The organism is Nocardia donostiensis, assembly GCF_002081715.1.
Lineage (GTDB): Bacteria > Actinomycetota > Actinomycetes > Mycobacteriales > Mycobacteriaceae > Nocardia > Nocardia donostiensis.
In genome coordinates, this window is record NZ_MUKP01000005.1 from 57,672 (window position 1) to 170,535 (window position 112,864).

Genomic DNA, 112,864 nt, shown 5'->3' on the forward strand with positions numbered 1-112,864 from the left:
GCCGTCCTCCAGCGTCACCACCAGCCGGTAGTTCTCGGCCAGTTTCACGACGGTGTCGGAGACCGGCAGCACCCAGCGCGGATCGATGACGGTGACCGAAAGACCTTCCGGCTCCAGGAGTTCGGCGACCTGCAGAGCGGTCGGCACGAACGAACCGACCGCGACGAGCAGCACATCCCCGTGCTGAACCTGGGCGGGAGCGCCATCATGCTCGGGCAGCCGCAGCACATCGACGCCGTCGAGCCGTTCCACCGCCGGGATCTCGTCGACCACACTGCCTTTCGGGAAACGCAGCGCGGTCGGTCCGTCGGCTACGGCCAGCGCCTCGGCCAGCTCTTCGCGCAGCGTTGCGGCGTCACGGGGGGCGGCCACCCGGATTCCCGGCACGATACCGAGCATCGAAAGATCCCACATACCGTTGTGGCTCGCGCCGTCCTCGCCGGTGAGCCCTGCTCGATCCAAAACGAGCGTGACCGGCTGTTTCAGCAGCGCAACGTCCATCAGCAGCTGGTCGAAAGCCCGGTTGAGGAAGGTCGAGTACACCGCCACCACCGGATGCATGCCGCCGAGCGCGAGCCCAGCAGCCGAGGCCAACGCATGCTGTTCGGCGATACCGACGTCGAACATTCGTTCCGGGAACTGCTCGCCGAACGCCGAGAGACCGGTGGGTCCCGGCATGGCGGCGGTGATTGCGACGATATCGTCGCGGCGCCGGGCCTGTTCGATCAACTCGGCGGAGAACACCGAGGTCCAGCTGGCCGATTTCTTGCTCACCGGTTTGCCGGTCAGCGGGTCGATCGGACCGCAGGCGTGCATCTGATCGGCGATATGGTTCTCGGCCGGTTCGTAGCCGCGACCCTTCTGGGTGACCGCGTGCACCAGTACGGGACCCCCGAAATCCTTGGCGCGGCGCAGCGCCGCCTCCAGCGCGACGACGTCGTGGCCGTCGACGGGCCCCACATATTTGATCCCGAGGTCGCTGAACAGCTCCTGCGGGCTCACCGCGTCCTTGATGCCCGCTTTGACCGCGTGCATCATCGAATACGCCGAATCACCGACGCGCGGAATGCTCTTGATGATGCGTTTGCCCGCGTCGAGGGCGTGCTCGTAAGCGGGCTGAGTGCGCAGAGCGGTCAGCCGGTCGGCGAGACCACCGATGGTCGGGGCATAGGAGCGGCCGTTGTCGTTGACGACGATCACCACCGGCCGGTCCGGTGCCGCGGCGATATTGTTCAACGCCTCCCAGCACATCCCACCGGTCAGGGCGCCGTCACCGACCACGGCGACGACACGACGGTCCTGACCGGTCAGCGCGAACGCTTTGGCCAGTCCGTCGGCGTAGGACAGCGACGCCGACGCGTGGGAGGACTCCACCCAGTCGTGCTCGCTTTCGGCCCGGCTCGGATACCCCGACAGCCCGCCCTGGCGGCGCAAGGTATCGAACTGATCCTTACGACCGGTGAGGATCTTGTGCACGTACGCCTGATGACCGGTATCGAAGATCATCGGATCGGCGGGCGAGTCGAAGACCCGGTGCATGGCGATGGTGAGTTCGACGACGCCGAGGTTGGGGCCGAGATGGCCGCCGGTGACGGCGACCTTGCGCACCAGGAACTCGCGGATCTCCTCCGCCAGCTCGCGCAGCTGCGGCACGGACAATCGGCGCACATCTTCGGGCGTGTCGACCCGGGAAAGCACTCCCACCTGAACTCGCTCCCTCCGGATAGCGCATCTGATTCGATCAGTCTACGAAAGCCGCGACGGGTGACCCAGCACGGCGACGGCCGGGGAACCGATCGGCGTTGTCGACAGTCATGAACCCGGTAGCCGTCATCCAGCCTAGAGTGGTGCAGTGAACAGGCCTGTTCGTACGGACACGTAAACAGTGGCGGCACCGGATTGCAGCGTAACTCACAATCCCTGCCGACCTGCGTTTTCCGGTTTCATCCTTTCCGAAAACCGTAGCCGTGGCGAAGCTCGTATCCGGCAATACGATTGCCGCGGCGCCGCCTCTGATCGCGGCTGTACGTTCCGGGTTGCCGACCGGACGGCTCGCTGTCCGGCCCCGTAAACGACACAGAGCACGGTCCGGCCGCGAAAAGACGGCTACCTGCGGCTCGGCGTGGCGATCGGGCTCGGACAGAGCAGGGTGACGACGACAACAGGTGACGACGACAACAATGACGACAGCGAGGACCACAGCGTGAGCGAACACACCCTGGCGGGAACGGTCACCACCTTCGGGCACGGAATCGTGCGCGGCACTCCTGATCTGATGCGGGTCACCATCTCGGTGGAGACCCGCGCGAGCACCGTGGCGATCGCCTACCGGGAGGCGGGGGAACGGCTCTCGGCGGTGATCGGCTCGCTTCGAGCGAACGGAGTACCCGCCGGCGACGTCGCCAGCAGCGGGCTTTCGGTGCGCACCGAACAGACCTGGGTCGACGGTGGCGGGTCGAAGATCACCGGGTACCTGGCGAATGCATCGTTGACGGTGCTGCTGCGCGATATCGGCGGTAACACGGAACCGGCAGGCGGCGCCGCTGCCGGATCGTCCGATCGTCCTGGTGCGGCGAGCGGCGCCCGTCGTGATCCGGCGGCAATCGTCGCCGACTGCGTGGCGGCAGGCGGGGACGCCGTCCGCCTCGGCGGGCTGCAACTGACCTTCGCCGATCAGGAATCGCTGCTGTCCAGGGCCCGTGACCGTGCATGGGAGAACGCTCTGGCCAAGGCGCGCCAGTACGCGGCGCGCGCCGGGCGAGAACTCGGACGAGTGCTGCAGGTTACCGAGGAGACCTCCGTTTCCACGCCGACCACACGCAGCCGAGGCGCCACGGAGATCGCGTTCGCGTCCGCGGCAGTGCCGATCGAGACCGGTGAATCCGAGGTGGGCGCGGATATCCGAGTCACCTGGCAGTTGGACTGAGCAGCCGGAGGCCTGCGGCCGGAACGAGGTCGCATCGAGCGTGGTGTGTCCGTTGCCGGGTCACCGTCGCAACAGCGCAAGGCATTCGACGTGATGAGTGGACGGAAAAGCGTCGAATGCGCGCAGATCGGCCACACGGTAGCCCGCCGCGAGGTACAGGCCCAGGTCGCGGGCGAAGGCCGCGGGGTCGCATCCGACGTGGACAATGGTTTCCGGCCCGGCGGCGGTGACCGCACCGACGACGGCCGGGCCCGCACCCGCGCGGGGCGGGTCGAGTACCACCGCATCCGGCGCCGAGCCCGAATGTTCGGTCACCCACTGCTCCACGCGTCCGGCGTGCAAGCGCACCCACGGCATATCCCGCAGGGCGGCGGCGCCGTCGGCGACCGGGGTACGGGCGGATTCGACTGCCTGCACCGAACCCGACGGCCCCACCTGCTCGCCCAGCCGGGCGGCGAACACCCCGACGCCGCTGTACAGATCCCAGGCCGTGCCCCCGGCAGGCAGAGCGGCCCACTGGGCAACCTGATCCGAATAGCACTGCGCCGCGTTTCGGTGCGCCTGCCAGAAACCGGTCGCCGACAGTTCCCAGCGCCTGCCCGCCACGTATTCGACCGCCCGCCCGCTGCCTTCGCTGATCCGTTCCTCGCGGGGTCCGTGAGCGGCGGCGCGGCGGGCCGCTGCCAGCCGTCGCTGCGCGCCCGGTGATCGGTCAGCTGCCGCGGGCTCGCGCCCCGACCGGTCGCCGGCGGCTGCGCGCCGTTGCCTGCGGTCACGCCGCGACCCTGTCTCGGCGACCGGGGGCGCGAGCTCGACGATATGTCGCACTCCGTCGCCGTCCACAGTGACGACCAGGTCCGCTCCCGGCGTCCACAGCCGGTCCCCGATACCGTCCATCGCGCCCGGCACCGGCTGCGGGCAGCGCAGATCAGGGATCACCTCGGTGCTGCGATACCGGTGCGTCCCGGCCCGGCCCCGGCTGTCCACCGGCACCCGGACCCTGGTGCGCCACCCGGTGGTCTCCTCGCCCGCGCCCGTGATCGGTTCGACCGTGATCTCACGCTCGATGCCTGCGATCCGGCGCAGCTGCTCGGCCACCACCGACGCCTTCAGCGCGCGCTGCGCCGCCGGTGCGGCATGGGAGAAATCACAGCAGCCCGCACCACCGGGACCCGATACCGGGCAGGTGGCGGGCACGCGATCGGGGGACGGGTCGAGGATGTCGATCGCGTCGGCGCGGCAGAACGATCCGCCCCGGTCCTCGGTGACGCCGGCCAGCACCCGCTCTCCCGGCAGACCGTGCCGCACGAACACCACCCTGCCCTCATGGCGGGCCACACAGAATCCGCCGTGCCCGGGTGGGCCCAGCCGCACCTCGACGACCGCACCGCGCCAGTCCGTCACCACCGCACCTCCACCGCAACACCGCGCTTCACGACCGGTCCCCGTAGCCGCGCCGCACCGCACCCGCCGCATTCGCCTCGCGACTGGCCCTGGCCCGCGCCGACGAGCTCAACTGCCACGGCACGCTGGTCACCATCACGCCCGGCTCGAACAGCAGCCTGCCCTTCAACCGCAGCGCACTCTGGTTGTGCAGCACCTGTTCCCACCAGTGCCCTACCACGTACTCGGGAATGAACACGGTGACCACGTCCCGCGGGGCGTCCTTACGCAGCCGCTTCACATAATCCAGCACCGGTTTGGTGATCTCACGGTACGGCGATTCGACGACCTTGAGCGGCACCGAGATATCGCTGCGCTCCCAGTCGCGCACCAGCGTCTTGGTATCGGTTTCGTCGACATTGACGGTGATCGCCTCCAACGTGTCCGGCCGCGTCGCACGGGCGTAGGCCAGGGCGCGGCGGGTAGGTAGATGCAGGCGTGACACCAGCACGATCGCATGCGAGCGGCTCGGCAGCACACCGTCCCATTCGTATTCGTCGAGTTCGCGGGTCACCGAATCGTAGTGGCGGCGGATCAGCTTCATCACCACGAAGATGGCGACCATCACCGCGATGGCGATATAGGCGCCGGCGAAGAACTTGGTGATGACCACGATCACCAGCACCGTCCCGGTCGCGCTGAGCCCGATGGCGTTGATGACGCGGGAACGTTTCATCCGCCTCCGTTGCGCGCTATCGGTTTCGGTGCGCAGCAGCCGGGTCCAGTGCCGCAGCATCCCGGTCTGGCTCAGTACGAACGACACGAAGACGCCGACGATGTAGAGCTGAATGAGCTTGGTCACCTCGGCGTCGAACAGCACCACGAACGCGATCGCGGCGCCGGACAGGAACAGGATGCCGTTGCTGAACGCCAGCCGGTCCCCACGGGTGTGCAGCTGCCGCGGCAAGTATCGGTCCTGTGCCAGCACCGACCCCAGTACCGGGAACCCGTTGAACGCCGTGTTCGCGGCCAGGACCAGGATGAGCGCGGTCACGACCGCGACGAAGAAGAACCCGATCGGGAAGCCGTGGAACACGGTCTCGGCGAGCTGGGCGATCAGCGTCTTCTGCTGGTAGTCCGCGGGTGCGCCCAGCAGATTCGACGTGTCGTTCGCGTACACGATGCCGATTTTCTGGGCCAGCGCGATGATCCCCATCAGCAGCGCGATGGCGATCACGCCCAGCAGCAGCAGCGTGGTGGCCGCGTTACGCGACTTCGGTTTCCGAAACGCAGGCACTCCGTTGCTGATCGCTTCCACACCGGTCAGTGCGGCACAACCGGAGGAGAAGGCGCGGGCGATCAGAAAGGCGAAGGCAATGCCGTACAGGTGCTCGTCCTCGGCCACCAGCCCGAACGAGGCCGAGTCGGCAGTCAGCTCCTCGCCGAGGACGTAGACCCGGACCAACCCCCAGCCCAGCATCACGAACATGCCGAAGATGAACGCATAGGTGGGGATCGCGAACATGGTGCCCGATTCCCGGACCCCACGCAGGTTCATGGCGGTGAGCACGACGATCGCGGCCACCGCGAACAACACCTTGTGGGTGGCGACGAACGGGATCGCCGAGCCGATATTGGAGGCCGCCGACGAAATCGACACCGCGACGGTGAGCACGTAGTCGACCAGCAGCGCGCTGCCGACGGTCAGGCCGGCGGTGGGCCCCAGGTTGGTGGTCGCGATCTCGTAGTCTCCGCCACCCGACGGATAGGCGTGCACGTTCTGCCGGTAGCTGGCCACGACCACCGCCATCACGAATGCGACCGCGAGTCCCACCCACGGCGCGTACAGATACGCGGAGATCCCCGCGGCCGACAGCACCAGGAAGATCTCCTCGGGCGCGTAGGCCACCGACGACATGGCGTCGGAGGCGAAGACCGGCAAAGCGATCCGCTTCGGCAGCAGGGTATGCCCGAGAGAATCGCTGCGGAAGGGTCTGCCCAGCAGCATCCGCTTCGCTGCTGTCGTCATCTTGGACACTGGAGCGAGCATAGGCCCCCCAGGTTTGCTGCGCCGTCGGCCCGCCGCTGGCGGGTGCAACTCGGCCCGCCGTCCCGGCTCGCCAGGTTTGGCACCCGTTCGCGAGGGGAAAGTGGGTCTGGGAATACGCGGCGAGTACCGTTCGGCCCGGACGGGTGCGAGCCTGTGCCATGTGGGTCGGAACGAGGTTGCGGTGTATGTAGTGATCATGGGGTGCGGACGCGTCGGGGCGTCCTTGGCCCACGCCCTGACCCGGATCGGGCACGAGGTCGCCGTGATCGACCGCGACGAGGGCGCGTTCCGGCGGCTGGGGGCAGATTTTCCCGGTGCACGTGTGGTCGGCGTCGGCTTCGACCGGGACGTACTGATCAAGGCGGGCATCGAGCGGGCAGAGGCGTTCGCGGCGGTGTCGTCAGGGGACAACTCCAACATCATCTCCGCGCGGGTGGCCAGGGAGATGTTCGGTGTGCAGCGGGTGGTCGCCCGGATATACGACGCGAAACGCGCCGCCGTCTACGAGCGGCTCGGCATCCCCACCATCGCCACCGTGCCCTGGACCACAGACCGCTTCCTGCGCACGCTGATCAGTGACGGCGGCACCACCACCTGGCGCGACCCGACCGGCACCGTGGCCGTCGCACAGCTGATTCTGCACGAGGAGTGGTACGGGCGGACCGTACGCGATCTCGAACGCGCCGTCGGCGCGCGGGTGGCGTTCATAATCCGGTTCGGCCATGGTGTACTGCCGGACGACAAGACCGTGGTGCAAGCCGACGACATCGTCTATGTGGCGGCGACATCCGGTTCGGTCGGTGAAGCGATCGCCCTGGCCGGTAAGCCCCCAGCGAGCGAGGACTGAACATGAAGGTGGCCATCGCCGGAGCCGGAGCCGTCGGCCGGTCCATCGCCCGCGAGCTGTTGCGCAGCGGGCACAACGTGATGCTGCTCGAACGCCAGCTCGACCACATCGACACCACCGCCATCCCGGACGCGGTGTGGGTGCACGCCGACGCCTGCGAGCTCGCGCTGCTCGAGGACGCCGGGCTGGAAACCTATGAGGTCGTCATCGCCGCCACCGGCGACGACAAAACAAACCTGGTGCACAGCCTGCTGGCCAAAACCGAGTTCGGGGTGCGCCGGGTGGTGGCCAGGGTCAACGACCCGCGCAACGAATGGTTGTTCGACGGGTCCTGGGGCGTCGATGTGGCTGTATCCACACCTCGGCTGCTGGCCTCGCTGGTAGAGGAGGCGGTGTCGGTCGGCGATCTGGTCCGGTTGATGACGCTGCGTCAGGGGCAGGCGAACCTGGTGGAGATCACCTTGCCGCCCGATACCGCGCTGGCAGGCAAACCCGTACGGTCGCTGGCCCTGCCCCGCGATACCGCACTGGTGACGATTCTGCGCGGTGGCCGGGTCATCGTGCCGCAACCGGACGACCCGTTCGAGGGCGACGACGAACTGCTGTTCGTGGCCTCGTCGGAAGCCGAAGAGGAGCTGCGGCAGGCGCTGACCCCGCGCGGGGTCAACCGCTGAAACACCGGAACCGGCCACTCGCGCACTCTCAGGCGACGGCCTTCAGTTCGGCACGCAGCTTGTTCAGCGCGCGGTGCTGCATCACCCGCACCACGCCCGGGCTGGTGCCGATCGCCGCTGCGGTCTGCGCCGCGGTCCAGCCCAGGATGATGCGCATCACCAGCACCTCCCGGTGCGCCGGGGTCAGCACCTGCATCAGATCGCGGGCGGCGCGGCGGCGTTCGTCGGCCAGCGCCCACTCCTCCGGACCCGCCGCCGTCGATGCGGTGTCCGGCACATCCGCCGTCGGGTAGGCCGGATGGACCCGGGACCGGCGGAACGCGTCGGCGACCTTGTTGGCGGCGATCCCGTAGACGAACGCGAGGAACGATTTCCCCTGGTCGCGGTAGCGCGGAATGGCGTGCACGGTGGCCAGCAGGATCTCCTGCGCCACATCGTCGGCGGTCACCTGCAGGTGCGCGGTGTCACCGAGCCGGGCGCGGCAGTAGCGCAGCACCAGTGGATGGATGAGGCGCAGGATGTCGTTGGCCGCGGCCTGGTCGCCGCCGGCGGCGGGACCGACGAGCGCGTCCAATTCTGCCGAAACGCGACGACTCTCGGACATGGCCGGGTTGTCGCGCCGGCGGCGCGGTCCGGAAATCGCGGGGTGGTGTTCGGTAGCCACTGTCTCGCCAGTCCTCTCGCGGATCGTCGCTGTTGGTCGTGCTGCAACGATCGTCTGACGAATACGAGGCCCGAACCAGATACCTCAGGGTGGGTTCGGCACCACCTTCACCCCACAGAACTCGGGGCAGTCGGGGGCAGTCACCGGACCACCGGTTCTCAGGGCGCGCTCACTGTGCTCGGCGGCCGGGTGGTCAGGCGGCCCGGTGGCGCGGTTTGCGTTCGGGCTCGTCCGAGGTCCGGGTGGGCAGATGACCGGCGCGGCGGACGGCCCAGACCGTCACCACCAACGCGACCGCCGTCAACGGCCAGCCCATCGCGATCCGGGCCACCGCGAGCAGACCCGTGTCGTCGTTGTCGTAGAAGTGGTTCTGCACCAGGTAGCGGGCGCCGAAGACCAGCGCCCATGTCAGGGTGGCCAGATCGTAGAGCCGCACCACACGGCGATCGCCGCGCCAATCGGTGCCGTGCCCGTTGAGCACACCCCACACCACCCCGACCAGTGGTCGGCGCACCAGGACCGAGATCAGGAACGCCGCACCGTAGACCAGGCTGGTGTAGATGCCGAACAGGAAGAACCCCTTGGCCTCACCCATCCGGTAGGCGATGAACGCGCAGATGCCGACGCCGATGAAACCGGAGATCGCGGGCTGGACCGGGTTGCGGCGCACCAGCCGCCACACCAGGATGGCCGCGGCCACCCCCAGCGCTGCCCAGATCGCCGCGGTCAACCCGGCGAGGGTGTTCACCGGCACGAAGACCAGAACCGGCAGCGTGGAATAGATCAGCCCGCTGAAACCACCGAGCTGTTCGAGCAATGTCTGCTGAGCGACGACCTCACGCTCGACGGACCCGTCGACCTCGGGCGTCGGTTGCGACGCGGTGGCGGTGCTCGGATGCGGCGTAGGGGTGTTCTCGTCGCTCGATGGCATACGTCAGTTGTTCCCGCGCAATTCGTAGTAGGGGTTGTAGATCACCTTGCGGCCGTCCCGGTCTCCGACGCGGCCGCGAACCATGATCCGCCGCCCCGTTTCGATACCGGGTATCCGCCTGCGCCCGATCCACACCAGGGTGATGGCGTCGGTTCCGTCGAAGAACTCCGCTTGCACGCTGGCGCCCGCGGATTGCGGGCAGGCCTCGACACTGCGCAACCGGCCCAGCATCGTCGCCTCGTCGCCGCGACGGCACTCCGAGGCCAGGCAGGCTCCGGAGGCGTCGGCCGTCTCGGCCAGCTCCTCGGCGTCGAGTTGATCGATATCCTCGGTCAACCGGCGACCGAGCCTGCGAAAATATCCGGTGGCGAGCTTGCCGCCCGCCCTTCTTCCTGCCGGGGAAGACATTGCTCGCTCTCCTGTGAGCCAATGGTGTGGGTCGCACGCCATCTCGTTCCTGCCACGGCCGGGCTGTGGCCGTACCGCCACTGTAGATGGGGTACGACGGCACCGCTACGCTCGGTCCGATGTTCGATTCGCCACTGCCCGCCGTCGCGGTTGCACTCCCCGGCACCGGTTCCGACGCGGATTTCGCCCGCCGTGCGTTCGGGCCCGCCTGCGCCGCCCGCGGACTGGACCTGATCGCTGTCGAACCCGACCCGGCGGGCGTGGTCGACAGCTATCTGGCCGCGCTGGACACCGCCGCCGAGCAGGGGCCGGTCCTGGCCGCAGGAATATCCCTCGGCGCCGCCGTCGCGCTGGAGTGGGCTGCCGCCCGGCCCGCTGCCGCGGTAGGGGTGATCGCCGCGCTACCGGCCTGGACAGGTCCCGATACCGCCGACTGCCCAGCCGCGCTCAGTGCGGCGATCACCGCGGTGCAACTGCGCGCGGACGGTCTGGAGTCTGTGATCGAGCGGATGCGCGCGAACAGCCCGCGCTGGCTCGGCGATGCGCTCACCCAGTCGTGGCGCTCCCAGTGGCCGCAATTGCCCGCGGCGTTGGAGGAGGCCGCCGCCTACAAATGGCCGGACCCGCAGCAGCTGGACACCCTGGAGGTGCCGTTGGCGGTGGTCACCGCCGTCGACGATCCGGTGCATCCGCTGGAGGTCGCACAGGAGTGGGCGCAGCGCGCACCCTGCTCGTCCCTGACCCATCTCCGTCTCGACGAGCTCGGCGCGGACCCCGCCGTGCTCGGCCGCGCCGGTCTCGCCTGGTTCCGCTGACGCCCGGTCGGCTCGGCAACGCGCTGTCGACCATCGCGCTCCGGTACGCGGAACCGTCACGAGGGCCCGCGGGTCAGTTGCGACCGAGCTGCTGCATGGCCGAACCAGCGGCGCCGCGACGCGGCTGCTCCGGCATGACCGGCGGCAGCACCGAGGTGGGTGGTGCTGTACGCGCGGCAGCCTGGGCGGCGACGGCCTGCTGCTGGGCCAGTACCTGCTGCTGATGCGCCGCGGCCAGCTGTTCGGCCAGCTGCTGCGGCAGCACCACCGGCAGGGGTTCGCGCACCGGCAGCGGCTCGGTGCCGCGCCGGACGACGGTTTCGCTCATGATCGCCCGTGCCGCCGCGACCAGCGGACTGCCCTCATCGGCCGACCCCGTGGGACCGGCTGCGACCAGGCGCACCATCCACCGGTAGCCGTCCACACCGATGAAACGGAGATCGGCGCCTTCGGTGACGGCGAACAGCTCGCGACCCCACGGTCCGGTCTGCACCGACACCGCGGAGCCGTCCTTGCGCAGCGAGTCGGCGAGATCGGCGGCCACTGTCCGCCACTGACCGGGCGATTTGGGCGCGGCGTAGGCGGCGACGGTGATGCGGCCGTGTTCGGTCGCCAGATGCACCGCCTGCGGAGTGCCCTCGGGGGTCATCTCCACCTGCAACTGCCCGCCCGGTGGGACCGGCAGGATCACCGATCCCAGATCGAGGCGCTGGTCGGATACCGATTCGAGGAGCTCGGCCACCTCGTCGTAGTCGTAGGGGCCGGTGCGCTGCGGTTCGGTACCGGAATCGTCGGCCGGGAAGTCGTCGTCTTCCGGGTACGCATCGTCGTATGCTGCGGCTTCCTCGCCGTAGTCGTCCTCCGGGTAATCGGACTCCGCGTGCGCGTAGCCGGAGTATTCGGGCGCACCATAGTCGCCGGTGGCGTATTCGTCGGTGTCGTATTCGTCGGCGTAGTACTCGTCGCCGGATTCCTCGGCGTATGCCCCGGAGTCGTAGCCATCGTCGGCTCCGGATCTGCGTCTGCCACCGGATCTCTTCCTACCGAACATCGCCTCATGCCTCCTTGCCGGACACGGCCGTGTCGTGGCCCGCGGCCAAGCTCGCGTGGCCGCCGCTGGAGCCGTAACCGCCTGCGCCACGAGCCGACTCGTCCAACTGGTCGACCGCCACGAAGTCGACCAGCTCCACCCGCTGCACCAGCAACTGTGCGATCCGGTCACCGCGGCGCAGCTCGATCGGCGTACGCGGATCATGGTTGATCAAACATACTTTGATCTCGCCCCGGTATCCGGCGTCCACCGTCCCGGGGGTATTCACCACCGAAAGACCGGTCTTGGCTGCCAGCCCGGACCTCGGATGGATCAGTCCGACGGTGCCAACCGGCAATGCGATTGCGATACCGGTACCGATGAGCACCCGCTCCCCTGGCTCCAGGATGACGTCCTCGGTGGTGCACAGGTCGACGCCCGCGTCGCCGTCATGGGCGCGCGCCGGCATCGGAATGCCGGGATCCAACCGCAGCAGGGGAATGGGGGAAAGTGCGCTCACGTCCGACCAGCCTACGCGCACGCGCCGCGCGCGCGTCGCTTAGTGTTGAGTCGTGTCCGACCAGCTCCGACCCGTCGATTCTCAGGCGCGGCAACAGCCGGAATCCGCCGTCTACCGCGAACGCCTGTGGGTGCCGCTGTGGTGGTGGCCTGCCGCCTTCGCCGTGGCCGCGCTGCTCGCCGCCGAAATCCATATGGGCGCCCCCGGCTTACGAGCGTGGTTGCCGTATGTGCTGTTGTTCCCGATCCCGGTGTGGGTGCTGCTGTGGTTGAGCAGGCACCGGGTCGAGGTCGCTCCCGACGTGTCGGGCACGCCGGAGCTGCGGGTGGACCGGGCACACCTGCCGGTGAACTTCGTCGCCCGCGCGGCCGTGGTCGCTCCGACGGCCAAGAACGCAGCGCTGGGCCGCCAGCTCGACCCCGCCGCGTATGTCCAACACCGTCCCTGGGTCGCCACCATGGTGCTGCTGGTGCTCGACGACCCGGATGACCCGACGCCGTACTGGTTGATCAGCACACGTCGACCCGCACAGGTCCTCGCCGCGCTCGGTCTGCCGAGTGCGGAGTGAAATGCTGCTGCCGTTCAGGCCGCGCAATCCATGCAGATCATCTGGCCACCCTTTTCGCTGGCCAGCCTGCTGCGGTGATGTACGAGGAAGCAGCTGGAGCAGGTGAACTCGTCGGCCTGCTTCGGGACCACCCGAACCGTCAGCACTTCCTCGGACAGGTCCGCGCCGGGAAGCTCGAACGACTCCGCGGTATCGGACTCGTCGACATCCACGACGGCGGACTGGGCTTCGTTCCGGCGAGCCTTCAGCTCCTCCAGCGAATCTTCCGACACATCGTCGGAATCGGTACGCCTCGGCGCGTCATAGTCGGTTGCCATGTCGTCTTCCCCTCGTCCTTACTCCGTATATCCCGGATCGGCACGCGCCATCGATAATCGACCGCCGCACCGCCCCGCCGGTGGTGCACATCACACGTACACCGGCCGTCTATCAGGGCGGATCCGCTGGACCCATACCTGATAGCGTTCGGTCAACGCCCGACATGCCCTGCTTGTTCCCGCGACCGACCACCTGTTTTCGATATCGATGTTTCGATCTGGGCCGCCAGACAATAGCGGACCGCACGGAAAAAGTCGCAATCACAACACAGTCGTGTCGGAACCGACAGGCAATCGACACGCACGCTTCCGTCGAGCTGTTACCTGTCCACGGTGTTGCATCGCAGGCGGACACGCTTTCGTAGAGTGTCCGGGTGGTTTCACTGATCACCGAAGGCACCTCGACCGATCCGCGAGGCCGTCCCTTCCTCCGCAGACGTATGCGCCCATGGCTGATTCTGGTCGCCGTGCTGGCCTTGATCTGCGCGACAGTGTGGATCAAGGCGTTGTCGACCCGCGGCGACGAGTACGCCGCGATGGCCTGCAACTCACCAAGCCCGGCGACCGGGCCGGACGCCGAACCTCAGCCTGCCCTGGGGCAGCGGGTCGGCCCCGGCCGGCTACAACAGGTGGAGCCCGCCCCCCTGGCGGAGACCAAGGTCCGCGTGCTCAACGCCAACAACCAGCGCGGCCAAGCCGCTCATGTGGCAGCCCAACTCGGCGACCTCGGCTTCGGCAGCGTGCCCGGCGATCCATACGGCAACGATTCGATATACGCCAACGGCGACCTCGAATGCACCGGGCAGATCCGGTTCGGGGTGAACGGCAGGCCCGCCGCGGCGGCGGTACAGCTGGCTGCTCCGTGCGCGGAGCTGATCGAGGACAAACGGGAAGACGACACCGTCGATCTGGTGCTCGGCTCGCTGTTCGGCGATGTGCAGCCCAACAACGACGCCGAGGAAGTGCTGCGTTCGCTGCGCAATCCCGCACCCGGCGAGGCCTCCATCGACTCCGACCTGCTCGCCGCCGCCCGGCACGCCCGCTGCTGATCGCTGTCGCCTGCCCGCTCGGTGCACACCGAGCGGGCAGGAATCCTCCTGTACACCGCGGATCAGGACTGCGGAATCGCGGCGCTGATACCCAGCCTGTCGAACAGTCCCAGCAGTTCCTTACCGATACCGGGGGCGGCGGCGACCACCAGCGCACCCGCCTCGCCCGGGGTGGCGGCCGACGGCACTTCCACCAGCGCCCCTGCCTCGGCGGCGATCAGCGCGCCCGCCGCCCAATCCCACGGGTTGAGCCCGTGCTCGTAGTGTGCATCGACCCGGCCCGAGGCGACCAGGCACAGATCGAGCGCCGCGGCGCCGATGCGGCGGATATCGCGGACGTGCGGAAGCAGTTCGGCGACCAGCTGAGCCTGTTCGGCCCGTCGTCGCACGTCGTAGCCGAAACCGGTGGCGACCAACGCCAGCTGCAGCGAATCCACCGGAGTGCACCGCAGCTGTTCGACCGCACCGGTGGCGGTGACGCGTTGCGCACCCAGACCCAGCGCCGCCCGGTAGGTCTCGGCGGCGGCCACGTCGACCACGGCGCCCGCCACCGAGCGCCCGCCGCGCATGGCCGCCACCGATACCGCGTAGGCGGGTATGCCGTACAGGAAGTTCACGGTGCCGTCGATCGGATCGACCACCCAGACCACCGCGTCGTCGGCTGCCGCGTCCAGGTCGCCGCCGCCTTCCTCACCGAGGATGTGGTCACCGGGACGCAACCGCGCCAGTTCGTCCCGGATCAGCTGCTCGGTTTCGGTGTCGACCACGGTCACCGGGTCGGTCGGGGTGCTCTTGGTTTGCACCGCGTCCCCCGCGCCGCGACCGTCGAAAACCTCCGGCCGTCGCGCGCGAACGTGCGCCGCGGCGGTTTCGGCCAGGTGCACCGCGATCCGGCGCAGCTCGGGCGCATCGGCGGGGACAGATGCGGCGTCGGTGGTGAGTGAGGGTATTTCCGGCACGCACTCCATCGGATCACAGTCCGCGAACCGGTGCAGCGGTGCGGGCACATTACTCTTGTCGTGCGCGACACAGCGCCGTCGTCGGGCACTCGTTCGCGCGCCCGCAGGCCGTCGCGAAACCCCGGTACGGCGCGGGGAAGACACCGGCCAGCAGAGAGAACGAGGAACCGTCATGTCCGCTCGGGGGCACGCATTCGGTATCGATATCGGTGGCAGCGGCATCAAGGGCGCCGCGGTGGATCTGGCCACCGGCGAACTTGTCCACCACCGCATCAAGATCCCGACACCGCATCCGGCAACCCCCAAGGCAGTAGCGGAGACGGTGGCGCGACTGGTCGCCGAGGCGGGCTGGGACGGGCCGGTGGGCATCACGCTGCCGTGTGTCGTGCTCGACGGTGTGGCGCATACGGCGGCCAACGTGGACCCCGCCTGGATCGGTACCGACGCCAGAACCCTGTTCGGCTCCGCTCTGGGCGGACGGCAGGTGACTGTGCTCAACGACGCCGACGCGGCCGGTCTCGCCGAGGACCGTTACGGCGCCGCAAAAGATTACGCCGGGCTGGTGATGCTGCTGACCTTCGGCACCGGTATCGGTTCGGCGCTGCTGTACCACGGCACCCTGGTCCCCAACAGTGAGCTCGGCCATCTGGAAGTGGGGGGCATGGAAACCGAACACCGCGCCGCCGCATCTGTCAAAGAGCGTGACGGCCTGTCGTACGAGCAATGGGCGGCCCGAGTGAGTACCGTGCTGATCGGCCTGGAGAACCTTTTCTGGCCGACCGTGTTCGTCGCCGGTGGTGGAATCAGCCGCGACGCCGATCACTGGATCCCGCTGCTGACCAACCGCACTCCGGTTATCGCCGCGGATCTGAAGAACACCGCGGGCATCGTCGGCGCGGCCATGGCCGTCGCGGCCGGAATCGCACCCTGAAGTTGCGCGCATCGCGGACGAAGGCACACTGGTTGGATCGTTACAATGGAACTGCCCGGCGGTGAGCCGGAAGAAACCCGACCGGCGCCTGCCGGTGAAACCCGACAGACCGCTCCGCCGGATATCTACTCTGGCGTGACGCCGCACGAGACCGTCACGAAAGGGCGTACGTGGTAGCCACGAATACCCGTCAGACAGCCGAATCGGCCGACGCCGACGCCGCAGAAGTCGCCGCAGCACGCCCGGCCCGTAAGGCTGCCGCGAAGAAGGCACCTGCCAAGAAGGCGCCGGCGAAGAAGGCCGCCGCAAAGAAGACGACCGCCAAGAAAGCAGCGAAGAAGGCACCCGCGAAGAAGGCGGGCGCCAAGAAGGCCACCGCCGCCGAGCCCGGTGCCGAGCAGGGTCTCGACGACGAGTCGATGGATGTGGCCGACCTCGGTGACCTGGAGGTGTCCGAGGAGGACCTCACCGACGAGGGCGAGGAACTCGTCGCCGACGTCGCCGAGGAAGAGGACACCGAGGAAGGCGCCGACGAGCCGACCGCAGCGGACAAGGCGTCCGGAGACTTCGTCTGGGACGAAGAGGAATCCGAGGCGTTGCGTCAGGCCCGTAAGGACGCCGAGCTCACCGCCTCGGCCGACTCGGTGCGTGCCTATCTCAAGCAGATCGGCAAGGTCGCGCTGCTCAACGCCGAGGAGGAGGTCGAACTCGCCAAGCGGATCGAGGCAGGCCTGTACGCGGCGGAGAAGATGCGCGAGTTCGCCGAGTCCGGTGAGAAGCTGCCTGTGGCGACACGCCGCGACTTCAACTGGATCATCCGGGACGGTAACCGAGCCAAGAACCATCTGCTCGAGGCGAACTTGCGCCTGGTCGTCTCGCTGGCCAAGCGCTACACCGGTCGCGGGATGGCGTTCCTGGACCTCATCCAGGAGGGCAACCTCGGCCTGATCCGCGCGGTGGAGAAGTTCGATTACACCAAGGGCTACAAGTTCTCCACCTACGCCACCTGGTGGATCCGCCAAGCCATCACCCGTGCCATGGCCGACCAGGCCCGCACCATCCGCATCCCGGTGCATATGGTCGAGGTCATCAACAAGCTCGGCCGTATCCAGCGCGAGCTGCTCCAGGATCTGGGCCGCGAGCCCACCCCGGAGGAACTGGCCAAGGAAATGGACATCACGCCGGAGAAGGTTCTCGAGATCCAGCAGTACGCGCGGGAACCCATCTCGCTGGACCAGACCATCGGCGACGAAGGCGACAGCCAGCTCGGCGACTTCATCGAGGACTCCGAAGCCGTGGTCGCGGTGGACGCGGTGAGCTTCACCCTGTTGCAGGATCAGCTGCAGTCGGTGCTGGAGACGCTGTCCGAACGCGAAGCGGGTGTCGTCCGGCTGCGCTTCGGCCTCACCGACGGCCAGCCGCGGACCCTCGACGAGATCGGCCAGGTGTACGGAGTCACCCGGGAACGCATCCGCCAGATCGAGTCGAAGACCATGAGCAAACTGCGCCACCCCAGCCGCTCCCAGGTGCTGCGCGACTACCTGGACTGAGCTACCGGTTTCCGCACTGCGCGGCCCGGCTCCTGGCCGGACACCGAGGTGTCCAGTGGGAGCCGGGCCGCGCGGCATTTCACCGCATTCTTTCCACTGCCGGACGGACAATGCGGGGCAGCCGTGCCGTGCCACATCAGCCGTCCCTGCTTCACGGCTGCGGATCGCGGTATTCGGCGAGGTCTGGGCCCTCGGGCAAACCGGACAGCAAGTCAGAGTTGTTCGGTATCCGGGAGCCGCGTGTAAGCCCTCGGCTCGGCGACCCATCTGCGTCAGGAACCAGCCGCGCGAAGCGGTCGACTCCGACGCCTCCTGCCCCCGGATCGTCACCTCAGCCGGTTGCCCTCCCGCGACACACCGGCCCGCGAAATCGACCGCGGCATAGTGTCGAACTCATCGGCTGCATGCGCGGGGGAGCGATCGTGCCGAGGTGCAGCACCCGCTCCGGACGCAGCCCGACGCCGGAGCGGTTACCCGAGTTCGGCGGGTGTCGCAGCGTCGCCGGTCCCCTCGTCCAGTGCCGGTGAGCGTGAGGTGTCTTTGAGGGCGACGCCCGAGCGGCCGAGCCGACGGGCGCCGGCGACCAGGCCCGCCACCACCTGCGCGGCGCTGCGGTAGCCGAGGCCGTCCGGCGGGTGAATATTCGACACGCAGTTGCGTTCGGCGTCGGTGCGGCCGGGGCGGGGCAGGTGGGTCAGGTAGATGCCCAGGCTGTCGGCGACCGATAGGCCGGGGCGCTCCCCGATCAGTACCAGCACCGTCGTCACGCCCGATGCGGCTGCGATGTGGTCACCGAGCGCGACCCGCGCCTGTGTGGCTATCACCGGTGGCGCGAACGAATAGTGCGGCGCAAGCTCGTCGATCAGCGCCGACAGCATTGCTGGACCATGCTCGGCCAGCGCGCGGGCCGACAGGCCGTCGGCGAGCACCACACCGATATCGGCCGGCTCGAAGGCTGGTACGCCGTGTCCACCGGGGCGCGTCCCAGCCGGACCCGAGCCGGCTCCCGCTCGACCGGCATGCGGGCCGGTCCCGGACACCGGCGTGCGATCGGCGATGGCCGGCGTAGGGAGCCGGTCCAGATGTTCCGGTTCTCTGCCCAGATCCGGTCTGCGGAGGTACTCGGCACGGTCGCGTGCCCGGCTGCGCACGTGTACCGGCTCCCCCAACCCGAGGGCGGCGAGTCGTTCGCTCAGGGCGGGGACGTCCAGCGGGGTGTGCACCGCATCGCGGGCGGCGGCGTGGGCAACACGAAACTCGAGTACCCGTGCGGTCGGCAATGCATCACCTGCGCGGCCGAGTCCGATTCTGGCTCGGGTGGTGGCGCGCAGTTGCGCCCAGAACACCTCCTCGTGCTCGTCGCCCTGTCGCTGCTGTGCTCCGCTGTCTCGGTCGCCGGTACTCATCGGGCTCCGGTCAGGGTGCGCAACGGTGAGATCAGCGGCGGAACGGGAAATATCCGGCCGGTATCGTCGAGCATCCCGAGACGGTTCAGCCAGGCCTCGAATTCCGGAGCGGGACGCAGCTGCAATACGCGGCGGGCGTAGAGGGCGTCGTGGAAGCTCAGGCTCTGATACCCGAGCATCACATCATCGGCGCCGGGGACTGCGATCACGAACGCACAGCCGGCTACGCCCAACAGGGTGAGCAGGGTGTCCATATCGTCCTGGTCGGCGTCGGCGTGGTTGGTGTAGCACACATCCACCCCCATCGGCAGCCCGAGCAGTGTGCCGCAGAAATGGTCCTCCAGACCGGCCCGGATGATCTGTTTGCCGTCGTAGAGGTATTCGGGACCGATGAAGCCGACCACGGTGTTCACCAGCAGCGGCCGCAGATCGCGTGCCACGGCGTAGGCCCTGGCTTCCAGCGTCTGCTGGTCCACCGGCTTACCGCCTGCGCCCAGGTGCGCCCCCGCCGACAGCGCCGAACCCTGCCCCGTTTCCAGATACATGACGTTGTCGCCGACGGTGCCGCGGCTCAGTTCCCGGCCTGCGGCGTTCGCCTCCCGTAGCAGCGAGATATTCACGCCGAAAGCCGAATTCGCCTGCTCGGTGCCTGCCACCGACTGGAACACCAAATCCACCGGTGCGCCCGCTTCGATCAGCCCGAGTGTGGTGGTGACGTGGGTGAGCACACACGATTGGGTGGGGATGTCGAAGCGGGTACGGATCTCGTCGAGCAGAGCCAGCAGGTCGGCCACGGCCTGCGGGGAATCACCGGCCGGGTTGATCCCGATCACGGCATCACCGCAGCCGAGCAGCAGCCCATCCAGGATGGCGGCGGCGATCCCGCGCGGCTCGTCGGTGGGATGGTTGGGCTGCAACCTGGTGGCCAAAGTGCCTGGGCTGCCGATGGTGGTGCGGAAACCGGACTGCACCCTGGCTGCTGCGGCGACGGCGATCAGGTCCTGATTGCGCATGATCTTGCTGACCGCGGCCACCATTTCCGGTGTCAGCCCGGGCGCGATAGAGCTCAGTGTCGCTACCGGGTCGCCGGAGCCGTCCCCGGCCGCGACCGTGAGCAGCCAGTCGCGCAGCCCGCCGACGGTCAGATGGGCGATGGGGCCGAACGCGGTGCGGTCGTGGGTGTCGAGGATCAGCCGCGTCACTTCGTCGTCCTCGTAGGGGACGACGGGCTCCTCGAGCAGCGTGCTCAGCGGCAGCTCGGCCAGCGCCCATTGTGCGGCGGCCCGCTCGGCATCGGAAACGGCTGCGCACCCGGCGAGTTCGTCGCCGCTGCGGCGCGGGCTGGCCTTGGCCAGCAGCTCGATCACACCGTCGAACTGATAGGTGACACCGCCCAGGCGCTGTGTGTAACCGGTCATCGCAGATTCCGTTCCGGGCAGGCCGCGACCATCGCAGCTGCCATCAGGGCGAGACCGGTAGCGGCGATACCGACGCACGTGCGAAACGAGCGCGATGACCGCGACTTACCCACACGCAACGGGTAGCAGCCGGATATCGTCGTTCGAGAGTGGACGGCGGGGCCAGGCACTGCCATGGCAACAGCATGCACCTTCGCCGGTGGGCGAGAGCGGTTTTCCGGCTATACCGCGGTCAGCAGCGCAGCACGGGATCAACGCCGGCCGCTGCGTCAGGCGCCCGCTACCGCGCCCGGGTTGCGGCGGATCATCGCGACCAGCGGTTCGATCACACGCGCCAGGACGGGGCCGAGCACCGCCATCAGGAGCACATAGGCCGTCGCCAAGGCCGCCAACCGGCCGTCGACGCTGCCGCTGACCACGGCGAGACCCGCGATGACGATGGAGAATTCGCCGCGCGCGACCAAGGCTGCCCCCGCACGGGCCCGGCCGAGGGTGCGGATGTCCTGCCTGGCCGACGCCCACCACCCGGTGCCGAATTTGGTCACGGTGGTGACCGCGGCCAGCGCGACCGCCCAACCGAGCACCGGGGGTATGGCCGTCGGATCGGTGTTGAGGCCGAACGCCACGAAGAAGATCGCGGCGAACAAATCACGCAACGGTTCCAGCAGCCGCACCGCTTCTCGCGCAGTGGAACCGGAGATCGCGATACCGAGCAGAAAGGCTCCGACCGCCGCGGAGACGTTCAATGCCGACGCCGCGCCGGCCACCAGCAGTGCCGCGCCGAGCAGTTTGAGCAGGAACACCTCGCGGTTGGTACTGTCGACGACCGTCGACACGTACCGTCCGTAGCGCAGGGTCACCATCAGCACAACGGCCACCGCGGCCAGTGCCGCCGCCAGCGATTCGAACCCGCTCAGCAGGCTCAGCCCGGCCAGGATGGTGGTGAGCACCGGCAGATACACCGCCATCATCAGATCCTCGAACACCAGGATCGACAGCACCACCGGCGTTTCCCGGTTACCGAGACGTCCCAGATCGTCGAGTACCTTCGCCGCGATACTGGACGAGGATATGTAGGTGACACCGCCCAGAATGAGCGCGCCGACCGGCCCCCAGCCGAACAGCAGCGCCACCGCGGCGCCCGGTGCGGCGTTGGCGACGATATCCACCAGGCCCGCGGGCCAGGACCGCCGCATACCTGTCATCAGTTCTGCCGCGGTGTATTCCAGCCCCAGCAGGAGCAGCAGTAGGACGACGCCGATCTCGCTCGCGATCTCGCCGAACTTGTCGGCCGCGTCCAGTGCGAGGAATCCGCCGTGGCCGAAGGCCAGACCGCCCAGCAGGTACAGCGGTATCGGCGACATCCCGAAGCGTCCCGCCGCCCGCGCGCAGATACCGAGCACGAACAGGATCGCGCCCAACTGCATGAGGGCGGGCGCGGTCGTGGCCACCGGACTCAGCCGTGAGCGAGGAGCTTCGTCGCGGCGTCCAAGCCTTCGGGGGTACCGACGACCACCAGCAGGTCACCTGCGGTGAAAGTGAAATCAGGTCCCGGCGACGGGTGCAGCTGACCCGCCCGCAGCACCGCGACGATGGAGGCTTTGGTGCGGGTTCGCATACCGGTCTCACCGAGGGTGCGACCCCCGTAGGGGGATTGGTCACCGATCGGCAATTGCCGGGTGGTGATACCCGGTAGATCCCGTTGGCCGTCCTCGAGGTTGGACACCAGCTGCGGTGCGCCGAGCAGATTGGCCAGAGCGGCTGCTTCATCAGTGCTCAACGGAACCTGCGCCGCGCACGCGTCTGGATCTTCGAGCTTGGACACGATCAGGTCGATATCGCCGTCGCGATGAGCAACGACACCGATCCGGCGGCCGCACTTCACCTCGAAGTCTTTTCGCACCCCGATTCCGGGTAGCGCAGTGACATCGACGTTCACAACTCCAGCCTAGCCCCCGCCGAGCCGGGGTACCGCCGCCCCACGAATCACCGTTGATGCCCGCGATGGCGCGTCCATCCGGCCATGCCGTCGACATGCCCGGCCAGGAACGCATCGCTACCGACAGCAACTGTTGCACCCGCTGACCCGACAGGACCCGGGACAGCATGAGCGCTGATACGGCGACCACCACCGCGCTGGACAGGCCCTGCCTCCTGGCGCCGGACCGAGCGGAGGCAGGAGGCACGCCCCAGCCTGACTCCAGCAGTTGGGCACGGACGTCCCTGGCGGAGCGGGCTCATCACTTCGATGGACCCGCCGCACGAATCGGTGTGCTGTGATGAGGGGGTGAGGTACTGGTCGGCGCTCTCAGCGGCCGCGCAGGACGCGCTGATCGCCGGTGTCGCGTTCGCCATCGGCGCCGGGCTGTATCTGTCCGGTCTGTATCCGATGACCGGTCCGGTGGACGAAACTTCGCTGGCGGTGCGGTTCGGACTGCTCGCACTGTTGTGCGGCGTGACACTGCTGCGCCGCCGGAGGCCGATATGGGCGCTGGTGGCCGGGCTGGTTCCGCTGGGAATCGATATCGCGCTCGGGGCGACACTGCCGATGAGCATCGTCTATTCGGATCTGATCTATGCGGCCGTGTTGTATTCGACGCGGCGTCAGTCCCGGTTCGTGGTCGGCACCGGCGTCGTGCTGTCGCTGGCCGCGGTGGGGGCAACGCTGGTGGTGACCGGCGATTGGCGAGTGACAGCGCTGGTGCTGGTTATCGCTTCGACGCTCGTCGGCACGTCGATGTGGTGGGCGCTGTCGGTGCGAGCGCACAAGGAAACGGCTCAGGCCGAACGCGCCCGGGCCCACGCGTTGGCGCTGGTGGCGGAATTGGATCGCCGGGCCGCCGTAGCCGACGAACGCAAAATGATGGCCCGCGACCTGCACGATGTTATCGCCGGCCAGTTGTCGGCGATTGCCATCCAGTCCGAGGCCGCGCTCGGGGTGCTGGCGCGGTCCGGGACCGGCCCGGAACTGGCCCCCATCATCGGCTCCATCCGTTCCAGCAGTGTGGATGCGCTGCGGGAGATGCGCACCATGATCGGGTTGCTGCGACGCGACGACGGGGTAGCGGATCTGGCCGCCCCGAGTGGGCTGGCGCAGCTGTCCCGGCTGGTGGAAACCACCCGTGCGACCGGGACCCTGGTGCGGGTGAATATCCGCGCCGACGACGCCGAACCGGCAAGCGCGGTCGACCAGGCCGCGTACCGCATCGTCCAGGAGGCGCTGACCAACTCCATGAAGCACGCACCGGGGCAGGAGATAAGCATCGATGTGAGCGCCGATCAGAGCACGGTGACCCTGTCGGTGCGCAATACGTTGCCCGCCGACCGGCCACCCCGGGAGCCGGGCAACGACCCGCGCATCGGACACCGCGGCCTGGTGAACATGCGCGAACGGGCCACCGCGCTGGGGGGAACGTTTCATGCCGGGGCGGAGCCCGGCGGCTGGGCGGTACATGTGCGCTTGCCTGCCACCCCGGCGGCCGAGCCCGCGGAGGTCGCGTTATGACGGTTGGGGCGATCCGGGTGCTGCTCGCCGACGATCACGGCGCCATCCGCGCCGGTCTCCGGATCATCCTCGACGGCGCAGAGGGGATCGAGGTGGTCGGGGAGGCTGCGGACGGTGACGTCGCGGTCGCCCAGGCCAGGGCGCTGCGCCCGGATGTGGTGCTGATGGACATCCGGATGCCGGGCGTGGACGGTATCACCGCAACCACCCGCATCACCGCCGACAACCTGGCCAAGGTGCTCGTTCTCACCACCTTCGACCTCGACGAATACGTGTTCCGGTCCTTACGCGCCGGGGCGTCCGGTTTCGTGCTCAAGTCGGTGTCCGGGCAGGCGCTGGTGGACGCGGTGCGCCGGGTCGCCGCGGGTGACGGTGTGCTGGCGCCGGAAGTCACGCGCACAGTGATCGAGGCGTTCGCCACCGCTCCCGCCGAGAGAGAGCCACCGCAACCCGACGGGCTCGCCGATCTGACCGACCGGGAACGCGAGGTGTTCGACTGTCTGGGCGCGGGCCTGTCCAATGCCGAGATCGCCGCACACCTGTTCATCGGTGAGACGACGGTGAAAACTCACGTCTCGCGGGTGCTGACCAAACTCGGGTTGCGTTCCCGCGTGCAGGCCGCGATCCTCGCCGGGCAGGTCGGCGACCGGCGGCGGCCGCACGGTCGCGACTCAGTCCGGTAGCCGGGGGAATCGCCCGTCGGGTCCGGGCCGGTATTCCTCGACCGCGATGACCGCCGCGACGGGCAACGGCCCGTACAGATGCGGGAACCGCATATCCGGATCATCGGACGGCGCACCCGGCTCCCATTTCACGGGTGCGCCCAGCCGCGCCGGATCCAGTCGCAGCAGCACGAGGTTGGTGCGGCCCGCGAACAACCGGCCGGCGGGCAGATGCACCTGCCATGGTGCGGACAAATGCACGAAGCCTTCGGTGGCCAGCGATGCGGGCCGATGCGCGCCGGAGTGCCGGGCATGCAACCATTCTGTGGCGGTACACAGATGAACCAGGGTGTGAGTGTCATAGGTCACGGGTATTCTCCGGAGGACAACTACATCGGGCCTGTTCGAGTGGGTGATATTCGCCGGGTGTCGCGACAGGGCCGTGGATGTTCGCCCAGAGCGGAAATCCCTGGTCATGTTAGTGAAAACACATCGATTCCTGTGCGGGAACAAAGCCCCCGTCCCGAACGTCTGACAGAGTAGTCATACCACTGCTGGGAAGTAGCGGAAGCGAGCCCGCGGAGTGTCCACGGGCCTCACACCAGGTGAACGGTTTGTGTGCCGGGAGCCAGGACGGAGGAGTCATGCCAGGAACCCTGACAAGCACCCCACTGACCGCGGTCGATCGTTGCGACCGTTGCGGGGCGGCTGCCCGTGTGCGTGCCGTTCTGCCCGCAGGTGGCGAGTTGCTCTTCTGCCAGCACCACGCGAACGAACATATGGATCGGCTGCGCGAGCTGGATGCCGTTATCGACACGGAATCCGCTCCGGCGCTCTGACTCGTCCTCGCGTCCGACACAACAGCATCGAACAACAGAACACCGTCAATCCGCAGCGGGCGACCCATCGGGCGCCCGCTGCGGTCGTTGTCGGGAGAGGATGCCGTCCAGCAGCCTGGCCAGCCCGTATTCGAAGTCCCCTTCCGGGTCGCCCGGCGCTTGATACAGCTCACCGACCACGGTGCCGACCCGCGACGACAGTGGGAACTCGGCGGCGGGCATCACCTGGGTGAGCAGCGGCCCGTGCACCTCCCACCAGCGCGCGTCGCTCAGCTGCTCGGCGCTGCGCCGCGCGGCCAGTGTCATCCGGGCGTTGCCGATCGCGAACTCCGACAGCACCGCGATCACCCGGTCCATCTCGACATCTGTGAAGCCGATACCGTCCACTGCCGCCAACCGCCGTTCGTACCGGCGCATCCGGCCCGGTCCCAGTTCCAGCCGCCACGGCGACACCTCGAGCAGCCACGGATGCGCAAGCAGTTCGGCGCGCGCCTGGCGGGCGATAGTCGCCAAGCGTTCCCGCGCGGGCCGGTCCCTCGGGATCTCTTCGTCCTCGAAGGCGACCGCGTCGGCCATCAGGATGGTCAGCGCATCCTTGCTCGGGACGTAGGTGTACAGGCTCATGGGCCGGAGTCCGAGCTCGGCGGCGACCGCACGCACCGAGACCTTGTCGTAGCCGTCCCGGTCGGCGAGCGCTACCGCTGCGGCGACGACCTCGTCGACACTCACCGTCTGTTTGGGTCCGCGCCCGCCCGGCCGCGGTGGGAGTTCGTGACGCCAGAGCAGGCTCAGCAGCCTGCTCACCTCGTCGGCGCCGGGTTCGCTCATCGGTCTCCTCCAGGCGGCATCTCGGGAATCGGACGCGGTGGAACAAAGTCGATACGGCGTACGTTGTTCCAACATACTCCGTACGGCATACGTTGATCTTGGGAGGGCGCACTGTCCAGCACACAAGCCACCTACCTGCCCGACCTGCACATGTTCGCACTGTGGACATGGACGGGCAGCGCACCAGGACAGCCGCCGCGCGGCGCCGGAGTAGCGGCCACGATCCCGCTTGCGATTCCGACCGGAACCCTCGCGCAGGCCAGGGCAGGCAGCGCGGCTGTCGCAGTCACCGACGTCGAGTGCACGCTACTTGAACCAGACGAGCTCAGCGCCGCGAGCATCGACTCCCTGAGCGCCTCGGTCGATGCCTGGCGCCGCGCGCTGACCGGTGACGACACACCGCCGCTGCCCACGGCCGCGCACGCGGTACCCGATGCGGCAGGCACGTCCGTCGTCTCCGCCGCGTATGCCCACACCGTCTTGCGGGCCACCACGACCGTCAACGAGGAACTCCGCGACCTGCTGAAAACACAGCTGCGCCCCTACCAGGCACGCGGTATCGGCTGGCTGCACGAAGCCACCGCCCGGCACGGCGGGGCGATTCTCGCCGACGAAATGGGGCTGGGAAAGACAGTGCAAACCATCGGGTTCCTCCTCGGGCGCGCCGAGGCGGGGCCGCAACTGGTGGTGTGTCCGACATCGCTGGTGGGCAACTGGGTGCACGAGATCGAACGGTTCGCACCCGGCCTGCGCGCACGGGCCTGGCGCGGCGGCGCGCTCGACGTGGCGCCGGGGAGCGTCGTGGTCGCCGGATATCCCACCATACGACTGCACGGCCATCTGCTCACCGCACCCGCCTGGTCGACGGTGGTGTTCGACGAAGCTCAGGCATTGAAGAACCCGCGCACCCAGGTATCGAAAGCCGCCAGGGCGATCACCGCGGAGGCCGTCGTCGCGTTGACCGGCACCCCGGTGGAAAACCATCTCGAGGAACTGTGGGCGCTGCTGAACCTGACCGCGCCACGACTGTTCGGGCATCGCGCCCAATTCCGGCGGCGGTTCGCCAAACCCATCCAGGAAGGCTCGGCGAACGCGTCCGCCCGACTGCGCGACGCGATCGAACCGGTACTGCTCGGCCGCCGCAAAGCTCAGGTCGCCGCGTCGTTGCCTGCCAAGATCCACACCGATCTGCTGTGTGATCTGACAGTCGAACAGCAGCAGCTCTACGACCAGTTGCTCGACCGCGCCGCAGACGACGGTTTCGGCCATGGCACGCAGCGGCAGAGCCGGGTGCTGGCCGCGCTCACCGCGCTCAAACAGGTCTGCAACCATCCGGGGCTGATCACCGGTGAGCTGGGTGAGGTCGCCGGACGCTCCGGGAAGCTCGACCTGTGCACCGATATCGTCGCCAGCAATCTCGACAACGATTCTCCCACCCTGATATTCACCCAGTACCGGCAGACCGGCGAGCTGCTGGTGCGGCATCTGGGCGAGCAGTTCGGGATCACCGTGCCGTTCTTCCATGGCGGGCTGAGCTCGGCAGAGCGGGCTGGGATCGTCTCGGCCTTCCAAGCCTGCGACGGCCCACCGGTGCTGGTGCTGAGCCTGCGGGCGGCGGGGACCGGGCTCACCCTGACCCGCGCCGCCGACGTCATCCACTTCGACCGATGGTGGAACCCGGCGGTGGAGGCCCAGGCCTCGGACCGGGCGCACCGGATCGGGCAGACCCGAACCGTCACCATCACCACCTTGACCTCGGCCACCACCGTGGAGGAGCACATCGCAAGCATGCAGCAGCGCAAATCGGCGCTGACCGACCTCGGCGACGCGACCGGTATCGCCGAACTGGCCCGCCTCGACGACGAGCAGCTGCTCGACATCCTGCGCCGCAAAAGGGAGAACTGATGGCCGACAACGAGTTCGGATACACCGCCTGGGGTATGGGCTGGGTACGGCTGGCCGAACCACTGCGCCAGACCCGTCCCGACCCACTGCTGCCCCGCGCCCGCAGTATCGCCCGCAACAATGGTGTCCGGGCCGAGATCGAGGGCCACATCGTTCGCGCCCATATCCATCGGGGCGGGCAGGCGTCGGTCACCCATCTGGAACTGGCGCCGCTGCCACGAACCGCGATCACCACCATCGCGAAAGTGCTCACCCCGGAACCGGCGATCCTCACCGACGAGATGCACCGGGCCGTCGTCGATGCGGGAGTCGATCCGGCCCCGGCGTTGGCTGCCGCCGATTGTTCCTGCTCGGCGCGCACCTCGCGGTGTGTGCATGTGCTGGCCACGCTGTACGAGATGGCACGCCGAGTCGATGAGAACCCGCGGCTGAGCCTGGACGCACAAGGGTACGGTTCCACGCTCCCCGGCGACGAAGACGAGGGTCCCGCGCCCGAACAAGCTCGCTGGACGCCGATCAACACCCTCGACACCGTTACCTATTTCACCGCGCCCGCCGGATAGGCGCCTGTTCAGGCGTTCGTGCCGCCGTCCACGGTGAGCGTCGCGCCGGTGATGCTGCGACCCGACGGTCCCGCGAGGAACGCGATGGCGGCGGCGATATCGTCGGCCGTGCCGTAGCGTCCCAGTGCGGTGAGCTCGATCTGGGTTTCCGCATCGGGGCCGGTGGCGGGGTTCATATCGGTTTCGGTCGAGCCGGGCTGCACCAGGTTCACCGTGATACCGCGTGGCCCGAGCTCTCGCGCCAGTGCTTTGGTATAGCCGTTGAGCGCGGATTTGCTGAGGTTGTAGAGGGTGATGCCACCGAACGGGGCGTGTTCGGAGAGGTTGCTGCCGATGCTGACGATCCGGCCGCCTTCGCCCATGTGATCGAGCGCGGCCTGTCCCGCGACGAATGCGGCGCGGGCGTGGATGGCCAGTGCCCGGTCGATCTCGTCGATGGTGAACTCCTGGTAGGGCTTGGCCGGGAAGATGCCCGCATTGTTGACCAGGATGTCCAGTCCGCCCAGGGCACCCGCGGCCTGATGCACCGCGTCCCTCACCTCCGCCGCGGCGGCACTGTCGGCGCGGAGAGCAACGGCGCGCCTGCCCAGCGCCTCGATCTGGGCGGCCACCGATTTCGCCTGGGCTTCGGAGTTCTGGAATGTCAACGCCACATCGGCGCCCTCGGCGGCGAGCCGTCGCGCGATGGCCGCGCCGATCCCCCGGCTGCCGCCGGTCACCAGTGCCACCTTGCCCGTCAGATCCGACATCGGTAATCCCTTCAATTTTGTGTTGACCGATACATAAATAGTGAACCCTGTGGATGCCCGAACCGTCAAGCGGTATATTTACCGATCGACACAGAAAGGTTCTGCCATGGCCGACCGGGGACGACCGCGCGCATTCGACCGCGATGTGGCTCTGCGACGTGCCATGGAAGTGTTCTGGGAACACGGTTACGAGGGCACCTCGATGACCGATCTGACCTCGGCCATGGGTATCAACTCCCCCAGTCTGTACGCGGCGTTCGGCGGTAAAGAAGCACTGTTCCGGGAGACGATCGAGCTGTACTGCCGCTGCGAGGGCGGCGCCACCGAGCGCGCACTGCGCGAGGAGCCCACCGCCAGAGCCGCCATCGAGGCGATGCTGCGCGACAACGCCGCCACCTACACCGCATCCGACAAACCGCACGGCTGCATGGTGGTGCTGGCCGGATCCACCTACACCACCCGTACCGAAAGCGTCCGCGAATTCCTCGTCGACAAACGCAAGGAGACCAGCACCGATATCCGTCGCCGCCTCGACCGCGGTATCGCCGACGGCGACCTCCCCGCAGGCACCGATACCGAGGCCCTCGCCACCTTCTACACGACCGTCCTGTACGGGTTGTCCATCCAGGCCCGCGACGGGATGTCACCGGCCGAACTCACCCGCTCCATCGACTGCGCCATGGCTGCCTGGCCCTCGTCACCGCGCGAGGAACACAGCGGTACTCCCATCATGGGCTGACGAACGACGACACTCACCCGTCTTCCCGCTCTGAACACAAGACCCTTGGCGAATGCGCAGCAGCGGCGATTGCGATCACGTCGATGCCCCAACAGATCACTTCTCAGAACGGGCTCACCGCATCGGGGCGCTACGGCACGATCTGACGATACCGCCGGAGCCGTTGCATTTCTCGAGGGTGCGGCAGACCGTAGACCACCGGTGCGGCCCCCACACCATGGGCTGCAACACGAACACCTGAACCGGCGGCATACCCCGGCAGGTGCTTCGGCACGGGTGACCAGGACGAGGGGACGCTCGGCCCGCCGCGCCATCCGTAGCCCGAACTCGCGGCCGATTCGATGAGGATGCGGGCAGAGCGAAGGTCCGGCCAGTGGCCCTGCGGATTCGGCAGGACCGTCACGCCGGTACAGCGGCGCTACATCCGGCGCAGGGCGGCGATACGTTCGCCCAGCTGTTCGGCCGTGGCCAGCGCGGTCGGTGGCCCGCCGCACTGGCGGCGCAGTTCGCCATGGATGACGCCATGCGGTTTGCCGGTGCGGTGGTGGTGCATGGCGACCAGGCTGTTGAGTTCGCGGCGCAGTTCGCCGAGCCGGTCGGCGGTGGCGACACGCTCGGCGGAGGTGGCGACCTGCAGGGAGGACTCAGGGGATGCCTGACTGCGGTCGGCGATCTGGCGGGCCTGACGCTCCCGCAGCAGCGCGCGCATCTGCTCGGCGTCGAGCAGCCCCGGGATGCCGAGGTAGTCGGCCTCCTCGTCGCTACCCGCGAAAGTCGCGGTCCCGAACGAAGACCCGTCGTAGATCACCCGATCCAGTTCGGCGTCGGCAGCCAACGCCACGAACGGTTTGTCGTCCTCGCCGGGTTCGTCCTGCTGTTTGTTGGCCTGGATCAGCAGTTCGTCGTCGAGACCGTTCTTTTCCCGATGCGGTTTGCCGATCACGTGATCGCGCTGCACCTCGAGTTGCGCGGCCAAATCCAGCAGCACCGGGACCGAAGGCAAGAACACACTCGCCGTCTCCCCCGGCCTGCGGGCTCGCACGAAACGGCCGATGGCCTGCGCGAAATACAGCGGGGTCGCCGCGCTGGTCGCGTAGACGCCGACAGCCAGCCGCGGCACGTCGACCCCCTCGGACACCATGCGCACCGCGACCATCCACGGCTGGGTACCCGCGGCGAACTCCCCGATCCGCGCCGAGGACGTCGGGTCGTCCGACAGCACCAGCACCGGCGGGTTGCCGGTGAGATGTTCCAGCAGTTCGGCATAGGCGCGGGCGCGTTCCTGATCGGTGGCGATCACCAGCCCGCCCGCGTCGGGTATACCCGCGGCACGCAACTGCCCCAGCCGCATATCGGCAGCTCGCAGCACCGCCGACATCCAGTCACCGGCAGGGTCGAGCGCGGTCCGCCACGCTCGCGCGGTCTGCTCGGCGTTCAGCGGTTCGCCCAGCCGCGCCGAATACTCCTCGCCCGCGCTGTCACGCCAGTGCGCTTCACCGGAGTAGGCGAGGAACACCACCGGCCGCACGACTCCATCGGCGAGCGCCTCGGCGTACCCGTAGGTGTGGTCGGCGCGGGAACGCGGCAGCCCGGCTTCGTCCGGTTCGTAGGTGACGAACGGGATCTGGCTGTCGTCGCTGCGGAACGGGGTACCGGTCAACGCGAGTCTACGGGTGGCGTCACCGAATGCTTCGGCGACGGCGTCACCCCAGCTCTTCGCATCACCGGCGTGGTGGATCTCGTCCAGGATCACCAGGGTGCGACGGTTCTCGGTGCGCACCCGGTGCCGGAACGGATGCGCAGCCACCTGCGCATAGGTGACGACAACACCGTGATAGTCGCCGGAGGTGCCCCCGGTGCTGTTGGAGAACCGCGAATCCAGGGCGATACCGGAACGGGCCGCCGACTGCGCCCACTGGTGCTTGAGGTGTTCGGTCGGTGCAACCACGGTGACCTGATCGACGGTGCGGTCGGCCAGCAATTCGGCGGCGACCCGCAGCGCGAAGGTGGTCTTCCCCGCGCCAGGCGTGGCGACCGCAAGGAAGTCGCGCGGTGTGGTCGCAAGGTACTTGGTGAGAGCGCGCCGCTGCCAGGCGCGGAGCGTCGCGCCCGACGCCCTGCTCGGCGCTCCCTCGGGAGCAGTAACGCCGTCCGACCCAGTCACGCAGAAGACAGTAACCGGACCGACCCGCGTGTCGCCAAACCGACGCGGCGGGGGCGATCGGGGTCACAAACCGCACCGCTGACGCCGCGACCGGGGGAGAGCCACCTGCTGTTCGCCGCCCGCAAGGCCGTGGCGAGGGCAGGGTTGTCGGCATGCGCGGGTCGCGTACGCAATGCTGGAGACATCATGAGCAGCAACCGGACCGATGGCGGCGCCACCTCGCCCGCGGCCGTGCGGCGATGCGCCGCACGGGTCCGGCGTGCGCTCCACCGGGTCTGGCAGCTGATCGTGCGCGTCGCGGTCAAGGCGTGGGACGACTCGATCTTCGGCAAATCCGCGGCCGCCGCGTTCTGGCAGACCATGTCACTGGCGCCGCTGCTGCTCGGCCTGCTCGGCAGCCTCGGCTACGTCAGCAACTGGTTCGGACCCGACACCCTCGACATCGTGGAGTCGAAGATCCTCACCTTCAGCCGCGACCTGTTCAGCCCGAGCGTGGTGACGGACCTGATCGAACCCACCGTGCGCGATGTACTCGGGCGCGGACGCGCCGCATTCGTCTCGGTCGGTTTCGTCCTGTCGTTATGGGCCGGTTCTTCGGCGATGGCGACCTTCGTCGACGCGATCGTGGAGGCCCACGACCAGCAGGACGCCAGACACCCGGTGTGGCAGCGGATCTTCGCGCTGCTGCTGTATGTGCAGTTCCTGGTGGCGGCGGTGTTCATCCTGCCGCTGATCGCGCTTGGTCCGGTGCTGATCGGGCGCGCGCTCCCCGATAGCTGGCGAGAGCCCGGTCTGCGGCTGATCGACGGGTTCTACTACCCGGGTGTGGGACTGGTGCTCATCGTGGGGCTGACCACGCTGTACAAACTGGCGTTGCATCGGACGCTGCCGTGGCACCGTTTATTCGGCGGCGCACTGCTGGCCGGTGTGTTCTTCATGGCGGCCAGCGAGGGATTGCGCCGGTATCTGGGCTGGGTCACCCGCACCGGTGTCAGCTACGGGGCGTTGGCGACCCCGATCGCGTTCCTGCTGTTCACGTTCTTCCTCGGCTTCGCGGTGATCCTCGGCGCGGAGTTCAATGCGGCCGTGCAGGAGTTCTGGCCGGCGCGAGCCACCCGGATGGAACAGCTGAAGGCCTGGCTGGCGCGAAGGGCCGAGGCCAAGCAGCGAGCAATGGAGCAGGGCCCGGCAACAGAGGCGAGCCGCCCACGATCCGGCTCCGAGCGGACCGAGAAACCGAGGCCGGCGGAAACGACCCGATCGCCGCACATGACCACCCGGCAGCGTTGACTTCGCCGTGCGCCGCCGCCTCGCACAGGCCCGGGCACACACGGTCGTCTCAGGACGGACCCGCGCCGCGCCCCAGGCGCATTACGCAGGCGAGGACGCACTGCCTTGCAGCGCCGAACTGCTCATCGAGGTCGACCTCGGCCCTGCTTCCGGCAGCACTACTGCGGCGCGTATGCCGTGCAGTGCACCGCGCGGATCTGCCCGCCACGCTCATCGACGCCACGCGCCGCGCGGGAACCGACCTGGTGACCACAGCGCGATGTCACCACCGAAGGCCCGGCAAGCGGCGATCGGACGGCGAGAAATCAGAGGAATCAGTCGCCCTTGCGGAGGCCCTCGTAAACCTTCTTGCACTCCGGGCATACAGGCGAGCCCGGTTTCGCCGAGCGGGTCACCGGAAAGACCTCACCGCACAGCGCGACGACATGGGTACCCATGACCGCGCTCTCGGCGATCTTGTCCTTCTTGACGTAATGGAAAAACTTCGGGGTGTCGTCGCCCGTAGTCTCGTCGGTGGTGGTATCGGGGCGAACCAGAGTATCGGTACTCACGGCTCCCATGATGCCGCATCCGCGCGGATGGTTCACCCGGCACCGCCGGTACCCGTGTGTGCGCCCCGGCGTCCGCAGTGGAAGACTCGAGGTATGCAGCAGCACGGCGATTCCCCCGATGCCGGTGCGGGCGACCACGGTGACCGGTTCGGCATATCTTCGCCTGCCCGGCCCCGCCGTTCTTCCGGCTATTTCCCCGGCGATGACAAGCACCCCGCGCTGATCACCGAAGCGGCGCCCTCGCTGGACGACCAGCGCCGCGCCCGGGTACGCCGGTACACGATCCTCATGGCCTTCCGGATCCCGGCTCTGGTCCTGGCCGCGGTCGCCTACAGTGCCTTCGGCAATGCGCTGATCTCGCTCCTCATCATCCTGGCTTCCGTCCCGCTGCCCTGGATCGCGGTCCTGATCGCCAACGACCGCCCGCCCCGGAGTAAGAACGAGCCGAGCCGCTGGGACCGGCCACGCAAGGCGATCGAGTCCCGGCCGAACAACGCCATCGACGGCTGACATCCGAACGGCCCGGCCGACGACCGCGCAGCCCCGGCCAGTCGAGGGCTGTGTGGTGGCGGAGGTGGCAGAGTACCGATGTGCCTATGAACCCCTCGGCTGTCGGATCACCGCTCACCGCGCTGTGCCCTCGTCTGCGTGACGCGCTCGTCCGGGTCGGATACGACGCGGACACCCTGCTGGCAGCGCTCGGGCCGGACGCACACGCCGCGCTCGGACGTTCGGAACCTGTCCCGGTGCGCCGCGCCGCCGAGAACGCAGGTGAGCTCGGCGTGCTGATCCGGCTGCTGTTACTCGGCGACACCTTGCCGGAAGAACTGGTCGCGGCGGCGTTCGCACCCGTTTCCGTCGACGAGTCGGTGGCGGCCGGGTTGCTCGACCGCGACGGCGGCCTGGTGCGGGCCGCCCTGGACCTGCGCCCCCTCGATACCGGTGCCGGAACCAGGTGGATCCTGTCGGATCTGGACGATTCGATGCGCAGGCGCACCCTCACCACCGATCATGTGCTCGGCGTCGGGCATGCATCACTGTCACTGCTGCGCGCAACCCCGACCAGCCGGGTCGGGTCGGTGCTCGATCTGGGAACCGGTTGCGGTGTGCAGGCCGTGCACGCCGCCTCCTACGCCGACCGGGTCACCGCCACCGATATCAACCCCCGCGCATTGTGGCTGGCCGAAGCGACCGCCGCGCTCAACGATATCGATCTGGAACTGCTGGAGGGCTCCTGGTTCGAGCCGGTGGCCGGGCGACGGTTCGACCAGGTCGTGGCCAACCCACCGTTCGTGGTCGGTCCGGCGCGGATCGAGCACACCTACCGCGATTCCGGCCTGTGGCTCGACGGCGCAAGCGAGCTGGTGATCTCCCGAACCCCCGAACTGCTCGCACCGGGCGGGACTGCGGCGATGCTGGCGGCATGGGTGCACCGCGACGGTGCGGACTGGCGGCAGCGGGTGTCGGGGTGGCTGCCCGCATACGGTATCGACGCCTGGGTGGTGCAGCGCGATATCGCCGACCCGGCCCTGTATGTGGGAACGTGGCTGCGCGACGCCGGGATGGACCCGCGCGACGAGGACGCCCAACACCGCGCCCAGCAGTGGCTGGAGGCGCTGGCGGCGGCCGAGATCACCGGTATCGGGTTCGGCTTCGTATACCTACGCGCCATCGACGGCCCCACCGAACTGCTTGCCGAAGACCTCACCCACGTCTTCAGCGACCCACTGGGCGACGAGGCGACCGCCTATTTCCAACGATCGGCCTGGCTGCGCGCTGTCGCCGCCGCCACCGACCTGGCCTGGTCGGCCAGATACCGGGTAGCGGACACGACGGCGCTGGAACGGGTGTACCTACCCGGCCCCGACGGATGGGCGCAGCGGGTGGCGCGGCTGCACCGCGGAGACGGGCCACGCTGGCAACACGAAGTGGACGAGACGACCATCTCGTTACTGGCGGGAATGCGACCGGATGGGCTGCCGTTATACGAACTGATCGAACTGCTGGCACTCGCCCACGGATCCGAAACCGTGACGCCGGAGTTCGCCGCCGATGCGTTGAATGTGGTGACCGGGCTGGTTCGGCACGGTCTCATCTCTCCCGTATAGGACGCCCCTGACCGATGCGGGCGCGTCGGCGCGCTGCGACGTCATCTGTAGGCGAGGCCGTCCATCACCGGGTTGTTCTCAGGAACTTCTCAGAACCCGGCGGCAGAAACCGCAGTTCAGAGCAGTTTATCCCGCCCGCGTAAGGGAACTTTCCCTATGTCGGGTCCGTTGTTCGGAGTGAGACACCACCGACAGGAGGCAAGTCATGACAAGCCCCGCCACCACTCGTGTGCGCACCAGCGATTCGGACCTCGACGCCCAGAGCCCAGCCGCCGACCTGGTACGTGTGTACCTGAACGGGATCGGCCGCACTGCGCTCCTCACGGCTGCCGACGAGGTCGAGCTGGCCAAGCGCATCGAGGCGGGCCTCTACGCCCAGCACCTGCTGGAGACCGGCAAACGACTGTCGGCCGCCCGCAAGCGCGATCTGGCCGCCATCGTCCGCGATGGCCAGGCAGCGCGCTCGCATCTGCTGGAAGCCAACCTGCGTCTGGTCGTCTCCCTCGCCAAGCGTTACACCGGTCGCGGTATGCCGCTGCTGGACCTGATCCAGGAAGGCAACCTCGGCCTGATCCGCGCGATGGAGAAGTTCGACTACGCCAAGGGCTTCAAATTCTCCACCTACGCCACCTGGTGGATCCGGCAGGCGATCACCCGCGGTATGGCTGACCAGAGCCGGACCATCCGGCTGCCCGTCCACTTGGTCGAGCAGGTCAACAAACTCGCGCGAATCAAGCGCGAACTGCATCAGCAACTCGGGCGTGAGGCCACCGACGAAGAACTGGCCAACGAATCAGGAATCCCGGTCGAAAAGATCGCCGATCTACTCGATCACAGCCGCGACCCGGTAAGCCTGGACATGCCCGTCGGCAACGACGAAGAAGCCCCGCTGGGCGATTTCATCGAGGACTCCGAAGCCACCTCCGCCGAAAGCGCCGTCATCGCAGGCCTGCTACACCACGACGTCCGCAGCGTGCTCGGCACCCTCGACGAACGAGAACAGCAGGTCATCCGGCTGCGTTTCGGCCTCGACGACGGCCAGCCGCGCACCCTCGACCAGATCGGCAAACTCTTCGGCCTCTCCCGCGAACGAGTACGCCAGATAGAACGCGAGGTCATGGCCAAACTCCGCAAGGGCGAACGCGCCGACCGCCTCCGCGCCTACGCTGTGTAAATGGCCGCGCCTCCGGCGCGGCGGGTTCGCGGCCCTCTGAGGCTCGCTTTCAGCCCTCGAGACTTGCGCCTTCGGCGCGTGCGCGAGGGTCGGACGCTCATCCGCTCCGGCGCTCCGAGCTGCGAGGGCTGAAAAGCGAGCCGGGCCGCGAATGGCCCTGGGTACCAGCGTTTTCGCGGTGGGCGCTCGGCGGTGGCCGGGTCGGGGTCGGTCGCCTCGTTTCTCGTCAGGGTATATAGGGGATCGAGTCGTGACCGCTTAGGCCTTGTGGTGCTCAGCCGAGGCGTCGGGGGCCGGTGTCGAAGCGGGATGGTTCGGGGCCGATCCGGGCTTTGGCGTAGAGGATTTCCGCCGAATGGGGTGCGGCGAGCACGGGTTCGAAGGACAGTTCCCGCATTTCCGGCAGGTCGTCGAACAGCGCCGAAATACGTTGCGCCAATTCCACCAGCGCGGCCTTGTCCACCCGCGGGCTGGCCGGGGTTCCGTTCAGCAGAGGCGCTGCCCGGGGAGCGTCGATCAGCGCGGCAGCCTCGTCCGGGGAGAGCGGCAGCGCGCGATAGGCGCGGTCACCGAGCATTTCGATGATCAAACCCGACAAACCGAATTCGATCACCGAACCGAACGACGGATCGTCCTGTACGCGCAGCACACAACCCACACCCTTGGCCGCCATCCGCTGGATGTGCAGCACCGGGTCACCACACAGTTCGACCAGATCCGCATACGCTTGGCGCACCGCCTCCGGTCGCCACAGATCCAGCCGCACCCAGCTCAAATCCGGTCGCTGCCGCCAGTTTTCGCTGGTCACCTTCGCTGCCACCGGGTAACCGAGTTCTTCCGCCGCAGCCACCGCGGTATCGGCGTCGCGAACCTCCCGGAACTCCACCACCGATATGCCATAGCAGCCCAGCAGCGAGACGGTTTCCATATCGGTGAGCCTGCGCCCGCCGGACTCTGCCGTCCACTGCGTTATCAGATTCTTTGCCCGATCGCTATCGATACCGTCCGGGCGGACCTGCTCCGTGGAAACCGGCCGCGCACGCCACTGTGCGTAGCGGTGGACCAGCGCCAGCGCCCGTGCCGCCCGTTCCGGGTCCGGGTACGACGGGATCGAGCCACGCACGGTCGTCGCCCCGTCACCACGCACCGCCAGCAGATTCGGGATGCCCTGCTCGGCGACGAAAGTTGTCAGCACTGGTTTATCCGACACTCCTGCTACCTCGACAGCCGACCGGATCGCCTCGGCGAAGCTGCTCATCGGCAGCGGCACCGGGGGCGCGAAAACCACGATCACCGCGTCGACCTCGTCACAACGCAACGCTGCCGCCACCGCATCCAGGTAGTCCCCCGGCCCCGCCTGAGGCCCCAGATCGACCGGTTCATCCGCGGTCAGGCCCTCGCCGCGGCCCGCGCCGACAGCCAACCAGTTCAAGGCGGCGCTGTTGCCGACCACCGCCAGCCGCGGCCCCTTCGGCAACGGCTGGTAGCCGAGCAGGGCGGCGCAGTCGAACAGCTCGGAAATGGTGTCGACCTGCACGATCCCCGCCTGCGCGAACAGATCCCGCACGATCGAACGGTCGATGTCACCGGTGAACTGAGTGCGCGCGGCCAGTCTTCCTGTGCTCACCGCGACGATCGGTTTGGTCCGGGCCACCCGGCGTGCGATCCGGGAGAACTTGCGCGGGTTACCGAAACTCTCCAGATACAGCAGGATCACATCGGTAGCCGGGTCGGTGTCCCAATACTGCAGCAGATCGTTGCCTGAAACATCGGCGCGGTTGCCGGCGGATACGAAGGTGGACAGGCCCAGATTCCTGGCCGCCGCCTCACCGAGGATCGCCGCGCCCAGCGGCCCGGACTGGCAGAAGAACCCGATCCGCCCGCGCCCCGGTAGAACCGTCGCCAGCGTCGCATTCAACGCTACCTCCGGATCGGTGTTCGCGATACCCAGTGCGCTCGGCCCGACCACCCGCATACCATGCGCCCGCGCGGCCGCGACCAGTTCGGCCTCCGCGGCCCGGCCAACCTCCCCGGTCTCGGCGAAACCGGCGGTCAGCACCAGCAGTCCCTTGACCCCCTTGGCCATACAGTCTTCGAGCACCGAGCCGATCGCCGCGGCGGGCACGGCGACCACGGCCAGATCCACCTCGTCGGGGATATCGCGTACCGTCGCATAGGCGCGCACACCACGCACCGACCGGCGGTTCGGGTTCACCGGAAACACCGGTCCCTGGAACGCTGTCGAGAGCAGGTTGGCCAGCACCGCGCCACCCACTCGGCCCGCGCTCGGTGTCGCACCGATGACCGCGATCGAGCGCGGGGCGAGCAGATTGCCGACGCTGCGCGCCTCCGAGGCCCGCTCCCGCGAATTCCGCACCGACAGCAGCGCTTCAGTGGGATCGATCGCGAACTCCAGATGCAGCACCGAGCCGTCGCGGCTGCGTTCGACCTGATATCCGGCGTCCCGGAAAACCGTCACCATCACGGTGTTCTCGGCAAGCACCTCGGCGACGAAGGTGTCGATATCGTTTTCGGCGGCGGCGCCTGCCAGATGCTCCAGCAGGATCGAACCGAGCCCTCGGCCCTGATGCTCATCGGCCACGACGAAAGCCACCTCGGCGGCACGCGGCCCTGCCCGGTCCAGCAATTCATAACGACCGACCGCGATGATCGCTCCCCCGAGCACGACCACCAAACCGACCCGGTCGCAGTGATCGACATGAGTAGAGCGGTACAGGTCCTTGGGTGAAATACGCGGATAGGGCCCGAAATACCGCAGGTAGCGGGTGCGGTCCGACAGCGCGGCATGAAAACGCTGCAGCTCGTCGGCATCGTCGGGGGTGATCGGCCGCAGGCGCACGACGCCGCCGTCGGAGGCGAGCACGTCGGCGAACCAATGTTGCGGGGGCGGCGGAACCTCGTCGCGGTCCGCGGCGGCCGGGGCGGCAGGATCAGTCACGGGGGTCCTCCGGGTCGAGGCCGAGTGGCCCGAAACAGGCGCGGCGGGTGGCCAGCACGGCTATGTCGACGGCACGTTGCGCGCGGTCGAACGCCGGGTTCCCGCTTTCGGCGGTACCTCCGGGACCGTCCCAGCGCTGGAATCCGATATCCGCGCCATCGCCCATCGTGCTCGGCGGTTGCACCCGCGGCAGCTCCGCGCGGACCATGTCCTGCCATTGCTGCGGTATCTGCGTTTCCGGCGCGACGGCACGATCCACGGCCGTGGCCAGCAGATGCGTCCAGGCCCGTGGTACCACCCGGACCAAGCCGTATCCCCCACCGCCGACGGCCAGCCAGCGACCGTCGGCGCACCGGTCGGCCAGATCACGCATAGCGACGAACGCCGCGCGCTGTCCGTCGACGCTCAACTCCAGATCGGCCAGTGGGTCCTCCCGGTGCGTGTCGACCCCGCACTGACTGATCACGATCTGCGGCCCGAAGGCCTCGACCGCGGCGGGAACCACCGCGTGGAACGCGCGCAACCATTGTGGATCCCGGGTACCCGGCAGCACCGGGAGGTTGATCGCGGTACCGTCCCCTGCGCCCGTGCCGGTCTCCTCCGGCCAGCCGGTATTGGGCCACAGCGTCGCCGGATGCTGGTGGATCGACACCGTGAGCACCCGCGGGTCGTGGTAGAACGCCCGCTGCACACCGTCGCCGTGGTGCACATCGACATCGATGTAGGCGATCCGGTCGAAGCCGTGGTCGAGCAGCCAGGAGATCGCTACGGCCACATCGTTGTAGACGCAGAACCCTGCCGCGGCCGAGGGCATCGCGTGGTGCATACCGCCGCCGATGCTGACCGCGCGGCGGGTGCGTCCCTCGGCGATCTCCCGCGCGGCGGCGAGGGTGCCGCCGACGATCACCGACGCCGCCTGATGCATCCGGGGGAACACCGGGTTATCCGCGGAACCCAGACCGTGGGGCGGGGCCTGGGGCGGATCGTCCACGGGAGTAGACGGCACCGTGATCTGCTGTACCGCTTCGATGTAGTCGGCGGTATGGATGCGAAGAAGATCATCCGCACCGGCCGCGGCCGGCTCGAGTGTCTCTATGCCGTCGAGTACGCCGAGGCTCCGGGCCAGCTCCATCGTGTACTTCAACCGCGCCGGTTTCATCGGGTGCTGCGGCGTCCAGCTGTAGTCGAGGAACCGGTCGGACCACACGACCGTGCCCCGGTTCCCCCGCTCGGACAGTTCGCCCGGCAGTGCGTTGGCCATACTCGCAACGCTAGCGGGAAGCAGCGAACCCCGTCGGACGTTGTCATGCAGTAGAAATACATGTATGCGCGGGTGCGGCGTTGCGCCGAGCACCCACAGGGTTCCCCGCTGCGTGACGCGATCTGTTCCGAGAACGGCGGCGACGGCGCATGGGTACAATTCGTGCTGACGAAGGGGTAAAGGTGAAGGATCTGGTCGACACCACGGAGATGTATCTCCGTACGATCTACGACCTCGAGGAGGAGGGCGTGGTGCCCCTGCGTGCCCGCATCGCCGAACGCCTCGAACAGAGCGGTCCGACGGTGAGCCAGGCGGTTGCGCGGATGGAACGCGACGGCCTGCTGCAGGTTGCCGGTGACCGGCATCTGGAGCTGACCGACAAGGGCCGCAGCATGGCGGTCGCCGTGATGCGCAAACACCGGCTCGCCGAGCGGCTGCTGGTCGACATCATCGGACTGGACTGGCAGAACGTACACGCCGAGGCGTGCCGCTGGGAGCATGTGATGAGCGAAGACGTCGAGCGCAGGCTCGTCGAGGTGCTCAACCACCCGACCACCTCCCCGTACGGAAACCCCATCCCCGGCCTGGATGAACTCGGCGTGGTGCGGATCGAACCGCAGGAGGAGAAGCTGACCCGGCTCTCCGAGCTGTCGCAAGGACAGCTGCACGCGGTGGTGGTGCGTCGGCTCGCCGAGCACATCCAGACCGATCCCGAGGTGATCGGCAGGCTGCGCGAAGCCGGCGTGGTTCCGGACGCGCGCGTCACCGTCGAGAACAGGCCGGGTGCAGTGGTCATCACCGTGCCGGGGCACGAGGCCTTCGAACTCCCCTACGAAATGGCCCACGCCGTCCAGGTGAAGTTGGTCTGAGCTGTGAAACTTCTGGTCACAGGTGGCGCAGGCTACGTCGGCGGAGTGTGCGCGCAGGTGCTGCTCGAACAGGGGCACGAGGTGGTTGTCGTCGACGACCTGTCCACCGGCAACGCCGACGGCGTGCCCTCCGGCGCCCGGTTCGTGCAGGGCGATATCGCCGCGGCCGCGCCCGGGTTGCTCGCCGCGGAGCGGTTCGACGGTGTGCTCCACTTCGCGGCGCAATCGCTGGTGGGCGAATCGGTGCAGCAGCCGCAGAAGTACTGGCACGGCAACGTGGTGAAAACGTTCGAGCTGCTGGAGGCGATGCGCAGCACGGGCACATCGCGGTTGGTGTTCTCCTCGACCGCGGCCGTGTACGGCGAGCCCGAGCAGGTACCGATCACCGAGGAAGCGCCCACCCGGCCCACCAACCCGTACGGCGCGTCCAAGCTGGCCATAGATCACGCCATCACCTCGTACGCGGTCGCGCACGGGCTCGCCGCGACCAGCCTGCGCTACTTCAACGTGGCGGGCGCCTACGGCGGGCTCGGCGAGAACAGGGTTGTGGAAACCCATCTCATCCCCCTGGTGTTGCAGGTCGCGGCCGGGCACCGACGGTCGATTTCGGTTTTCGGCACCGACTGGCCCACCCCCGACGGTACGGCCGTCCGCGACTACATCCACATCCTTGATCTCGCGCAGGCGCACCTGCTTGCACTGGGTTCCGCCGAGGCAGGCACGCATCGGGTGTTCAATCTCGGCAGCGGCACGGGATTCTCGGTACGCGAGGTGATTTCGGCTTGCGAACGAGTGACCGGCCTGGCCATCGCCGCCGAAGATGCGCCGCGGCGGGCGGGGGATCCCGCGGTGCTGATCGCTTCGAGCGACAAGGCCGTCACCGAACTGGGCTGGACACCCAAATACAACGATCTGGACCGGATTGTCGCCGACGCATGGGATTACCTGCGCGGCCTCGGTTCCCGGGCGCACAGCGCGAAATAGGCTTTCGCGCACCGTAGGCGCTGACGGCGCGGCCTGCGCCGTCAGCACGTCCCCGCCCCCAGGTCGATGCCGAGGTCGGTGGCGGTCTCGCGGCCGCAGCGTGCCAGCCTGCGCAGTTGCGACGGGCGCATACCCGATTCGAGCGCGGTCTGCAGCAGCACCGCCATCGGATGCTCGGGTTCGGTGTCCAATGCCGTCTCGAACGCGACGCCGGCGAACGGGCCGTCTCCTCGTACATACGCGCAGTAGCCGAGCAGGGTTGCCGCTTCGGCACGGTCGGTTCCCGGCACGGTGCGTGTCATCTGCGCCCACAGCCGCTCGGCAGCGCAGGCGTGCACGGTGTCGGTGAGGGCGAACATCGTGTCGCGCACCTGGCGATCGCGCAGGGCTGCTGCGACTTCGGCGAGTTCGCGGGCCGAAAGCTGGTCACCGGAGTCGACGCACGCGATCTGCCACAGCACGTATTCCAGCGCTCGCCTGCTGTAACCGAGCGGGTCTCCGGCGTGGGCGGCTTCGGCGTACCGGTCGTGCGCTCGCGCCACAGCGTCACCGAGTTCGGCGGCCACCCGCTCGCACATGATGGCGTCGACGGCAACGGCCTCGGTCAGTTCCGCTCTGGTGCGGCGGATCTGCCTGCCGTCGAGGACGTGGCTCAGTGCTACCACCGATGCCAGTGGATCGGGCACGATACCCCGCCGATCCGGCCCGCGGACGCTCCACCACGGTCGGCCCGCCGCGACGGCACCCACCGCCCACGCGCCGTGCAACGGCACATCGCACGCGGTCAACCGCCGCTCCAGCGCCGCAACGACAGGGTGCTGTCCGGCCGTCCCCGGCGGCGGTGCCTCCGCACCTCCGTCGACGAGCACTGCGAGCACCCCGACCGTCCCGGGTTTGGCACACACCCGAACCACCGCCGCGGCCAGCGCCGCGCCGCTAACCGGCTGCCCGCTCGAGGGATGTGCCAGGTCGAAACGCGCAACGACATCGAGTACCGCCGTATCCGATTCTCCTGCTGCCTCACACAGCACCCCGACAACCAGCGAGTTTTCCGGCCGGAACCCCAGTGTCGCGGGAACGGCAGCAATGAATTCCCCCGGATCGTCCACGCGGGTCGAGCCGAAGCGGGCACGCTCGGATCTGTCCTTATGATCCGATCCCTCCGCGCAGCGCACCGCGCCGGCTCCACTGGACGCCCCGAAACCGAACCCACGCGCCGACCACGCCCGTGCCGTAGGGCACTGCGGCCGTCTCCGGCCCGTGCGCATCGTCCTCGGCCCCCCGTTCGCCGCACGCGCCGCCCCCTCGCGCGCGGCGCCGACCCTGCCCCCGAATGTTCCCGGCTCCGCTGGGGACCCCACGCCACAGCCGCCGACAACCGGATGATCGTCCCTGCTGCCCGCACGGTCATCTGTCGCCGCGTCAACCGTTGTCACAGCGCCGGCCGGCACCTGATGGCCGGTGTCTCCTGTGGCAGCGGAGACGTCCGGATCCGGATGCTGTCGCGCCACTGGGTCATCGGGCGGAGCATCGTCGGGGCGCCAGGCGGCTCCTCTGCCGCGGCGTGCACTGATGGGCGCGGGCTGTATCGGCACCGAGGAGGTGTGTCGGCCGTGAGACGCGGGAGTTGTCATAGCCCCAGAGTCCGAGATGCCGTACCGCGCACCGGCCCGGCGACCAGGGCAAATAAAAAGGCTGTGGATAAAGTGCGGGTTGTGGACAACTCTCCGCCACGACGTTGAAACGCCTCGTTCTCGGCTCGGATGGGTGTAGCGAGACTCGATGGCATGCCGGAGAACCACGCCCCGGCCCTACAGCCCGGCCGCGGCTCCGGTGGCGCATCCGCTCACTGTGCCGAGCTCCCCGCGCAGTCCCCTGGCGCCAGGCCGCGGCGCAGGTGTCGGAACGGCGCGGGCGAGGCGAGCCCGATCCGGAGTCGGGAGGAATTCCCGCGCTCGGCGTGCTGTTGCCATGACGTATGGGTGGGCGGCCTGCGCGGCTACTCACCGTTATGGGGGACAATAGAGGGTGGTCCGCCGGTTGTAGCGCGGCGACGGGTGCGAAGATGCCGGCGGCGCGATATGGCCGGTTGGGTCGCGCAGGAAGGAGTACGCGATGGACTATGAGTCGCGAATGTACGAATTGGAGTTCCCTGCTCCGCAGCTGTCGTCCGACGACGGCTCGGGACCGGTCCTGGTGCACGGGCTGGAGGGCTACACCGATGCCGGGCATGCGGTGCGACTGGCCACCACGCACCTGCGCGAAAGCCTGGAAAGCGAATTGGTCGCCTCGTTCGATGTAGACGAGCTGCTCGACTACCGGGCACGACGTCCGCTCATGACGTTCAAAACCGATCATTTCTCCGATTACGCCGAGCCCGAGCTGAACCTGTGGGCATTGCGCGACACCGAAGGCACGCCGTTTCTGCTGCTGTCGGGGCTGGAGCCGGATCTGCGCTGGGAGAAGTTCACCACCGCGGTACGGTTGCTCGCCGAACAGCTCGGGGTGCGCCGCAGTATCGGCCTCAGCGCCATCCCGATGGCCATTCCACATACCCGGCCACTCGGCGTCACCGCTCATTCCTCGAGCCGGGACCTGATCCCGGAGAGTCAGCGTTGGCCCGGTGAGCTGCAGGTGCCGGGCAGCGCGTCGACGCTGCTGGAGTATCGGCTGGCCCAGCACGGCCACGAATCGCTCGGGTTCTCGGTGCATGTGCCGCACTACCTGGCGCAGACCTCCTACCCCGAGGCGGCGCAGACGCTGCTGGAGCAGGTCGGCGACAACACCGGTCTGCAGTTCCCGCTCGCCGCACTCGGCGAGGCCGCGGCCCGGGTGCGGGAGCAGGTCAACGAACACATTGCGGGCAACGCCGAGGTGGAAACCGTGGTGCACGCCCTGGAACGGCAGTACGACACGTTCGTGACCGCGCAGGAACGCCAGTCGAGTCTGCTGGTGGGTGAGGGCGAATTGCCCAGCGGTGACGAACTGGGCGCGGAATTCGAGCGGTTCCTCGCCGAGCAGGGCGGCTACGACGGCCACGACGGCTACGACAGCTACGGCGACAACACAGACGACGGCCGGAGCTGACCGCCGCACCGGTATGTCCCTGCCCGGTGTGCGGCAGGCCGTAGGGTGTGCGGAGTGGATCTGACCGAACTGCTCGAGATACCGGGAACCGACGCCGACGCGCTGTACGAGTCGTTCGGGGCATGGGCCGCCGAGCAGGGCACTCCGCTCTACCCCGCGCAGGATGAGGCGCTGCTGGAGCTGGCGTCGGAGTCCAATGTCATCCTGGCCACCCCGACCGGCTCCGGGAAGTCGCTGGTCGCGGTCGGCGCGCATCTGTTCGCTCTGAGCAGAGGCCAGCGCACCTACTACACGGCACCGATCAAAGCCCTGGTGAGCGAGAAGTTCTTCGCCCTGTGCGAGGTGTTCGGCGCCGATCGGGTCGGTATGGTCACCGGTGACGCCGCCGTCAACGCCGACGCCCCCATCATTTGCGCGACCGCCGAGATCCTGGCGAATCTGGCATTACGGGAAGGCGCTGCCGCCGATATCGGCCAGGTGGTGATGGACGAATTCCACTTCTATGCCGACCCCGATCGCGGCTGGGCCTGGCAGGTTCCGCTGTTGGAGCTGCCGCGTGCGCAGTTCCTGCTCATGTCGGCCACGCTCGGTGAGGTCGATTTCTTCGCCGCCGACCTGAAACGCCGCACCGGCCGGTCGACCGCGGTTGTCGCAGGCACCGAACGTCCGGTGCCGTTGAGCTTCTCCTATGCGCGCACCTCGATCACCGAAACGCTAGAGGAGCTGGTGACCACCCATCAGGCGCCGGTGTACGTTGTGCACTTCACGCAGGCGGCGGCGTTGGAGCGGGCGCAGGCACTGACCAGTGTCAATTTCGCCAGCCGTGCCGAAAAGGATGCGATCGCCGAGGCCGTGGGCCAGTTCCGGTTCTCCTCCGGTTTCGGCAAAACTCTGTCGCGGCTGATCCGCCACGGTATCGGGGTGCATCATGCGGGGATGTTGCCCAAGTACCGGCGGCTGGTGGAACGGTTGGCCCAGGACGGGCTGCTGAAAGTGGTGTGCGGTACCGACACCCTGGGGGTGGGGATCAACGTCCCGATCAGGACGGTGCTGCTGACCGGTCTGACCAAATTCGACGGGGTACGCACCCGCAGGCTCAAGGCCCGCGAATTCCATCAGATCGCAGGTCGCGCAGGGCGCGCCGGGTTCGACACGATGGGCACCGTCGTCGTACAGGCGCCCGAGCACGAGGTGGAGAACACCAAGCTGCTGGCCAAAGCGGGCGACGACCCGAAGAAACTGCGCAAGGTGCAGCGGCGCAAACCGCCGGAGGGTTTCGTCTCCTGGAGCGAAGAGACCTTTCAGCGGCTGGTTGCCGCACCGCCGGAGCCGATGGTGTCACGTTTCACGGTCACCAATTCGATGCTGCTCAATGTGATCTCGCGTCCGGGGAACTGTTTCGACGCGATGCGGCATCTGCTCGAGGACAATCACGAACCCCGTCCCGCCCAGCGCAGGCATATTCTGCGTGCGATCCGGCTCTATCGGGCGTTGCGCGACGCCGGTGTCGTCCAGCAGCTTCCCGAACCCGACGCCCAGGGCAGGCGGGCCAGGCTCACCGTCGATCTGCAACGCGATTTCGCCCTGGACCAGCCGCTGTCGCCGTTCGCGCTGGCTGCGCTGGAACTGCTCGACCCCGCATCTCCCGGTTATGCGCTGGACGTGGTGTCGCTGGTCGAATCGACGCTGGAGGATCCGCGGCAGGTGCTGCTGGCCCAGCAGCACAAGGCGCGCGGGGAGGCGGTCGCCGAGATGAAAGCCGACGGTATCGATTACGACGAGCGGATGGAACTGCTCGAGGAGGTCACCTGGCCCACACCGCTGGCCGAGATGATCGAACCCGCATACGAGACCTACCGGGCCGGGCATCCGTGGCTGTCAGAGTTCGCGCCGTCCCCGAAGTCGGTGGTGCGGGACATGGTCGAACGGGCGATGACGTTCGCGGAACTGATCTCCTACTACGAGCTCGCCCGTTCCGAGGGTGTGGTGCTGCGTTATCTGGCCGACGCTTATCGCGCCCTGCGGCGCACCGTGCCGGAAACCGCGCGCACCGAAGAACTCGACGACATCACCGAATGGCTGGGTGAACTGGTGCGTCAGGTGGACTCGAGCCTGCTCGACGAATGGGAACAACTGACCGGTCCTGGCGCGGAAACCGATGCCGAGCAGGTGGCGTTCGGTGCGGAGACGATCCGGCCGATCTCGGCGAACGAACGCGCGTTCCGGGTGCTGATCCGCAACGCGATGTTCCGCCGGGTGGAGTTGGCTGCGCGCCGCGATTGGGACGCCCTCGCCGACCTGGGGCCCGGACCGGATTGGGAAACCGAGCTGGCACCGTATTTCGCCGAATACGGCAGCATCGGCACCGGACCGGATGCGCGCGGACCGCAGCTGTTCCAAGCGCGTCCCCGCGGCGACTTCTGGGAGGTGCGTCAGGTGCTTGACGACCCGGCTGGTGATCGCGGGTGGGCGCTGATCGCCACCGTCGATCCGGGCGCCTCTGACGCGGCAGGTGAAGTGGTGTTCGACGAGGTCAGCATATCGACAGGCTGAGGCCGGGCGGTGCCGATTCCGGTCTGGGCCGACGCGTTCTCGCCGGATTCGTTTCCCGGTTCCGGCCGCTGATACTCTCTCCCCCGCCGCTGCGACCGAAAGAGTATTCGATGCCCGAATCGCCCTACCTGGTCCTCGACCCGGAGCGCGTGCGCGAGAACTACCGCGCGCTCGATTCCGTGCTGTCGCGGGCGGGCAGGCGCGCGCGTATCCGATTTGCGGTCAAGGCGTGCCCGGTGCCGCAGATCGTGTCCGTGCTCGCTGCCGAGGGCGCCGAGTTCGATGTGGCCAGTGTCGGCGAGATCGGGCTGTGCCTTGCTGCGGGCGTGCCCGCCGCACGGCTCTGCTACGGCAACCCGATCAAGAAGGCGGCCGATATCGCCCGCGCCCATGAACTGGGGGTGCGGCGGTTCGCGTTCGACACCGAGGACGATCTGGCGCGGATCGCCCAGCACGCGCCGGGTGCGCAGGTCGAGTGCCGTTTCCTGGCTGATGCGCCCGAATCGCGTACCCCGTTCGGGATGAAGTTCGGGTGTGCGCCGGGGGAAGCGCTGCGCCTGCTCGCCCGCGCCGCCGACCTCGGACTCGCGGTGGGCGGGCCCTGTTTTCATGTCGGTTCTCAGCAGCTGGACCCGCAGGCATGGCGGATCGGGATCGAACAGGCGGGCGCGATCGTCGCCGCATTGGCGGACAAGGGAATCGGCGTCGCCGTGGTGAATATCGGCGGCGGCCTGCCCGTATCGTACGCCGACCCCGTGCCGCCGTTGGAGACGATCGCGCAGACTTCGCTGGCTGCTGCGGCACAGTTCCTGCCCGCCGCGACCGATCTGGTGGTGGAGCCCGGCCGGGCCCTGGTCGCGACGGCGGGTGTCATCCACGCCGAGGTCGTCGGGGTGCGGACCGCGCCCGACGGCAGACGCTGGGTTTATCTCGATATCGGCCGCTACAACGGTATGGCCGAAACCGAGAACGAGTATATCGCTTACCGTTTCACCACCGACCGCGACGGCGATCCGGTCGACGAAGCGGTGGTCGCGGGACCCACCTGCGACGGTGATGATGTGCTGTATCAACGCACACGTGTCCTGCTGCCGACCACGTTACGAGCCGGCGATCAGGTCCGGGTTCTCGGTACCGGCGCTTACACGGCGAGTTACTCGTCGGTGTCCTTCAACGGTTTTCCGCCCCTGACGGTGCATGTCCTGGGCGCTGAGCGAGAGTGAGTTTGCCTATGACGGCTGAATTCACCGGCTGGCATGTGCTGGCCGAGTTCGGTGGTGTCGACGCAGATCTGTGCAACGATGTCGAACGGCTCGAGACAGCGTTGCGTGAATCGCTGGTCGCTGCGGGCGTAACGATCTGCGATGTCGTGCACAAACAGTTCGAGCCGCACGGTGTGACGGTGCTGGCGCTGCTGTCGGAGTCGCACGCCTCCATCCACACCTACCCCGAGTCCGGCGATATCTTCGTCGACGTCTTCACCTGCGGCAGCGCCGGTTCCGGCGCCGATAAAGCGGTGGAATTCCTGCGCGAGGCGCTCGCGCCTCAGCACGTCGAATTGTCGACGGTGCGCCGCGGCCACTCCGGGCAGCGGATCGAGGAGCCGGTGGGGCCCGGCTTGACCCGGGTGTGGGAGCTGTCGGAGGTGCTGGTCGACACCCGTACCGAATACCAGCATCTGGTTATCGGCCGAACCGAGCAGGGCATCAGCCTGTTCTCCGACAACGACCGCCAGTCCACCGAGTTCTCCCAGCTCACCTACCACGAGGCGATGGTGGTGCCCGCGTTGGTGCTGGCCGAAAAGCTCGACGATGTGCTGATCATCGGCTCTGGCGAGGGCGTGGCGAGCCAGCTGGCGATCGCCGCGGGCGCCACCCGCGTCGATCACGTCGATATCGACCGGACCGCGGTGCACCTGTGCGCCGAACATCTGCCCTACGGCTACACCAACGCCGAACTGAACGCGGCCGCCGCGGGTGAGGGACCGATCCAGGTGTTCTTCGCCGACGGCTGGGAATTCCTCGCCGACGCGGCCGCCGCCGGTAACCGCTACGACGTCATCGTGATCGACCTGCCCGACGAACGGGTCGAAGACGCCCAGCACAACCGCCTGTACGAAGCGGATTTCCTGCGGCGTTGCCGCGATGTGCTGGCACCCGGCGGCGTCCTCACCGCGCAGGCGGGTTGCGCGACCATGTGGCGCAACGAGACCCTGAAACGGTCCTGGCAGCGTTTCCATGAACAGTTCGGCACCGTCGTGCACTACGGCAGCGACGAACACGAATGGTCGTTCCTGTTCGGTCTCACCGATCGGATCGACGACCCGGTGGCCGGTATGGTCGATCGGCTCACCACCCTTGCCTACCGGCCGCAGACGATCGATGCGCCCGCGTTGCGGCGCGGTGCGGTCGAGCCGTACGCGCTGCGCGTCCAGCGTTGACCGTCCGCCTCGGTCACACCGGCCGGTGGGCGCGAATGATGTCGGCCAGGTAGCGATAGTCCTCACTGCGCGCGGTGGAGGCGCGGAAAGCCAAGCCGAGGGTGCGGCCGGGGGCCGGAGCAGCGAAGCGGGCGGTGTCCAGGGTGCCGCGGGCGGTTTCGGTGGCGACCGCCATCTGCGGGATGAGGGTGACGCCGAGGCCGCCCGCCACACACTGCACCACCGTTGTCAGTGATGCAGCTCGGGTATCACCGACCGCGCCGGGGTTGATGTCGGCGGAGCGGCACACCTCTAGCGTCTGGTCGCGCAGGCAGTGGCCTTCGTCCAACAGCAGCAGCGGCAGCGTGTCCAGTGCGCCGGGTTCGATATCGGTGCGGCCGGCCAGCTCGTGCCCGCGCGGGGTGACCAGCACGAACTCCTCGGTGTAGAGCGGGATCTCGACCAGCGACGACGCATCGGTGGGCAGCGCGAGCAATGCCACGTCGAGCACCCCGGCGCGCAGGCCGTCGACCAGCCGGGCGGTCTGGTCCTCCACGATCTGCGGTACCAGCGCGGGCAGTTCGCTGCGCAGTGCGGGTAACAGGGTGGGCAGCACGTACGGCGCGACCGTGGGGATGATGCCCATCCGCAGGGTGGCGCCGAGACCGTTACCGTTTGCCGAGGCCAGGAACCGGTCGGCGGCCTCGAGGGTGGCCACCGCTTGCGGCAGCAGCCTTCGGCCTGCGGCGGTTACCAGAACTTTGCGGGTGCTGCGTTCGATCAGCTGTAGTCCGAGCCCGTTTTCCAGGGCAGCCAGCGCCTGCGATAGCGTGGGCTGGCTCACACCCGAGCGCGCTGCGGCGGTGCCGAAGTGACGATATTCGGCGATCGCCACGAATGCACGCAGCTGCGACAGGGTCGGCTGATAAGTCTGATCACTCACGCCTATCAGTGTAGTGCGACTTATCACCTTTACCTTTTAGCGGTTCTTGGGCAAGATCACAGGTGAGCTTCACCCAACAGCCGGGACGGTCGTACGAACCGGACCCGGACACAACGACACACGAGGAGATGAGATGGCGTTGCTGACCATCGGCGACCAGTTCCCGGCGTACAACCTCACCGCGGTGATCGGCGGTGATCTGTCGAAGGTCGACGCTCAGCAGCCTGACGACTACTTCACCCAGGTCACCAGCGACGACCACGCGGGTAAGTGGCGGATCGTGTTCTTCTGGCCGAAGGACTTCACCTTCGTCTGCCCCACCGAGATCGCCGCCTTCGGCAAGCTGAACGAGGAGTTCGCCGACCGCGACGCGCAGGTGCTCGGTGTTTCGGTCGACAACGAGTTCGTCCACTTCCAGTGGCGGGCCCAGCACGAGGACCTGAAGACCCTCCCCTTCCCGATGCTGTCGGACCTCAAGCGTGAGCTGGTCACCGCGACCGGTGTGCTCAACGCCGACGGTGTCGCCGACCGCGCCACCTTCATCGTCGACCCGAACAACGAGGTGCAGTTCGTCTCCGTGACCGCCGGTTCGGTCGGCCGCAACGTCGACGAGGTGCTGCGGGTGCTGGACGCGCTGCAGTCCGACGAACTGTGCGCCTGCAACTGGAAGAAGGGCGACCCGACGATCAACGCGGGCGAACTGCTCTCCGCCAGCGTCTGAACCCAGTAAGGAATTCACAGCTGTGTCGATCGACAATCTGAAGAACTCACTACCCGAATACGCCAAGGACCTGAAGCTGAACCTGTCCTCGATCGCACGCACCACCGTGCTGAACGAGCAGCAGCTGTGGGGCACCCTGCTCGCGACTGCGGCCGCCACCCGCTCGGCCACCACCCTGCGCGAGATCGCCGAGGAAGCGGCCGACACCCTGTCGGCCGAGGCGTACAACGCCGCACTCGGCGCCGCCTCGATCATGGGCATGAACAACGTGTTCTACCGGGGCAAGGCGTTCCTGGGCGGCCGGTACGACGACCTGCGGGCCGGTCTGCGCATGCAGATCATCGGCTCGCCAGGCGTGGACAAGACCGACTTCGAGTTGTGGTCGTTCGCGGTATCGTCGATCAACGGTTGCCAGCACTGTCTGGAGGCGCACGAGCACACCCTGCGTGAGGCGGGCGCCTCGCGTGAGGTGATCTTCGAAGCGCTGCGGGTCGCCGCCATCGTCGCCGGTGTCGGCCAGGCCGTTGCGTCGACCGAGGCATTGGCCACCGCCACGGTCTGATACCCCATCAGCGCAGCTCATACGGCCCCGTCCCATCGTGGGACGGGGCCGCGTGCGTATTCCAGCCCGGTGCAGGTGGAACCAGACGGATTCGGCCCACCCGCTCATCCGGGTATTCTCGGCTGGCATGGGCACACAGGCTGCAGTGTTGCGCGTTTTCACCGACGCGGCCGGACGGTTCGGTAACGAACTGGGCGTGGTGCGGGCGAGTGAAGTCCCCCCGCCCGACCGGCAGGCGGTAGCCACCCAGCTCGGCTACAGCGAGACGGTATTCGTCTCCGAGCCCGTCGACGAAGTCGCCGAGGTGCGGATCTTCACCCCCGCGGTGGAGCTGCCGTTCGCCGGTCATCCCTCGGTAGGCACCGCCTGGTGGCTCGCCGAGCAGGGCACCCCGGCACACACCCTGCAGTTGCCCGCGGGCCCGGTGCCGGTGGATATCGCCGACGGCCGGGTCTGCGTCAAAGCCCGGGCAGGCTGGGCTCCCGATTTCACCTTCCATCAGCTCGCCGACCGCGACGAGCTGGACGGACTGCGCTCGGACGATTTCTCCGACGGCCAGCACTACCTGTGGGCCTGGAGCGACGAACGCCGCGGATCGCTGCGTTCCAGGATGTTCGCGCCCGCCTTGGGTGTCACCGAGGACGAGGCGACCGGCGCGGCGGCGGTGGCGCTCACCGCGCAGCTGCGCCAAGGCCTGATCATCACCCAGGGACAGGGTTCGCAGATCTTCACCGAATGGGATTCCGACGGGTGGGTGAGCTTGGCGGGCCGGGTCGTCGCGGATTCGGTCGTGGATCTGTAACCGCTGGATTTCAGCCAGCCACGGCGGCGACGAGCATATAGGCCGTACCCAGGTCCATCGCCAGATGCGGCACCATCGCCACGCCACGTCCGGCCGACGCCTGTACCGGGTGTCCGCGCAGCCGGTGCAGGCGCCCCGCCCGGCTCAGGTATGCGCTCAGCACGACCGCGACGGCGTCGACGATGAACAACACCGCGAGCAGGATCGCGGGTCCGGTCGAAGGCCCTCCCGAGCTCCCGTCGGTGGTATGACCGGACATTGCGTACAGCATCACGGCAGAGGCGGCCAGGTGGTAGCCCAGCGCAACCACCGGCCCCACGCTCCGCTCTCCTGCACCGGTGTGCCAGCGCAGCGCCCGCCCGGCGAACAGCAGACCGAACACCACCGTCATGGCGATCAGCATGCCGCGCAACGCATGATGGCTGGCCTGCACGGGGAACAACACCATGGCCAGCATGACGGCGCACATGAGTAGATGCGCCGCATCGGATTCGGGGTCGGCGCTGCCGGACGAGCAGGGCGCGAGCTGCGCGGAGAGCGAATTCTTCTTTGGCGCAGGATTGTCGGTATTCGTCGCCAAACCTGGCCGCAGCACACCGACGACGACCACCCCCGCCGCCACGACGAAGGCGCCCACCACCATCCAGCGCAGAGCGGCGTACTCCACTACGAATGCTGCCATGCCCCAACACCTTTCACCGTGTCGACCGATCCGCACTCCATGCTCGCATCCGTTTCCCCCGCGCGGGGATCTTCGAAAGGCCTAGACGATCATGTCGGTCTTGCGGCGAACCCATCGCATTCGGCCGCCGCCCGGGCACACCGCCGAGGCGCATCCGAACCGGCGCCGGCAGGACATCGATCTTGTCGGTCCTGCGAGGAACGCATGGCATCCGGCCACTGCCCGGGCACACCATCGAGGCTCATCCGAGCCGACGCCGGCAGGACCGGGATCGGCGAGGCAGCCCGTCGGGACCGCCGTCGCATGCCCAGCGCGAAAACCGGGCGGACTCCTTCGGTGTGGCCGCCATGACCGCCGTGATCATCGAGCCCACCGGTTTCGCTACCCTGGATGACGCAATGACCAGGACCGCAGCCAGCCCACGTGAGCTACGCACCCGCCTGCCCTGGCTCACCATCCGCGACGAGCATCGGCTGCGCAAGCAGCTGGATCGGGCGCGCGGCGGGGACCTGAGCCGGGTCGAGGCCGAGATCGCGACGGCCGAGCAGCGTATCGAGAACCGGCGCGCCGCCGTACCGCGGATCAGCTATCCCGAACAGCTGCCGGTGACCGCGCGCCGCGCCGATATCGCCGATGCGATAGCCGCCAACCAGGTGGTGATCGTGGCTGGTGAGACCGGGTCGGGCAAGACGACGCAGATTCCGAAGATCTGTCTCGAGCTGGGGCGCGGTATCCGGGGCGCCATCGGCCACACGCAGCCGCGGCGGTTGGCCGCACGCACCGTCGCCGAACGCATCGCCACCGAACTCGACACCGAACTCGGTGACGCCGTCGGCTACACGGTCCGGTTCACCGACCACGCCGCCGAGCACACCCTGATCAAGTTGATGACCGACGGCATTCTGCTGGCCGAAATCCAGCGCGACCGGCTGCTGCGGGCCTACGACACGATCATCATCGACGAAGCGCACGAACGCAGTCTCAATATCGACTTCCTGCTCGGATACCTCAAACAACTGCTCCCGCGCAGGCCGGACCTCAAGGTGATCATCACCTCGGCCACCATCGATCCCGAACTGTTCGCCCGCCATTTCGCCGACGAATCGGGCACTCCCGCTCCGATCGTGGAGGTATCGGGGCGGTCGTATCCCGTGGAGATCCGGTACCGACCGCTGTCGCTCACGCTGCCCACGTCGGACGAGGGCAACGACCCCGACGAACTCGCGGAAACGGTGGTGGACCGTGACCCGGTGGACGCCATCGGCGAGGCGGTGGTCGAACTGTTCGCCGAGGGTGACGGGGATGTATTGGTGTTCCTGTCCGGTGAACGGGAGATCCGCGACACAGCGGATGCCCTGCGCGACCTCGCACTGCCGCGCACCGAAATCCTGCCGCTGTATGCGCGCCTGTCCACGGCCGAACAGCACCGGGTGTTCGCGCCGCATACCGGGCGGCGAGTGGTGCTGGCCACCAACGTCGCCGAAACGTCGCTGACCGTGCCGGGGATCCGGTATGTCGTCGACCCGGGCACGGCACGTATCTCCCGTTATTCGATGCGCACCAAGGTGCAGCGGCTGCCGATCGAACCGATCTCCCAGGCATCGGCCCGCCAGCGCGCCGGACGCTGCGGCCGCGTCGCCGACGGCATCTGCATCCGCCTGTACTCCGAGGACGATTTCGACTCCAGGCCCGCGTTCACCGATCCGGAGATCCTGCGCACCAACCTGGCCGCCGTCATCCTGCAGATGACCGCACTCGGTCTCGGCGATATCGAGAGCTTCCCGTTCGTGGAGGCCCCCGACCGGCGCGCGATCCGCGACGGTGTCGCCCTGCTGGAAGAACTCGGTGCACTCGCCCGCCGCACCGCCGATCCAGACGCCGCCGAGACGCAACCCGCTACGGACGAGCCGGCGAAGACCACGCGCCGCCACCCACCCGGCTCAGGGCTCGCACTGACCCCGACCGGCCGGGAAATGGCGCGGCTACCGGTGGATCCGCGGATGGCACGCATGCTCGTCGAGGCACACCGCAACGGCTGCCTGGCCGATGTGCTGGTCATCGTCGCAGCACTGTCCATCCAGGACGTGCGGGAACGTCCCGCCGAACACCAGCAGGCCGCAGATGCCCAGCATGCGCGATTCGCCGTCGAGAACTCCGATTTCCTCGCCTACCTGCGGCTGTGGGAGTACCTGACCGGGCAGCGCCGATCATTGTCGGCCAACCGGTTCCGGCGAATGTGCCGCGAAGAGTTCCTGCATTATCTACGGATCCGGGAATGGCAGGACCTGCACGGACAGCTGCGCACCATCACCAAAGGCATGGGCTGGTCGGCGCATGAGCATCCGGACTCTTCGCGAGCCGGCGACAAGACCGGGCGCCAGGACGGACCGGCAGACCGGACAGCCGGGACCGGCGCTCGCTCGTCACGCCGCCGGCGTTCCGGCCCGGCCGACCGGAAAGCATCGGCTCCAGCAACCCGGCTGGACTCGGGTCCACGCCCGGTCCAGGAAATGAGCACCGACACCGACCCGTGGGACGCCACCGCCATCCATCAGGCGCTGCTGGCCGGGATGCTGTCGCATATCGGGGTGCGCGAAGCCGAGTCCCGGGAATTCCTCGGCGCACGCGGTGCCAAGTTCATGATCTTCCCTGGCTCGTCGCTGGCGAAGAAACCACCGCGCTGGGTGATGGCCGCGGAACTGGTCGAAACCTCGCGGCTGTGGGGCCGGATGGCGGCCAAGGTGGAACCGGAATGGGCCGAGCAGCTGGCAGGCGATCTGGTGAAACGCACCTACTCCGAACCGCATTGGTCCGCTAAACGCGGTGCGGCGCGGGCTTATGAGCGGGTCACCCTCTACGGTGTTCCGCTGGTGACCCGCCGCGCAGTCGATTACGGCCGCATCGATGCGCAGGCCTCGCGTGAGCTGTTCATCCGCCACGCCTTGGTCCAGGGCGAATGGCAGACCAGGCACGAGTTCTTCCACCGCAACCGTGCCCTGCTCGACGATGTCGCCGATCTCGAACACCGGGCGCGGCGCCGCGACATCCTCGTCGACGACGAGGCGTTGTTCGAGTTCTACGACCGCCGCATCCCCGCCGATATCGTCTCGGTGCGGCATTTCGACAGCTGGTGGCGTTCGGCGCGGCGCGACAACCCCGCCCAACTGGATTTCACCACCGACACCGTCGTCAACGACAACGCCGCCCAGTTGAACCCGGCGGATTTCCCCGACTCCTGGCGCCAAGGTGAGCTGACCTTCCCGCTCACCTACCAGTTCGAGCCGGGCAACGACGACGACGGCGTGACGGTGCGCATCCCCGTGGAGCAACTCGCCCATGTGCGGGCGGTCGGCTTCGACTGGCTGGTGCCGGGCATGCGGGAGGAACTTGCGACGGCGCTGATCAAAACCCTGCCGAAACAGCTGCGCCGCGCCGTTGTCCCCGCACCGGATTTCGCCGCGGCCGCGCTGGCGGCGTTGACGCCGCGCGCCGAACCGCTGCGGACCGGGCTGGCCCGAGAATTGGCCCGGCTGAGTTCGGCGCCGATCACCGTCGGCGATCTGGATCCCGCCGCGCTGCCGGATCATCTGCGCATGACCTTCGCCGCCACCGGACCCGACGGGCAGGTGCTGGCCACCAATAAGAACCTGGCGCAGCTGAAAACCGCTTTGGCCGACCAGGTTTCCGCCTCGGTGGCCCGGGCGACCGCGGGAGCAGAGCGTGCGCCCGCTGTGGTGTGGACCGCCGAATCCCTCGGCACGGTCGAGCCGACAGTGCGCCGGAAGGTCGCCGGGCAGGTCGTCACCGGGTATCCGGCGCTGGTCGCCGAACCCGACGGTGTCGCGGTTCGAGTGCTGAGCTCGCCTGCCGAACAGGCCGCGGCGATGCGCACCGGCACCAGGGAGCTGGTGTTGCGCGCCATACCGACTTCGGTACGCACCGTGACCGCCGGGCTGTCGCCTGCCGACCGGCTGGTGTTGAGCCAGAACCCGTACGGTTCGCTCGACGCGCTGGTCGAGGACTGCCGCGCCGCCGCTGCCGATGAGCTCATCGCGGCCGCAGGCGGGCCGGTACGCAACCCGCAACATTTCGAGGCACTCGTCACCAAGCTCCGGCCCGAGCTGAGCACCGCGGTAGCGCGCCTGATACGGCGCGTGGTGCCGGTGCTGGCCGAAACGCACCGAGTGTCGACGGCGTTGAGCGCCACGCGGGAACGCGATATCGCCGACGACGTACGCGACCAACTGGCAGAACTGGTATTCCCGGGCTTCATCTCCGAATTCGGTAGCGCACGGCTGCGTGAGCTACCGCGATATCTGCGCGCGGCGGTGGTCCGGTTGGCGGCGCTGCCGGGGTCGGCGGTGCGCGACCGGCAGGGTATGGCCGAGGTCGACGCCGCGCTTGCCGCCTACGACCGGCTGCTGTCCGGGCTCCCGGAGAAGCGGCGCACCGCCCCGGAGGTACTCGATATCGGGTGGATGATCGAGGAACTACGGGTGAGTTTGTTCGCGCAGAAACTCGGCACCCCGTACCCGGTGTCCCTGAAACGCATCAAGAAAGCTATCGCGGCAATCCGGCCCTGAGATGACCCCCTGCACAATGACCGGTTCATCGTGCAGGGAACGGGTGTGCGTCGCTGGGCGTTGACGGTGGTCTCAGTCGCCGGCGCCGATGGCAGCTGCGCGGGCCTGACGCATGTCCCGGATCTCGCGTTCGAAATCCTCGGCCGAGGTGAACGAGCGGTACACCGACGCGAACCGCAGGTAGGCGACCTCGTCCAGGTCACGGAGCGGGCCGAGGATCGCCAAGCCGACTTCATGGCTGGGCACTTCCGGGGAGCCTTTGGCCCGTACCGTGTCTTCGACCTGCTGTGCGAGCAGGTTCAGGGCGTCGTCGTCGACCTCACGACCCTGGCAGGCGCGCCGCACGCCGCGGATGACCTTCTCCCGGCTGAAGGGTTCGGTGACACCGCTGCGTTTGACCACCGACAGGATCGCGGTTTCCACCGTGGTGAAGCGCCGCCCGCATTTCGGGCAGGCGCGTCTGCGGCGGATGGCCGCTCCTTCGTCGGCCTCGCGTGAGTCGACGACCCGGGAGTCGGGGTGGCGGCAGTACGGGCAGTGCATCCGAGATCCTTCGTCGATGCCTACGCTCGCGGCCGGGCCGGTCTCCGGTCGCGGCCACCGGTCCGGCGAGCGCCTGTACCGGACTGGCGCCCGGCACCGGGTAGGTCAGTGGTGTCGAGCGGCCTACTCCATAGCACTTCGAGAATACCGGTGCCCGGCTCGGTATGGTCGCACTCACCCCGATTCCGGGCGGCGGCGTCGCTGCCGGAAAGTCACCGCGGGTAACCTGCGCCGCGGCCGTCCACATCGGCAGTCTGCACCACCGACGACGCACCGGCAGGCCCGCTGGGTCGTACCGGCTCTGCCCGCAGGTGCGCGATACCGAGCAACGCGATCACCACCAGCGCGGTGAGCGCCGCGGATACGGCGAGCGCGGCCAACCCCAGCTGCGCCTGCGCCACTCGCTCCTGCGGATATCCGGCGGGTGGCCGAGCAGCAGCCGACATCGACGACATCACCGCCCGGTCGCTGCCGTAGGCCAGCGAGGCCGAACGCGGGCGCACTCCACGCGGGCGGCGGTCGGCGGGGCGGCGCAGGGAGACGCGAGCCCGTGTGGTGGTGCGCGTGCGGGTGAGAGAACCGGACGAGCCGGAGCCGCACGTGTTCACGGTATGCCCGGCGGTGCCTTCCCGCGGCACCACACCGGCATCGTCCGGATTGCGTCGTAATTCGGTTGTCTCGGTACGGTTTTCGCTGGTCGTCGTGCTCATCGGACAGACCTCCGTGCTGGATACGGTCATGGACGCCGCGCTGCGATTCGCTCATGCGTTCGAACGAACTGGTGTTCGATTTCTACCATGAGCCAGCGGGGAAGTCAGCAGAAACGCCGGACATACGTCGAACAGATGTTTGATACCTCGGCCGGGTCCGACTAGATTCGAACCAGAACATCGGCACGGGCACGGCACCGTCGAGCCGGACACCGACAGAAAGGGTATTTGCGGTGAGCCACACAGACGACACGGGTGGTGGGAACGGTTCCGGCGCCGAAACCACTGTGACCGGAAGGGATCTCACCGTGCGTCAGCGCAAAGTGCTCGAGGTGATCCGCACGTCGGTCAGCGAGCGCGGCTACCCGCCCAGCATCCGCGAGATCGGCGACGCCGTCGGATTGACCTCCACCTCGTCGGTTGCCCACCAGTTGCGCACCTTGGAACGCAAGGGCTATCTGCGCCGCGACCCGAACCGTCCGCGCGCCGTCGACGTCCGCGGCCTGGACGAGGCGGTACGTTCGGTCACCACCCTGTCCACCGGGGCCGCGGCCGGCGACACTGCCGCGGGGAAGGCCCCGGCTCCCGCTTCCGGCGCCGACCAGCCGACGCCGACATTCGTCCCCGTGCTCGGGCGTATCGCCGCCGGCGGCCCGATCCTGGCCGAGCAGGCCGTGGAAGACGTGTTCCCGCTGCCCCGCGAACTGGTCGGTGACGGGTCACTGTTCCTGCTCAAGGTCGTCGGCGAGTCGATGGTCGACGCCGCCATCTGCAATGGCGACTGGGTGGTGGTGCGCCAGCAGAACGTCGCCGACAACGGCGATATCGTAGCCGCGATGATCGACGGCGAAGCGACCGTCAAGACCTTCAAACACAGTGGGGACGATGTCTGGCTGATGCCGCACAATCCGCTGTTCGAACCGATCCCCGGTAACGATGCACAGATCCTCGGCAAGGTCGTGACCGTTATCCGAAAGATCTGACATCCATGACCTCGGCGCTGCCGCCCACAGCCCACGGCACCCGCCGACGGCAGCGCTCAGGCAACGACCGAGCCCGGAAAACCTCACGATCTCGCTGTCCGCAGCCATGAGCGATCACAACGGACCGAACAGCGGCACCCGTCGTTCCCCTGCTGTTCCCACCGGGCAACAACACCGGACCGGCCTGGTCTGGTACGCCGCCTACGGCTCGAATATGAACCCCGGCAGACTGCGCTGCTACCTGTCCGGCGGCACCCCGGAGGGCGGCAGCATGGCGCTACCCGGTTGCCGTGACAGCAGCTCCCCGTTGCGTTCGGTACCGCTCACGCTGCCCGGACTGCTGTATTTCGCCACCGAATCCCGAGTGTGGACCGGTGGCCGGGCCTTCTACGACCCCGACGCCGATGGCACGACCGCCGTGCGGGCTTATCTGCTCACCACGGCACAGTTCGGCGATATCGCCGCTCAGGAGATGTACCGCCCACCCGGCGCCGACCTCGACCTCGGCGAAGCGCTCGCGAACGGACGCCACAGCCTCGGCCCCGGCCGCTACGAAACCCTGGTCTGCACCGGCAGCCACGACGGGCACCCCGTCATCACCTGCACCGCCCCATGGCAGCACGGCGATCTCCCCGGCAACCCGCCGGCGGCCGCATACCTGCGTCACCTCGTCATGGGTCTCACAGATGCCCATCGGTGGACGATTCCCCAGACCGCCGCCTACCTGGCCACCCGCCCCGGCGCCGGTCCGCGCTGGTCCCCCGAGTCGGTCGCAGAACTCCTGTACACCGACACGCAGCGCTGAGCTCTGCTACCTACCTGATCGCCCGGCCCGGTGCGCGCCTCGAACGCCCGTGTGTCGGACATCGTCGGTCTGATCCGCCGCGACCAGGCCGTCGTCCACGCGGTGCGATTCTGGAGGCGAGCGTCCGAGGCGCATCTACCCGTCGGCTGCGGCCACTACTCCTCTTCCGCCTGCAGCGCCACAGATATCGCTCGGGCCCCTGTCCGGATCGTCTCGATGTAGCGGCCCCTTTCCGCCGGGCCGACCGCGCTGCGCAACGGCCCCAGCTGAACCTCGTACGGGGCCTCGGAGCCGGTGAATACGGGCGCGGAGACATAGCTGACGGGGAGTTCGGATTCGACGGCCAGTTCCGCAGCGCTGTACGGCCGCGCGGTGAGGCGGACCAGCTGTCGCAATGCCCTGGCCCGCATCTCGGGCTGCAGCAGTTCGGCGCCGAGCGCGGTGAGCAGATCGGCGAGGACATCCACCAGACCGGCGTCGTCGGCGTCGGGACGGAACATGGCGAAACCGCTGTCCGCGACGAATCGCAGCAGGTCAGGAGCTCCGTGGGCATGCCAAGCCGTGGCCAGCCACGCTGCGCGTTCGCGATCCGATCGCCACGGCATGACAGCCGCCCCCGCTGGGTAGGACAGCGGAACGGACTGCCCGACGGCCAACCCCGGCACGATCCGCTCCCCCGCATAGTGTTTGGCGATCACTGTCAAGCGGCCCCCGGAGATCCGGCTGAGCGTGGCACCGCATTCGGCCGCCTCGGCCACCGCTGCCAGCTCGGTCCGCACGGCCGCGCCAGGACGTGCCGGATCGGCAGCCAGACGCGCCAGTGCAGGCCCGAGCCGGTAGCGCAACGAATGATCCCGCTCGACCCAGCCCGCGTCGTGCAATTCGTTGAGCACGGCGGTCACCGTCGCTCGGGCCAGCGACGACGCCGCCGCGATCTCGGAAACACTCAGCGCCCGTGGGGATCCGGCAAGCATCTCGACCACCGTGATCACCCGCCGCGTCGGTGGCGACCACGACTTCGGCATATCCCTCTCCCTCGACGAAACCGGCACGAACGAACCCTTGAAGGCCGCTTGCCCAGGCCCTACACTGCATCGACTATTCGTCGTAGATTAGTCGAATACTCGACAACCCTATATTGCCCGAGGTCAGGAGGACCTATGCTTCTCGATCGGTTCCGGATCGACGGCCGGGTGGCGGTCGTGACCGGAGCGGGGCGCGGCCTGGGAGCCGCCGTCGCCACCGGATTCGCCCAAGCGGGTGCCGATGTGGTCGTCGCCGCCCGAACGGAACAGGACCTGCGCGCGGTGGCCGAACAGGTGACGGCAGCGGGGCGGCGCGCCCATATCGTGGTCGCCGACCTGGCCGACGCCGACGCGGCCGCAGCGCTCGCCGGCGCGGCGGTGTCGCAGTTCGGCCGGCTGGACATCGTGGTGAACAATGTCGGCGGCGCCCTGCCGAAACCGTTGCTGGACACCACACCCGCGGAGTTGGAGAGCGCGTTCTCGTTCAACGTCGCCACCGCGCACGCATTGATCAGGGCCGCGGTTCCGCAGATCCTCGACACGGCGGGCGGCGGCTCGATCATCAACATCACCTCGGCGATGGGCCGCCTGCCCGGTCGCGCTTTCGCCGCCTACGGCACCGCGAAAGCTGCACTCGCCCACTACACGCGGCTCGCCGCCGCTGACCTGTGCCCGCGTATCCGGGTCAACGGGATCGCTCCCGGCGCGATCCTCGCCTCGGCACTGGAAATGGTTGCCGCCAACGACGAGATGCGCACGGCGCTCGAGCAGGCCACGCCGCTGCGGCGGCTGGGCGACCCGGCCGATATCGCCGCCACCGCACTGTTCCTCGCCTCGGACGCGGGCAGCTACCTGACCGGCAAAGTGCTCGAGGTCGATGGCGGTCTCATCGCACCGAATCTCGAGATCCCGATCCCGGATCTGTGAGGAGATGATCATGACCTATCGCGTAGTGCACTGGGGCACCGGCAATGTGGGCAGGCATGCGCTGACCGGCATTCTCACCGATCGGCGGCTCGAACTCGCCGGGGTGCGGGTGTCAGGGGCGGACAAGGCGGGCCGTGATGCGGGCGAACTGGCCGGACTCGACATCCGCACGGGGATCACCGCGACCACCGACACCGACGCGCTGCTGGGCCTGCGACCCGACTGCGTCGTGTACACGGCCATGACCGACAACCGGCTCACCGACGCGCTGGAGGATCTGCGCACCATCCTCGCGGCCGGAATCAACGTGGTCGCCAGCGCGCCGGTGTTCCTGCAGTACCCGTGGGACGTGCTGCCTGCCGAACTGCTCGCACCCGTGGAACAGGCTGCGGCCCAGGGCGGTTCATCGCTGTTCGTCAACGGGATCGACCCGGGTTTCGCCAACGATCTGCTGCCGATGGCGCTACTGGGCACTTGTCAGCGGGTCGACCAGGTGCGCTGTCTGGAAATCGTCGATTACGCCACCTACGACAACGCCGCCGTCATGTTCGACATCATGGGTTTCGGCAAGCCCCTCGACGAGACGCCGATCCTGCTGCAGCCCGGGGTGCTGACCCTGGCCTGGGGCAGCGTGGTCCGCCAACTGGCGGCCGGGCTCGGGATCACCCTCGACTCGGTCACTCAGACCGTCGAACGGATTCCCGCGCCGCAGGATTTCGATATCGCCTCCGGGCATATCCGGGCAGGCACCGCGGCTGGGCTCCGGTTCGAGGTGTGCGGCATGGTCGGCGACCGGGCTGTGACCGTGCTCGAGCACATCACTCGCCTGCGCGCCGACCTCGCGCCCGAGTGGCCACAACCGGCCCGAGCAGGCGGCTCCTACCGGGTGGAGGTCACCGGGGAACCGCATTACGTGCTCGACCTGAGCTCGTCGAGCGACCACGGCGACCACAACCATGCCAACCTGGTCGCCACCGCGATGCGGTTGGTGAACGCTATTCCGGCCGTGGTGGCGGCCGAACCAGGTATCCGCACCACCCTGGATCTGCCGTTGGTGACCGGCATCGGTCGCGCCGACCCGCCCGCCCCGAGTCCGAACTGAACAGGAGTATCGTCGCACCGGCCGCCCGTCGGCCCATGAGCAAAGATCGCCGCCCAGGAAGCATTGTCCGGGCACATCGATATCTCCGGGTCTCGAGGGAAATGGTTGAATTCCTGGCACGCGACTGCGTGAACGTGGCGGCCGCGACCTCGCGACTCGGGTGCCTGCGCCCGGAGTCCTGCACGACAGGCGGTATTGGACGTGGACGAGCTCCTCAACAGCGCCAGTGGCTTCATCTGGGGCCCCTGGCTGCTCATTCCCCTGCTTCTGCTGACCGGCCTGTACCTGACGGTGCTGCTGCGCGGTCTGCAGATCCGCAAACTCGGGACCGCGCTCTGGCTCGCCTTCGTCAAACGCCGCGAGCCCGACGGGGCCGGGGACATCTCGCACTATCAGGCGTTGTCGACCGCGCTGGCCGCCACCGTCGGTGTCGGCAATATCGCCGGTGTGGCGACGGCGATCGCACTCGGCGGCCCGGGCGCGGTGTTCTGGATGTGGTGCACCGGCCTGGTGGGGATGGCCACCAAATACAGCGAGGCGTTCCTTGGTGTCCGGTTCCGGCGTACCGACGCTGCCGGTGAGCAGGCCGGCGGGCCGATGCACTATCTGCGGGAAGGCATCAAAGGTCCGTTCGGCGTGTTCCTCGGCGGGTTCTTCGCGGTGGCCGGTGTTTTCGCCTCGTTCGGCATCGGCAATATGACCCAGGCCAACACGGTCGCCGCCAACGTGGAATCCGAGTGGGGTCTGCCCACCTGGGTCACCGGCCTGATCATCACCGGTCTGGCCGCAGCGGTCATCCTCGGCGGTATCAAGAACATCGGCCGCGTCACCAGCCTCTTCGTGCCGGTCATGATCATCCTCTATATCGTCGGCGCGGCCGCGGTGCTGGCCTTCAACGTCACCGAACTGCCCGCCGCGATCGGGCTCATCGTCACCGACGCGTTCACCGGCACCGCTGCCACGGGCGGTTTCGTCGGTGCCGGTGTCGCGGCCGCCATCCGCTACGGTGTCGCGCGCGGCATCTTCTCCAACGAATCCGGGCTCGGCACCGGTGGTATCGCCGCCGCGGCCGCCCAGACCACACACCCGGTGCGCCAAGCCCTCGTCTCGATGACCCAGACCTTCATCGACACGCTGGTCGTGGTGAGTTTCACCGGCCTCACCATCGTGGTGACCGGGGTCTGGAAGTCCGACAGTTCCCCGGCGACATTCACCGCGGACGCGTTCGCCCAGGCACTGCCCGGCACCTGGGGCAGCGTCATCGTGACGGTGAGCGTGATCTTCTTCGCGTTCTCCACCGTGCTCGGCTGGTCCTACTACGGCGACCGCTGCATCGAGTACCTGTTCGGCCGCAAGCTGGTGCTGCCGTACCGGATCGTGTTCATCGTGGTCGTCTATCTCGGCGCGACACGGGAGCTGTCGACGGTGTGGACGTTCTCCGATGTGGCCAACGGCCTGATGGCACTGCCGAACCTGATCGGCCTGGTCATCTTGTCCCCGCTGGTCTACCGGGAGACGAAGGCCTACTTCGACGGCAAACAATCCGACGAAGTACGGGTGCACTGACCTGCGCCGCACCGCCCGCCCACGTTTGGTGGGCGTGGCGCCGGGAAACCGGCGTGCGGAAGGAGGCGCGGTGAGACACAATCGCGCAGCGCTCATTGCGCCGACGGGGTGCGAGAAACTCCCGCAGGACACAGGAGGCAGTGATGAGTGAGATGAGCGAGATGAGCGAAACGAACGACACCTGGGATCCGCCGCAGGACACGGGCGCGCCGGACGCGGCCGAGACCGACGCAGCCGGTCTGAGCGCGTCCGAGGACCTCGACGAGGACGAACTGCGTTCGGACCCGCTCGAGGAGGGTATGGACCCGCCTGAGCACTGGTCCGGTGTCGACCAATACGGTATGACCCCGCGTGAGGAGCGCACGCCGCGCCCCATGGACGACCGTCTCGACGAAGAACAACCCGATACGGTCGCCGACCCGCCGGACGAGCCGGGTCCGGCCGAATCCGATGCGATGACCGTCGGTGGCGAGGACGTGATCAACCCGCCGCACGAATACGAGCGGGATCTGGGTATCGACGCCGATATCGCGGGCGGTTCGGTGGCGGACGAGATCCGGGAGGCCGAACCCCCGGAGTAGCGCAGCACGCTCGCCCGATCACCCTCGGCGATGCGTGGGCCGGGTGGTTGTGGAGCTAGGACCGGCGGGCGTCGCCGCAGCCGGGGAAGCGGTGCGCTCTTCCTCTGGTTTGCCGTGCGCCTACCTGGGCATTCGTTTCTCGACCATAAGACGCCGGCATGCGATCGGCAGCGTGGATCCCCGCACGGCCGGCGAACCTGCCGAACCGAAAGGTCAACCGCGATGTCACGCTACGACACCACTGCCGCAACAACACCCCGCTCCCCGCTGCAGCTCGCCGCTATGGCGGTCGGGGCGGTTTTCCTGCTGGTGGGAGTCCTCGGCTTCATCCCCGGTATCACCACCGACTACGACTCGCTCGAATGGGCAGGCCATCACTCCGAGGCGCAACTGCTCGGCCTGTTCAACGTGTCCATCCTGCACAACCTTGTGCACCTGCTGTTCGGCATCGTCGGACTGATCGCCGGACGCACCCCGGGCGCCGCCCGCGCCTTCCTGATCGGTGGCGGCGCGATCTACCTGGTGCTGTGGCTGTACGGGCTGCTCATCGATTTCGGCAGCGACGCCAATTTCCTGCCCTTGGACACCGCCGACAACTGGCTGCACTTCGGCCTCGGGGTCGGGATGATCGCGCTGGGGGCGGCTCTGCCCCGAGTATCCGGGATCACGCCTCCCGGTGGAGGCAGGCAGACCGGGATCATCGAGTAATTTGCGCGGACCGCGGCAACGGTTCAGAACTACCAGAGGCGCTTACCTCCGCATGAATGCGGAGGCTTGCGCGGACGTTCGTTGAGTCAGGACAGTTTGAGGCTGCGCCCGATGATTTCCTTCATGATCTCGGTGGTGCCGCCGTAGATCGTCTGCACGCGAGCATCCAGGTAGGCCTGGGCGATCGGGTATTCCTGCATGTAGCCGTAGCCGCCGTGCAGTTGCAGGCAGCGGTTGATCAGCTCGACCTGCTCCTCGGTGCTCCACCATTTGGCCATCGCGGCATCTTCGACGCTCAGCTTGCCCGCGTTCAGGTCCTCGATGCACTTATCGACGAAAACGCGCACCGCGGTGGTCTTGGTGGCCAGCTCGGCCAGCACGAACCGGGTGTTCTGCTGCGCGCCGATCGGCTTGCCGAACGCCTTGCGGTCGCGGACGTACTGGATGGTTCTCTGCAGCGTGGATTCCATCGCCGCGGCCGCCACGGCCGCGATCGACAGTCGTTCCTGCGGCAGATTCTGCATGAGGTGGATGAAGCCCATGCCTTCCTGGCCGAGCAGGTTCGCGGCGGGCACCCGGACGTCGGTGAAGCTGAGCTCGGCCGTGTCCTGCGCTTTGAGACCGATCTTGTCCAGGTTGCGGCCCCGTTCGAAGCCGGGCATACCGCGCTCGACAACGAGCAGGCTGAAGCCCATGGCGCCCTTGTCGGGGTCGGTCTGGGCGACGACGATGACGAGATCGGCGTTGATGCCGTTGGTGATGAAGGTCTTGGCGCCGTTGAGCACCCAGTCGTCGCCATCGCGGACCGCGCGCGTCTTGATGCCCTGCAGATCCGAACCGGTGCCCGGTTCGGTCATCGCGATGGCGGTGATGGTCTCACCGGAACAGAAGCCGGGTAGCCAGCGCTTCTTCTGCTCCTCGTTGGTCAGGTCAAGCAGATACGGGGCGACGACGTCGTTGTGCAGCGTGAAGCCGAGACCCGAATACAGCCCGTTCACACACTCTTCGGCGATAACCGCGTTGTAGCGGAAGTCCTTCACCCCACCGCCGCCGTATTCCTCCGGCACGGCCATACCGAGGAATCCCTGCTTACCTGCCTCGATCCAGGCAGCACGGTCGACGACACCCTGCTCGGCCCACTGCTCGTGGTTCGGCGCGACGTGTGTGTCGAGAAATTTACGGAAGGACTCCCGGAACAGATCGTGCTCGGGCTCGAACAGTGTGCGCTCCACACCAACCTCCTAATGACTACACGGGCCGTTCCACACCGGCCCGCATTGTCACCACCGTACCCGGAATGAGAACCGGTGTTTACTTTGCACCCGAAATGCCGTGCATCACCACCTATAGCGTGCCCATGGCCTACACCTGCGGCCATTCACGCCTGGGCTGCGGGAGAAAGAGCGGGCGCCGCTGCGCGGCTCGATCAGAAAGGCAGCATGTCGCGTACCCGCCCCGCCAGAGTGCGCCCGGTATCGCCTTCCCGTTCGGCGAACAGGAATGTCAACTCCTCCTGTAGCGACTTGCGGACGACCGCGCCGAGCTGGACGGCGGCCTCGTCCAGATCGGTGGCGTCGCGCCACGGCGCCGGGTCGATGGGCGCGCCGGCAGAGAAGTAGAAACGTTCCGGCCGTGGGATCCAGGTGGGGCCGATGCCTTTGAGCAACGGCGGGGTGAGTTCGGCGTTGATACCGAGGGCTTCGACGAGCCAGCGCAGCGGACGCAGCGCCAGATGGTCGCCGTCGACGAGGATGTCGTAGGCGTCGTCGATGCCGATCATCGCGACCGGCACGATCGGGGCACCCGTTTCGATCGCCATCCGCGCGAACCCGGTGCGGCCCTCCCAGCGCAGCTGGTATTTCTCACCCTTGCGGCGCACCGCCTCTCGACCACCGCCGGGGAACACGATCACCGCTTCGCCTGCCTCGAGCAGGGCCCGGCAATTCGCCCTGGTGCCGCGCACCGCACCGTAGTACTGCAGCAGGTGGCGCACCCCCGGCGCGCCGATGAGCACATGTTCGGCAAGACCGCGGATCAACCTGCCGCGGCGGCGCAGCACCTCGGGCAGCAGCAGGGGCGCATCGAAACCGCCGAGCAGATTGTGGTTTCCGACGAGCAGCACCGGGCCTTCGGCCGGAATGTTCTCCAGGCCGTAGTACCGGGGACTGGCCCAGGTGCGTATCGGTGCCAGCATGGCGTCGAGCACCCACAGATCGGCGTCGCTCAGCGACACCGTCAGCGGCGCGCCGTCGGTGAGAACGGGGACGCGGGACGCGATCTCGCCGTTGCGACGAGCACCGGAATCGGCTGGACCGAGGCCGAGCGACATGAACCCTCCTGATGTCGATTCGATGACGATATCGCAACGAAACCGCTTGCGTCGCACCGGATACGGACATCGGCAGGTCGCCCGGCTGCGAGCCGTGCGGGGGCTACGAGGCGGCGGGCGCCGTTCCCGCGTAGGCGTACTCCGACAACGCCGCCGCCAGCGCCTGCGGCACCCGGGCATGGACTCTGGTCCCGCCCTCCTCATGGCTGGTGCTGTCGATCCGGCCGTCGGCGTGGATACGGGCGAGCAGATCCCCGCGAGTGTACGGCAGCAGCACACTGACTTCGACGTCGAGACCGCCGAGCACCTCGGCGATCCGGCCGCGTAGCTCCTCGATTCCGATATCTTTGTGCGCGGAGACGAACACCGCATCCGGTAGCTGCGCGCGCAGGTTGGCAAGCTCAACCGGTTCCATGGCGTCGATCTTGTTGACCGCCAGCAACTCCGGCGGGGCAGGTGCACCCGACTCCCGGATCACATCGGTGATCACCTCACGGACCGCCTTGATCTGCTCGGCGGGCAGCGAATCAGAACCGTCGACCACATGCAGCAGCAGATCGGCGCCGGTGACCTCTTCCAACGTGGACCGGAACGCCTCGACCAGCTGGGTCGGCAGATGCCGCACGAAACCGACGGTATCGGTGAACACGACCTCGCGACCGTCGTCGAGCTGAGCGCGCCGCGTGGTGGGGTCCAGTGTGGCGAACAACGCGTCCTGCACCAGCACACCGGAGCCGGTCAGCGCGTTCATCAGGCTGGATTTACCGGCGTTGGTGTAGCCGACGATCGCCACCGACGGGATACCGCTGGACGTACGGCGCGAACGCATCGTGTCCCGCGCGGTCTTCATCTCGCGGATCTCGCGGCGCAGCTTTGCCATCCGCTCACGGATGCGACGCCGGTCGGTTTCGATCTTGGTCTCACCGGGGCCACGCAGACCCACACCACCGTTACTGCCCGCCCGGCCACCGGCCTGCCGGGACATCGATTCACCCCAGCCACGCAGCCGCGGCAGCATGTACTCCATCTGGGCGAGCGCGACCTGCGCCTTACCCTCCCGGGAGGTGGCGTGCTGGGCGAAGATGTCCAGGATCAGCGCGGTGCGGTCGACAACCTTCACCTTGACGACCTTTTCCAGCGCGGTCAGCTGCGCCGGAGTCAGTTCACCATCGCAGATCACCGTGTCCGCGCCGCTGGCCAGCACCACCGCACGCAGCTCGTCGGCTTTACCTGAACCGATATAGGTGGCCGGATCGGGCCGCTCACGGCGCTGGATGAGCGCCTCCAGCACCTCCGAACCCGCGGTTTCGGCCAGCCGCGCCAGCTCGGCCATACTGGCCTCGGCACTCGCGGCACTGCCCTCGGTCCACACCCCGACCAGCACGACCCGTTCCAGGCGCAGCTGGCGATATTCGACCTCGGTGATATCGGTGAGTTCGGTGGACAACCCGGCGACGCGGCGCAACGCGCTGCGATCCTCGAGCTGCAGCTCACCGGTCGTGGGGGCAGCGGACCAGCCGCGCGCCTCATCGCGGGGGCCGATATCGATCCCCCCGATGGCGTAACCGTCCGCGTCGGTGACGTCCTCGAGGTCGTCGAACACCTCGAACGACCCGTCGGCCGAACCCGCGGACCGTCCGCTCATATCTACAGATTCAGAATTCCTCATACACCATCCATGCTGCCACGAAACCCCAGGGCAGCGCATGTGATATTCCCGCGGTCCGCGCTCACTGCTGGAACCACCACCGGTCGGCGATCCGGCCGGAGGCGACCAGTTGCGACGGCCCGCGCAACCAACCTCGGCCGACATCCAACCCCGCCCGCACCTCACCGCCCGGTACCCGCACCATCACCTCGCCGCGATCGGTCCCGATCGCGAAACCCTCCGCGGCCAGCGCCGCGGTCGCGGCCGCGACCGTTCCGGTGCCGCACGACCTGGTCTCTCCCACGCCACGTTCGTAAACCCGCATATCAACCGCGCGCGCGGGGTCGACGGCAGTGAGAATCTCGATGTTCACACCGTTGGGGAAGAAACCCGGGTCGTAGCCGGGCGCGACGGCCAAATCGATCGCGCCGAGCGCATCGGCCGACAGGGCCGGATCGACACAGGCCAGATGCGGGTTGCCGACATCGACACCGATCCCGCGATACGCGCGGCCCGCGATGGTTGCCGTGGCTTCACCCAACACCCGAACCGGCCCCATATCGACCGTGATATCCCCGTGCACCGCATCCGCAGCGTGCACAGTGATCGGACGGGCACCTGCCCGGCTGCCGACGGAGTACCGGTCGCCGGTCTGCATACCCGCCACCGCGAGATAGTGCGCGAACACCCGAACCCCGTTACCGCACATCTCCGCGATCGAACCGTCGGCATTGCGGTAGTCCATGAACCAGTCCTCGCCTGCCACGCCCGGCGGCAGGTCGGTGAGCACCCCCGACCGCTGCAACGCATCCGCCCGCGCCACCCGCAGCACCCCGTCGGCACCCAGGCCCCGGCGGCGGTCACACAGCGCCGCGACCCGTTCGGCGGTCAGCTCCAGCTGCGCGTCGGGGTCGGGCAGCACCACGAAATCGTTCTGGGTGCCGTGCCCCTTGGTGAACTCGATGCCGGTCACGCTCACGTCGTCGCTTCTCCTGGTTCTGGTGGTCATCTGGCGAACGTCCGGCGTTGCCTGGAAATTTCGTACAACCCCACCGCGGCCGCCGACGGCGCGCCGAGCGAACTCGCGGTGCCACCCATCGGGATGCGCACGGTGTCGTCACAGGCCTGCTGCCAGGCCGCGCTCATCCCGCTGGTCTCGTTGCCGACCACCAGGATTGTCGCCTCGGTCAGGTCGTGGTCGTAGATGGCGCGGCTGCCGTGCTCGTCGGTACCGATGATGCGAGTGGGGATACCGCGACTGATCTGCCGGTCGCGCAGTCGACACACCTGGGCAGGCCCGGCCACACGGAACACCGGTACGGCGAACAGTGAGCCGGTGGAAGCCCGCACAGCCTGCGGGTCGTACTGGTCGGCGCCGTGTCCGGTGACGATCACCGCGGACGCGCCGAACGCATCCGCCGACCGGATCAACGTGCCCAGATTGCCCGGCGAATTGGGCCGGTCGAACACCACGATCACCGGCGCCTCACCCGGTTCCCCTGGTTCATAGGTGTCCAGGTCGTCGTTGCGGGTGACGGCGACGGCCACCAGTTCCGGGGCGCCGCCGCTCTTCTCCCCCAGCTCGGCCATCAGTTCCGGCACCAGCCCCACCAGCGGCACTGCACAGGTGTCGAGCAGTTCCCGCGCCCACCCCGACAGTTCGGGACCGCCGAGCCGGTACAGCAGCGCCTCCAACGGCCAGTCGTTGATGACGGCCTGGGTGATCGGCCGCACCCCCTGTACCAGGAAACGGCCGTCACGGTGCCGTTTGGTGCGGTTGTTCAGATAGGCCTGCCACACCTGCACCGAAGCGTTGCGGGTGCTCACTCGTCGGGTCACTGCCTGGTCCGTTCCTCTGCTGCGTTGTCGACGCGGTCGCGTGCCGCCGCATCCAGCAGCGCCGTGGTGGTGGCGACCAATTCGGGATCGGCGCCGTTCACCCAGCGCACCCGGCGGTCGCGGCGAAACCACGACCGTTGCCGCCGGACATAGCGGCGGGTGCCGATGAATGTGCGTTCCCGCGCCTGGTTCAGGTCGTATTCGTTGTCCAGATAGGAGAGGACGTGTGCGTAACCGATCGCCCGGCGCGCTGTCTGCCCCGCCCGCAGGCCCTCGCTGATCAGCGCGCGAACCTCGTCGACGAGGCCGTGGTCGAACATGACCGCAGTGCGTTGCTCGATCCGGGCATCCAACTCGGCGGTGTCGCGGTCGACACCGATGATGGTCGTCCCCCAACGGGGAGCACCGATCACCGGCGCCGATGCCGCGAACGGCCGGCCGGTCAATTCGACGACCTCGAGCGCGCGCACCATCCGGCGGCCGTCGGTGGGCAGGATCGTTGCCGCGGCGGCCGGGTCCGCGCGGCGCAACGCAGCGTGCACAGCCGCCACCCCCTCCTCGGCGAGCAACGCCTCCCACTTGGCCCGCACCTGCGGATCGGTCGCCGGGAACTCCCACTGATCCAGCAGAGCCTGCACGTACATCATCGAGCCCCCGACGATGATCGGCGTATGCCCCCTGGCGACGATGGCCTCGACATCCGCCGCGGCCGCAGTCTGATACGCGGCGACCGACGCGGTCTCCGTGACGTCCAGGACGTCGAGCTGGTGATGCGGGATGCCGCGCCGCAGCTGCGGCGCCAACTTCGCGGTACCGATGTCCATACCGCGATACAGCTGCATCGCGTCGATATTGACGATCTCGCCGTGCAGTCGCTCGGCCAGGTCCAACGCCAGATCGGATTTCCCCGTGGCGGTGGGTCCGACCACCGCGATCGGGGTGATCACCTCCCCGCTCACCTCCGGTCGCCTCCCTGGGCTCCCGGCCGCCACAGCCCCACCTGGTAGCCGACACCGAACGGTGCCCCCTGGTACACGGTATCGATCACCGGGTCGTCCGGATCGGCGGCGAACAATCCTGCCAGCATCTGATAGGCGGCGCGGCCCGACAGCGCGAGTTCGGCGCACAGGTCCGGCTCCAGCTCCAGCAATGCCGCACGATCGCCATCGGCCAGCGCACGATCCAACCTGCCCTGCACATCCTCCGCCCGCGGATCGAAGTAACCGGGCGCGGAAGTGGACAAAGTGGCAGCCCCGTCGGCGACAACGAGCACACCGCGCGGTTCGTCGTCGGATTCCAGTTCCGCCCGTAGTTTCGCCCCCAGCTCAGCACACCGATCCGTCGAAGCTTCCGCGGCGATCAACCAGGCCTCGGCCTCGGCTCCCTGGGCTGTTTCCCCACGCAACCACGCTCCGATCAGCGCGGGCAGCGGTAACCGGGGATCGGCCACCGTCACAGGGCCCTCGGCACCGTTTCCAGCACTGCCGGACAGGGCCACCAGGTAGTCGACCCCATAGCCGCGGAAGGTGCCCACGACCTCCGGCCCCAGCCGCTGGTCGGCCGCAGCGACACCGACCACCGTCCAGCGCATCGTCTCCGCCGCCAGCGCCCGGCCCGCGGTGACGGCTGCGGTACGGAGTTCGGCGACCTGCTCATCCTGCTGCGTTCGTGCGGTGCAGGGCCGCTCCGAAGCGCTATCACCGCACAACTCGGGCACCAGGATCGGCGGCGATGGGATCAGGGCCGCAAGACAGAACACGGGATCAACCGTAGCGGCTCGCGCCACTCGCCCGGATGGGCGCGGCCAGGCATAGCCTGTTCCCTAAGCCGCGCGGGCGCATTCTGCGGCTTCGAGTGTCTCTGCCGGAAACGCGGCCACAATTGCTAGTGTGCGAGATGTTCCACCCGGTCATCGCGGGTCGGGGTCCGCGGGGATGTGGTTTCCAAGCCACGGACCGGGTTGAATGGGATGAGCTAGGGCGTAACCAGGCAGCCGTGACGCGCGGCAGGGACGAGGAGCAATGACCGACAGCAACGGAACCGCCAAACCCGGCCCCGGCAGCACCCCGCGACCGTCCGGAGCACCCAAACCTGGCGCCTCGACCCGCCCCAAACCCGGCACGTCGGCGCACCCCAAACCGCATGCGGTCAAACCGGCGCCCGGTCCCGCATCCCAGCATCCGCACCCGGTCGTCGTCCCCACTGTCACCGATCCCAGCGCGTGGGGACGTGTCGACGAGGACGGCACCGCCTGGGTCAAAACCGCCGACGGCGAACGCGTCGTCGGGTCCTGGCAGGCCGGTGACGCCGCTGAAGGGCTGGCTCATTTCGGTCGCCGTTTCGACGATCTGGCCACCGAGGTCGCGCTGCTGGAAGCACGCCTGGCGGCCGGAGCCGATGCCCGCAAGACCAAGGCCGCCGCGAACGCACTCGCCGAATCGCTGCCGACGGCCGCCGTCATCGGCGATATCGACGGTCTCGCCAGGCGACTGCAGGCCATCGCCGAACATTCCGAAGAGGCGGCTGCACACGCCAAGGAGGAGAAGGAACGCACCCGCCACGAGCACACCGAACGCAAGGAAGCGCTCGCGGCCGAAGCCGAGCAGATCGCCGCCGAATCGACCCAGTGGAAAGCTGCGGGCGACCGGCTGCGCGAAATCCTCGAGGAATGGAAATCCATCAAGGGAGTCGACCGTAAGGTCGACGACGCGCTGTGGCGGCGATACTCCAAGGCGCGGGAAGCGTTCAACCGGCGCCGCGGCGCGCACTTCGCCGAACTCGACCGGGAACGTGCAGCCGCCAAGGCCCGCAAGGAAGAGCTGTGCGCGCAAGCCGAGGAGCTGTCCGATTCCACCGATTGGGTGGGTACGGCGGCAGTGTTCCGCGACCTGCTCACCGAATGGAAGAGCGCGGGCCGCGCCCCACGAGAAGCCGACGAGGCGCTGTGGCGCCGGTTCAAGAGCGCCCAGGACGTGTTCTTCGCCGCACGCAACACCGCGGCCTCCGAACGTGACGCCGAATTCGAGCAGAACGCCGCCGACAAGGAAGAACTACTACAGACCTACGCCCCCTACATCGATCCCGCCACCGACCTCGACGCCGCCCGCGCCGCACTGCGCGACCTGCAGGAACGCTGGGACGCCATCGGCAAGGTGCCGCGCGACCGCATGCAGGAGCTGGAAGGCAGACTGCGCGCCATCGAAAAGCAGGTCCGCGAAGCTGCCGACGCCCAGTGGCGGCGCACCGACCCGGAAGCGGTTGCCCGCGCCGCACAGTTCCGGGAACGGGTCGCCCAGTTCGAGGAGCAAGCCGCCAAGGCAGCCGCCGCCGGGAAGACTCGTGACGCGGAGAAAGCCCGGGAACAGGCGAAACAGTGGCGGGAATGGGCTGAAGCGGCCGAAGGAGCGGTCAGCAACCGTTGAGAAACCCGGCCGCACGGGCCCGGCCGAGTAGAGCGGTCCGGCGGGACATCACTCCTCGCCGGTGAGACGTTTGCGATCCCGTTCTTCCTCCGCGGCCGCGGCCATCCGCCGCTCCTGCTCGGCAGCGAGCTGCAACGCGGTGCGACTCCACACCACCTTCACCCAGTGGAAGGTGAGCACGATCGCGGCGATCGTACCGATGATCAAGCCGATACCGGGGCCCGCGCCGATGTAGTTGCCCAGACCCGGCGTCTGCCGATGCCAGATGGAGAACACGCCGAAGGCACTGGCGATGGCCGTACCCGCTACGGCGATCCAGGCCAGCACCCAGCGCCGCGTCATCAACGCCAGCAGCGAAAAACCGATTCCGAACACCGCAACGAACCACACGAAGATCCGCGACGGCAACCCGATGTGCTCGAGAGCCGCGGCATCGGAGTTGAGCAGCACATCGAACCCGCGAGCGCTGCCCGCATGCGACAGCACCAGCGAAGCCAGCAGCGCGAACACCGCGACCGCGACGACCATCGCCCGCATACCCGGGTCGATCTCCCCCGCGATCCGGCGCTCCACCGCATCCAGATCGTCGCGGAACTGTTCGAAGTCGGTCTCGACCGAGTTCACGGAATCCTCGTTTCCTTCGGTTGAATCGTTGGCGGATGCCTCGGGTCCGCCGCCAGGGGAGTCGTCGGCACGAGAGGCAGCGCCTGCTGCCCGCTCTGTTCCCGGGTCGGGCCGGGGTGTTCTTCCGGAACCGGTTCTCCCGGTCAGCGGCTCGGTGGATCCTGGCTCCGCGGAGCCGGTCGGTGTGGTGTCGTCGTCTCGGTCCGCCGGGTCGGTCATGACCCACACCCGGTAGTGCAACCCGCGGCGGTCGGTACCACCGCGGGGGCGCCGATGCTCGGCAACCCGAGCCCGACACCGATCGGCGCGGTCTTGGGTGTGATACCGCGTTCGTGCGCGTCCCCGGCGCGGGTGCGGCGGTGGGTGCGGATCGGCGCGTCGGCGATCAGATGATGCGGTGCCGCACCGGTGACGTCCACGGTCACCACATCACCGGGACGGATCGGCTCGGCCGTGCCCGCCGGGCGGAAATGCACCAGCCTGCCGTCGCGGGCGCGGCCGCTCATCCGCGCGGTCGCGGCGTTCTTCTTACCTGCCCCGTCGGCGACGAGCAGCTCGACCTCGCTGCCGATCAGTGCACGGTTGGCCTCGAGGGAGATCTCCTCCTGCACGGCGATCAGCCGGTCGTAACGCTCCTGTACCACCTGCTTGGGTAGCTGGTCGGGCATATCCGCGGCCGGAGTACCGGGGCGCTTGGAGTACTGGAAGGTGAATGCGCTGGTGAACCGGGCCTGGCGCACCACGTCCAGGGTCTGTTGGAAATCCTCTTCGGTTTCCCCTGGGAAGCCCACGATGATGTCGGTGGTGATCGCGGCATGCGGCATCGCGGCCCGCACCTTTTCGATGATGCCCAGGTAGCGGGCCTGCCGGTAGGAGCGGCGCATCGCCTTGAGCACCCGGTCCGAACCCGACTGCAGCGGCATATGCAGCTGCGGGCACACGTTCGGGGTCTGCGCCATCACCTCGATCACGTCGTCGGTGAACTCGGCCGGATGCGGCGAGGTGAAGCGCACCCGCTCCAGGCCCTCGATCGAGCCGCACGCGCGCAGCAGTTTCGCGAACGCGCCCCGGTCCCGCGGCTGTGTCGGATCGGCGAAGGATGCGCCGTAGGAGTTCACGTTCTGCCCGAGCAGAGTCACCTCGAGCACGCCCTGATCGACCAGCGCCTGCACCTCGGCCAGCACATCGCCCGGCCTGCGGTCCACCTCCTTACCGCGCAGCGACGGCACGATACAGAAGGTGCAGGTGTTGTTACAGCCCACCGAGATCGACACCCATCCCGCGTAGGCCGACTCCCGCTTGGCGGGCAGCGTGGAGGGAAACGCTTCCAACGATTCCAGGATCTCGACCTGGGCGGCATCGTTGTGGCGGGCACGCTCCAGCAGTACCGGCAGCGCACCGATGTTGTGGGTGCCGAACACCACATCCACCCACGGTGCCTTGCGCACCACCGTCTCGCGGTCCTTCTGCGCCAGACAGCCGCCGACCGCGATCTGCATACCGGGCCGCGCCGCCTTGATCGGCGCGAGATGACCGAGGGTGCCGTAGAGCTTGTTGTCGGCGTTCTCCCGCACCGCGCAGGTGTTGAACACCACCAGGTCCGCGGTCGAGCCGGGGCCCGCCTTGACGTAGCCCGCGTCTTCGAGCAGGCCGGACAAGCGTTCGGAATCGTGCACGTTCATCTGGCAGCCGAAGGTGCGGACCTCGTAACTACGCGCTCGGGCCTCGTCCGCCGACGGGGTGGAGCGTGCTACTACCTGTCCGATCGAATCCACCCGTCCAGACTACGGCCCGTCGTCGAACCGGTTTCGGGCGCATCTGCCCAGGCGGGCCCCGGTGACCGTGCCCAGGCGGACCGTTGCGACCGGGCCCAGGTAGGCCGTTGCGACCGAGGCGATCCGCGCACCCACCTCTCCGGCGATCTCCTCCGTCGGGAGTGGCCGTTGTGAACCGGGAATCGGCCGCCCGATCCGACAGCTGCCCTCTCATTGCCAACGGGAACCGACCATCGGGTTACAAATCCGTGTAATCCCGGCGCGACAACCGGATGTGTCCGCAGAAAGCAGGGTAATTCCCTGATTTACCCTTAAGGTTTTCCACTATGACCGACGCCACCGACACCAGCGACGCTACCGGCCCCGTGAGTGCGCCGCCGATGATCCGGATGCGCAATGTGAACAAACATTTCGGCGCCCTGCACGTATTGCGCGATATCGACCTCGATGTGCCGCGTGGTCAGGTGGTGATCGTGCTCGGACCGTCCGGCTCCGGTAAATCGACACTGTGCCGCACCATCAACCGGCTGGAGCCGATCGATCGCGGCGAAATCAGTGTCGACGGAGTGCCCCTACCCGCCGAAGGACGCGCCCTCGCCGCGCTGCGCGCCGATGTCGGCATGGTGTTCCAATCATTCAACCTGTTCGCGCACAAAACGATCCTCGACAATGTGATGCTCGCGCCGGTGAAAGTCCGCAAGCTCACCAAGGACAAGGCACGGACCCGCGCCATGGAACTACTCGACCGTGTCGGCATCGCCGACCAGGCGAACAAATACCCGGCCCAGCTCTCCGGCGGCCAGCAGCAGCGCGTGGCCATCGCCCGCGCGCTGGCCATGAACCCGAAAGTGATGCTGTTCGACGAGCCGACCTCGGCGCTGGACCCGGAAATGGTCACCGAAGTACTCGACGTCATGGTCTCGCTGGCCACAGAGGGGATGACCATGCTGGTGGTCACCCACGAAATGGGTTTCGCCCGCCAGGCAGGTGACCGGGTGCTGTTCATGGCCGACGGCCAGGTGATCGAAGACACCGATCCGAACACATTCTTCACAGCACCGGCATCGGATCGAGCCAAGGACTTCCTCGGCAAAATCCTCAGCCACTGACCACTGGCCACTGTCCACTGGCCCGTGCCCGCCGGCACATACCGGAAATGATGAGGGAAGGAACACGATGAGGATCAACCGCGCGCTACGCCTAGGAGTCGGGGCTATCGCCCTGGCCTTGATCGCAGCCACCACCGCGGCCTGCGGCAGCGGAGACGACAAGACCACACTCGAACACGCTGAAGAAGGCAAGCTCACCATCGGCATCAAATTCGACCAACCCGGCCTCGGCCAACGCAACACCGACGGCACCTACAGCGGGTTCGACGTCGAGGTCGCGAAATATGTGGCGGGCAAACTCGGGGTAGCGCCCGACGGTATCACCTTCAAAGAAGCGCCCTCCGCGCAACGCGAAACGCTGATCGAAAACGGACAGGTCGACTTCATCGTCGCTACCTACTCGATCACCGACCAGCGTAAAGAGAAGATCGACTTCGCGGGTCCCTACTATGTCGCAGGCCAAAGCCTGCTCGTCAAGGCCGGCAACACCGACATCACCGGACCCGGCAGCATCGCGGGCAAAACCGTCTGCTCGGTGAAGGGCTCCACACCCGCCCAGAACATCGAGAAGAACTACCCCGACACCCAGTTGCAGACCTACGACACCTACTCGCTGTGCCTGGAAGGGCTCAACAGCGGCGCTGTCGACGCGGTGACCACCGACGACATCATCCTCGCCGGCTACGCCTCCCAGTCGCCAGGCCGCTACAAGGTCGTCGGCGAGCGGTTCACCACCGAAAACTACGGTATCGGCCTGATGAGAGGTGATCAGGAATCCCGCGACCGCATCAATGACGCGATCGAGGAGATGATCGCCGAAGGCGTCTGGAACAAGGCGTTCCAGGACTCGGTCGGCCGCGCCGCGAACTACCAGACACCGGAAGCGCCGAAGGTCGACCGGTACTGATCCGCTGTGCCGTGCAGTGGCCGTCCAGGCGGGCACCGCACGGCAGACGATCACCGAGTCCGCCCACTGCACCACTGTTCGAAAGGTGCGTCCACCGTGTTCGATTTGATCTCCGAGTACAACACTCAACTGCTCGATGCGTTCCGGGTCACCATCGAGCTGACCGTCCTGTCGGCGATCGGCGCCCTGGTGCTCGGCACCGTCGTAGCCGCGCTGCGCGTCTCCCCGATCCCGGTAGCCCGCTGGATCGGCGCCGGTTATGTCACCATCTTCCGCAACACCCCACTCACCCTGATCCTGGTGTTCTGCTCCCTCGGCCTCTACTCGACGCTGCGGGTGAGCCTGGCCGCCGAAGGGCCGGACTCGCTGGCGCAGAACAATTTCCGCTGGGCCGTGGCCGGTTTGAGCGTCTACACTGCGGCGTTCGTCTGCGAATCCCTACGCGCCGGGATCAACACGGTGCCGCTCGGCCAATCCGAGGCGGGACGGTCACTCGGTTTGACGTTCTTCCAGAATCTGCGGATCGTCGTGCTGCCGCAGGCCTTCCGTTCGGTGATCGCGCCGCTGGGCAGCGTGCTGATCGCCCTCACCAAGAACTCGACCGTCGCCTCGGCGATCGGTGTGGCCGAAGCGTCGTTCCTGATGGCCAAAATGCTCGACACCGAGGCGGCGCTGCTGTCCATCGGCGCGGTATTCGCGCTCGGTTTCGTCGTGTTGACCCTGCCGACCGGGCTGCTGTTCGGCTATATCGCCACACGATTCGAGGTGGCCCGATGACTCGTACAGCGTCCGTCCTCTACGACGCACCCGGCCCCCGGGCCGTCATCCGCAACATCATCTACTCGATCCTCGCCGGCGTGGCGTTGCTGGCCGCGCTCGGCTATGTCGTCGTCGAGTTCGCCGCGCAAGGCCAGTTCGGCGCCGCCAAATGGGAGCCGTTCCTCGACGGCGCCGTGTGGTCGACGTATCTGCTGCCCGGTCTGCGCGGAACGATCGTCGCCGCGGCGCTGTCCATCGTCTTCGCGATGGTGCTCGGCATGATCTTCGGTGTCGCCCGGCTCTCCGACCACCGACCGGTGCGCTGGGTCGCGGGCGCGATCGTCGAGGTGGCCCGCGCCATTCCTGTGCTGATCCTGATGATCTTCCTGTTCGCCCTCTACTCCGAGTACAACGTGTTCGAATCGGAGTACCTTGCGCTGGCGGCGGTGGTGACCGCGCTGACCGTCTACAACGGCTCGGTGATCGCCGAGATCGTCCGGGCGGGCATCCTGTCTCTGCCTACTGGCCAGACCGAGGCCGCGGCCGCGCTGGGGATGCGTAAAGGCCAGCTGATGCGGTTGATCCTGCTGCCGCAGGCGATCACCGCCATGCTGCCCGCGCTTATTTCGCAGATGGTGGTGGCGTTGAAGGACTCCGCGCTCGGTTACGTCATCACCTACGAGGAAGTCGTGCGCAACGGCCTGCAACTGGGTGCGGCGGAAGCCAACACGATCCCGGTGCTGATCGTCGTGGCGATCATCATGATCGCGTTGAATATGGCACTGTCCGGTGTAGCGACCTGGCTGGAACGGCGGTTACGTTCCCGCCGCAAGGGCACGGCCGTGGTGGCGGCGGATTCCGTGGTGACCGATGCCGCGCCGGTAGTAGGCATCACCAAAGGCCGGTAAGGTTCACGGTTCCGGATCTCTGCACCGCTAGCCGAGACGAATCGACACGTCGTCGGCGTACTCGGGCCGTGCGCCGATGAGTACCCAGGTCCCGGGCGATCTGTCGACCTCGAGACAGTGATGACCAGCGGGCTCGCGGACAGAGATCCGGATGCGCGGCCGTGCGCCTACTGTTCCCCTGACGAGAGTTTCAGTCCGGATTGTCGAGTTCGGTTTTCACCACGCTGTAGGCGACGGACTGTGGGTAGCCGCGGCGAGCAAGCATGCCGACCAGGCGGCGGATCTTCTTGTCGCGGTCGAGGTCGGCGGGGATGCTGCGCAGTTTGCGGCGCACCAATTCGGTGGCGCGGGCGTGCTCGTCGTCATTGCTGATGGCGTCGAGGGCTGGAGCGGCGTCTTCGGGGGCGACGCCCTTGCGGCGTAATTCCTGGGCGAGGACCTGTCTGCCTTTACCGGAATATGTGTGCCGGGAGTGCACCCACTGTTGGGCGAATGCGGCGTCATCGATCAGCCCCACCTCCGCGAGGCGGTCGAGGGCGCGTTCGGTGACGTCCTCGGCGTACCCCTTGGCTGCCAGCCGCTGTGCGAGTTCGGACCGGCTGCGGGCGCGGACGGCGAGCAGACGCAGGCACGCATCCTTGGCCTGCTCTACCGTACCGCCCTCCGGCGTGCCTGCGCGCTTCTCAGCGCCCGCCTGCTCCTGCTCGGTATCGGCATCGCCCGGTTCGCCGTCGGCTCGCACCGCGCGGGTCTTCCCGCGTCGAGCGCGGAATCGATCGACGTCCATCTCCCAGTCGGATGCCGAGCCGTCCGGTGGTTGCTCCGGCAACGCATCTGAGTTCGTCGAGGTGCTGACAGCCCAGGCCTGGTCGGGCGAGGTGTTCGGCTCGTCGCCACGGCGCCGACGAGCGTTCGACCAAGAGACCGGCTTATTCCGTTCCTGGCCGCCCGGCACTTCTCCGCGTCCTGTGGCGGCCACGATCTCCGCCAACCGGCGCCGCGCCACCTCCACCGCATCGGATTGTGGTGGAGCAGGCGCGCGCCGGTCGTCTACCGGCTCAGAAATCGGCGGGAACCTCTTCGGTGCTGGTCACATCGGCGCCGATGCCGAGCTTTTCCTTGATCTTCTTCTCGATCTCGTCGCGGATATCGACGTTCTCCAGCAGGAACCGGCGGGCATTCTCCTTACCCTGCCCCAGCTGGTCACCTTCGTAGGTGTACCAGGAGCCGGATTTGCGGATGAATCCGTGCTCGACGCCCATATCGATGAGCGAGCCCTCCTTGGAAATCCCGTGCCCGTAGAGAATATCGAACTCGGCCTGCTTGAACGGCGGCGATACCTTGTTCTTGACCACCTTCACCCGGGTCCGGTTACCCACCGCATCACTGCCGTCTTTCAACGTTTCGATCCGGCGCACATCCAACCGCACCGACGCGTAGAACTTCAGCGCTTTACCACCGGTGGTGGTCTCAGGGGACCCGAACATGACCCCGATTTTTTCCCGCAACTGGTTGATGAAAATTGCGGTGGTGCCGGAATTGTTCAGGGCGCTGGTCATTTTGCGCAGGGCCTGGCTCATCAGGCGGGCCTGCAGGCCGACGTGGCTGTCGCCCATTTCGCCTTCGATTTCGGCGCGGGGTACCAGGGCGGCAACCGAGTCGATGACGATGATGTCGATGGCGCCGGAGCGGACGAGCATATCGGCGATCTCGAGCGCCTGCTCGCCGGTGTCGGGCTGGGAGACGAGCAGGGCGTCGGTGTCGACGCCCAGTTTGCGAGCGTAGTCGGGGTCAAGGGCGTGCTCGGCGTCGATGAACGCGGCCACGCCGCCCGCGGCTTGGGCGTTGGCGACGGCGTGCAGCGCGACCGTTGTCTTACCGGAGGATTCCGGGCCGTAGATCTCGACGACTCGACCGCGCGGCAGACCACCGATCCCCAGGGCCACGTCCAGCGCGATGGAACCGGTGGGGATCACCGAAACCGGCTGGCGAGCTTCCTCGCCCAGGCGCATCACCGCGCCCTTACCGAAGCTCTTCTCGACCTGAGCCAACGCCAATTCGAGCGCCTTGTCGCGGTCGTAGGCCTGTGGTGCCATGTCTGATCCCCTTTTCGCCGGGTGAGTCTCGTTCTGTGGTTGGCGCCCACATTAGAGGGCGGCACCGACAAGTTCCGGGGCCAAGCCTATACGAACAGGTGTTCGAGTCAAGCGACGCACCCCCGCAACACGCCGACCCGGTTCCACAGCCTGGCTACCGTCCCGCTACCACTGCGGAAGCGGCGTCGTGTCCGCCTCGTCGCGGGCCCCGAAAATGCGGCGTTCGGATTCGGCGATACGGACGTCGTTGATGCTGGCCTCGCGCCGGGACATCAGACCGTCGGGCGCGAACTCCCACTGTTCGTTGCCGTAGCTGCGCCACCACTGCCCGGTGTCGTCGTGCCATTCGTACTGGAAACGGACGGCGATCCGGTTGTCCGTATAAGCCCACAGCTCTTTGCGTAGGGCATATCCGTTCTCGATCGACCATTTCCTGGTGAGGAAGTCGATTACCGCGGGGCGGCCGGTGAAGAATTCGTCGCGATTGCGCCAGACCGAGTCCGGGGTGTAGGCGGCGGCGACCAGTTCCGGGTCGCGGGTGTTCCAGGCGTTTTCGGCGGCGCGCACCTTGGCGGCGGCGGTTTCCGCGTCGAACGGGGGCAGGGGCGGTCGCATGGCGGTTCCTTTCGTCGGCGAACGCGATGGTTCGGCCGGGTATCAGGGGTTGGCAGGGGAAAGTTCCGGGTCACTCCAGCGCAGCGGATTCGCCGCGGGGAGTTCGACTACTTCGTCGACGGTGAAGTCGACACCGCATTGGGCGCCCGCCCCGTAGGGCGTGGTTTCCCAGTCGATGCGGGCGCGACCGGTGAGCTGCAGCATGCCGCCGCCGGTCCAGTCGGGGATCAGCAGTCCGCAGCGGGGTTCGGCCATGATGTTGCCGAGGGTCATGAACATCGAATTGCCGCGATAATCCGGCCAACACAGCCGCGTCGGAGACAAGACCCGCACGAATCCCGGATTTCCGCCGCGGTGGGATGCATCGGCGTTGCCGTCGGAGTCCACGCTGGCGATGAAGAAGGCATCGGCCGCCTCGATCGCGGCGCGCTGGCGGGCTTCCAGTTCGGCGCTGTGCCGCGGGGACGACGTTTCCGGGCGTCGGCCGCCTGGCATGAGTTCGCGGCGAGAAATGTACTTCGGGCAGTTGGAGTAGACCTGGTCGACGGCCACCCGCAGCAGCCCGTCGACGCGCCGGGCGGGACCGTTGACCCGCATCCGCCTGCGCCGCTGCGGCTGCAGTGCGATGAGCCCCACGCGGCAGGGCTCGTCCAGTGTCGCGTGCAACGGATCGCCCGCGACGGGAGTCGCATCGATATCGATGGTCCGCGGGTCGATGGCTTGCACGAAGCCCGGTGTCCCGGTCAGTTGCGTCGCCCATGGGCGCCCGCCGGCATCGGCTGCGGCCACCACGATCAGCGGCTGCGCGGCCAGGAAATCGGCTGCGACCGCGGGTATCTCGGCTTTGACGGTGCGCCCGACCCGTTCGGCGATCCGCTCTTGTCCCAGGCGTTCCTGCACAGCCAGCTCGCCCGGATGGTATGGACTCATCGCACTGCTCATCGTTCGATCAGAAGAATCCGCAGGTCGGTGCCGCACCGCTGGGGGCGGGGGCGGATTCGGCGCCGACGGGCGCGTAGATCTCGAGCCGGATGCCGTCGGGATCGGCGAAGAAGATGCCGCCGGAGGCGACGCCTTCACCGTGCGCGACGACGCCGTCGTGGAAGAAGGTCACCGACCTTTCCCGGAGCACCGCTTCGATCGACCGCACCTGTTCGATGGTGTCGACGTGGAAGGACAGGTGGTGCAGGCCGGGTGTTCCGGTGGAGAACGCCCCTTCGCTCTGCTGCCACAGCGTGATGACGAGTTGACCGTCGTTTCCCAGGAATGCCCATCGTTGATCCGTTTCGCTGCCGGTGGCCAGTGTCTGGAAGCCGAGCACATCGCGGTAGAAGCGCGCTGAGGTATCCAGATCGGTCACGTTCAGGCCGATATGGCCGGTGGCGAGGCGGGGCGCGGCGACTGCGGTCATGGTTGATCCTCCTCGAGGGAACTAACTCCCAAAGAATGTTTGAGCGGTTAGAACCATAGCCACGACCGACAGCGGCCGTCAACCGCTAAACTTCTTTTAGGCGGTTACACACAGAACAGCTGCCCGAATTCCGGGAAGGAAGCCGATACCCTCACCGCATGCTCGACCCACGTCCCCACCTCGGCGAACCGCTGGCATTGGACCTGCTGAACACGCGGTGGGTCGACGACGGCCCGCAAGACCTGCTCACCGATCTGACAGGCCTGCGGATCTGGCTGACCACGACAGAACTGGCCGATACGGCGCCGGTAGACACCCGCACCCTCGAGGCCGTGCTTGCGGCGCGCACGGCCATCTACGACGCCGTCGTGCACGGCGCGAAAGAAGGGATCAACGAAGTACTCGGCCACGGCCGCCTCCGCCGAAGCCTCACCGACGACGGTCCCACCACCACCCCCGACATCGCCGACCCCGCCTGGCTCCCCGCCTGGCTGGCCGCCGACAACCTGCTACACCTGCTCGCGGAGGCGCCACACCGCATCCGGCAATGCGCCCACCCCCACTGCGTCCTGTTCTTCTACGACACCTCGAAAAACGGCACTCGCCGCTGGCATTCCATGACCACCTGCGGCAACCGCACCAAGGCGGCGCGCCACTACGCCAAGAAGACGTGACGGCGGATACTCACCACCGCGAGCGGGGTACGTCGAATTCGGCGCACAGCGCGCGCCAGACCTCGCGGGGGTCGACGCCCGCTTCGATGGCGGCGGCGCCGGTGCGACTGCCCAGAGCATGGATGACATGGTCGTTGAGCAGAACGTCACCGCGGGAGACGCCGAACTCGGTGTGCAGCAGTTCCTGGAATTCGGTCAATCGCACCGTGCCGAAGATACCCGAGATACCCGCCGCTGTTGCTCGAGGCCCGGCGGGTTCGATCAGCCGGCGCGGACGGCGCCGCGGACCCGACGGCAGATGCGCACCGGGTCCGAGACGGTGCGCACGCCTGCAGCCGCGCGTTGCGCCGCTTGGGTGAAGCGCGGGTCGTCCAGTATCCGCAGGACGGCGTCGCGGACGGCGTCGGGAGTCAAGGGCCGGACGAGCAGTGAACTCCCTTGCCGGGCCGCGCGATTGGCCAATTCCCATTGGTCGCCGCCCCCGGGAACGGTGACCACCGGGACGCCGGCGGTCAGCGATTTCGCGAGCAGGCCGTGGCCGCCGCCGCCGACGACGACCGCGGCATGGCCGAGCAGTTCGTCCTGACGGCCGAGGCCCGCGGTCGCCCACGGCGGCAGTGCGGCGGGCGGTTCGTCGAGCATGGAGATGACGACGCGGACACCGGCGCCGTCCAGCGCCGACAGGACGGTTTCGGCCATCCCCTGCACACCGGTGTGCGCGGTCGACGGCGCCACCAGCACCAGCGGCTCGGCTCCGGGCGGCAGTTCCAGGGTCCGGTTGGTGGGCTCCCACAGCAGCGGCCCGACCAGATGCGCTTCGTCGGGCCAGTCGGGACGCGGTACTTCCAGCGCGGGCAGGGTGGCGATCAGCCTGGCGGCCGGGCCGGGGTCGGCTGCGGGCAATCCGATGCTCTGCCTGGCCTGTTCGCGTTGCCGCTGCCCTTGGCGGATGGCTCGGGCGGTCATCGCGCGCAGCATCCCGTCCCGCAGGTGACCCCGCACGCCGGTTCCGGGCGCGAGGCCGCTGCCGATCGGCGGCAACCCCTTCGACGGCTGGTACAGCGGATGCGGGGACAGTTCCACCCAGGGCACCCGCAGCCGTTCGGCGGCCATACCGCCGCCCGCGGTGAGCACATCGGCGACAACGAGTTCGGGCAGCATCGCGCTCAGGTCCGGCAGGATTTCGGTGGAAATATGCGCGGCGCGTTCGTGGATGCGTTGCCCGGCGTCGGCGTCGTCATCGCTGGAGCGCGGGGCCAGGCCTTTCAGCCTGCGCACCCCGATACCGGCGTCGCGGGCGGCGTCGAACCAGCGTGGTCCGGTGAACAGTACCGGCTCGTCGCCTGCCTCGAGAAAACGCAGGCACAACGCGATAGCGGGAAACGCGTGCCCCGGATCGGGGCCGGCGACAACGGCTACTCGCATCCGCTCAGACTGCCACATGGGCCGGTATCGCGCGCGGGGCACCGATCGTGCCCGTGGCAGGCCCGTCGAGCACTGCGGTCACCCGGCGAAATAGAACAGTTCGAAGCCGACTGCGCGTTCGGCGGGAAACCCGTCCTTGGGCCCGGTGGCCATACCGACTACCGCCCGCACCTGGTCGGTGATCGGTTCGGAACTCAATGCCTCCAGGTAGCGGCGGTGTTCGGCCAGGGATGCCTCGGCTTGGGCGATGGTGCCGGTGACGTCGACGGCATGGGTTGCTTTCGGTCCGACGACGGCGGCCCAGCGGGGTGTCCAGGGCTCCAGGTCGGCGAGTTCGCGGAAGATCCATTCGTTGCCCGCGTCGGAGATCGCGTCGAGTCCGGCGCGCCCGACGGCGCGATGGTCGGCACTGTTGACGTAGCCGGGGCCCCAGGTGTCGCCGAAGTTGGACAGCACCACCAGCTCCGGGCGGTGCCGCCGGATCGCGGCCGCAAGGTCGCGGCGCAGCGCGAGGCTTTCCTCGACCCGCCCGTCGGGGTAGCCGAGGAACTCCACTTCGGTGACGCCGACCACCGCGGCCGAGGCGAGTTCCTCGGCTTCGCGCAGCGGGCCCGCGTCCGCCGGTGCCATACCGGCGATTCCGGCTTCACCGGAGGTCACCAGTAGGTAGCGGATGTCTTTGCCCTGTCCTGTCCAGCGGGCCACTGCTGCGGCGGCGCCGTACTCGATATCGTCGGGATGCGCGACGATCACCAGTCCGCGCTGCCAGTCCTCGGGTAGCTGTTCCATACCCGCCATTCAAACATCGCCGCGGGCACAGCAACGGCAGGTGCACCGTGGGTTCCGGTGCGCGAGTTCGCGTGGTGTCAGAGTTTGCTCACGCTGTTGTCCGAGCCCGAAAACGCCTTGTACAGCAGGTAGAGTCCGAACACCACGGCGCTGATCAGCAGGATCGGGAACAGTCCTTCGATGAGCGCGCCGATGATGGTCAGCGCGATCCATACGACGGCGACTATGCCGATGATTTTCCATAGCATTTCGTGTCTCCCAACAGTCCGGTCCCTCGATCATGGCATTGCCGATTCGCGAAATCACCAGGCCAGGACGGATATCCGGGTGAATATCAGGGTTGTCCCTGACATCGGATCGGTTGCCGGGCAGCGATGTGTGCGGGTCGAGTTCGGTTCATCGTGAGCGCAATAATGTCCCGGCCACGACGGCGAACACCTGGCGTCGACGGCCATGACGACTTCGACGACACCGCTCACGACATCACCGAGGCCACCGCCGTGGCCGTGGACCCGAAGAAGCCGCCGTGGTGTTCCGCGCGGCGGACATCCCACAGGGTCGGGTGGGCAGTTCGATCGCTGTGGGCAAGTACCGCCTGGCCGCGGACGAACCGTCCGGGCTCGGCGGCGAGAACACGGCGCCGAATCGGGTGGAGGTGTTCCCGGCGTCGCTGATCTCCTGCCAGGTCGTCACCTACCGGTTCTGGACGCAAGCGACTCGGCATTGTGGTCGATGATCTGTCGGTGGACGCCGAGGGCGATTTGGATGTGCGTGGTTTCTCCGGCCTGGACGACACGGTGCGCGCGGGGTTCCAGCAGGTCCGGGTCACCGTCCGGGTGTACGGCCCGGAAAGCCCTGAACGCTACGCAGAATTGCAGCGCGCGTGGACGCGCACTGCCGGTGTTCGACCTGGCTACGGGCGCCACACCGGTGCATACGACGCTGCAGGCGAATCAGTCCGTCGACGATTGAGTTCGCCGATGCACCCGGCCGGGACCGGTCAGGAGTGCCGGTAGGCGCCGGTACCGGGTGTCGCCGCAGGTATCCCGGCGGGGTGGTCCGCGAGTTCGGTGAGCGCTTGCGCCCAGCCGTCCAACCGGTCGGCGGCATGACGCAGGTCGGCGACGATCACCTCGAATTCGTGGCGGACCACGGCGGTGGCCGGTACGGCGAGGATGCGGCCCGCTGCGGCCACGATCTGCTCGTATTCGGCGATGCCTGCGTCCAGCCGGGACAGCGCCGGGGCTATGTTCTGCGACAACGCTGCTGTGGCATCGGGGTTCGACCGGCCGAGGGTGTCGACGGCACGCTCCATCGCGGCGATATCGGAGGCCAGTGCGTCGAGTGCGGCGGCCCCCGACGCGGCGGTGCCGAGCATATCGGCGAGTTCGTCGTCGGGTAGGCGGCAAGTGCGCGCCAGCTGCTCCCCTAGTTCGTGCAGGGCGCGTTCGGCGCGCGCCAATCGCGCCATCGGGGCGCGCACCGCGGATCGGGCGGGCGGCAGTTTGCGCGGTAGATAGGCGGCGCGCGGCAACGGCAGCTGCCGCAGTCTCAGGTACCGGCGGGTGCTCAGGGCGGTGCCGGTGACCAATGCGACGGCACCGCCGCCGAAGACCACCACAGCCCAGGCGGGCGCGGAGACGACGATCAGCCCGACCGCGCCTACGGTGGTGATTCCGGAGGCGGTGCCTAGCCGCAGGCTGCGCCGCCGCGCCCGGCGCCGTTTCCGTAGTTCGCGTTCGCGGGGGTCGGCCCAGCGGCGCACCGCGACCAGCGCGTGTTCCCCGGCTTCGCGCAGGGTGTCCGGCAGGGCGGCGGCCTGGCCGTCCGCTGGCCGGGCGCGCACGAGATCTCGGGGTCCGGCCCAAGTGCGGGACCGCTTGTGGCTCATGTTCTGGTGTCCTTCGCCGACCCGTGACCGCTACTGCTGCGCGGTCTGTCCCTTGTTCATCTGCGGCTGCGCCTGGGCCGGGTCGGCCTGGGTCTTGGCGGCGTCGAGCGCCGAGGGCTGACCGCCCGAGGGCAGGGCCTCGCCGCGCATCGAGGCGCGGATCTGCTCGAGTTTACTGTGGCCCGCCATCTGAACGCTGGCCTGCTGGACCTCGAGCATGCGGCCTTGCACGGAGTTCTGCGCGAGTTCGGCGGCGCCGATCGCGGTAGCGTAACGCCGTTCGATCTTGTCGCGGACGGCGTCGAGGCTCGGCACGTTGCCCGGCGCGGACAGAGTGCTGTCCATGCGTTGCAGCGAGGCCGACACCTGCTCCTGCATCTTGGCCTGTTCCAGCTGGCTGAGCAGTTTGGTGCGCTCGGCGACCTTCTGCTGCAGCAGCATGGCGTTCTGCTCGACTGCCTTCTTGGCCTGCGCTGCCGCCTGCAGCGACTGGTCGTGCAGCACCTTCAGGTCTTCGACCGACTGTTCGGCGGTGACCAGCTGCGCGGCGAAGGCCTCGGCCGCGTTGGTGTACTGGATCGCCTTCTCGGTATCGCCCGCCGCGGTGGCCTGATCGGCCAGCAGCACCGCCTGCCTGGCGTTGGCGTTGAGTTTCTCGACCTCGTCGAGCTGCCGGTTGAGCTTCATCTCCAGCTGGCGCTGATTGCCGATCACCGACGCCGCCTGCTGGGACAGCGCCTGGTGCTGACGCTGGGCTTCTTCGATCGCCTGCTGAATCTGGACCTTCGGATCCGCATGCTCCTCGATCTTGGAATCGAAGAGGGCCATCAGGTACTTCCAGGCCTTCACGAACGGATTAGCCATCGATTGATCCCGCCTCCATCTGCTGTGCCGCGTTCCGCGACTCCAGTGCGCGACCGTCACGCACCCGGTATATGCCTATCCTCCAGCAGCGCGGCCCACAGTGCGCCCACCGAGAGCCGACGCGTCCCGGGGCCGCGAACTCGTGCCCCGCGCCCGATACGAATCTATCGGTTCGCGCGCGCAATGCGCATCGCCGCACGCGACGGTAGTTTCCGGCACCGCCGGAACGAAACAGCTCCGCCACTGCCGATCGAGCGATCGGTGGTCCACCACCGTCACCGGTGATCAGGCGGCCTTCACCAGGACCAGCGTTCCACCGCGTGGCGCCGGAATGACGATCCGGGTGTCCTCGGCGACATGGGTGGCCGTCGTCCCCGCGCCTGCGGCCGACATCGTGGCCCCTGCTGTCGAGTGCTCCGCCGCGGGTTCGTCGGCCGTCGTGTCCTGGTCGGGCGCGGGGGGCGCTGCGCCCGCGGGGACCGTTTCGCGGGTTTCGGCGGCGGGGGTCAGGACACCGGCGGCCAGGTCCTGGCCCGCGATGATCGTGCTCACGTCCCACAGCACCTGCGACAGCGGAACATCGAGTGCCTCGCAGATCGCGGCCAGCAGCTCACTGGAGGCTTCTTTGCGGCCACGTTCGACCTCGGACAGATAGCCCAGGCTGACCCGGGCCGAGGTGGAGACTTCCCGCAGCGTCCGGCTCTGGGCGAGGCGAGCACGCCGCAGACTGTCCCCGATCGCTTCTCGCAGCAGCGTCATCGCCTTCTCCTTTTTCCGGTATTACTCGGCTGCGGCGCATGCGCCGTCCTCTTGGCACAACGTCCGAGGCGACCTGGTTGGTTCCCCATGCAGGCGATCCGGACGCAGATCATCCGGTCTCCGCCGCGGCCCGCACGCATCGCAGCAGTTCCTGGACCGCCACCTGTGTTGCACCGAATCTGATGTTCCACCGGTCGCCGGCCAGTTTCAACCGCATCACCTCGGTATGCCCGGATCCGGCCAGGCCGAGGAACACGGTGCCGGGGCTGTGACCGCCTTGCGGATCCGGTCCGGCGACACCGGTCAGACCGATACCCCAGTCCGCACCGCAGCGGGTCCGGGCGCCGACAGCGAGCTGTTCGGCGGTACCCGCCGCGACCGGGCCCTCGACGGCCAGCAGGTCGGCACTGACGCCGGCCAGGGTGTTCTTGAGGTCGGTGGCGTAAACGACGAGCCCGCCGCGCAGGACGAGGCTGGCGCCCGGAATTCCGGCAATGGTGGCGGTCAACAGGCCCGCGGTCAGCGATTCGGCGGTCGCGACGGTCTGCTCGGCGGTGGTCAGCGCCCCGACCAGCGCACCGGCGGCGGTAGCGGCGGTGAGCGGGTCGGAGTTCGTGGGTGACTGCGGGCTCCTCGGTGGGCTCGGGGCGTCGTGTGGATCCGAGGTCATGTTCCACGGGCCCGGCTCGATCCGGCGAACCACAGCCGGGCTGCTTGGCCCACATAGTCGAGGCCGGTGACCACGGTGAGGATCAGCGCCAGCCACATCAGCAGCATCCCAGCAGTGGCGAATCCGCCGGACAGCGGCAGCAGCAGGAAGCCGATGGCCAGCGATTGCACCAGTGTTTTGAGTTTCCCGCCGCGCCCGGCCGGGATCACGCCGCGGCGCACCACCGCCAGCCGCAGCAGGGTCACACCTATTTCGCGGCCGCAGATGACGATCGTCATCCACCAGGCCAGATCGCCCAGCACGGACAGTCCGATCAGCGCCGAGCCGATCAGCGCCTTGTCGGCGATGGGGTCGGCGAGTTTGCCGAAATCGGTGACCAGCCCGTATTTGCGGGCCAGTTGCCCGTCGAAGCGATCGGTGATGGCGGCGACCGCGAACAGCGCGGCCGCGGTGATTCGCCATGCCGTGTCGTGGCCGTCGTCCACGAACAGGGCGAGCACGAACAGCGGTACCAGCACAATCCGCAGCATGGTGAGCACATTGGCGATGTTCAGCAGCGGCACGTCGGTTTCGGCTTGTGCATGCGGCTGCGCTGGGCCTATGGCGGCGAGCGCGTCCAGTCGGCTCTCGTCGCGTTGCACGCTCATAGGCGCCTTCCGGTCCAGTCGCGCTGCCCGGCGCGAGGCGTTGAGCGGTACGACTGGGTGTGCGGCACTTCTCCAGACTATCGGTAGGCGGGCCGACTACTGTGCACCCCATGACCTCACGGGGACCACTGGGTGATTCGACCAGCCATGCGCCCGATGCGCGCACCTCGGTTCCTGTGGTACGCCGCGCCCGCACCTCTGATGTCCCGTCGATCAAAACCCTGGTCGACGTCTACGCGGGCCGCATCCTGCTGGAGAAGAACCTGGTCAACCTGTACGAGGCGGTGCAGGAGTTCTGGGTCGCCGAGTTCGAAGGGCGCCTGGTGGGCTGCGGCGCGCTGCATGTGCTGTGGGCCGACCTGGGTGAGGTGCGCACCGTTGCTGTGCACCCGGACGTCAAGGGTCGCGGTGTGGGCAAACTCATCGTGGAACGGCTCATTTCCGTGGCCAGGGAGCTGGAACTGCGCCGGGTGTTCGTGTTGACCTTCGAGGTCGAGTTCTTCAGCAGGCACGGTTTCGTCGAGATCGACGGGACGCCGGTGACGGCGGAGGTGTACGCGGAGATGTGCCGTTCCTATGACACCGGTGTGGCGGAGTTCCTCGATCTGAGCTACGTGAAACCCAACACACTCGGCAATACTCGGATGCTGCTCGCCCTGTGACATCGATCGCGGACGTCGATTGCGCCGGTCCGGGCCGTCGCTCACCGACGACCCGGACCTACCGGATGCGGATCCGGCTACGAGTTCGTTTTCTGCCGAGTCCGCAGCAGGCTGGCCACGGTGGCGACGATCAGGACGCCGATGATGACCGACAGCGACAGCGTTGTGGAGATCTCGGGCACGCTGACATGCTCACCGCCGTTGATGAACGGCAGGTTGTTTTCGTGCAGCGCGTGCAGCACCAGTTTGACACCGATGAACGCCAGGATCGCGGCCAGACCGTAGGACAGGTAGACCAGCCGGTCGAGTAGCCCGCCGATCAGGAAGTACAGCTGGCGTAGCCCCATCAGCGCGAACGCATTCGCGGTGAAGACGAGGTAGGGCTCTTCGGTGAGGCCGTAGATGGCGGGGATGGAGTCGAGCGCGAAGAGCAGGTCGGCGAAGCCGATCGCCAGCAGCGCGAGCAGCAGCGGAGTGACCGCACGTTTGCCGTCGATCTTGGTGATCAGCTTGTCGCCGTCGTAGGTCTCGGTGGTCGGCAGCACCCGTTTGGCCAGCGCGACGATGCGGCTGTCGCGTTTCTGTTCCTGTTCGACCTCATGGCCGCTTTCGCGCAGCAGTTTCACGGCGGTGTAGACCAGGAAGATGCCGAACAGGTAGAACACCCAGCTGAATGCGCTGATCGCGGCGGCGCCGACGGCGATGAACACACCGCGCATCACCAGCGCGAGCACGATGCCGATCAGCAGCACCTTCTGCTGATATATCCGCGGCACCGCGAAGGTGGTCATGATGATGAGGAAGACGAACAGATTGTCCACCGAGAGCGCTTTCTCGGTGACGAAGCCCGCGTAGTACTCCCCCGAGTAGGTTCCGCCCCATTTCCAGGCGACGATCCCGCCGAACAGGAGCGCGAGGCCGACATAAACGGCCGACCAGAATCCGGATTCCCGGAAGGTCGGTTCGTGCGGGGTGCGCACATGAGCGAAGAAGTCGAAGACGAACAGGGCGAGGATCACCGCGATGGTGATCCCCCATTCGAGCGCGGTCACGTGCATGCGGTGATCCGTTCGGCAGTACCAGTCATGGCATTCATGATGCCCGATATGCCCGTTTGGGTTGACTTGCGGGAGGGTTGCTCGCGGGTTATCCCTCGTTCGATTCCGCGGGCTCCTCGCCGCCCCCGCGAATCGACCAGAGCAAACCTTCCAGATCATCAGGCTTGACGAGCACATCGCGCGCCTTGGAACCTTCGCTCGGTCCCACCACCCCGCGCGTTTCCATCAGGTCCATCAATCGGCCCGCCTTGGCGAAGCCGACCCGCAGTTTGCGCTGCAGCATCGACGTCGAGCCGAATTGCGAGGTGACGACGAGCTCCACCGCCTGCAGGAACACCTCGAGATCGTCACCGATATCCGGGTCGACGTCCTTCTGCTGTCCCGCTTTGGCGGCCGTGACACCCTCGGCGTAGTCGGGTTCGGCCTGATTCTTGGTGAATTCGACAACCGCGTGGATCTCCTCGTCGCTGATGAACGCGCCCTGCAACCGGATCGGTTTGCCCGCACCCATCGGCAAGAACAGCCCGTCACCCATGCCGATGAGCTTTTCCGCCCCCGGCTGGTCCAGGATGACCCGGGAATCGGTGAGCGAAGAGGTCGCGAACGCCAGCCGGGACGGCACGTTCGTCTTGATCAGACCGGTGACCACGTCCACCGACGGACGCTGCGTCGCCAGCACCAGATGGATCCCCGCTGCGCGCGCCTTCTGCGTGATCCGCACGATCGCGTCCTCCACATCGCGCGGGGCGGTCATCATCAGATCGGCCAGCTCGTCGACGATGGCCAGAATATAGGGATACGGCCGGTACACCCGTTCGCTGCCCAGGGGGGTGGTGATCGCACCCGATTTGACCTTCTTGTTGAAATCGTCGATATGGCGGACCTTGCTCGCCTGCATGTCCTGATATCGCTGCTCCATCTCCTCCACCAGCCAGGCCAGCGCGGCGGCGGCTTTCTTCGGCTGGGTGATGATGGGCGTGATCAGATGCGGAATGCCCTCATACGGGGTCAGTTCCACCATTTTGGGGTCGATCAGGATCATCCTGATCTCGTCCGGGGTCGCGCGCTGCAGCAGCGACACCAGCATCGAGTTGACGAAACTCGACTTACCGGAACCGGTGGAACCGGCGACCAGCAGATGCGGCATCTTCGCCAGGTTCGCCGAGACGAATTCACCCTCGATGTTCTTACCCAGGCCGATCACCAGTGGGTGATGGTCGTTGCGCGTGGACGGCGCCTTGAGCACATCGGCCAGCCGCACCAGTTCACGATCGGAATTCGGCACCTCGATACCGACCGCGGATTTACCGGGGATCGGCGCGAGCAGCCGGACGTTCTCGGTGGCGACGGCGTAGGCGATATTGCGGGCGAGCGCGGTGATCTTCTCGACCTTCACACCGGGACCGAGTTCGACCTCGTATCGGGTGACCGTCGGCCCGCGGACGAAACCGGTGACCGCGGCGTCGATTTTGAACTGCACCAGCACCTCGGTGATCGCCTCGATCATCGATTCGTTGGCGGCGCTGCGTTTTTTGGGCGGGTCGCCGTCGGTGAGCAGGTTCATCGGCGGCAGTGTGTAATCGCCCTCGACGACCCGGTCGGGTACGAATTCGGGTTCCGGTGGTGGTGGCGGCGGGGTCTGGTCGACCGGTTTACGCCTGCGTTTCTTCGGTTCGGCCGGCCCGGTGGTCGCGACAGGGGCGTCTCCCGCGATCGGTTTGGCGTCGCGCAGCGGCGGCGCGCCCAGCATTTCGGTGGCCGCGTCAGGCCCGGTGAACTCGTCGGGCGGATAGCTCTCCGCCGGGGAGCGGCCGCGGCGGCGGGAACTGCCCCGGTGCACCGGGAAACCGTCGGCGTCGTAACCGAAGTCGTCATCGGCGGGCCGGTCGCTGTATTCGTCGCCACCGCTGACGGTGCCGAGGTACTGGCGCAACCGCTCCGGCACTTCACGCACCGTGGTTCCGGTCAACAGCAGCACACCGAAGACGATCGCGAGCAACAGGATCGGCACCGACAGCCAGGCCGTCAGCCCCTTGGTCACCGGCCCACCGATCACGAGTCCGACGAAACCGGCAGCACGGGAACGACCGTGCGCGTCAGTGGGCGCGCCCGCGGCGATATGCCACAGTCCCAGCAGCGGCAGGCCGACCAGCAGCCCACCCAGCACCAGCCGGGGCCGGATCTCCGGCCGCGGTTCGGTGCGCATCAGGGTGGCGGCGATCGCTACAGCCACGAACGGCAGGGCCGCCGACGCTGACCCGGATACGGCACGAATTGCGGTCTCGACCCACTGTCCGACGGGTCCGCCCGCGGATAGCCACACCGCCGCCGCGATCACCGCGCTGACCGCGATCAACCCCAGCGCGATGCCGTCGCGGCGGTGGCCGTGCTCGATATCCCCGGCGCGGCTGAGTGCGCGGGTGGTGGCGCCGAGACCACGCGCGGCCATGGTCCAGCCGCTGCTGACTGCCCGGGTGATCACCGTCAGCGGTGCGGTGTTGGAGCTGGGCCCGGACCGGGCGGGTCGGGCCGCCGGTCGGCGCGGCGTCGCGGTCCGCGGACGCGAGGCGGTACGGGAGCGCGCCGTGGCCGAACGAGAACGTGCCGCGGTGGTCCGCCCCCGAGCCGATCCCGCCCGCGCCCGAGTTGTCGTGGTGCTGCGGGACTTACCTGCCATGGCCTCAGGCTAGTCGTAAACGCCCCATACGGACCATCCGCAACACTGGTAACGGCGGTCTCGGCTGGCCGAAACGACTGCCACACCGAGGCTGAAAAAGCCCGCTAACGCTCGAAAACCCCGCTGACGGTCGCTCATACAGAACGGTCGAGGGCGAGCACCGCCTGCACGGCCTCCGGTTCTCCCGCCGTCTCGATACGAACCTGGTCGCGCCCGAAGGCATGCAGCAGCAATTCGGCGGCCGGACCGGTCAAGGTGACGATATCGCCGTCGCGGGCACCGACACGTATCCGCTCGCCCTCGGTATCGACCAACTCGATCGGCACCGGCGATGCGCGGTAGGTCATCGGGCCCATCTTCTTCAGCACTGCCCACAGGTGCCGTTGATCGGCAGGCGACAGGTCTCGCGGCGCCCAGTCCGGCGCAGCCCGGCGCACGTCTTCGTGATGGACGAACATTTCGCTCAGGTTCACCAACGCGTCCACCGGCCGCAGCGGCGACCACCATGGCGGACCGGAACGCACCTGGTCCAGCAACACGGGAAACGGGCGGCGCGCGACTTTGTCCTGCACCCGCTTCAGGTGTGAAGCGAAGGGCCGCAACAGGATTCCCGGCGCGGCATCCATTCGGCGCTCGCGCACGATCAGATGCGCGGCCAGATCGCGCACCGTCCATTCCCCGGACAGCGTCGGGGCGTCCGGGCCCACAGCGTCCATCGTGTCGACGAGCGCGCGCCGTTCCCGCCGAGCCATGCTCATGGCCCCAATCTAGCCGACCGGCCCCCTGGGCTGCGGGACCTCGAGGGGGTGTACCCCAGGTTCTGGGGCAGCGTATCGGTTGCCCTTCCCAGAGTCGCTATGTAACTTGTCACTCGGTCCATAGGGTCGTGGACCGAATACTCATAGATGGGAACACCTTTGAAGAAGATTCTCACCGTTGCCGCCGTGCTGGTGGCGACGGTCGGCTCCATGCTGACCGCCTCCGTCACCCCCGCCCATGCGCAGTACGAAAGCTACTACGGCGCTATCGCGGTGTCCCTGTCCACCGGCCGCTACGGCTACTCCTACGACTACCCTAGCTACGCTGCCGCCGAAGCGAGCGCGGAGGACCGCTGCGGTGTCGCCGACTGTGTCGCGAAGATCTCGTGGCGCAACGGCTGTGGCGCGCTGGCGGTCTCGTCGAACTACTTCAGCTACGGCGCGGCGGCCACCCGGTCGGGTGCGCGGAGGGAGGCGTTGGCCAACAACCCCGGCAACGCCTACATCGAGCACTGGAACTGCACTTCCGGCTACTCGCTGTGATCCTGACACCCACTCTTCGCCGGCTTTCGCCGCATTCGTGACTACCTCAGTAGGGGAAACCGTGAAAATCCGTCCATTCCGGGTCGTGGCCGCCGTGACGATGGCCGCCGCCGCCCTCACGTTCACCGCTTGCAGTTCCGACGACAGTTCCTCGGCCGACTCCGCCGCCCCCACTTCCCAGGCGGCCGGTGAGTTCGAGTCCGGTAAGAGCAGCGAAGGCAAGGAGGAGGGTGTCGCGCCCGCGCCGACCACCCCGCCGAACCTGCCCAAGCCGACCGCAGAAGAACTGAACGACAAGATCAACCGCGCGCTGGATTCCGCGGTCAGCGAAGAGGAGAAGCTGACCTGGATCGAGGATGCCGAACAGGATCCGCAGCTGGTCGACAAGCTCGTCGAAGCGGCCAAGAAGAACAACGTCGAGGTCAAGATCGTCAATGTCGGCGAGCCGAAGGACGGCAAGCTGAAGGCCGACGCCGAGGTCACCATCGACGGCAGCCCCGTGGAGAACGCCTCGGTCGACTTCGTCGCCGAGGGTGATCAGTGGAAGATCGCGCACCAGTTCGCGTGCAATATCGTCAAGTCGGCTCAGCTCGACTCCGCTGCCTGCCAGCCGACGGAGTGAACCAGCGGCGACGGTAGCTTCGCCTGAACCCGAAACCCCGGAGGCCGCGCCTCCGGGGTTTCGTTTGTCCTGGTGCGCCGGAGCCCCGGCCTCAGACGCCGATCACCGTCGGCACGATCATCGGACGGCGACGGTAGGTGTCGGCCACCCAGCGTCCGACGACACGGCGCACGCACTGGGCGATCCGGTGGGTATCGGTGACCCCCTCGCCCGCCAGCCGCAGCAGTTCCGCCTCGACCAGTTCGGCGGCCTCGGCCAGCGCCGTCGGATCATCGGAGAAGCCGCGGCCGCTCAGTTCCGGGGTGCTCACCGCCTTGCCGGTGGTTTCGTCGACGGCGACGGTGATCGAGATGAACCCGCCTTCGCCGAGCACCAACCGGTCCGACAGGGTCGATTCACCGACGTCACCGACCGAAAGGCCGTCGACGTAGACGTGACCGACCGGGAACCGCCCGACAATGGTGGCGATACCGTCGACCAGGTCGACCACCACACCGTCCTCGGCGAGCATCACCCGTTCCTCCGGCACACCGGTGGCCACGGCCAACGCGGCGTTCGCGCGCAGATGCCGCCATTCGCCGTGCACCGGCATCGCATTGGTCGGCCGGACCGCGTTGTACAGGTAGAGCAGTTCGCCAGCGGAAGCGTGCCCGGAAACGTGCACCTTCGCGTTCTGCTGGGTGATCACCGTTGCGCCCAGCCGCGCCAATCCGTTGACCACCGCGAACACCGAGTTCTCGTTGCCGGGGATCAGCGAGGAGGCCAGCACCACCAGATCGTCGGCGCGGATGTTGATTTGGCGGTGTTCGCCGCGCGCCATCCGCGACAGCGCCGACAGCGGCTCCCCCTGGGAACCGGTGGAGATCAGCACCAGTTTGTCGCCGGGCAGGGTGGCGGCGATGTCCAGGTCGACGACAATGCCATCGGGGACGGTCAGATAGCCGAGGTCCTGGGCGATCTGCATATTGCGCACCATCGACCTACCGACGAAGCAGATCCGCCGCCCGAACTTCTGCGCGACGTCGACGACCTGCTGGATGCGGTGCACATGACTGGCGAAGGAGGCCACGATCACCCGGTTGCGGGCCTTGCCGATCACCGTGTCGAGCACGCCGCCGATTTCCCGTTCGGGCGTGACGAATCCAGGCACTTCGGCGTTGGTGGAGTCGACCAGGAACAGATCGACTCCTTCGTCCCCGAGTCGGGAGAAACCCGCCAGGTCGGTGAGCCTGCCGTCCAGTGGCAGCTGGTCCAGTTTGATGTCGCCGGTATGCAGGGCGACACCGGCCGGGGTGCGGATAGCGACGGCGATCGCGTCCGGAATCGAATGGTTGACCGCGAAGTATTCGCAACCGAACGGGCCGTGCGAGGTGTGCTGGCCTTCGGTGACCTCGATCAGCTTCGGATGCTGGCGGTGTTCCCGGCATTTCGCGGCAACCAGCGCGAGGGTGAACTTGGAGCCGACAACCGGGATATCCGGGCGCAGCCGGAGCAGGAACGGTACCGCGCCGATATGGTCCTCGTGTCCGTGGGTGAGCACAACCGCGACCACATCGTCCTTCCGGTCCTCGATGGGCCGGAAGTCGGGCAGGATCAGGTCTACGCCGGGCTGCTGGTCCTCGGGGAACAGCACACCGCAGTCGACGATGAGCAGCTTGCCGCCGTATTCGAACACCGTCATATTGCGGCCGATTTCGCCGATACCGCCGAGGGCGAACACCCGCAGTCCGTTACGCGGCGCCTTCGGCGGCGTCCCGAGCCGGTCCTGCGCCGCAGGCGCGGGACGTGTTTCCGCGACGGGCGGCTCGGCACGGCCGCGCCCGGACTGCCGCGAGCGTTGCCTGCGTCCGCGGTCGGCTTGCGGTTGCCCCGCACCGCCACGGTCGCCGCCCTTGCCCCCGGAACGAGACCGGGAAGGACTTTCGGTGATCTCCGGCCCAGTAGCGATGTCCTGCTCCTGGGCAGGGGGCACGAATTCCGCGGTACCCACCGCTTCCTCGGGCGGCTTCGCTTCGGAGGTGGGCTGCGGTTGCGGGGCGGGGGCCGGACTGGCCGGGCCCGCCTCCCGGGTGGCGGTGCGGCGGGGACGGCGGCGGCCTAGCGGCCCCGTCATCCGAGCACCCCGGCCGCCCGCAGATCCGTGGCCAGCGCGTCGAGCTGTTCGGTTCCCGGCATGAGCTGCGGCAGCCGGGGCTCGCCGACATTGATACCGAGCAGGCGCAGCCCGCCCTTGCACATGGCGACCCCGCCGAGCCGCGCCATCGCGGCGTTCAGCCGGAGCAAACCCACGTTGATCTCCCTGGCCCGCACGATATCGCCTTTGCTGTAGGCGTCGACCAGTTCACGCAGCCGTTCGGGGACCAGATGGCCGATAACGCTGATGAAGCCCACAGCGCCGACCGACAGCCAGGGCAGGTTCAGCATGTCGTCGCCGGAGTAGAACGCGAGCCCGGTCTCCGCGATCAGGGCCGCGCCCGCGTTCAGGTCGCCCTTGGCGTCTTTGACCGCGACTATCCGGGGATGTTCGGCCAGTCTTCGGATGGTGTCGGTCGCGATCGGCACCACCGACCGCGGTGGAATGTCGTACAGGGTCACCGGCAGATCGGTCGCGTCGGCGACGGCGGTGAAATGCGCGAGCAGGCCGTCTTGGGTGGGCCGCGAGTAGTACGGTGTCACGACCAGCAGGCCGTGCGCCCCCGCGCGCTGCGCGTTACGGGCGAGTTCGACCGAATGGGCAGTGTCATAGGTTCCCGCGCCCGCGATGACGGTGGCCCGTTTACCGACCGCGTCGACGACTGCGCGCAGCAGGTCGGCCTTCTCCGATTCGGTGGTGGTGGGCGATTCACCGGTGGTACCGGAGATCGCGAGCAGATCGACGCCGCGATCGACCAGACGATGAGCCAGGGCGACGCCGGCATCGACATCGAGCTTGCCCTCGGCGCTGAAAGGGGTAACCATCGCGACACCGACCGTGCCGGATGCGGTCAGCACCGCTGGCGTCGATTCACCGTTCGTCATGGTCAGAAAGGCTACCCGGTCAGGCGAGAGCCCTCGACACCCTCGTCGCCGTTACAGGATTACGAACCGGGCTCCCTCCCTTCACCGCACTACTATGGCGCCACCTCACCCCTTGAATGACATCAATTATGGCGTCACACTGATGTCATGGATTTGAACGAATACACCGCCCGCCTACGCGAAGACCTGGTGGCAGCCGCGGCGCTCGGCGACGAGAAAACGCAGGCCACAGCCGCAGCGCTGGCCGCGGCGGTGGAAAGCTCCGCCCGATTGCTGCTGCTGTCGGCGCTGTCGGAGCTGGCAGGTGAGGTCAGCGCGGCGCTCGGCGACCGCAGCGTGCACGTGACACTGGACGGAAGCCGAGCCACCGTCGATGTGCGCAAGAACCCGGTTGCCGGTACGGACAACCTGGGCTTCGAGGATATGACCGGCGATATCAGCCGGGTGACGTTGCGGCTGGTCGAGCAGGTGAAGTCGAAGGCCGAAGAGGCAGCCGCCCAGAGCGGACAGTCGCTCAACTCGTGGCTGTCGGGCGTGGTGTCCGGGGCATTGCGCGAACAGATGCGCGGTTATGGCGGCCCGCAGCGCGGAAACCCCGACCCCAGCTGAACCGCAGCTCAGAGCAGCTCGGCCAGGTCGCCACGGTCACCGATGACGACCTCGTCGAGTTCGAGCCAGTCGGCCAGCTCACGCAGCGCCGTCCGCAGTGCTGCGGCGGTGGCGGGTGTGCGGTGACCAGGTTCGGCGAACGCGGCGGGGGCGAGCAACCGGCCCGCACCGCGCTCGGCGCGCAGGTCGACTCGGCCCACCAGCTCGCCGTCGAGCAAGAAGGGGAAAACGTAGTATCCGTGCACCCGCTTGTGCTCGGGAGTGTAGATCTCGAGGCGGTAGCGGAAATCGAAAATCCGTTCGGTGCGAGCGCGGAAAAATATCAGCGGGTCGAACGGGCACAGCAGCGCCGCCCCGGTGATCCGGCGCGGCGTCACCGCGCCCGCGCGCAGATAGCCGGGGGCGCCCCAGCCTGCGACCTCGACAGGGATCAACTCTCCGGCGTCGACCAGATCGGCGATGGCCGGTTCGGTCTGGCTGCGGTGCAGCCGGTAGTAGTCGCGCAGATCGGGTTCGGTGGCCACACCGAGGGCGGTGGCGGCGCGGCGGACCAGTTCGCGCACCGCATCGGTTTCACCGATGTCGCGGGCCAGTATCGATGCGGGGATCACCCGCTCGGTCAGATCGTAATGCCGGGTGAAACCGACCCGGGCGGCGGCGGAGAGCTCACCGGCGGCGAAGAGCTGTTCGCAGACCAGTTTGGTGTCGCTCAGGTTCCACCAGGAACCTTTCGGCCGTGGTTTGTCCAGTTCCAGATGCCGCTCCACCTGGCCCGCCGACAGCGGCCCGGATTCGGAGATGACGTCGAGGATGTCCTTACCCAGTGTGGGGTTGCGTTCCACCGCTGCACGCATTCCGGACCATCGGCCGTACCGGTAACGATGCATCCGCCAGCGCATCAGCGGCCAATCCTCGACCGGGATGAGCGCGGCTTCGTGCGCCCAGTACTCCACCAGCGCGCGGGGACGGCGGGTGCCATTGGTGTGCAGGGCCCAGGCGGCATCGTCGAGCAATGAGCGGTCGTAGCCGCCGATCCGACTGAATACGGGCGCATAATGCGCCCGAACCACAGCCGACACCGAATCCAGTTGCAGCAACTGTGTCCGGTCCAGCACACCGAGCACGGTGCGCCGGGTGACGCGCTGCGGTACCGGTTTACCGAATCCCTGTGCGGCCAAGGCGGTCCGCCGCGCGGCCGCCGCACTCATCCTGCGCATGGTCGAACACCATGCCACGCCGGTCCGACATATTTCAGGTCGAGACCCGCACCGCCCCGGTGGCGTCTATTTCGGTGCGCCGGGCCCGATCCGGGGCGTTGGCCAGCACTGTGGCGAGAACACGCCGCCCGGTGGGCAGCACCCGCACCGTCACCGACCCGGTGTTGGCGGCGTCCAATTCCCGTGTCGCGGCCTCGATCACCCGCTGGCGCACCCAACGCGGTACCTCGGCGAAACCGCCGTCGTCGAGCAGCACCACCTCCACACCCCGGGACCGGGCGCCGCGGGCGGCACTGCTGAGCTGATCGGTGACCAGCTGCGGCGCCCGCAACCCATCCCGCAGTTCGGCCTCGAGCAGCCTGCACTGTTCGCGTTCGGCCGCCGACAGTTCCGCACCGTCGGCGATGCGCGCCAGGATGGGGCGGGCCACCTTGTCCAGCCGGGCCAGTTGCCGTTCCCGTTCCCCGTTCTCGGCGGCCATGCTGGCCTCCGCGGCGGCGCGCATGGTCGCCTCCTCGCGTAGTAACCGCAGGGAACGCTGGGTGGGGCGCATGATCAGCGCGCACACCGAGACGCCTGCGACGGTCGCCACCGGGACGACGGCGCCCGCGAGCACCCCGACCGGGAGCCCGGCCATCCCACCGAGCACCGCGACGACCACCGCTGCCGCAGCCACCCCGAGCCAGGCCGCGCCCATCCGGCCCCGCAGCACCAGCACGGCGAGCACATAGGAGGATGCGAACGCCGCCCACACCTGCTTCGAACCGTCGGTCTGAAAATCGACGGTGGTCAACGCGATCGCCACCGGCCCCGAGACCGCAACGTAGGCGGTGGCAGCCCGCGGGAGCGGATCACCCGGCACCACCAGCACGGTCAGGCCCGCGACCAGCAGCAGCACCAGTCCCGCTGCGGCGGGTGCCACCGACGCATCGGTGAAGGTGCGCAGCATGTACAGCCCGATGGTCAGTTCCAGGACGAGCAGGAACAGCCCCGCGCCCCGGCCACGCAAACCGAGCAGATCACGCAGTTCGATATCGCCGGTGATATCAGCCATCAGCCTTCGCCACCCCACATCAGCGTCACCGTCGTTCCCTCACCCGGCTGCGATTCCACGAACCCCGCACCGCCGGCGAGTTGACGCATCCGACCGAGGATGCTGACCGAGATACCGAGCCGGTCGCCGGGCACCCGGCTCTGGTCGAAACCGGCGCCGTCGTCGCGGAACACCACCCGCAGACCGCCCGCGCTCACCGTCACCGTCACCTGGCGGCGCACCTCGCGACCGGGAACCGCGGCGTGACGCAGGCTGTTGCGGGCCGCCTCGGCGAGCGCGGCAGCGATGGTGCTCGCGGCCTGCACCGGCAACCGCAGATCGTCGACACCGGCCTGGCGGTGCGCGGTGACCTCGATACCCGGGTTCACCTCGGTGACCGCCGACCGCAGGAATCCGATGGCCGATTGCGCGTCCAGCAGGTCGGGTTCTGCTGCGCCGCCGCGGGCGGCCTCTAGCTGTTCGAGGGTCCGTTCCGCTTGACGACGCAGCACAGGGGATTCGGTGCCTGCGCGGGAGGCGTCCAACAGGGTCGACAGCACTGCGTCGTGGATCAACGCGGCGAACCGGGCACGTTCCCGGTCGCGGGCGGCGGCGCCGGCGACTGCGGCGGCACGACTGCTCGCCACCTGCGATTCGTGATCGACGCGGGCCGCTGCGGCGCGCGCGTAGACCAGGCACCACAGGAACAGGGCACACAGCCCCGCCGTCCTGGCGAAATCACCGGCCGTGGTGAACGCCGAAACATCCGGCAGTACGAACATATTCGCCAGCGCGGCGAGCGCGGACCCGAGGACCAGATAGGCGATCGCGAGGCCGGTGGGCCAGGCCAGCGCCGCGGCGAGCACACCGAGTGCGAGCACCCGGTACACCCACACCGACGACGAATGCTCCTCCGGCGCCGCATACACGATCATGAGCACCACCATCGCGGCGAAGAAGCTGATCGCGGCCGCACCGGACACCCGTTGGATGACCTGTCTGCTCGAGCCCAGCGATACCAGGGCAAGCACCGGGAACAGCCCGAACGCCAGGATCACCGCGATAACCGACCAGTGCAGTGGCACGGATCTGCTCTGGGCAGCGATCTCGGGCAGTTCCATTACGGCCGCGATCACCCCGGCCAGGCCGATCGATAACCCGATCCGGCGCAGGATCCGATCGGAGGCGCCTTCGTCCACCGCCTGCCCGGATACCGCGAGCAGACCGCGACCCCAGCTTCCAGCGCGGAACCGGCCCAGGAAGGCGGTATCGGGGCTCCGCGTCGCCGTCGCCGTCACCGGTCCCGGCGCCGCTCGGGAACCGGCAGCCATCCGTCTTCCACCGCCCGCTTGTACAGGTCGGTCTTGGTCGGCGCGGGCCGCCCGGCGTCGGCGTATTTCTGCCTGATCCTGCCCAGATAGTCGTTGACGGTCTGCTCGGACAGGCCGGTCAGCCGCGCCACCCGCGACGCCTTCTCCCCGGATGCGTACAGGGTGAGCACCTCTTCCTGGCGGGGGCTCAGCCCGACGCTGGACAGCTGCGGGTCGCCGTCGATGGCGGCCGCCCAGTCGGTGGTCACCACCTGTTCACCGGATGCGGCGCGCCGGACGGCGGCCACCACGGTCGCCACGTCCTCGGATTTACGCACCACCCCCAGTACACCGGCGCGCGCGGCCGAACGCACCAGGAAGGCGTTGTCGGCGCCGGTGAAGACCAGCACCTCGATACCGCGGTCGCGCAGCGCACGCACATTGTCCTCGGGTGCGGATCCGTCGGCGAGCCGCAGATCGAGCACCACCAGGTCCAGTCCGGGGCCGTGCTCGGCGCAGGCCGGATCGGCCAACAGCTCCGCTACCGTCCCTGCGGTCGCCACCAGCTCCAGGTCCGGTTGCGGCGCAAGCATCGCCGCCAATCCGATCGCCACTGATTCGTGGTCCTCGACCAGACCGACCAGCCGGGGTGTGCGCACGACACCTTCGGCACCCGTCACCTCGCCACTCCCATCCCGAGCAATTCGATCAGCATTCCCACCGCGAAACCGTCCCCAGCAGTATGCCCGCTCCGACCGGGTGCCGGTCAGCCACCAATAATCGGGGGAGTCGAATGACGGCCGCTGCCCATGTCGTTCATTCCATCAGCTGCGCCGCCACAGTCGCGCCGAGTTCCCAGCATGCTTCGATGTCGCCCTTGGTCGGTTTGCCCGACACCACCACATAGTCAGCGGCCTTCACCCACCCCAGCCCGGTCGTGATGGAGGTGACGCCCCGCTCCGCGCCTTCGGTGCCCTCGTTGCCGTGCAGGTAGAGGCCGAACGGCCGTCCGCGCGTCGAATCGAGGCAGGGGTAGTAGATGACATCGAATGCGTGCTTGAGGCCGCCGCTCATGTATCCGAGGTTGGCCGGGGTACCGAGCAGGTACCCATCCGCCTCCAGCACGTCGGTCGGCGACACGGCCAGCGCCGCCCGGCATACGACCTCCACGCCCTCGATGTCCGGGTCGGTCGCGCCGGACACCGCGGCCTCGAACATCGCCTGCATGAACGGCGACGGCGTGTGATGGATGATCAGCAAGCGTGGCACGCGGTGGACCTCCCAGTACGCGGGTGAGTCGATCTAGTACCCGGTAACTCGACAAATTATGTTCGAGGCGCCGGACATGTGGCCGAGGTTCGCCGGTGTGCCGAGCAGATAACCGTCGGCTGACAGCATATCGGTGGGGGCCACCGCCAAGGCGGCGCAGCGAAATCACCTCGCATCTCCGATAACGGAGTCGGGGCACCGAGCAGGACCGCCTCGAGCAACTCCTACGTAGGCGGCGAGGGCGTGTGATGAACGATCAGCAACCGGGCGCACCGACGAGCGTAACGGCCCACACCGGCGTATCCCGCGGTATCCGCAGGCCGGGGACCGCCGATATCCGTGGTCGGGTAACGGATTATTGTCCGCTACGCCGTTCGTGCTTCTCCAGCTCCACGGCCCGGCGCATCGTAGCGCGGGCCCGGCCACGGTCGCCCGCATAGTCGTAGGCACGTGCCAGCCGGTAGTTGACCTGCCAATTATCGGGGTCGGCCTCCCACTCCTGTTTCACGGTGAGGAACAGTTCGTCGGCGGCGTCGCGTTCGATGCGCCCCGACGGACGGCGCGGTAGCTGCGAGACGTCCAGCTCCCGGTCCTCGTCGTGCATGCGGCGGGCCAGATGCTGGTGGGCCAATGCGGAACGCACCATCGACACCACCATCCACGCCCCCAGCAGCGGCAGGATCAGCACCCCGATGCCGATGCCGATCGCGGCCGGGTCGCCAGAGGTGATCAGGGCGACCGCGATCCGGCCGAGCAGCAGAAAGTAGAAGATCAGCGCCAGCACCAGCGCCCCGAACATCGAGACGATCTTGACGACTTCCCGGTCCGGCCCGGCGTCGGATCGCGAGGTGTTCACAGGTCCAGCAGTGGGTCGAGTCCCACGGTCAGCCCGGGACGATCTCCGATCTGCCGCACCGCAAGCAGCACCCCGGGCGCGAAGGACGACCGGTCGATCGAATCGTGGCGGATGGTGAGCGTTTCGCCCTGGGTGCCGAGCAGCACCTCCTGGTGGGCGACCAGCCCGGCCAGCCGCACCGAATGCACCCGCACCCCGTCCACATCGGCGCCGCGTGCGCCGTCGAGTTCGGTGCTGGTGGCGTCCGGGCTCGTGCCTACCCCGGCGCAGGCGCGGGCTTGCGCGATCAGGCCGGCGGTGCGGTATGCGGTGCCCGACGGCGCATCGGCCTTGTTCGGATGGTGCAGCTCGATCACCTCGACCGATTCGAAGAACCGTGCCGCCTGCTCGGCGAACCGCATGGACAGCACCGCGCCGATGGCGAAGTTCGGCGCGATCAGCACACCGGTCTCCGGGCGCGCCGCCAGCCAGCCGCGTACCTCGGCGAGCCGGGCGTCGTCGAACCCGGTGGTCCCGACCACGGCGTGGATACCGTGCTCGACCAGGAACTTCAGATTGCCCATCACCACATCGGGGTGGGTGAAGTCGACCACGACCTGCGTGCCGGTGTCGGTGAACCGGCTCAGCGGGTCGTCCTTGTCGACGGTGGCGACCAGCTCCAGATCGTCGGCGGCCGTCACCGCCGCGCAGATCGCCGTCCCGACTTTGCCCTGCGCGCCGAGCACCCCGACCCGGATCGGTGCGGTCACCTTGTCTCTCCCTACTCCTCGTCGGACTCCTCGGTGCCGAGCCTACTGTCCGGCCTGTCCCCACCAGCACGCCGACCTCGCTTGCCCCTGCTGGGTGGCGGTACAGCGGATATCCGATGGCCGCGGTGAGCGGCGGGGCATTCCGAGGCAGTGCGACGGGAGTATGTGACCCACATCTTCAGCACACCGCGGCCAGAGCCCGCAACTGGCGGCTGAACCGTGGGTACAGGTGCGTCCGGCAGTTCGCGCAGTGCGGCCCCTCAGTCGAAGACGATCACCTGCCGCAGCGCATGCCCCGCCGCGAGTTCGTCCATCGCCCGATTGATATCGGTGAGTCCGATCCGCGCCGTCACCAGCTTCTCTACCGGCAGCCGCCCTTCCCGCCACAGCCGCACATACTCGGGGATATCGCGCGAGGGCACCG

Annotated in this window: 109 protein-coding genes and 2 pseudogenes (2 of these 111 only partly in view); 47 read left to right on the forward strand and 64 right to left on the reverse strand. The window is 67.8% G+C overall.

Going from position 1 to position 112,864, the window contains the following annotated elements:
- Positions 1-1,704, reverse strand: the 5' portion of a protein-coding gene (gene dxs / locus B0T44_RS04845; RefSeq protein WP_077117867.1) for a 1-deoxy-D-xylulose-5-phosphate synthase. The gene continues 192 nt to the left of window position 1, outside the view; the window shows 1,704 of its 1,896 coding nt (coding positions 1-1,704); the start codon lies at positions 1,702-1,704; its stop codon lies off the left edge, out of view.
- Positions 1,705-2,149: 445 nt separating this feature from the next.
- Here dxs and B0T44_RS04850 point away from each other — a divergent pair, with 445 nt between their 5' ends.
- Positions 2,150-2,926 (forward strand): SIMPL domain-containing protein, encoded by a 777-nt coding sequence (locus B0T44_RS04850; RefSeq protein ID WP_254854208.1) that lies wholly within the window; start codon positions 2,150-2,152, stop codon positions 2,924-2,926.
- Positions 2,927-2,986: 60 nt separating this feature from the next.
- Here the strand turns inward: B0T44_RS04850 and B0T44_RS04855 are convergent, their stop codons facing one another.
- Entirely contained in the window at positions 2,987-4,333 is a 1,347-nt protein-coding gene (locus tag B0T44_RS04855) for a class I SAM-dependent RNA methyltransferase (protein ID WP_438269008.1), read from the reverse strand.
- Between the two features lie 25 nt (positions 4,334-4,358).
- Positions 4,359-6,347, reverse strand: coding sequence for an APC family permease (locus tag B0T44_RS04860; RefSeq protein WP_077118104.1), 1,989 nt, complete (start codon positions 6,345-6,347; stop codon positions 4,359-4,361).
- Between the two features lie 193 nt (positions 6,348-6,540).
- On the opposite strand from B0T44_RS04860, the gene B0T44_RS04865 reads away from it, so the two are divergent.
- Positions 6,541-7,206, forward strand: a complete 666-nt coding sequence (locus tag B0T44_RS04865; RefSeq protein WP_077118106.1) for a potassium channel family protein — start codon at positions 6,541-6,543, stop codon at positions 7,204-7,206.
- Positions 7,207-7,208: 2 nt separating this feature from the next.
- A complete protein-coding gene (locus B0T44_RS04870) occupies positions 7,209-7,880 on the forward strand; it encodes a potassium channel family protein (RefSeq protein ID WP_077117869.1) in 672 nt (223 codons plus the stop codon).
- A gap of 28 nt (positions 7,881-7,908) precedes the next feature.
- Here the strand turns inward: B0T44_RS04870 and B0T44_RS04875 are convergent, their stop codons facing one another.
- The 3 genes from B0T44_RS04875 to B0T44_RS04885 all read right to left on the reverse strand — a co-directional run bounded on the left by B0T44_RS04875 (position 7,909) and on the right by B0T44_RS04885 (position 9,883).
- A complete protein-coding gene (locus B0T44_RS04875; protein WP_077118108.1) occupies positions 7,909-8,484 on the reverse strand; it encodes a sigma-70 family RNA polymerase sigma factor in 576 nt (191 codons plus the stop codon).
- A gap of 253 nt (positions 8,485-8,737) precedes the next feature.
- Positions 8,738-9,475: a DUF3159 domain-containing protein gene (locus B0T44_RS04880; RefSeq protein ID WP_081511605.1), complete on the reverse strand. Its 738-nt coding sequence runs from the start codon at positions 9,473-9,475 to the stop codon at positions 8,738-8,740.
- A gap of 3 nt (positions 9,476-9,478) precedes the next feature.
- The gene (locus B0T44_RS04885) at positions 9,479-9,883 is read right to left on the reverse strand and encodes an OB-fold nucleic acid binding domain-containing protein (RefSeq protein ID WP_077117871.1); all 405 of its coding nucleotides are present in this window, start codon (positions 9,881-9,883) and stop codon (positions 9,479-9,481) included.
- A gap of 119 nt (positions 9,884-10,002) precedes the next feature.
- On the opposite strand from B0T44_RS04885, the gene B0T44_RS04890 reads away from it, so the two are divergent.
- A complete protein-coding gene (locus B0T44_RS04890; protein WP_077118112.1) occupies positions 10,003-10,698 on the forward strand; it encodes an alpha/beta fold hydrolase in 696 nt (231 codons plus the stop codon).
- A 73-nt stretch (positions 10,699-10,771) separates the two neighbouring features.
- Here the strand turns inward: B0T44_RS04890 and B0T44_RS04895 are convergent, their stop codons facing one another.
- Together B0T44_RS04895 and dut are read right to left on the reverse strand one after the other, a co-directional pair.
- A complete protein-coding gene (locus tag B0T44_RS04895; protein WP_077117873.1) occupies positions 10,772-11,749 on the reverse strand; it encodes a DUF3710 domain-containing protein in 978 nt (325 codons plus the stop codon).
- A gap of 4 nt (positions 11,750-11,753) precedes the next feature.
- Positions 11,754-12,248 (reverse strand): dUTP diphosphatase, encoded by a 495-nt coding sequence (gene dut / locus B0T44_RS04900; protein ID WP_077117875.1) that lies wholly within the window; start codon positions 12,246-12,248, stop codon positions 11,754-11,756.
- Positions 12,249-12,300: 52 nt separating this feature from the next.
- On the opposite strand from dut, the gene B0T44_RS04905 reads away from it, so the two are divergent.
- Positions 12,301-12,816, forward strand: a complete 516-nt coding sequence (locus B0T44_RS04905) for a DUF3093 domain-containing protein (RefSeq protein ID WP_077117877.1) — start codon at positions 12,301-12,303, stop codon at positions 12,814-12,816.
- A 14-nt stretch (positions 12,817-12,830) separates the two neighbouring features.
- On the opposite strand, the gene B0T44_RS04910 is transcribed toward B0T44_RS04905, so the two are convergent.
- The gene (locus B0T44_RS04910; protein WP_077117879.1) at positions 12,831-13,133 is read right to left on the reverse strand and encodes a DUF4193 domain-containing protein; all 303 of its coding nucleotides are present in this window, start codon (positions 13,131-13,133) and stop codon (positions 12,831-12,833) included.
- A 374-nt stretch (positions 13,134-13,507) separates the two neighbouring features.
- On the opposite strand from B0T44_RS04910, the gene cei reads away from it, so the two are divergent.
- Positions 13,508-14,182, forward strand: a complete 675-nt coding sequence (cei, locus tag B0T44_RS04915) for an envelope integrity protein Cei (RefSeq protein WP_077117881.1) — start codon at positions 13,508-13,510, stop codon at positions 14,180-14,182.
- A gap of 62 nt (positions 14,183-14,244) precedes the next feature.
- Here cei and B0T44_RS04920 read toward each other — a convergent pair whose 3' ends face one another.
- Positions 14,245-15,150, reverse strand: a complete 906-nt coding sequence (locus B0T44_RS04920; protein ID WP_081511636.1) for an inositol monophosphatase family protein — start codon at positions 15,148-15,150, stop codon at positions 14,245-14,247.
- Between the two features lie 163 nt (positions 15,151-15,313).
- Between B0T44_RS04920 and ppgK the strand changes: the two genes are divergently transcribed.
- Both ppgK and B0T44_RS04930 read left to right on the forward strand, forming a co-directional pair.
- The gene (gene ppgK / locus B0T44_RS04925) at positions 15,314-16,072 is read left to right on the forward strand and encodes a polyphosphate--glucose phosphotransferase (protein WP_077117883.1); all 759 of its coding nucleotides are present in this window, start codon (positions 15,314-15,316) and stop codon (positions 16,070-16,072) included.
- Positions 16,073-16,242: 170 nt separating this feature from the next.
- On the forward strand, positions 16,243-17,622 hold the full coding sequence (locus tag B0T44_RS04930; protein ID WP_077117885.1) for an RNA polymerase sigma factor: 1,380 nt from the start codon (positions 16,243-16,245) through the stop codon (positions 17,620-17,622).
- A 470-nt stretch (positions 17,623-18,092) separates the two neighbouring features.
- Here the strand turns inward: B0T44_RS04930 and B0T44_RS04935 are convergent, their stop codons facing one another.
- The 4 genes from B0T44_RS04935 to B0T44_RS04950 all read right to left on the reverse strand — a co-directional run bounded on the left by B0T44_RS04935 (position 18,093) and on the right by B0T44_RS04950 (position 22,385).
- Positions 18,093-19,028, reverse strand: coding sequence for an ethanolamine ammonia-lyase subunit EutC (locus tag B0T44_RS04935; protein ID WP_077117887.1), 936 nt, complete (start codon positions 19,026-19,028; stop codon positions 18,093-18,095).
- Positions 19,025-20,446 (reverse strand): ethanolamine ammonia-lyase subunit EutB, encoded by a 1,422-nt coding sequence (locus B0T44_RS04940; protein WP_077117889.1) that lies wholly within the window; start codon positions 20,444-20,446, stop codon positions 19,025-19,027. Before B0T44_RS04940 ends, B0T44_RS04935 begins: the two co-directional genes overlap by 4 nt.
- A gap of 269 nt (positions 20,447-20,715) precedes the next feature.
- Positions 20,716-21,897, reverse strand: a complete 1,182-nt coding sequence (locus B0T44_RS04945) for a cation:proton antiporter (RefSeq protein WP_139347874.1) — start codon at positions 21,895-21,897, stop codon at positions 20,716-20,718.
- 5 nt (positions 21,898-21,902) lie between these two features.
- The gene (locus B0T44_RS04950) at positions 21,903-22,385 is read right to left on the reverse strand and encodes a cation:proton antiporter regulatory subunit (protein ID WP_077117891.1); all 483 of its coding nucleotides are present in this window, start codon (positions 22,383-22,385) and stop codon (positions 21,903-21,905) included.
- A 348-nt stretch (positions 22,386-22,733) separates the two neighbouring features.
- Here B0T44_RS04950 and B0T44_RS04955 point away from each other — a divergent pair, with 348 nt between their 5' ends.
- Both B0T44_RS04955 and B0T44_RS04960 read left to right on the forward strand, forming a co-directional pair.
- The gene (locus tag B0T44_RS04955; RefSeq protein ID WP_254893655.1) at positions 22,734-23,951 is read left to right on the forward strand and encodes a sensor histidine kinase; all 1,218 of its coding nucleotides are present in this window, start codon (positions 22,734-22,736) and stop codon (positions 23,949-23,951) included.
- On the forward strand, positions 23,948-24,634 hold the full coding sequence (locus B0T44_RS04960) for a response regulator (protein ID WP_077117895.1): 687 nt from the start codon (positions 23,948-23,950) through the stop codon (positions 24,632-24,634). The genes B0T44_RS04955 and B0T44_RS04960 overlap by 4 nt, the downstream gene beginning before the upstream one ends.
- Here the strand turns inward: B0T44_RS04960 and B0T44_RS04965 are convergent.
- Positions 24,623-24,982, reverse strand: coding sequence for a DUF952 domain-containing protein (locus B0T44_RS04965; RefSeq protein WP_077117897.1), 360 nt, complete (start codon positions 24,980-24,982; stop codon positions 24,623-24,625). The two genes, B0T44_RS04960 and B0T44_RS04965, sit on opposite strands and share 12 nt — an antisense overlap.
- A 275-nt stretch (positions 24,983-25,257) precedes the next feature.
- Between B0T44_RS04965 and B0T44_RS04970 the strand changes: the two genes are divergently transcribed.
- Positions 25,258-25,452 carry a DUF7455 domain-containing protein gene (locus B0T44_RS04970; protein WP_036538000.1) on the forward strand — a complete coding sequence of 65 codons (195 nt, stop codon included), beginning with the start codon at positions 25,258-25,260 and terminating at the stop codon, positions 25,450-25,452.
- A 45-nt stretch (positions 25,453-25,497) separates the two neighbouring features.
- Here the strand turns inward: B0T44_RS04970 and B0T44_RS04975 are convergent, their stop codons facing one another.
- On the reverse strand, positions 25,498-26,280 hold the full coding sequence (locus B0T44_RS04975) for a TetR/AcrR family transcriptional regulator (RefSeq protein WP_077117899.1): 783 nt from the start codon (positions 26,278-26,280) through the stop codon (positions 25,498-25,500).
- 150 nt (positions 26,281-26,430) lie between these two features.
- Here B0T44_RS04975 and B0T44_RS04980 point away from each other — a divergent pair, with 150 nt between their 5' ends.
- Together B0T44_RS04980 and B0T44_RS04985 are read left to right on the forward strand one after the other, a co-directional pair.
- Positions 26,431-28,185: a DEAD/DEAH box helicase gene (locus B0T44_RS04980; protein WP_077117901.1), complete on the forward strand. Its 1,755-nt coding sequence runs from the start codon at positions 26,431-26,433 to the stop codon at positions 28,183-28,185.
- Positions 28,185-28,748 (forward strand): hypothetical protein, encoded by a 564-nt coding sequence (locus B0T44_RS04985; protein WP_077117903.1) that lies wholly within the window; start codon positions 28,185-28,187, stop codon positions 28,746-28,748. The genes B0T44_RS04980 and B0T44_RS04985 overlap by 1 nt, the downstream gene beginning before the upstream one ends.
- An 8-nt stretch (positions 28,749-28,756) precedes the next feature.
- Here the strand turns inward: B0T44_RS04985 and B0T44_RS04990 are convergent, their stop codons facing one another.
- A complete protein-coding gene (locus B0T44_RS04990; RefSeq protein WP_077117905.1) occupies positions 28,757-29,497 on the reverse strand; it encodes an SDR family NAD(P)-dependent oxidoreductase in 741 nt (246 codons plus the stop codon).
- A gap of 106 nt (positions 29,498-29,603) precedes the next feature.
- On the opposite strand from B0T44_RS04990, the gene B0T44_RS04995 reads away from it, so the two are divergent.
- Positions 29,604-30,236 (forward strand): TetR/AcrR family transcriptional regulator, encoded by a 633-nt coding sequence (locus tag B0T44_RS04995; protein ID WP_077118118.1) that lies wholly within the window; start codon positions 29,604-29,606, stop codon positions 30,234-30,236.
- A 418-nt stretch (positions 30,237-30,654) separates the two neighbouring features.
- Here B0T44_RS04995 and B0T44_RS05000 read toward each other — a convergent pair whose 3' ends face one another.
- Positions 30,655-32,400 carry a DEAD/DEAH box helicase gene (locus B0T44_RS05000; RefSeq protein ID WP_077117907.1) on the reverse strand — a complete coding sequence of 582 codons (1,746 nt, stop codon included), beginning with the start codon at positions 32,398-32,400 and terminating at the stop codon, positions 30,655-30,657.
- Between the two features lie 186 nt (positions 32,401-32,586).
- Between B0T44_RS05000 and B0T44_RS05005 the strand changes: the two genes are divergently transcribed.
- Positions 32,587-33,690, forward strand: coding sequence for a YihY/virulence factor BrkB family protein (locus B0T44_RS05005; RefSeq protein WP_081511609.1), 1,104 nt, complete (start codon positions 32,587-32,589; stop codon positions 33,688-33,690).
- A gap of 314 nt (positions 33,691-34,004) precedes the next feature.
- Here the strand turns inward: B0T44_RS05005 and B0T44_RS05010 are convergent, their stop codons facing one another.
- Positions 34,005-34,241: a DUF3039 domain-containing protein gene (locus tag B0T44_RS05010; RefSeq protein ID WP_077118122.1), complete on the reverse strand. Its 237-nt coding sequence runs from the start codon at positions 34,239-34,241 to the stop codon at positions 34,005-34,007.
- Between the two features lie 93 nt (positions 34,242-34,334).
- Between B0T44_RS05010 and B0T44_RS05015 the strand changes: the two genes are divergently transcribed.
- The 3 genes from B0T44_RS05015 to B0T44_RS05025 all read left to right on the forward strand — a co-directional run bounded on the left by B0T44_RS05015 (position 34,335) and on the right by B0T44_RS05025 (position 37,523).
- On the forward strand, positions 34,335-34,751 hold the full coding sequence (locus B0T44_RS05015) for a DUF3099 domain-containing protein (protein WP_081511611.1): 417 nt from the start codon (positions 34,335-34,337) through the stop codon (positions 34,749-34,751).
- 86 nt (positions 34,752-34,837) lie between these two features.
- The gene (locus B0T44_RS05020) at positions 34,838-36,349 is read left to right on the forward strand and encodes a DUF7782 domain-containing protein (protein ID WP_077117909.1); all 1,512 of its coding nucleotides are present in this window, start codon (positions 34,838-34,840) and stop codon (positions 36,347-36,349) included.
- A 205-nt stretch (positions 36,350-36,554) separates the two neighbouring features.
- Positions 36,555-37,523: a sigma-70 family RNA polymerase sigma factor gene (locus B0T44_RS05025; RefSeq protein WP_077117911.1), complete on the forward strand. Its 969-nt coding sequence runs from the start codon at positions 36,555-36,557 to the stop codon at positions 37,521-37,523.
- 274 nt (positions 37,524-37,797) lie between these two features.
- Here the strand turns inward: B0T44_RS05025 and B0T44_RS05030 are convergent, their stop codons facing one another.
- Both B0T44_RS05030 and B0T44_RS05035 read right to left on the reverse strand, forming a co-directional pair.
- The gene (locus tag B0T44_RS05030) at positions 37,798-40,482 is read right to left on the reverse strand and encodes a bifunctional acetate--CoA ligase family protein/GNAT family N-acetyltransferase (protein WP_077117913.1); all 2,685 of its coding nucleotides are present in this window, start codon (positions 40,480-40,482) and stop codon (positions 37,798-37,800) included.
- Positions 40,475-41,743, reverse strand: a complete 1,269-nt coding sequence (locus B0T44_RS05035; protein WP_077117915.1) for an acetoin utilization protein AcuC — start codon at positions 41,741-41,743, stop codon at positions 40,475-40,477. Before B0T44_RS05035 ends, B0T44_RS05030 begins: the two co-directional genes overlap by 8 nt.
- Before the next feature lie 182 nt (positions 41,744-41,925).
- On the opposite strand from B0T44_RS05035, the gene B0T44_RS05040 reads away from it, so the two are divergent.
- Together B0T44_RS05040 and galE are read left to right on the forward strand one after the other, a co-directional pair.
- Positions 41,926-42,612 (forward strand): iron-dependent transcriptional repressor DtxR, encoded by a 687-nt coding sequence (locus B0T44_RS05040; protein WP_077117918.1) that lies wholly within the window; start codon positions 41,926-41,928, stop codon positions 42,610-42,612.
- Positions 42,613-42,615: 3 nt separating this feature from the next.
- Positions 42,616-43,596, forward strand: coding sequence for a UDP-glucose 4-epimerase GalE (gene galE / locus B0T44_RS05045; protein WP_077117920.1), 981 nt, complete (start codon positions 42,616-42,618; stop codon positions 43,594-43,596).
- Positions 43,597-43,637: 41 nt separating this feature from the next.
- Here galE and B0T44_RS05050 read toward each other — a convergent pair whose 3' ends face one another.
- Positions 43,638-44,705 (reverse strand): DUF4192 domain-containing protein, encoded by a 1,068-nt coding sequence (locus B0T44_RS05050; protein WP_077118126.1) that lies wholly within the window; start codon positions 44,703-44,705, stop codon positions 43,638-43,640.
- A 1,006-nt stretch (positions 44,706-45,711) separates the two neighbouring features.
- Here B0T44_RS05050 and B0T44_RS05055 point away from each other — a divergent pair.
- The 4 genes from B0T44_RS05055 (at position 45,712) to speD (ending at position 51,676) form a co-directional block, all read left to right on the forward strand.
- Positions 45,712-46,683 (forward strand): PAC2 family protein, encoded by a 972-nt coding sequence (locus B0T44_RS05055; RefSeq protein WP_077117922.1) that lies wholly within the window; start codon positions 45,712-45,714, stop codon positions 46,681-46,683.
- 54 nt (positions 46,684-46,737) lie between these two features.
- On the forward strand, positions 46,738-49,236 hold the full coding sequence (locus tag B0T44_RS05060; protein WP_077117924.1) for a DEAD/DEAH box helicase: 2,499 nt from the start codon (positions 46,738-46,740) through the stop codon (positions 49,234-49,236).
- Positions 49,237-49,346: 110 nt separating this feature from the next.
- Positions 49,347-50,459, forward strand: a complete 1,113-nt coding sequence (locus tag B0T44_RS05065) for a type III PLP-dependent enzyme (protein ID WP_077117926.1) — start codon at positions 49,347-49,349, stop codon at positions 50,457-50,459.
- Positions 50,460-50,467: 8 nt separating this feature from the next.
- Entirely contained in the window at positions 50,468-51,676 is a 1,209-nt protein-coding gene (speD, locus tag B0T44_RS05070) for an adenosylmethionine decarboxylase (protein WP_077117928.1), read from the forward strand.
- A gap of 13 nt (positions 51,677-51,689) precedes the next feature.
- Here speD and B0T44_RS05075 read toward each other — a convergent pair whose 3' ends face one another.
- Positions 51,690-52,598 (reverse strand): hydrogen peroxide-inducible genes activator, encoded by a 909-nt coding sequence (locus B0T44_RS05075; RefSeq protein WP_077117930.1) that lies wholly within the window; start codon positions 52,596-52,598, stop codon positions 51,690-51,692.
- Positions 52,599-52,731: 133 nt separating this feature from the next.
- Here B0T44_RS05075 and B0T44_RS05080 point away from each other — a divergent pair, with 133 nt between their 5' ends.
- The 3 genes from B0T44_RS05080 to B0T44_RS05090 all read left to right on the forward strand — a co-directional run bounded on the left by B0T44_RS05080 (position 52,732) and on the right by B0T44_RS05090 (position 54,683).
- Positions 52,732-53,319, forward strand: a complete 588-nt coding sequence (locus B0T44_RS05080; protein ID WP_077117932.1) for a peroxiredoxin — start codon at positions 52,732-52,734, stop codon at positions 53,317-53,319.
- Between the two features lie 22 nt (positions 53,320-53,341).
- Positions 53,342-53,881 carry an alkylhydroperoxidase, AhpD family gene (ahpD, locus tag B0T44_RS05085; RefSeq protein ID WP_077117934.1) on the forward strand — a complete coding sequence of 180 codons (540 nt, stop codon included), beginning with the start codon at positions 53,342-53,344 and terminating at the stop codon, positions 53,879-53,881.
- A gap of 127 nt (positions 53,882-54,008) precedes the next feature.
- Positions 54,009-54,683: a PhzF family phenazine biosynthesis protein gene (locus B0T44_RS05090; protein WP_077117936.1), complete on the forward strand. Its 675-nt coding sequence runs from the start codon at positions 54,009-54,011 to the stop codon at positions 54,681-54,683.
- A gap of 10 nt (positions 54,684-54,693) precedes the next feature.
- On the opposite strand, the gene B0T44_RS05095 is transcribed toward B0T44_RS05090, so the two are convergent.
- A complete protein-coding gene (locus B0T44_RS05095; RefSeq protein ID WP_077117939.1) occupies positions 54,694-55,365 on the reverse strand; it encodes a DUF5134 domain-containing protein in 672 nt (223 codons plus the stop codon).
- Between the two features lie 398 nt (positions 55,366-55,763).
- On the opposite strand from B0T44_RS05095, the gene hrpA reads away from it, so the two are divergent.
- Positions 55,764-59,948, forward strand: a complete 4,185-nt coding sequence (hrpA, locus tag B0T44_RS05100) for an ATP-dependent RNA helicase HrpA (protein ID WP_077118128.1) — start codon at positions 55,764-55,766, stop codon at positions 59,946-59,948.
- A gap of 72 nt (positions 59,949-60,020) precedes the next feature.
- Here hrpA and nrdR read toward each other — a convergent pair whose 3' ends face one another.
- On the reverse strand, positions 60,021-60,491 hold the full coding sequence (gene nrdR, locus B0T44_RS05105; RefSeq protein ID WP_077117941.1) for a transcriptional regulator NrdR: 471 nt from the start codon (positions 60,489-60,491) through the stop codon (positions 60,021-60,023).
- A gap of 212 nt (positions 60,492-60,703) precedes the next feature.
- Positions 60,704-61,201 carry a hypothetical protein gene (locus tag B0T44_RS05110; protein WP_139347876.1) on the reverse strand — a complete coding sequence of 166 codons (498 nt, stop codon included), beginning with the start codon at positions 61,199-61,201 and terminating at the stop codon, positions 60,704-60,706.
- A 233-nt stretch (positions 61,202-61,434) separates the two neighbouring features.
- On the opposite strand from B0T44_RS05110, the gene lexA reads away from it, so the two are divergent.
- Positions 61,435-62,184, forward strand: a complete 750-nt coding sequence (lexA, locus tag B0T44_RS05115) for a transcriptional repressor LexA (protein ID WP_081511614.1) — start codon at positions 61,435-61,437, stop codon at positions 62,182-62,184.
- Positions 62,185-62,290: 106 nt separating this feature from the next.
- Positions 62,291-62,989, forward strand: coding sequence for a histone deacetylase (locus tag B0T44_RS05120; protein WP_254854209.1), 699 nt, complete (start codon positions 62,291-62,293; stop codon positions 62,987-62,989).
- A gap of 155 nt (positions 62,990-63,144) precedes the next feature.
- On the opposite strand, the gene B0T44_RS05125 is transcribed toward B0T44_RS05120, so the two are convergent.
- Entirely contained in the window at positions 63,145-64,014 is an 870-nt protein-coding gene (locus B0T44_RS05125; protein WP_077117946.1) for a helix-turn-helix domain-containing protein, read from the reverse strand.
- Positions 64,015-64,149: 135 nt separating this feature from the next.
- Here B0T44_RS05125 and B0T44_RS05130 point away from each other — a divergent pair, with 135 nt between their 5' ends.
- From B0T44_RS05130 to B0T44_RS05150, 5 genes are all read left to right on the forward strand, one after another.
- Complete coding sequence (locus B0T44_RS05130; RefSeq protein ID WP_077117948.1) at positions 64,150-64,941, forward strand: SDR family oxidoreductase; 792 nt, start codon at positions 64,150-64,152, stop codon at positions 64,939-64,941.
- A gap of 10 nt (positions 64,942-64,951) precedes the next feature.
- Positions 64,952-66,043 carry an NAD(P)H-dependent amine dehydrogenase family protein gene (locus B0T44_RS05135; protein WP_077118134.1) on the forward strand — a complete coding sequence of 364 codons (1,092 nt, stop codon included), beginning with the start codon at positions 64,952-64,954 and terminating at the stop codon, positions 66,041-66,043.
- A gap of 195 nt (positions 66,044-66,238) precedes the next feature.
- A complete protein-coding gene (locus B0T44_RS05140; RefSeq protein ID WP_438269010.1) occupies positions 66,239-67,609 on the forward strand; it encodes an alanine/glycine:cation symporter family protein in 1,371 nt (456 codons plus the stop codon).
- Between the two features lie 143 nt (positions 67,610-67,752).
- On the forward strand, positions 67,753-68,190 hold the full coding sequence (locus B0T44_RS05145) for a hypothetical protein (RefSeq protein WP_245839500.1): 438 nt from the start codon (positions 67,753-67,755) through the stop codon (positions 68,188-68,190).
- 222 nt (positions 68,191-68,412) lie between these two features.
- Positions 68,413-68,898, forward strand: coding sequence for a DUF4383 domain-containing protein (locus B0T44_RS05150; protein WP_077117952.1), 486 nt, complete (start codon positions 68,413-68,415; stop codon positions 68,896-68,898).
- Between the two features lie 86 nt (positions 68,899-68,984).
- Here the strand turns inward: B0T44_RS05150 and B0T44_RS05155 are convergent, their stop codons facing one another.
- The 7 genes from B0T44_RS05155 to B0T44_RS05185 form a co-directional block, all read right to left on the reverse strand.
- Entirely contained in the window at positions 68,985-70,130 is a 1,146-nt protein-coding gene (locus B0T44_RS05155; RefSeq protein WP_077117954.1) for an acyl-CoA dehydrogenase family protein, read from the reverse strand.
- 194 nt (positions 70,131-70,324) lie between these two features.
- Complete coding sequence (locus tag B0T44_RS05160) at positions 70,325-71,227, reverse strand: lysophospholipid acyltransferase family protein (protein ID WP_081511616.1); 903 nt, start codon at positions 71,225-71,227, stop codon at positions 70,325-70,327.
- A gap of 103 nt (positions 71,228-71,330) precedes the next feature.
- Positions 71,331-72,872 (reverse strand): GTPase HflX, encoded by a 1,542-nt coding sequence (gene hflX / locus B0T44_RS05165; RefSeq protein WP_081511618.1) that lies wholly within the window; start codon positions 72,870-72,872, stop codon positions 71,331-71,333.
- An 85-nt stretch (positions 72,873-72,957) separates the two neighbouring features.
- A complete protein-coding gene (gene dapF, locus B0T44_RS05170) occupies positions 72,958-73,839 on the reverse strand; it encodes a diaminopimelate epimerase (protein WP_077118143.1) in 882 nt (293 codons plus the stop codon).
- Positions 73,840-73,880: 41 nt separating this feature from the next.
- The gene (locus tag B0T44_RS05175) at positions 73,881-74,714 is read right to left on the reverse strand and encodes a TrmH family RNA methyltransferase (protein ID WP_077117956.1); all 834 of its coding nucleotides are present in this window, start codon (positions 74,712-74,714) and stop codon (positions 73,881-73,883) included.
- Positions 74,711-75,661 (reverse strand): tRNA (adenosine(37)-N6)-dimethylallyltransferase MiaA, encoded by a 951-nt coding sequence (miaA, locus tag B0T44_RS05180; protein ID WP_139347877.1) that lies wholly within the window; start codon positions 75,659-75,661, stop codon positions 74,711-74,713. Before miaA ends, B0T44_RS05175 begins: the two co-directional genes overlap by 4 nt.
- 8 nt (positions 75,662-75,669) lie before the next feature.
- The gene (locus B0T44_RS05185) at positions 75,670-76,473 is read right to left on the reverse strand and encodes a class III extradiol ring-cleavage dioxygenase family protein (RefSeq protein WP_077117958.1); all 804 of its coding nucleotides are present in this window, start codon (positions 76,471-76,473) and stop codon (positions 75,670-75,672) included.
- A 262-nt stretch (positions 76,474-76,735) separates the two neighbouring features.
- Between B0T44_RS05185 and B0T44_RS05190 the strand changes: the two genes are divergently transcribed.
- On the forward strand, positions 76,736-78,136 hold the full coding sequence (locus B0T44_RS05190) for a DUF349 domain-containing protein (protein ID WP_077117960.1): 1,401 nt from the start codon (positions 76,736-76,738) through the stop codon (positions 78,134-78,136).
- 48 nt (positions 78,137-78,184) lie between these two features.
- Here B0T44_RS05190 and B0T44_RS05195 read toward each other — a convergent pair whose 3' ends face one another.
- On the reverse strand, positions 78,185-78,760 hold the full coding sequence (locus B0T44_RS05195; RefSeq protein WP_077118147.1) for an Rv2732c family membrane protein: 576 nt from the start codon (positions 78,758-78,760) through the stop codon (positions 78,185-78,187).
- A gap of 215 nt (positions 78,761-78,975) precedes the next feature.
- Positions 78,976-80,535: a tRNA (N6-isopentenyl adenosine(37)-C2)-methylthiotransferase MiaB gene (miaB, locus tag B0T44_RS05200; protein WP_077117962.1), complete on the reverse strand. Its 1,560-nt coding sequence runs from the start codon at positions 80,533-80,535 to the stop codon at positions 78,976-78,978.
- Positions 80,536-80,915: 380 nt separating this feature from the next.
- Here miaB and B0T44_RS05205 point away from each other — a divergent pair, with 380 nt between their 5' ends.
- The 4 genes from B0T44_RS05205 to B0T44_RS05220 all read left to right on the forward strand — a co-directional run bounded on the left by B0T44_RS05205 (position 80,916) and on the right by B0T44_RS05220 (position 84,218).
- The gene (locus B0T44_RS05205; RefSeq protein ID WP_081511638.1) at positions 80,916-81,644 is read left to right on the forward strand and encodes an amino acid ABC transporter ATP-binding protein; all 729 of its coding nucleotides are present in this window, start codon (positions 80,916-80,918) and stop codon (positions 81,642-81,644) included.
- A 67-nt stretch (positions 81,645-81,711) separates the two neighbouring features.
- Positions 81,712-82,551: a glutamate ABC transporter substrate-binding protein gene (locus B0T44_RS05210; RefSeq protein WP_077117966.1), complete on the forward strand. Its 840-nt coding sequence runs from the start codon at positions 81,712-81,714 to the stop codon at positions 82,549-82,551.
- A 96-nt stretch (positions 82,552-82,647) separates the two neighbouring features.
- Complete coding sequence (locus B0T44_RS05215) at positions 82,648-83,328, forward strand: amino acid ABC transporter permease (RefSeq protein ID WP_077117968.1); 681 nt, start codon at positions 82,648-82,650, stop codon at positions 83,326-83,328.
- The gene (locus tag B0T44_RS05220; RefSeq protein ID WP_077117970.1) at positions 83,325-84,218 is read left to right on the forward strand and encodes an amino acid ABC transporter permease; all 894 of its coding nucleotides are present in this window, start codon (positions 83,325-83,327) and stop codon (positions 84,216-84,218) included. Before B0T44_RS05215 ends, B0T44_RS05220 begins: the two co-directional genes overlap by 4 nt.
- 190 nt (positions 84,219-84,408) lie before the next feature.
- Here B0T44_RS05220 and recX read toward each other — a convergent pair whose 3' ends face one another.
- The 5 genes from recX to B0T44_RS05245 all read right to left on the reverse strand — a co-directional run bounded on the left by recX (position 84,409) and on the right by B0T44_RS05245 (position 88,340).
- Positions 84,409-85,005, reverse strand: a complete 597-nt coding sequence (gene recX / locus B0T44_RS05225) for a recombination regulator RecX (RefSeq protein WP_081511640.1) — start codon at positions 85,003-85,005, stop codon at positions 84,409-84,411.
- Between the two features lie 271 nt (positions 85,006-85,276).
- Positions 85,277-86,314: a recombinase RecA gene (gene recA / locus B0T44_RS05230; RefSeq protein WP_077117973.1), complete on the reverse strand. Its 1,038-nt coding sequence runs from the start codon at positions 86,312-86,314 to the stop codon at positions 85,277-85,279.
- A gap of 165 nt (positions 86,315-86,479) precedes the next feature.
- Positions 86,480-86,929, reverse strand: a complete 450-nt coding sequence (locus B0T44_RS05235) for a nuclear transport factor 2 family protein (RefSeq protein ID WP_077117975.1) — start codon at positions 86,927-86,929, stop codon at positions 86,480-86,482.
- Positions 86,930-86,971: 42 nt separating this feature from the next.
- On the reverse strand, positions 86,972-87,859 hold the full coding sequence (locus tag B0T44_RS05240) for a pyridoxamine 5'-phosphate oxidase family protein (protein WP_077117977.1): 888 nt from the start codon (positions 87,857-87,859) through the stop codon (positions 86,972-86,974).
- A gap of 19 nt (positions 87,860-87,878) precedes the next feature.
- Positions 87,879-88,340 carry a VOC family protein gene (locus tag B0T44_RS05245; protein WP_077117979.1) on the reverse strand — a complete coding sequence of 154 codons (462 nt, stop codon included), beginning with the start codon at positions 88,338-88,340 and terminating at the stop codon, positions 87,879-87,881.
- A 158-nt stretch (positions 88,341-88,498) separates the two neighbouring features.
- On the opposite strand from B0T44_RS05245, the gene B0T44_RS05250 reads away from it, so the two are divergent.
- Positions 88,499-89,014 carry a CGNR zinc finger domain-containing protein gene (locus tag B0T44_RS05250; protein ID WP_077117981.1) on the forward strand — a complete coding sequence of 172 codons (516 nt, stop codon included), beginning with the start codon at positions 88,499-88,501 and terminating at the stop codon, positions 89,012-89,014.
- 10 nt (positions 89,015-89,024) lie between these two features.
- On the opposite strand, the gene B0T44_RS05255 is transcribed toward B0T44_RS05250, so the two are convergent.
- From B0T44_RS05255 to B0T44_RS26955, 4 genes are all read right to left on the reverse strand, one after another.
- On the reverse strand, positions 89,025-89,219 hold the full coding sequence (locus B0T44_RS05255) for a DUF3046 domain-containing protein (protein WP_077117983.1): 195 nt from the start codon (positions 89,217-89,219) through the stop codon (positions 89,025-89,027).
- Between the two features lie 56 nt (positions 89,220-89,275).
- Entirely contained in the window at positions 89,276-90,439 is a 1,164-nt protein-coding gene (locus tag B0T44_RS05260; protein ID WP_077118151.1) for a glycosyltransferase, read from the reverse strand.
- A 78-nt stretch (positions 90,440-90,517) separates the two neighbouring features.
- Positions 90,518-91,228, reverse strand: a complete 711-nt coding sequence (locus B0T44_RS05265; RefSeq protein ID WP_077118153.1) for a PIG-L deacetylase family protein — start codon at positions 91,226-91,228, stop codon at positions 90,518-90,520.
- 77 nt (positions 91,229-91,305) lie between these two features.
- Positions 91,306-91,476 carry a hypothetical protein gene (locus B0T44_RS26955; protein WP_175648060.1) on the reverse strand — a complete coding sequence of 57 codons (171 nt, stop codon included), beginning with the start codon at positions 91,474-91,476 and terminating at the stop codon, positions 91,306-91,308.
- Positions 91,477-91,681: 205 nt separating this feature from the next.
- Between B0T44_RS26955 and B0T44_RS05270 the strand changes: the two are divergent.
- A pseudogene (locus B0T44_RS05270) lies at positions 91,682-92,200 on the forward strand (OsmC family protein).
- Between the two features lie 28 nt (positions 92,201-92,228).
- On the opposite strand, the gene pspM reads toward B0T44_RS05270, so the two are convergent.
- From pspM to pgsA, 5 genes are all read right to left on the reverse strand, one after another.
- On the reverse strand, positions 92,229-93,119 hold the full coding sequence (gene pspM, locus B0T44_RS05275) for a phage shock envelope stress response protein PspM (RefSeq protein WP_081511620.1): 891 nt from the start codon (positions 93,117-93,119) through the stop codon (positions 92,229-92,231).
- A gap of 30 nt (positions 93,120-93,149) precedes the next feature.
- Positions 93,150-93,983, reverse strand: a complete 834-nt coding sequence (locus B0T44_RS05280; RefSeq protein ID WP_077117985.1) for a PspA/IM30 family protein — start codon at positions 93,981-93,983, stop codon at positions 93,150-93,152.
- Between the two features lie 285 nt (positions 93,984-94,268).
- Positions 94,269-94,742: a helix-turn-helix domain-containing protein gene (locus B0T44_RS05285; protein ID WP_077117987.1), complete on the reverse strand. Its 474-nt coding sequence runs from the start codon at positions 94,740-94,742 to the stop codon at positions 94,269-94,271.
- Between the two features lie 109 nt (positions 94,743-94,851).
- Complete coding sequence (locus B0T44_RS05290) at positions 94,852-95,412, reverse strand: CinA family protein (protein ID WP_077117989.1); 561 nt, start codon at positions 95,410-95,412, stop codon at positions 94,852-94,854.
- Positions 95,409-96,059, reverse strand: a complete 651-nt coding sequence (pgsA, locus tag B0T44_RS05295) for a CDP-diacylglycerol--glycerol-3-phosphate 3-phosphatidyltransferase (RefSeq protein WP_077117991.1) — start codon at positions 96,057-96,059, stop codon at positions 95,409-95,411. Before pgsA ends, B0T44_RS05290 begins: the two co-directional genes overlap by 4 nt.
- Positions 96,060-96,169: 110 nt before the next feature.
- Here pgsA and B0T44_RS05300 point away from each other — a divergent pair, with 110 nt between their 5' ends.
- Entirely contained in the window at positions 96,170-96,721 is a 552-nt protein-coding gene (locus tag B0T44_RS05300; RefSeq protein ID WP_077117993.1) for an amino-acid N-acetyltransferase, read from the forward strand.
- Positions 96,722-96,798: 77 nt separating this feature from the next.
- Here B0T44_RS05300 and B0T44_RS05305 read toward each other — a convergent pair whose 3' ends face one another.
- Positions 96,799-97,779, reverse strand: coding sequence for a TerC family protein (locus B0T44_RS05305; RefSeq protein ID WP_077117995.1), 981 nt, complete (start codon positions 97,777-97,779; stop codon positions 96,799-96,801).
- A gap of 88 nt (positions 97,780-97,867) precedes the next feature.
- Entirely contained in the window at positions 97,868-100,228 is a 2,361-nt protein-coding gene (locus tag B0T44_RS05310; RefSeq protein WP_081511622.1) for a DNA translocase FtsK, read from the reverse strand.
- On the opposite strand from B0T44_RS05310, the gene B0T44_RS27830 reads away from it, so the two are divergent.
- Positions 100,227-100,469, forward strand: coding sequence for a hypothetical protein (locus B0T44_RS27830; protein ID WP_081511624.1), 243 nt, complete (start codon positions 100,227-100,229; stop codon positions 100,467-100,469). The genes B0T44_RS05310 and B0T44_RS27830 overlap by 2 nt on opposite strands.
- 121 nt (positions 100,470-100,590) lie before the next feature.
- Here B0T44_RS27830 and B0T44_RS05320 read toward each other — a convergent pair whose 3' ends face one another.
- Complete coding sequence (locus B0T44_RS05320; RefSeq protein ID WP_077117999.1) at positions 100,591-101,214, reverse strand: TIGR03085 family metal-binding protein; 624 nt, start codon at positions 101,212-101,214, stop codon at positions 100,591-100,593.
- A gap of 147 nt (positions 101,215-101,361) precedes the next feature.
- Here B0T44_RS05320 and B0T44_RS05325 point away from each other — a divergent pair, with 147 nt between their 5' ends.
- Entirely contained in the window at positions 101,362-101,757 is a 396-nt protein-coding gene (locus tag B0T44_RS05325) for a DUF4189 domain-containing protein (protein ID WP_077118001.1), read from the forward strand.
- A gap of 61 nt (positions 101,758-101,818) precedes the next feature.
- Entirely contained in the window at positions 101,819-102,379 is a 561-nt protein-coding gene (locus B0T44_RS05330) for a WKL family lipoprotein (protein WP_077118004.1), read from the forward strand.
- Positions 102,380-102,470: 91 nt separating this feature from the next.
- Here the strand turns inward: B0T44_RS05330 and B0T44_RS05335 are convergent, their stop codons facing one another.
- On the reverse strand, positions 102,471-104,492 hold the full coding sequence (locus B0T44_RS05335; RefSeq protein WP_077118006.1) for a ribonuclease J: 2,022 nt from the start codon (positions 104,490-104,492) through the stop codon (positions 102,471-102,473).
- The gene (gene dapA / locus B0T44_RS05340) at positions 104,489-105,397 is read right to left on the reverse strand and encodes a 4-hydroxy-tetrahydrodipicolinate synthase (protein WP_077118009.1); all 909 of its coding nucleotides are present in this window, start codon (positions 105,395-105,397) and stop codon (positions 104,489-104,491) included. The genes B0T44_RS05335 and dapA overlap by 4 nt, the downstream gene beginning before the upstream one ends.
- 147 nt (positions 105,398-105,544) lie before the next feature.
- Between dapA and B0T44_RS05345 the strand changes: the two genes are divergently transcribed.
- On the forward strand, positions 105,545-106,006 hold the full coding sequence (locus B0T44_RS05345; protein WP_077118011.1) for a hypothetical protein: 462 nt from the start codon (positions 105,545-105,547) through the stop codon (positions 106,004-106,006).
- Between the two features lie 8 nt (positions 106,007-106,014).
- Here the strand turns inward: B0T44_RS05345 and B0T44_RS05350 are convergent, their stop codons facing one another.
- The 9 genes and pseudogenes from B0T44_RS05350 to B0T44_RS05390 all read right to left on the reverse strand — a co-directional run.
- Complete coding sequence (locus B0T44_RS05350; RefSeq protein ID WP_077118013.1) at positions 106,015-107,223, reverse strand: winged helix-turn-helix domain-containing protein; 1,209 nt, start codon at positions 107,221-107,223, stop codon at positions 106,015-106,017.
- Between the two features lie 34 nt (positions 107,224-107,257).
- The gene (locus B0T44_RS05355; protein WP_077118015.1) at positions 107,258-108,277 is read right to left on the reverse strand and encodes a DUF8320 family protein; all 1,020 of its coding nucleotides are present in this window, start codon (positions 108,275-108,277) and stop codon (positions 107,258-107,260) included.
- Complete coding sequence (locus B0T44_RS05360; RefSeq protein ID WP_077118017.1) at positions 108,277-109,587, reverse strand: ATP-binding protein; 1,311 nt, start codon at positions 109,585-109,587, stop codon at positions 108,277-108,279. The genes B0T44_RS05355 and B0T44_RS05360 overlap by 1 nt, the downstream gene beginning before the upstream one ends.
- Entirely contained in the window at positions 109,551-110,246 is a 696-nt protein-coding gene (locus B0T44_RS05365) for a response regulator transcription factor (protein ID WP_077118019.1), read from the reverse strand. The genes B0T44_RS05360 and B0T44_RS05365 overlap by 37 nt, the downstream gene beginning before the upstream one ends.
- A gap of 136 nt (positions 110,247-110,382) precedes the next feature.
- Complete coding sequence (locus tag B0T44_RS05370) at positions 110,383-110,793, reverse strand: flavodoxin family protein (protein WP_077118157.1); 411 nt, start codon at positions 110,791-110,793, stop codon at positions 110,383-110,385.
- A 108-nt stretch (positions 110,794-110,901) separates the two neighbouring features.
- Positions 110,902-111,056 (reverse strand): annotated as a pseudogene (locus tag B0T44_RS27835) (flavodoxin family protein); the annotation flags it as partial.
- A gap of 134 nt (positions 111,057-111,190) precedes the next feature.
- Positions 111,191-111,634 (reverse strand): hypothetical protein, encoded by a 444-nt coding sequence (locus tag B0T44_RS05380; RefSeq protein WP_077118159.1) that lies wholly within the window; start codon positions 111,632-111,634, stop codon positions 111,191-111,193.
- Positions 111,635-111,687: 53 nt separating this feature from the next.
- A complete protein-coding gene (gene dapB / locus B0T44_RS05385) occupies positions 111,688-112,440 on the reverse strand; it encodes a 4-hydroxy-tetrahydrodipicolinate reductase (RefSeq protein ID WP_077118021.1) in 753 nt (250 codons plus the stop codon).
- A 260-nt stretch (positions 112,441-112,700) separates the two neighbouring features.
- Positions 112,701-112,864, reverse strand: partial view of an alcohol dehydrogenase catalytic domain-containing protein gene (locus tag B0T44_RS05390; protein WP_077118023.1) — the 3' portion only. It continues 940 nt past the right edge of the window; 164 of the gene's 1,104 nt are visible here — the last part of the coding sequence; its start codon lies beyond the right edge, outside the window; the stop codon is at positions 112,701-112,703.

Excerpts from the sequence above, each read along its gene's own strand:
- B0T44_RS04980 (WP_077117901.1), top strand. The coding sequence starts at position 26,431 with ATGTTCGCACTGTGGACATGGACGGGCAGCGCACCAGGACAGCCGCCG.
- B0T44_RS05285 (WP_077117987.1), bottom strand. The coding sequence starts at position 94,742 with ATGACGCTGCTGCGAGAAGCGATCGGGGACAGTCTGCGGCGTGCTCGC.
- B0T44_RS05370 (WP_077118157.1), bottom strand. The coding sequence starts at position 110,793 with ATGCAGGCGATGTTCGAGGCCGCGGTGTCCGGCGCGACCGACCCGGAC.
- B0T44_RS05160 (WP_081511616.1), bottom strand. The coding sequence starts at position 71,227 with ATGTCGCTCGGCCTCGGTCCAGCCGATTCCGGTGCTCGTCGCAACGGC.
- B0T44_RS04890 (WP_077118112.1), top strand. The coding sequence starts at position 10,003 with ATGTTCGATTCGCCACTGCCCGCCGTCGCGGTTGCACTCCCCGGCACC.
- B0T44_RS05130 (WP_077117948.1), top strand. The coding sequence starts at position 64,150 with ATGCTTCTCGATCGGTTCCGGATCGACGGCCGGGTGGCGGTCGTGACC.
- B0T44_RS05310 (WP_081511622.1), bottom strand. The coding sequence starts at position 100,228 with ATGGCCGCGCGTGGTCTCGGCGCCACCACCCGCGCACTCAGCCGCGCC.
- B0T44_RS05335 (WP_077118006.1), bottom strand. The coding sequence starts at position 104,492 with ATGACGGGGCCGCTAGGCCGCCGCCGTCCCCGCCGCACCGCCACCCGG.
- B0T44_RS04895 (WP_077117873.1), bottom strand. The coding sequence starts at position 11,749 with ATGTTCGGTAGGAAGAGATCCGGTGGCAGACGCAGATCCGGAGCCGAC.
- B0T44_RS04940 (WP_077117889.1), bottom strand. The coding sequence starts at position 20,446 with ATGACCGGTTACACACAGCGCCTGGGCGGTGTCACCTATCAGTTCGAC.
- recX (WP_081511640.1), bottom strand. The coding sequence starts at position 85,005 with ATGGACGTCGATCGATTCCGCGCTCGACGCGGGAAGACCCGCGCGGTG.
- recA (WP_077117973.1), bottom strand. The coding sequence starts at position 86,314 with ATGGCACCACAGGCCTACGACCGCGACAAGGCGCTCGAATTGGCGTTG.
- B0T44_RS05025 (WP_077117911.1), top strand. The coding sequence starts at position 36,555 with ATGACAAGCCCCGCCACCACTCGTGTGCGCACCAGCGATTCGGACCTC.
- B0T44_RS05120 (WP_254854209.1), top strand. The coding sequence starts at position 62,291 with ATGAGCGATCACAACGGACCGAACAGCGGCACCCGTCGTTCCCCTGCT.
- B0T44_RS05020 (WP_077117909.1), top strand. The coding sequence starts at position 34,838 with ATGAACCCCTCGGCTGTCGGATCACCGCTCACCGCGCTGTGCCCTCGT.
- B0T44_RS05350 (WP_077118013.1), bottom strand. The coding sequence starts at position 107,223 with ATGCGCAGGATGAGTGCGGCGGCCGCGCGGCGGACCGCCTTGGCCGCA.
- dapA (WP_077118009.1), bottom strand. The coding sequence starts at position 105,397 with ATGACGAACGGTGAATCGACGCCAGCGGTGCTGACCGCATCCGGCACG.
- nrdR (WP_077117941.1), bottom strand. The coding sequence starts at position 60,491 with ATGCACTGCCCGTACTGCCGCCACCCCGACTCCCGGGTCGTCGACTCA.
- B0T44_RS05110 (WP_139347876.1), bottom strand. The coding sequence starts at position 61,201 with ATGAGCACGACGACCAGCGAAAACCGTACCGAGACAACCGAATTACGA.
- B0T44_RS05260 (WP_077118151.1), bottom strand. The coding sequence starts at position 90,439 with ATGCGAGTAGCCGTTGTCGCCGGCCCCGATCCGGGGCACGCGTTTCCC.
- hflX (WP_081511618.1), bottom strand. The coding sequence starts at position 72,872 with ATGAGCGGACGGTCCGCGGGTTCGGCCGACGGGTCGTTCGAGGTGTTC.
- B0T44_RS05210 (WP_077117966.1), top strand. The coding sequence starts at position 81,712 with ATGAGGATCAACCGCGCGCTACGCCTAGGAGTCGGGGCTATCGCCCTG.
- B0T44_RS05005 (WP_081511609.1), top strand. The coding sequence starts at position 32,587 with ATGAGCAGCAACCGGACCGATGGCGGCGCCACCTCGCCCGCGGCCGTG.
- B0T44_RS04935 (WP_077117887.1), bottom strand. The coding sequence starts at position 19,028 with ATGAGTACCGGCGACCGAGACAGCGGAGCACAGCAGCGACAGGGCGAC.
- speD (WP_077117928.1), top strand. The coding sequence starts at position 50,468 with ATGACGGCTGAATTCACCGGCTGGCATGTGCTGGCCGAGTTCGGTGGT.
- ppgK (WP_077117883.1), top strand. The coding sequence starts at position 15,314 with ATGTCCGCTCGGGGGCACGCATTCGGTATCGATATCGGTGGCAGCGGC.
- B0T44_RS04960 (WP_077117895.1), top strand. The coding sequence starts at position 23,948 with ATGACGGTTGGGGCGATCCGGGTGCTGCTCGCCGACGATCACGGCGCC.
- B0T44_RS05245 (WP_077117979.1), bottom strand. The coding sequence starts at position 88,340 with ATGACCGCAGTCGCCGCGCCCCGCCTCGCCACCGGCCATATCGGCCTG.
- B0T44_RS05095 (WP_077117939.1), bottom strand. The coding sequence starts at position 55,365 with ATGGCAGCATTCGTAGTGGAGTACGCCGCTCTGCGCTGGATGGTGGTG.
- B0T44_RS04985 (WP_077117903.1), top strand. The coding sequence starts at position 28,185 with ATGGCCGACAACGAGTTCGGATACACCGCCTGGGGTATGGGCTGGGTA.
- B0T44_RS27830 (WP_081511624.1), top strand. The coding sequence starts at position 100,227 with ATGGTCCAGCCGCTGCTGACTGCCCGGGTGATCACCGTCAGCGGTGCG.
- B0T44_RS05320 (WP_077117999.1), bottom strand. The coding sequence starts at position 101,214 with ATGAGCATGGCTCGGCGGGAACGGCGCGCGCTCGTCGACACGATGGAC.
- B0T44_RS05305 (WP_077117995.1), bottom strand. The coding sequence starts at position 97,779 with ATGCACGTGACCGCGCTCGAATGGGGGATCACCATCGCGGTGATCCTC.
- B0T44_RS05145 (WP_245839500.1), top strand. The coding sequence starts at position 67,753 with ATGAGTGAGATGAGCGAGATGAGCGAAACGAACGACACCTGGGATCCG.
- B0T44_RS05360 (WP_077118017.1), bottom strand. The coding sequence starts at position 109,587 with ATGGCTGCCGGTTCCCGAGCGGCGCCGGGACCGGTGACGGCGACGGCG.
- B0T44_RS05265 (WP_077118153.1), bottom strand. The coding sequence starts at position 91,228 with ATGGAACAGCTACCCGAGGACTGGCAGCGCGGACTGGTGATCGTCGCG.
- B0T44_RS05290 (WP_077117989.1), bottom strand. The coding sequence starts at position 95,412 with ATGACCTCGGATCCACACGACGCCCCGAGCCCACCGAGGAGCCCGCAG.
- B0T44_RS05065 (WP_077117926.1), top strand. The coding sequence starts at position 49,347 with ATGCCCGAATCGCCCTACCTGGTCCTCGACCCGGAGCGCGTGCGCGAG.
- B0T44_RS04975 (WP_077117899.1), bottom strand. The coding sequence starts at position 26,280 with ATGAGCGAACCCGGCGCCGACGAGGTGAGCAGGCTGCTGAGCCTGCTC.
- B0T44_RS04870 (WP_077117869.1), top strand. The coding sequence starts at position 7,209 with ATGAAGGTGGCCATCGCCGGAGCCGGAGCCGTCGGCCGGTCCATCGCC.
- B0T44_RS05015 (WP_081511611.1), top strand. The coding sequence starts at position 34,335 with ATGCAGCAGCACGGCGATTCCCCCGATGCCGGTGCGGGCGACCACGGT.
- B0T44_RS05325 (WP_077118001.1), top strand. The coding sequence starts at position 101,362 with ATGGGAACACCTTTGAAGAAGATTCTCACCGTTGCCGCCGTGCTGGTG.
- B0T44_RS05205 (WP_081511638.1), top strand. The coding sequence starts at position 80,916 with ATGATCCGGATGCGCAATGTGAACAAACATTTCGGCGCCCTGCACGTA.
- B0T44_RS04885 (WP_077117871.1), bottom strand. The coding sequence starts at position 9,883 with ATGTCTTCCCCGGCAGGAAGAAGGGCGGGCGGCAAGCTCGCCACCGGA.
- B0T44_RS04910 (WP_077117879.1), bottom strand. The coding sequence starts at position 13,133 with ATGGCAACCGACTATGACGCGCCGAGGCGTACCGATTCCGACGATGTG.
- B0T44_RS05250 (WP_077117981.1), top strand. The coding sequence starts at position 88,499 with ATGCTCGACCCACGTCCCCACCTCGGCGAACCGCTGGCATTGGACCTG.
- B0T44_RS05220 (WP_077117970.1), top strand. The coding sequence starts at position 83,325 with ATGACTCGTACAGCGTCCGTCCTCTACGACGCACCCGGCCCCCGGGCC.
- B0T44_RS05090 (WP_077117936.1), top strand. The coding sequence starts at position 54,009 with ATGGGCACACAGGCTGCAGTGTTGCGCGTTTTCACCGACGCGGCCGGA.
- B0T44_RS05150 (WP_077117952.1), top strand. The coding sequence starts at position 68,413 with ATGTCACGCTACGACACCACTGCCGCAACAACACCCCGCTCCCCGCTG.
- B0T44_RS05035 (WP_077117915.1), bottom strand. The coding sequence starts at position 41,743 with ATGGCCAACGCACTGCCGGGCGAACTGTCCGAGCGGGGGAACCGGGGC.
- B0T44_RS04990 (WP_077117905.1), bottom strand. The coding sequence starts at position 29,497 with ATGTCGGATCTGACGGGCAAGGTGGCACTGGTGACCGGCGGCAGCCGG.
- B0T44_RS04970 (WP_036538000.1), top strand. The coding sequence starts at position 25,258 with ATGCCAGGAACCCTGACAAGCACCCCACTGACCGCGGTCGATCGTTGC.
- B0T44_RS05280 (WP_077117985.1), bottom strand. The coding sequence starts at position 93,983 with ATGGCTAATCCGTTCGTGAAGGCCTGGAAGTACCTGATGGCCCTCTTC.
- B0T44_RS05135 (WP_077118134.1), top strand. The coding sequence starts at position 64,952 with ATGACCTATCGCGTAGTGCACTGGGGCACCGGCAATGTGGGCAGGCAT.
- B0T44_RS04875 (WP_077118108.1), bottom strand. The coding sequence starts at position 8,484 with ATGTCCGAGAGTCGTCGCGTTTCGGCAGAATTGGACGCGCTCGTCGGT.
- B0T44_RS04995 (WP_077118118.1), top strand. The coding sequence starts at position 29,604 with ATGGCCGACCGGGGACGACCGCGCGCATTCGACCGCGATGTGGCTCTG.
- B0T44_RS26955 (WP_175648060.1), bottom strand. The coding sequence starts at position 91,476 with ATGCTATGGAAAATCATCGGCATAGTCGCCGTCGTATGGATCGCGCTG.
- B0T44_RS05380 (WP_077118159.1), bottom strand. The coding sequence starts at position 111,634 with ATGTTCGGGGCGCTGGTGCTGGCGCTGATCTTCTACTTTCTGCTGCTC.
- B0T44_RS05125 (WP_077117946.1), bottom strand. The coding sequence starts at position 64,014 with ATGCCGAAGTCGTGGTCGCCACCGACGCGGCGGGTGATCACGGTGGTC.
- B0T44_RS04920 (WP_081511636.1), bottom strand. The coding sequence starts at position 15,150 with ATGGAGTGCGTGCCGGAAATACCCTCACTCACCACCGACGCCGCATCT.
- B0T44_RS05055 (WP_077117922.1), top strand. The coding sequence starts at position 45,712 with ATGGACTATGAGTCGCGAATGTACGAATTGGAGTTCCCTGCTCCGCAG.
- B0T44_RS05080 (WP_077117932.1), top strand. The coding sequence starts at position 52,732 with ATGGCGTTGCTGACCATCGGCGACCAGTTCCCGGCGTACAACCTCACC.
- B0T44_RS04880 (WP_081511605.1), bottom strand. The coding sequence starts at position 9,475 with ATGCCATCGAGCGACGAGAACACCCCTACGCCGCATCCGAGCACCGCC.
- pspM (WP_081511620.1), bottom strand. The coding sequence starts at position 93,119 with ATGAGCCACAAGCGGTCCCGCACTTGGGCCGGACCCCGAGATCTCGTG.
- B0T44_RS05190 (WP_077117960.1), top strand. The coding sequence starts at position 76,736 with ATGACCGACAGCAACGGAACCGCCAAACCCGGCCCCGGCAGCACCCCG.
- B0T44_RS05235 (WP_077117975.1), bottom strand. The coding sequence starts at position 86,929 with ATGCGACCGCCCCTGCCCCCGTTCGACGCGGAAACCGCCGCCGCCAAG.
- B0T44_RS05240 (WP_077117977.1), bottom strand. The coding sequence starts at position 87,859 with ATGAGTCCATACCATCCGGGCGAGCTGGCTGTGCAGGAACGCCTGGGA.
- B0T44_RS05355 (WP_077118015.1), bottom strand. The coding sequence starts at position 108,277 with ATGGCTGATATCACCGGCGATATCGAACTGCGTGATCTGCTCGGTTTG.
- B0T44_RS05345 (WP_077118011.1), top strand. The coding sequence starts at position 105,545 with ATGGATTTGAACGAATACACCGCCCGCCTACGCGAAGACCTGGTGGCA.
- B0T44_RS05300 (WP_077117993.1), top strand. The coding sequence starts at position 96,170 with ATGACCTCACGGGGACCACTGGGTGATTCGACCAGCCATGCGCCCGAT.
- hrpA (WP_077118128.1), top strand. The coding sequence starts at position 55,764 with ATGACCAGGACCGCAGCCAGCCCACGTGAGCTACGCACCCGCCTGCCC.
- pgsA (WP_077117991.1), bottom strand. The coding sequence starts at position 96,059 with ATGAGCGTGCAACGCGACGAGAGCCGACTGGACGCGCTCGCCGCCATA.